112 protein-coding genes, 7 pseudogenes and 1 CRISPR repeat array (1 of these 120 cut by a window edge) are annotated in these 112,806 nt (G+C 71.6%); of the genes and pseudogenes, 68 read left to right on the forward strand and 51 right to left on the reverse strand.

The genetic code is table 11. The features are described 5' to 3' along the window. Positions 1–81: 81 nt before the first annotated feature. The 7 genes from F4559_RS14640 to F4559_RS14670 are packed head-to-tail and all read right to left on the reverse strand — an operon-like array spanning position 82 to position 7,627. The gene (locus F4559_RS14640; protein WP_184669189.1) at positions 82–1,290 is read right to left on the reverse strand and encodes a 3-deoxy-7-phosphoheptulonate synthase; all 1,209 of its coding nucleotides are present in this window, start codon (positions 1,288–1,290) and stop codon (positions 82–84) included. Positions 1,291–1,337: 47 nt separating this feature from the next. Then, complete coding sequence (locus tag F4559_RS14645) at positions 1,338–2,771, reverse strand: amidase (protein WP_184669190.1); 1,434 nt, start codon at positions 2,769–2,771, stop codon at positions 1,338–1,340. After that, positions 2,768–3,844 (reverse strand): class I adenylate-forming enzyme family protein, encoded by a 1,077-nt coding sequence (locus F4559_RS14650; RefSeq protein ID WP_184669191.1) that lies wholly within the window; start codon positions 3,842–3,844, stop codon positions 2,768–2,770. The genes F4559_RS14645 and F4559_RS14650 overlap by 4 nt, the downstream gene beginning before the upstream one ends. After that, positions 3,841–4,140, reverse strand: coding sequence for an acyl carrier protein (locus tag F4559_RS14655; protein WP_184669192.1), 300 nt, complete (start codon positions 4,138–4,140; stop codon positions 3,841–3,843). Before F4559_RS14655 ends, F4559_RS14650 begins: the two co-directional genes overlap by 4 nt. 19 nt (positions 4,141–4,159) lie before the next feature. Further along, positions 4,160–4,549 carry a hypothetical protein gene (locus F4559_RS14660; protein WP_184669194.1) on the reverse strand — a complete coding sequence of 130 codons (390 nt, stop codon included), beginning with the start codon at positions 4,547–4,549 and terminating at the stop codon, positions 4,160–4,162. A gap of 19 nt (positions 4,550–4,568) precedes the next feature. Beyond that, positions 4,569–6,317 carry a prenyltransferase/squalene oxidase repeat-containing protein gene (locus tag F4559_RS14665; protein WP_184669195.1) on the reverse strand — a complete coding sequence of 583 codons (1,749 nt, stop codon included), beginning with the start codon at positions 6,315–6,317 and terminating at the stop codon, positions 4,569–4,571. Continuing rightward, positions 6,314–7,627 carry a phenylacetate--CoA ligase family protein gene (locus F4559_RS14670; RefSeq protein WP_184669196.1) on the reverse strand — a complete coding sequence of 438 codons (1,314 nt, stop codon included), beginning with the start codon at positions 7,625–7,627 and terminating at the stop codon, positions 6,314–6,316. The genes F4559_RS14665 and F4559_RS14670 overlap by 4 nt, the downstream gene beginning before the upstream one ends. 327 nt (positions 7,628–7,954) lie before the next feature. Here F4559_RS14670 and asnB point away from each other — a divergent pair, with 327 nt between their 5' ends. Next, positions 7,955–9,784, forward strand: coding sequence for an asparagine synthase (glutamine-hydrolyzing) (asnB, locus tag F4559_RS14675; protein WP_184669198.1), 1,830 nt, complete (start codon positions 7,955–7,957; stop codon positions 9,782–9,784). A 5-nt stretch (positions 9,785–9,789) separates the two neighbouring features. Here the strand turns inward: asnB and F4559_RS14680 are convergent, their stop codons facing one another. Beyond that, positions 9,790–10,896 (reverse strand): hypothetical protein, encoded by a 1,107-nt coding sequence (locus tag F4559_RS14680; RefSeq protein WP_184669199.1) that lies wholly within the window; start codon positions 10,894–10,896, stop codon positions 9,790–9,792. Positions 10,897–11,222: 326 nt separating this feature from the next. Between F4559_RS14680 and F4559_RS14685 the strand changes: the two genes are divergently transcribed. Next, on the forward strand, positions 11,223–11,453 hold the full coding sequence (locus F4559_RS14685) for a hypothetical protein (protein ID WP_184669201.1): 231 nt from the start codon (positions 11,223–11,225) through the stop codon (positions 11,451–11,453). Between the two features lie 160 nt (positions 11,454–11,613). Beyond that, a complete protein-coding gene (locus F4559_RS14690; RefSeq protein ID WP_312865643.1) occupies positions 11,614–13,488 on the forward strand; it encodes a S8 family serine peptidase in 1,875 nt (624 codons plus the stop codon). 164 nt (positions 13,489–13,652) lie between these two features. Here F4559_RS14690 and F4559_RS14695 read toward each other — a convergent pair whose 3' ends face one another. Next, a complete protein-coding gene (locus F4559_RS14695) occupies positions 13,653–14,888 on the reverse strand; it encodes an acetyl-CoA hydrolase/transferase family protein (RefSeq protein ID WP_184669203.1) in 1,236 nt (411 codons plus the stop codon). A gap of 152 nt (positions 14,889–15,040) precedes the next feature. On the opposite strand from F4559_RS14695, the gene F4559_RS14700 reads away from it, so the two are divergent. Further along, positions 15,041–16,345, forward strand: a complete 1,305-nt coding sequence (locus F4559_RS14700) for a glycoside hydrolase family 18 protein (protein WP_184669204.1) — start codon at positions 15,041–15,043, stop codon at positions 16,343–16,345. A 46-nt stretch (positions 16,346–16,391) separates the two neighbouring features. Here the strand turns inward: F4559_RS14700 and F4559_RS36720 are convergent, their stop codons facing one another. Both F4559_RS36720 and F4559_RS14710 read right to left on the reverse strand, forming a co-directional pair. Then, positions 16,392–17,099: a WD40 repeat domain-containing protein gene (locus F4559_RS36720; protein WP_345019131.1), complete on the reverse strand. Its 708-nt coding sequence runs from the start codon at positions 17,097–17,099 to the stop codon at positions 16,392–16,394. Between the two features lie 107 nt (positions 17,100–17,206). Next, positions 17,207–17,605 carry a hypothetical protein gene (locus F4559_RS14710; protein ID WP_184669206.1) on the reverse strand — a complete coding sequence of 133 codons (399 nt, stop codon included), beginning with the start codon at positions 17,603–17,605 and terminating at the stop codon, positions 17,207–17,209. Positions 17,606–17,637: 32 nt separating this feature from the next. Between F4559_RS14710 and F4559_RS35915 the strand changes: the two genes are divergently transcribed. The 3 genes from F4559_RS35915 to F4559_RS14720 all read left to right on the forward strand — a co-directional run bounded on the left by F4559_RS35915 (position 17,638) and on the right by F4559_RS14720 (position 18,548). Next, on the forward strand, positions 17,638–17,769 hold the full coding sequence (locus F4559_RS35915) for a hypothetical protein (RefSeq protein WP_281386311.1): 132 nt from the start codon (positions 17,638–17,640) through the stop codon (positions 17,767–17,769). A 61-nt stretch (positions 17,770–17,830) separates the two neighbouring features. Continuing rightward, entirely contained in the window at positions 17,831–18,172 is a 342-nt protein-coding gene (locus F4559_RS14715; protein WP_184669207.1) for a hypothetical protein, read from the forward strand. After that, entirely contained in the window at positions 18,147–18,548 is a 402-nt protein-coding gene (locus F4559_RS14720) for an Imm1 family immunity protein (protein ID WP_312865994.1), read from the forward strand. The genes F4559_RS14715 and F4559_RS14720 overlap by 26 nt, the downstream gene beginning before the upstream one ends. 28 nt (positions 18,549–18,576) lie before the next feature. On the opposite strand, the gene F4559_RS14725 is transcribed toward F4559_RS14720, so the two are convergent. From F4559_RS14725 to F4559_RS14755, 7 genes are all read right to left on the reverse strand, one after another. Then, the gene (locus F4559_RS14725; protein ID WP_345019188.1) at positions 18,577–19,533 is read right to left on the reverse strand and encodes a serine hydrolase domain-containing protein; all 957 of its coding nucleotides are present in this window, start codon (positions 19,531–19,533) and stop codon (positions 18,577–18,579) included. Positions 19,534–19,674: 141 nt separating this feature from the next. Continuing rightward, positions 19,675–20,622 carry a pyridoxal-phosphate dependent enzyme gene (locus F4559_RS14730; RefSeq protein WP_184669209.1) on the reverse strand — a complete coding sequence of 316 codons (948 nt, stop codon included), beginning with the start codon at positions 20,620–20,622 and terminating at the stop codon, positions 19,675–19,677. Then, positions 20,619–21,854, reverse strand: coding sequence for an MFS transporter (locus F4559_RS14735; protein ID WP_312865645.1), 1,236 nt, complete (start codon positions 21,852–21,854; stop codon positions 20,619–20,621). The genes F4559_RS14730 and F4559_RS14735 overlap by 4 nt, the downstream gene beginning before the upstream one ends. Next, complete coding sequence (locus tag F4559_RS14740) at positions 21,851–23,002, reverse strand: PLP-dependent cysteine synthase family protein (RefSeq protein WP_184669211.1); 1,152 nt, start codon at positions 23,000–23,002, stop codon at positions 21,851–21,853. The genes F4559_RS14735 and F4559_RS14740 overlap by 4 nt, the downstream gene beginning before the upstream one ends. A 100-nt stretch (positions 23,003–23,102) precedes the next feature. Further along, entirely contained in the window at positions 23,103–23,447 is a 345-nt protein-coding gene (locus F4559_RS14745) for a hypothetical protein (protein ID WP_184669213.1), read from the reverse strand. 137 nt (positions 23,448–23,584) lie between these two features. After that, entirely contained in the window at positions 23,585–24,937 is a 1,353-nt protein-coding gene (locus F4559_RS14750) for a PepSY-associated TM helix domain-containing protein (protein WP_184669215.1), read from the reverse strand. A gap of 262 nt (positions 24,938–25,199) precedes the next feature. Then, positions 25,200–27,992 (reverse strand): AfsR/SARP family transcriptional regulator, encoded by a 2,793-nt coding sequence (locus F4559_RS14755; protein WP_184669216.1) that lies wholly within the window; start codon positions 27,990–27,992, stop codon positions 25,200–25,202. Between the two features lie 244 nt (positions 27,993–28,236). Here F4559_RS14755 and F4559_RS14760 point away from each other — a divergent pair, with 244 nt between their 5' ends. The 3 genes from F4559_RS14760 (at position 28,237) to F4559_RS14770 (ending at position 30,945) form a co-directional block, all read left to right on the forward strand. Further along, positions 28,237–28,788 (forward strand): hypothetical protein, encoded by a 552-nt coding sequence (locus F4559_RS14760; protein ID WP_184669217.1) that lies wholly within the window; start codon positions 28,237–28,239, stop codon positions 28,786–28,788. 103 nt (positions 28,789–28,891) lie between these two features. Beyond that, complete coding sequence (locus F4559_RS14765) at positions 28,892–29,572, forward strand: response regulator (protein ID WP_184669218.1); 681 nt, start codon at positions 28,892–28,894, stop codon at positions 29,570–29,572. Further along, positions 29,569–30,945 carry a sensor histidine kinase gene (locus tag F4559_RS14770; protein WP_312865646.1) on the forward strand — a complete coding sequence of 459 codons (1,377 nt, stop codon included), beginning with the start codon at positions 29,569–29,571 and terminating at the stop codon, positions 30,943–30,945. Before F4559_RS14765 ends, F4559_RS14770 begins: the two co-directional genes overlap by 4 nt. Positions 30,946–30,948: 3 nt before the next feature. Here F4559_RS14770 and F4559_RS14775 read toward each other — a convergent pair whose 3' ends face one another. Then, complete coding sequence (locus F4559_RS14775) at positions 30,949–31,434, reverse strand: M15 family metallopeptidase (RefSeq protein ID WP_312865647.1); 486 nt, start codon at positions 31,432–31,434, stop codon at positions 30,949–30,951. A 466-nt stretch (positions 31,435–31,900) separates the two neighbouring features. On the opposite strand from F4559_RS14775, the gene F4559_RS35920 reads away from it, so the two are divergent. The 3 genes from F4559_RS35920 to F4559_RS14785 are packed head-to-tail and all read left to right on the forward strand — an operon-like array spanning position 31,901 to position 36,141. After that, complete coding sequence (locus F4559_RS35920; RefSeq protein WP_281386312.1) at positions 31,901–32,023, forward strand: hypothetical protein; 123 nt, start codon at positions 31,901–31,903, stop codon at positions 32,021–32,023. Positions 32,024–32,066: 43 nt separating this feature from the next. Next, entirely contained in the window at positions 32,067–33,668 is a 1,602-nt protein-coding gene (locus F4559_RS36350; RefSeq protein ID WP_184669220.1) for an RNA ligase family protein, read from the forward strand. After that, a complete protein-coding gene (locus F4559_RS14785; RefSeq protein WP_184669221.1) occupies positions 33,655–36,141 on the forward strand; it encodes an RNA repair domain-containing protein in 2,487 nt (828 codons plus the stop codon). Before F4559_RS36350 ends, F4559_RS14785 begins: the two co-directional genes overlap by 14 nt. 6 nt (positions 36,142–36,147) lie before the next feature. Here F4559_RS14785 and F4559_RS14790 read toward each other — a convergent pair whose 3' ends face one another. Then, on the reverse strand, positions 36,148–36,309 hold the full coding sequence (locus F4559_RS14790; RefSeq protein WP_184669223.1) for a hypothetical protein: 162 nt from the start codon (positions 36,307–36,309) through the stop codon (positions 36,148–36,150). Positions 36,310–36,628: 319 nt separating this feature from the next. On the opposite strand from F4559_RS14790, the gene F4559_RS14795 reads away from it, so the two are divergent. From F4559_RS14795 to F4559_RS14820, 6 genes are all read left to right on the forward strand, one after another. Beyond that, positions 36,629–36,847, forward strand: a complete 219-nt coding sequence (locus tag F4559_RS14795; protein ID WP_184669225.1) for a hypothetical protein — start codon at positions 36,629–36,631, stop codon at positions 36,845–36,847. Between the two features lie 28 nt (positions 36,848–36,875). Next, complete coding sequence (gene fxlM / locus F4559_RS14800) at positions 36,876–38,096, forward strand: methyltransferase, FxLD system (RefSeq protein WP_184669227.1); 1,221 nt, start codon at positions 36,876–36,878, stop codon at positions 38,094–38,096. 252 nt (positions 38,097–38,348) lie between these two features. Continuing rightward, positions 38,349–38,693, forward strand: a complete 345-nt coding sequence (locus tag F4559_RS14805) for an MmcQ/YjbR family DNA-binding protein (RefSeq protein WP_184669228.1) — start codon at positions 38,349–38,351, stop codon at positions 38,691–38,693. A 224-nt stretch (positions 38,694–38,917) separates the two neighbouring features. Further along, positions 38,918–39,085, forward strand: coding sequence for a lasso RiPP family leader peptide-containing protein (locus F4559_RS14810; protein WP_184669230.1), 168 nt, complete (start codon positions 38,918–38,920; stop codon positions 39,083–39,085). A gap of 5 nt (positions 39,086–39,090) precedes the next feature. After that, positions 39,091–40,857 carry an albusnodin/ikarugamycin family macrolactam cyclase gene (locus tag F4559_RS14815; protein WP_184669232.1) on the forward strand — a complete coding sequence of 589 codons (1,767 nt, stop codon included), beginning with the start codon at positions 39,091–39,093 and terminating at the stop codon, positions 40,855–40,857. Positions 40,858–40,864: 7 nt separating this feature from the next. Continuing rightward, positions 40,865–41,560 (forward strand): lasso peptide biosynthesis B2 protein, encoded by a 696-nt coding sequence (locus F4559_RS14820; protein WP_184669234.1) that lies wholly within the window; start codon positions 40,865–40,867, stop codon positions 41,558–41,560. On the opposite strand, the gene F4559_RS35925 is transcribed toward F4559_RS14820, so the two are convergent. After that, positions 41,550–41,681, reverse strand: a complete 132-nt coding sequence (locus F4559_RS35925) for a hypothetical protein (protein WP_281386313.1) — start codon at positions 41,679–41,681, stop codon at positions 41,550–41,552. The two genes, F4559_RS14820 and F4559_RS35925, sit on opposite strands and share 11 nt — an antisense overlap. A 376-nt stretch (positions 41,682–42,057) precedes the next feature. Here F4559_RS35925 and F4559_RS14825 point away from each other — a divergent pair, with 376 nt between their 5' ends. From F4559_RS14825 to F4559_RS14840, 4 genes are all read left to right on the forward strand, one after another. Beyond that, positions 42,058–43,260 carry an ROK family transcriptional regulator gene (locus F4559_RS14825; RefSeq protein ID WP_184669236.1) on the forward strand — a complete coding sequence of 401 codons (1,203 nt, stop codon included), beginning with the start codon at positions 42,058–42,060 and terminating at the stop codon, positions 43,258–43,260. 92 nt (positions 43,261–43,352) lie between these two features. Then, positions 43,353–44,231 (forward strand): LLM class F420-dependent oxidoreductase, encoded by an 879-nt coding sequence (locus F4559_RS14830; protein WP_184669238.1) that lies wholly within the window; start codon positions 43,353–43,355, stop codon positions 44,229–44,231. Positions 44,232–44,442: 211 nt separating this feature from the next. Next, positions 44,443–45,015: a CBS domain-containing protein gene (locus F4559_RS14835; RefSeq protein ID WP_184669240.1), complete on the forward strand. Its 573-nt coding sequence runs from the start codon at positions 44,443–44,445 to the stop codon at positions 45,013–45,015. After that, positions 45,012–45,866, forward strand: coding sequence for a universal stress protein (locus tag F4559_RS14840; protein WP_312865650.1), 855 nt, complete (start codon positions 45,012–45,014; stop codon positions 45,864–45,866). The genes F4559_RS14835 and F4559_RS14840 overlap by 4 nt, the downstream gene beginning before the upstream one ends. 2 nt (positions 45,867–45,868) lie before the next feature. On the opposite strand, the gene F4559_RS14845 is transcribed toward F4559_RS14840, so the two are convergent. Then, complete coding sequence (locus tag F4559_RS14845) at positions 45,869–46,021, reverse strand: hypothetical protein (RefSeq protein ID WP_184669244.1); 153 nt, start codon at positions 46,019–46,021, stop codon at positions 45,869–45,871. Between the two features lie 109 nt (positions 46,022–46,130). Between F4559_RS14845 and F4559_RS35930 the strand changes: the two genes are divergently transcribed. Further along, positions 46,131–46,253 carry a hypothetical protein gene (locus F4559_RS35930; protein WP_281386314.1) on the forward strand — a complete coding sequence of 41 codons (123 nt, stop codon included), beginning with the start codon at positions 46,131–46,133 and terminating at the stop codon, positions 46,251–46,253. Positions 46,254–46,370: 117 nt separating this feature from the next. Here the strand turns inward: F4559_RS35930 and F4559_RS14850 are convergent, their stop codons facing one another. Then, positions 46,371–46,985 carry a class I SAM-dependent methyltransferase gene (locus F4559_RS14850; RefSeq protein ID WP_221447237.1) on the reverse strand — a complete coding sequence of 205 codons (615 nt, stop codon included), beginning with the start codon at positions 46,983–46,985 and terminating at the stop codon, positions 46,371–46,373. Between F4559_RS14850 and F4559_RS14855 the strand changes: the two genes are divergently transcribed. After that, the gene (locus F4559_RS14855; RefSeq protein ID WP_184669246.1) at positions 46,948–47,232 is read left to right on the forward strand and encodes a DegT/DnrJ/EryC1/StrS family aminotransferase; all 285 of its coding nucleotides are present in this window, start codon (positions 46,948–46,950) and stop codon (positions 47,230–47,232) included. The genes F4559_RS14850 and F4559_RS14855 overlap by 38 nt on opposite strands. After that, on the forward strand, positions 47,169–47,939 hold the full coding sequence (locus F4559_RS14860; RefSeq protein ID WP_184669248.1) for a Gfo/Idh/MocA family protein: 771 nt from the start codon (positions 47,169–47,171) through the stop codon (positions 47,937–47,939). The genes F4559_RS14855 and F4559_RS14860 overlap by 64 nt, the downstream gene beginning before the upstream one ends. On the opposite strand, the gene F4559_RS14865 is transcribed toward F4559_RS14860, so the two are convergent. From F4559_RS14865 to F4559_RS14875, 3 genes are read right to left on the reverse strand one after another with little or no spacing between them, the layout of a single operon-like run. Beyond that, positions 47,940–48,971, reverse strand: coding sequence for a lipase family protein (locus tag F4559_RS14865; RefSeq protein ID WP_184669250.1), 1,032 nt, complete (start codon positions 48,969–48,971; stop codon positions 47,940–47,942). Next, on the reverse strand, positions 48,968–49,750 hold the full coding sequence (locus F4559_RS14870) for a methyltransferase domain-containing protein (protein ID WP_184675803.1): 783 nt from the start codon (positions 49,748–49,750) through the stop codon (positions 48,968–48,970). Before F4559_RS14870 ends, F4559_RS14865 begins: the two co-directional genes overlap by 4 nt. 39 nt (positions 49,751–49,789) lie before the next feature. Next, entirely contained in the window at positions 49,790–50,911 is a 1,122-nt protein-coding gene (locus F4559_RS14875; RefSeq protein WP_184669252.1) for a nucleotide disphospho-sugar-binding domain-containing protein, read from the reverse strand. Positions 50,912–51,176: 265 nt separating this feature from the next. Between F4559_RS14875 and F4559_RS14880 the strand changes: the two genes are divergently transcribed. The 7 genes and pseudogenes from F4559_RS14880 to F4559_RS35055 all read left to right on the forward strand — a co-directional run. Next, a complete protein-coding gene (locus F4559_RS14880; protein WP_184669254.1) occupies positions 51,177–51,941 on the forward strand; it encodes a class I SAM-dependent methyltransferase in 765 nt (254 codons plus the stop codon). Further along, positions 51,857–52,879: pseudogene (locus F4559_RS14885) on the forward strand (beta-ketoacyl [acyl carrier protein] synthase domain-containing protein); the annotation flags it as partial. The gene F4559_RS14880 and the pseudogene F4559_RS14885, both read left to right, overlap by 85 nt. Positions 52,880–52,938: 59 nt before the next feature. Next, positions 52,939–53,013: pseudogene (locus F4559_RS36725) on the forward strand (hypothetical protein); the annotation flags it as partial. A 109-nt stretch (positions 53,014–53,122) separates the two neighbouring features. Next, positions 53,123–53,341 (forward strand): annotated as a pseudogene (locus F4559_RS36730) (hotdog family protein); the annotation flags it as partial. 205 nt (positions 53,342–53,546) lie between these two features. Beyond that, positions 53,547–53,747, forward strand: a complete 201-nt coding sequence (locus F4559_RS35045; protein ID WP_184669258.1) for a hypothetical protein — start codon at positions 53,547–53,549, stop codon at positions 53,745–53,747. Positions 53,748–54,143: 396 nt separating this feature from the next. Next, entirely contained in the window at positions 54,144–54,434 is a 291-nt protein-coding gene (locus F4559_RS35050) for a hypothetical protein (protein ID WP_513851422.1), read from the forward strand. Further along, positions 54,413–55,249, forward strand: a pseudogene (locus tag F4559_RS35055) (SDR family NAD(P)-dependent oxidoreductase); the annotation flags it as partial. The gene F4559_RS35050 and the pseudogene F4559_RS35055, both read left to right, overlap by 22 nt. A 9-nt stretch (positions 55,250–55,258) precedes the next feature. Here the strand turns inward: F4559_RS35055 and F4559_RS14905 are convergent. After that, on the reverse strand, positions 55,259–55,993 hold the full coding sequence (locus F4559_RS14905; RefSeq protein ID WP_184669260.1) for an RDD family protein: 735 nt from the start codon (positions 55,991–55,993) through the stop codon (positions 55,259–55,261). 247 nt (positions 55,994–56,240) lie between these two features. Here F4559_RS14905 and F4559_RS14910 point away from each other — a divergent pair, with 247 nt between their 5' ends. Continuing rightward, on the forward strand, positions 56,241–57,206 hold the full coding sequence (locus tag F4559_RS14910) for a glycosyltransferase family 4 protein (protein WP_184669262.1): 966 nt from the start codon (positions 56,241–56,243) through the stop codon (positions 57,204–57,206). Between the two features lie 15 nt (positions 57,207–57,221). Here the strand turns inward: F4559_RS14910 and F4559_RS14915 are convergent, their stop codons facing one another. Next, positions 57,222–58,424, reverse strand: a complete 1,203-nt coding sequence (locus tag F4559_RS14915) for a PP2C family protein-serine/threonine phosphatase (RefSeq protein WP_184669264.1) — start codon at positions 58,422–58,424, stop codon at positions 57,222–57,224. 184 nt (positions 58,425–58,608) lie between these two features. On the opposite strand from F4559_RS14915, the gene F4559_RS14920 reads away from it, so the two are divergent. Further along, positions 58,609–59,346 (forward strand): transglutaminase domain-containing protein, encoded by a 738-nt coding sequence (locus F4559_RS14920; protein WP_184669268.1) that lies wholly within the window; start codon positions 58,609–58,611, stop codon positions 59,344–59,346. Between the two features lie 50 nt (positions 59,347–59,396). Further along, a complete protein-coding gene (locus F4559_RS14925) occupies positions 59,397–59,885 on the forward strand; it encodes a hypothetical protein (RefSeq protein WP_246445210.1) in 489 nt (162 codons plus the stop codon). A gap of 15 nt (positions 59,886–59,900) precedes the next feature. Here the strand turns inward: F4559_RS14925 and F4559_RS14930 are convergent. The 3 genes from F4559_RS14930 to F4559_RS14940 form a co-directional block, all read right to left on the reverse strand. Next, positions 59,901–60,784, reverse strand: a protein-coding gene (locus F4559_RS14930; protein ID WP_376774641.1) for an IS5 family transposase whose coding sequence is annotated in 2 segments (ribosomal slippage) — positions 59,901–60,434 and positions 60,437–60,784 — 882 coding nt in all. Because the reading frame shifts where the segments join, the coding sequence is not laid out codon by codon here. A 140-nt stretch (positions 60,785–60,924) separates the two neighbouring features. Next, positions 60,925–61,221, reverse strand: coding sequence for a hypothetical protein (locus tag F4559_RS14935; protein ID WP_184669269.1), 297 nt, complete (start codon positions 61,219–61,221; stop codon positions 60,925–60,927). A 106-nt stretch (positions 61,222–61,327) separates the two neighbouring features. Further along, positions 61,328–62,323, reverse strand: coding sequence for an Acg family FMN-binding oxidoreductase (locus F4559_RS14940; RefSeq protein ID WP_184669270.1), 996 nt, complete (start codon positions 62,321–62,323; stop codon positions 61,328–61,330). A gap of 112 nt (positions 62,324–62,435) precedes the next feature. Here F4559_RS14940 and F4559_RS14945 point away from each other — a divergent pair, with 112 nt between their 5' ends. Beyond that, the gene (locus F4559_RS14945; RefSeq protein WP_184669272.1) at positions 62,436–62,888 is read left to right on the forward strand and encodes a PaaI family thioesterase; all 453 of its coding nucleotides are present in this window, start codon (positions 62,436–62,438) and stop codon (positions 62,886–62,888) included. Between the two features lie 56 nt (positions 62,889–62,944). On the opposite strand, the gene F4559_RS14950 is transcribed toward F4559_RS14945, so the two are convergent. After that, on the reverse strand, positions 62,945–63,862 hold the full coding sequence (locus F4559_RS14950) for an FG-GAP repeat domain-containing protein (RefSeq protein WP_184669273.1): 918 nt from the start codon (positions 63,860–63,862) through the stop codon (positions 62,945–62,947). 452 nt (positions 63,863–64,314) lie between these two features. Here F4559_RS14950 and F4559_RS14955 point away from each other — a divergent pair, with 452 nt between their 5' ends. The 3 genes from F4559_RS14955 to F4559_RS14965 all read left to right on the forward strand — a co-directional run bounded on the left by F4559_RS14955 (position 64,315) and on the right by F4559_RS14965 (position 66,907). After that, positions 64,315–64,959 (forward strand): lytic polysaccharide monooxygenase auxiliary activity family 9 protein, encoded by a 645-nt coding sequence (locus F4559_RS14955; RefSeq protein WP_184669275.1) that lies wholly within the window; start codon positions 64,315–64,317, stop codon positions 64,957–64,959. Positions 64,960–65,063: 104 nt separating this feature from the next. Then, entirely contained in the window at positions 65,064–65,690 is a 627-nt protein-coding gene (locus tag F4559_RS14960) for a DsbA family oxidoreductase (protein WP_184669277.1), read from the forward strand. Between the two features lie 41 nt (positions 65,691–65,731). Next, on the forward strand, positions 65,732–66,907 hold the full coding sequence (locus tag F4559_RS14965) for a glycoside hydrolase family 3 N-terminal domain-containing protein (protein WP_312865655.1): 1,176 nt from the start codon (positions 65,732–65,734) through the stop codon (positions 66,905–66,907). Positions 66,908–67,014: 107 nt separating this feature from the next. Here the strand turns inward: F4559_RS14965 and F4559_RS14970 are convergent, their stop codons facing one another. Next, the gene (locus tag F4559_RS14970; protein ID WP_312865656.1) at positions 67,015–68,175 is read right to left on the reverse strand and encodes an MFS transporter; all 1,161 of its coding nucleotides are present in this window, start codon (positions 68,173–68,175) and stop codon (positions 67,015–67,017) included. 68 nt (positions 68,176–68,243) lie between these two features. Here F4559_RS14970 and F4559_RS14975 point away from each other — a divergent pair, with 68 nt between their 5' ends. After that, positions 68,244–69,404: an ROK family transcriptional regulator gene (locus F4559_RS14975; RefSeq protein WP_184669281.1), complete on the forward strand. Its 1,161-nt coding sequence runs from the start codon at positions 68,244–68,246 to the stop codon at positions 69,402–69,404. Between the two features lie 109 nt (positions 69,405–69,513). Next, a complete protein-coding gene (locus F4559_RS14980) occupies positions 69,514–70,836 on the forward strand; it encodes an alpha/beta fold hydrolase (protein WP_184669283.1) in 1,323 nt (440 codons plus the stop codon). 2 nt (positions 70,837–70,838) lie between these two features. On the opposite strand, the gene F4559_RS14985 is transcribed toward F4559_RS14980, so the two are convergent. Continuing rightward, positions 70,839–71,699 carry a Clp protease N-terminal domain-containing protein gene (locus tag F4559_RS14985; protein ID WP_184669286.1) on the reverse strand — a complete coding sequence of 287 codons (861 nt, stop codon included), beginning with the start codon at positions 71,697–71,699 and terminating at the stop codon, positions 70,839–70,841. Between the two features lie 149 nt (positions 71,700–71,848). Here F4559_RS14985 and F4559_RS14990 point away from each other — a divergent pair, with 149 nt between their 5' ends. The 3 genes from F4559_RS14990 to F4559_RS15000 all read left to right on the forward strand — a co-directional run bounded on the left by F4559_RS14990 (position 71,849) and on the right by F4559_RS15000 (position 75,279). After that, entirely contained in the window at positions 71,849–72,826 is a 978-nt protein-coding gene (locus tag F4559_RS14990) for a HEAT repeat domain-containing protein (RefSeq protein WP_184669287.1), read from the forward strand. 364 nt (positions 72,827–73,190) lie between these two features. Continuing rightward, positions 73,191–73,388, forward strand: a complete 198-nt coding sequence (locus tag F4559_RS14995) for a hypothetical protein (RefSeq protein ID WP_184669288.1) — start codon at positions 73,191–73,193, stop codon at positions 73,386–73,388. A 271-nt stretch (positions 73,389–73,659) separates the two neighbouring features. Beyond that, positions 73,660–75,279 (forward strand): ABC-F family ATP-binding cassette domain-containing protein, encoded by a 1,620-nt coding sequence (locus F4559_RS15000; protein WP_184669289.1) that lies wholly within the window; start codon positions 73,660–73,662, stop codon positions 75,277–75,279. On the opposite strand, the gene F4559_RS15005 is transcribed toward F4559_RS15000, so the two are convergent. Next, positions 75,252–75,953 carry an APH(3') family aminoglycoside O-phosphotransferase gene (locus F4559_RS15005; RefSeq protein WP_184669290.1) on the reverse strand — a complete coding sequence of 234 codons (702 nt, stop codon included), beginning with the start codon at positions 75,951–75,953 and terminating at the stop codon, positions 75,252–75,254. The two genes, F4559_RS15000 and F4559_RS15005, sit on opposite strands and share 28 nt — an antisense overlap. Before the next feature lie 88 nt (positions 75,954–76,041). Between F4559_RS15005 and F4559_RS15010 the strand changes: the two genes are divergently transcribed. Both F4559_RS15010 and F4559_RS15015 read left to right on the forward strand, forming a co-directional pair. Next, the gene (locus F4559_RS15010; protein ID WP_184669291.1) at positions 76,042–76,836 is read left to right on the forward strand and encodes a class I SAM-dependent methyltransferase; all 795 of its coding nucleotides are present in this window, start codon (positions 76,042–76,044) and stop codon (positions 76,834–76,836) included. An 18-nt stretch (positions 76,837–76,854) separates the two neighbouring features. After that, positions 76,855–77,454, forward strand: coding sequence for a TetR/AcrR family transcriptional regulator (locus F4559_RS15015; RefSeq protein WP_184669292.1), 600 nt, complete (start codon positions 76,855–76,857; stop codon positions 77,452–77,454). A 149-nt stretch (positions 77,455–77,603) separates the two neighbouring features. Further along, positions 77,604–80,376: a CRISPR direct-repeat array (repeat unit 28 nt; unit sequence GGAACACCCCCGCGTGCGCGGGGAAGAC). A 140-nt stretch (positions 80,377–80,516) separates the two neighbouring features. Here F4559_RS15015 and F4559_RS15020 read toward each other — a convergent pair. The 4 genes from F4559_RS15020 to F4559_RS15035 form a co-directional block, all read right to left on the reverse strand. After that, the gene (locus F4559_RS15020; RefSeq protein ID WP_184669294.1) at positions 80,517–81,110 is read right to left on the reverse strand and encodes a TetR family transcriptional regulator; all 594 of its coding nucleotides are present in this window, start codon (positions 81,108–81,110) and stop codon (positions 80,517–80,519) included. 177 nt (positions 81,111–81,287) lie between these two features. Then, positions 81,288–83,132: a molecular chaperone HtpG gene (gene htpG / locus F4559_RS15025; RefSeq protein ID WP_184669297.1), complete on the reverse strand. Its 1,845-nt coding sequence runs from the start codon at positions 83,130–83,132 to the stop codon at positions 81,288–81,290. Positions 83,133–83,235: 103 nt separating this feature from the next. Further along, a complete protein-coding gene (locus F4559_RS15030; protein ID WP_184669298.1) occupies positions 83,236–83,676 on the reverse strand; it encodes a hypothetical protein in 441 nt (146 codons plus the stop codon). A 129-nt stretch (positions 83,677–83,805) separates the two neighbouring features. Next, on the reverse strand, positions 83,806–84,357 hold the full coding sequence (locus F4559_RS15035; protein ID WP_184669300.1) for an AAA family ATPase: 552 nt from the start codon (positions 84,355–84,357) through the stop codon (positions 83,806–83,808). Between the two features lie 94 nt (positions 84,358–84,451). On the opposite strand from F4559_RS15035, the gene F4559_RS15040 reads away from it, so the two are divergent. The 3 genes from F4559_RS15040 to F4559_RS15050 all read left to right on the forward strand — a co-directional run bounded on the left by F4559_RS15040 (position 84,452) and on the right by F4559_RS15050 (position 87,532). Continuing rightward, positions 84,452–84,973 carry an arylamine N-acetyltransferase gene (locus tag F4559_RS15040; RefSeq protein ID WP_184669302.1) on the forward strand — a complete coding sequence of 174 codons (522 nt, stop codon included), beginning with the start codon at positions 84,452–84,454 and terminating at the stop codon, positions 84,971–84,973. A gap of 255 nt (positions 84,974–85,228) precedes the next feature. Beyond that, entirely contained in the window at positions 85,229–86,779 is a 1,551-nt protein-coding gene (locus F4559_RS15045) for an SWIM zinc finger family protein (protein ID WP_184669304.1), read from the forward strand. Positions 86,780–86,797: 18 nt separating this feature from the next. After that, positions 86,798–87,532 (forward strand): VOC family protein, encoded by a 735-nt coding sequence (locus tag F4559_RS15050; protein ID WP_184669306.1) that lies wholly within the window; start codon positions 86,798–86,800, stop codon positions 87,530–87,532. On the opposite strand, the gene F4559_RS15055 is transcribed toward F4559_RS15050, so the two are convergent. Continuing rightward, positions 87,529–88,104 (reverse strand): DinB family protein, encoded by a 576-nt coding sequence (locus F4559_RS15055; RefSeq protein ID WP_184669308.1) that lies wholly within the window; start codon positions 88,102–88,104, stop codon positions 87,529–87,531. The genes F4559_RS15050 and F4559_RS15055 overlap by 4 nt on opposite strands. A 96-nt stretch (positions 88,105–88,200) precedes the next feature. Between F4559_RS15055 and purN the strand changes: the two genes are divergently transcribed. Both purN and F4559_RS15065 read left to right on the forward strand, forming a co-directional pair. After that, on the forward strand, positions 88,201–88,794 hold the full coding sequence (gene purN / locus F4559_RS15060; RefSeq protein ID WP_184669310.1) for a phosphoribosylglycinamide formyltransferase: 594 nt from the start codon (positions 88,201–88,203) through the stop codon (positions 88,792–88,794). A gap of 80 nt (positions 88,795–88,874) precedes the next feature. Continuing rightward, positions 88,875–89,072, forward strand: a complete 198-nt coding sequence (locus F4559_RS15065) for a hypothetical protein (protein WP_184676555.1) — start codon at positions 88,875–88,877, stop codon at positions 89,070–89,072. A gap of 180 nt (positions 89,073–89,252) precedes the next feature. On the opposite strand, the pseudogene F4559_RS35060 reads toward F4559_RS15065, so the two are convergent. After that, a pseudogene (locus tag F4559_RS35060) lies at positions 89,253–89,390 on the reverse strand (transposase); the annotation flags it as partial. Between the two features lie 294 nt (positions 89,391–89,684). On the opposite strand from F4559_RS35060, the gene F4559_RS15070 reads away from it, so the two are divergent. Further along, positions 89,685–93,764, forward strand: coding sequence for an RHS repeat domain-containing protein (locus F4559_RS15070; protein WP_184669313.1), 4,080 nt, complete (start codon positions 89,685–89,687; stop codon positions 93,762–93,764). Between the two features lie 10 nt (positions 93,765–93,774). Then, positions 93,775–94,314, forward strand: coding sequence for a hypothetical protein (locus F4559_RS15075; protein ID WP_184669315.1), 540 nt, complete (start codon positions 93,775–93,777; stop codon positions 94,312–94,314). Between the two features lie 71 nt (positions 94,315–94,385). On the opposite strand, the gene F4559_RS15080 is transcribed toward F4559_RS15075, so the two are convergent. Further along, a complete protein-coding gene (locus F4559_RS15080) occupies positions 94,386–94,613 on the reverse strand; it encodes a cytochrome P450 (protein ID WP_312865658.1) in 228 nt (75 codons plus the stop codon). Between the two features lie 57 nt (positions 94,614–94,670). Between F4559_RS15080 and F4559_RS36735 the strand changes: the two genes are divergently transcribed. Both F4559_RS36735 and F4559_RS15090 read left to right on the forward strand, forming a co-directional pair. Beyond that, positions 94,671–94,925 carry a toxin C-terminal domain-containing protein gene (locus tag F4559_RS36735; RefSeq protein WP_221447241.1) on the forward strand — a complete coding sequence of 85 codons (255 nt, stop codon included), beginning with the start codon at positions 94,671–94,673 and terminating at the stop codon, positions 94,923–94,925. Then, a complete protein-coding gene (locus F4559_RS15090) occupies positions 94,910–95,785 on the forward strand; it encodes a hypothetical protein (RefSeq protein ID WP_184669320.1) in 876 nt (291 codons plus the stop codon). Before F4559_RS36735 ends, F4559_RS15090 begins: the two co-directional genes overlap by 16 nt. 172 nt (positions 95,786–95,957) lie before the next feature. Here F4559_RS15090 and F4559_RS15095 read toward each other — a convergent pair whose 3' ends face one another. Continuing rightward, positions 95,958–96,578: a hypothetical protein gene (locus F4559_RS15095; RefSeq protein ID WP_184669322.1), complete on the reverse strand. Its 621-nt coding sequence runs from the start codon at positions 96,576–96,578 to the stop codon at positions 95,958–95,960. A 398-nt stretch (positions 96,579–96,976) separates the two neighbouring features. Between F4559_RS15095 and F4559_RS15100 the strand changes: the two genes are divergently transcribed. The 3 genes from F4559_RS15100 to F4559_RS15110 all read left to right on the forward strand — a co-directional run bounded on the left by F4559_RS15100 (position 96,977) and on the right by F4559_RS15110 (position 98,561). Continuing rightward, positions 96,977–97,390: a DUF4259 domain-containing protein gene (locus F4559_RS15100; RefSeq protein ID WP_184669323.1), complete on the forward strand. Its 414-nt coding sequence runs from the start codon at positions 96,977–96,979 to the stop codon at positions 97,388–97,390. Between the two features lie 224 nt (positions 97,391–97,614). Beyond that, positions 97,615–97,965, forward strand: coding sequence for a hypothetical protein (locus F4559_RS15105; RefSeq protein WP_184669326.1), 351 nt, complete (start codon positions 97,615–97,617; stop codon positions 97,963–97,965). 155 nt (positions 97,966–98,120) lie between these two features. Beyond that, positions 98,121–98,561: a hypothetical protein gene (locus F4559_RS15110; protein ID WP_184669328.1), complete on the forward strand. Its 441-nt coding sequence runs from the start codon at positions 98,121–98,123 to the stop codon at positions 98,559–98,561. A 37-nt stretch (positions 98,562–98,598) separates the two neighbouring features. Here F4559_RS15110 and F4559_RS15115 read toward each other — a convergent pair whose 3' ends face one another. From F4559_RS15115 to F4559_RS15125, 4 genes are all read right to left on the reverse strand, one after another. Continuing rightward, positions 98,599–99,747 carry a cytochrome P450 gene (locus F4559_RS15115; RefSeq protein ID WP_184669335.1) on the reverse strand — a complete coding sequence of 383 codons (1,149 nt, stop codon included), beginning with the start codon at positions 99,745–99,747 and terminating at the stop codon, positions 98,599–98,601. Positions 99,748–99,804: 57 nt separating this feature from the next. Beyond that, the gene (locus F4559_RS36955) at positions 99,805–99,894 is read right to left on the reverse strand and encodes a hyalucidin A family RiPP precursor (protein WP_486374939.1); all 90 of its coding nucleotides are present in this window, start codon (positions 99,892–99,894) and stop codon (positions 99,805–99,807) included. 7 nt (positions 99,895–99,901) lie between these two features. Continuing rightward, on the reverse strand, positions 99,902–101,008 hold the full coding sequence (locus F4559_RS15120; protein ID WP_184669336.1) for a cytochrome P450: 1,107 nt from the start codon (positions 101,006–101,008) through the stop codon (positions 99,902–99,904). Positions 101,009–101,136: 128 nt separating this feature from the next. Beyond that, positions 101,137–102,474 carry an amidohydrolase gene (locus F4559_RS15125; RefSeq protein WP_184669337.1) on the reverse strand — a complete coding sequence of 446 codons (1,338 nt, stop codon included), beginning with the start codon at positions 102,472–102,474 and terminating at the stop codon, positions 101,137–101,139. 126 nt (positions 102,475–102,600) lie between these two features. Between F4559_RS15125 and F4559_RS15130 the strand changes: the two genes are divergently transcribed. Then, the gene (locus F4559_RS15130; RefSeq protein WP_184669338.1) at positions 102,601–103,566 is read left to right on the forward strand and encodes an aldo/keto reductase; all 966 of its coding nucleotides are present in this window, start codon (positions 102,601–102,603) and stop codon (positions 103,564–103,566) included. A gap of 13 nt (positions 103,567–103,579) precedes the next feature. Next, the gene (locus F4559_RS15135) at positions 103,580–104,503 is read left to right on the forward strand and encodes an alpha/beta hydrolase (RefSeq protein WP_312865661.1); all 924 of its coding nucleotides are present in this window, start codon (positions 103,580–103,582) and stop codon (positions 104,501–104,503) included. 39 nt (positions 104,504–104,542) lie between these two features. Here the strand turns inward: F4559_RS15135 and F4559_RS15140 are convergent, their stop codons facing one another. Next, entirely contained in the window at positions 104,543–105,136 is a 594-nt protein-coding gene (locus F4559_RS15140) for a TetR/AcrR family transcriptional regulator (protein WP_184669339.1), read from the reverse strand. A gap of 375 nt (positions 105,137–105,511) precedes the next feature. Here F4559_RS15140 and F4559_RS35065 point away from each other — a divergent pair, with 375 nt between their 5' ends. From F4559_RS35065 to F4559_RS35075, 3 genes and pseudogenes are all read left to right on the forward strand, one after another. Further along, positions 105,512–105,784 carry an MOSC domain-containing protein gene (locus F4559_RS35065; protein ID WP_246445214.1) on the forward strand — a complete coding sequence of 91 codons (273 nt, stop codon included), beginning with the start codon at positions 105,512–105,514 and terminating at the stop codon, positions 105,782–105,784. Between the two features lie 17 nt (positions 105,785–105,801). Beyond that, positions 105,802–105,879, forward strand: a pseudogene (locus F4559_RS35070) (MOSC domain-containing protein); the annotation flags it as partial. A gap of 35 nt (positions 105,880–105,914) precedes the next feature. Further along, on the forward strand, positions 105,915–106,154 hold the full coding sequence (locus F4559_RS35075) for an MOSC domain-containing protein (RefSeq protein ID WP_246446778.1): 240 nt from the start codon (positions 105,915–105,917) through the stop codon (positions 106,152–106,154). Between the two features lie 66 nt (positions 106,155–106,220). On the opposite strand, the gene F4559_RS15150 is transcribed toward F4559_RS35075, so the two are convergent. Together F4559_RS15150 and F4559_RS15155 are read right to left on the reverse strand one after the other, a co-directional pair. Then, on the reverse strand, positions 106,221–107,180 hold the full coding sequence (locus F4559_RS15150; protein WP_184669340.1) for a nitrilase family protein: 960 nt from the start codon (positions 107,178–107,180) through the stop codon (positions 106,221–106,223). A 146-nt stretch (positions 107,181–107,326) separates the two neighbouring features. Next, positions 107,327–108,295: an Acg family FMN-binding oxidoreductase gene (locus tag F4559_RS15155; RefSeq protein WP_184669341.1), complete on the reverse strand. Its 969-nt coding sequence runs from the start codon at positions 108,293–108,295 to the stop codon at positions 107,327–107,329. Between the two features lie 144 nt (positions 108,296–108,439). Here F4559_RS15155 and F4559_RS15160 point away from each other — a divergent pair, with 144 nt between their 5' ends. Together F4559_RS15160 and F4559_RS15165 are read left to right on the forward strand one after the other, a co-directional pair. After that, a complete protein-coding gene (locus tag F4559_RS15160; RefSeq protein WP_312865663.1) occupies positions 108,440–110,122 on the forward strand; it encodes a sensor histidine kinase in 1,683 nt (560 codons plus the stop codon). Positions 110,123–110,240: 118 nt separating this feature from the next. Then, positions 110,241–111,262, forward strand: a pseudogene (locus F4559_RS15165) (IS5 family transposase). Positions 111,263–111,281: 19 nt separating this feature from the next. On the opposite strand, the gene F4559_RS15170 reads toward F4559_RS15165, so the two are convergent. Next, entirely contained in the window at positions 111,282–111,485 is a 204-nt protein-coding gene (locus F4559_RS15170; protein ID WP_184669343.1) for a hypothetical protein, read from the reverse strand. Between the two features lie 382 nt (positions 111,486–111,867). Between F4559_RS15170 and F4559_RS15180 the strand changes: the two genes are divergently transcribed. Together F4559_RS15180 and F4559_RS15185 are read left to right on the forward strand one after the other, a co-directional pair. After that, positions 111,868–112,743, forward strand: a complete 876-nt coding sequence (locus F4559_RS15180; protein WP_184669345.1) for a DUF5753 domain-containing protein — start codon at positions 111,868–111,870, stop codon at positions 112,741–112,743. 46 nt (positions 112,744–112,789) lie between these two features. Then, positions 112,790–112,806: the 5' portion of a DUF397 domain-containing protein gene (locus F4559_RS15185; protein WP_312865664.1), read on the forward strand. Its footprint extends 151 nt past the window's final position; the window shows 17 of its 168 coding nt (coding positions 1–17); it begins with the start codon at positions 112,790–112,792; its stop codon lies beyond the right edge, outside the window.

Here is a 112,806-nt window from a genome sequence, read left to right on the forward strand (position 1 = left end):
CGGCGCTGTGATCCCCGAACGGTGATCGCCGGGTGGTGATCGCCGGGAGGTGATCACAGCGCCGTGATCACCGGGTCCCGGTCAACCGTCGCACAGCAGTTCGGCGACGTGCCGCACGACCTGCTCGGCCTGCTCGCCGTTGAGCCGGGGGTCGCACGCGGACTCGAACCGGTCCGGCTCGGCGCCCGACGCCAGGTCCGCGCGCGTCGCCAGGCACTCCGACACCGGGTCCGGCGTCGCCTCCAGGTGGACGCCGCCCGGGTGGCACCCGTGCCGTCGCAGCACCGCGCAGAAGCGTTCGACCTCGCGCAGCACGTCCGACACCACCCGGGTCTTGCGACCGGCGTTGGTGCGGACGGTGTTGCCGTGCATGGGATCCGACAGCCACACGACGTCGCGCGCCGACTCGCCCAGCGCGGTCACCAGGTGGGGGAGTCGGTCCGCGATCGCGTCGACGCCCATCCGCACGATCAAGCAGAGCCGCCCGGGACGCCGGCCCGCCGCGAGCCGGTCCACGATCGCGACCACGTCCTCGGGCCGCGCGGTGGGGCCGATCTTGACGCCGACCGGGTTGCCGATCGCCGCCGCGAACGCCAGGTGCGCGTGGTCGAGCTGACGGGTCCGCTCGCCGATCCACACCATGTGCGCCGAGGACGCGTACTCGCCGCCCCGGACCGGGTCGGGCCGTACGAGGGCACGTTCGAAATCGAGCAGCAGCGCTTCGTGGCTGATGTAGGTCGGTGCCAGCATCGCGCTGAGCCCGCTGTTGCCCGGCAACAGGAGTTGCCGCATGAACAACGCGTTCAGCCCGCTCGCGGCGTGGTCGTACGCGGCCAGCAGCCGCAGCGGGTCGGCACGCCGGGCCGACGCCGTCGGTGCGAGGTCGTTCACCGCGTCGCCGCGGTAGACCGGCAGCGCGGTGCCGTCCGGCAGGGTCTCGGTGTCGCTGGAGCGGGGCTTGCCGTACTGGCCCGCGAACCGTCCGATCCGGACGGTGGGCAGCCCGACCGCCTCGACGATCTCGCAGAGTCCGTGCACCTGCGCGGCCTTGGCCTGGATGCGGGCCCGCGACGAGTCGGCGAACAGCTCGGCGCACTCGCCGACCTGCACGACGAACGACTCGCCCCGGGCCACGAACTCCAGTTCCGCCGCGAGCGCGTGGCACGACTCGGCGTCGACCAACGGCGGGCGGCGGCGTAACTCGTCGACGACGGCGTCGAGTCGTTCCCTGGTGGACCATTGGGGCTGCTGTGCGGCTTCGACGGCAAGCGATTCCCGGAGAACGCCCACGATTTCCCCCTCGTGTTCGGTCGTTGGTCGAGGTCTTGCGGTTCGGGTCAGCGCGGCCGCAGGCCCAGATCCCCGCTGTGGCGCTGGACCCGGCGGGCCAGGTCGATCAGCCGTTCCTCGCCGCCCGGCGGGCCGACGAGCTGCACGCCGAGCGGCGCGCCGTTGACCGTGCTCAGCCGCACCGGCACCGCGATGGCGGGCAGTCCGGCGAAGCTGGCGATCGGGGTGTACCCGATGGCCCGGTCGTAGTCGGGGTCGCCCGGCGCGGGGATCGTGCTGGCCATCGGGCCGCGGACCCGCAGGTCGGGCGGCGTCGAGGGATCCAGCGGCAGCACCCAGGCGTGGCAGTGGTCGCCGAACCGGGCCGGCACCTCCCGGCGGGTCTCCTCCAGGTCGGCCAGGATCGCGGCGCAGTGCCGGTCGTCCACCCGCGCGCCGATCCGCAGCGCCCGTTCGGTGCTCTCGTGCAGCGGGACGGTGATCCACTGGCGGCAGTGCCGGTAGCCGTCCCACGCCTGACGGGCGCACAACTGCCAGGCGTCGCCGCGCGACCGCCACAGGTCGTCGAGCCGCACCGGGTCCACGAGGTGCCCGTCGTCGGACAGCCAGTCGCAGACCTGGTCCACCGCGCCCAGCATCTCCGGGTCGCACGAGCCGTCGCGGACGTTGTCGACCACGCCGATCCGGTACCGCTCGCCGATCCCGGCACCGGTCGGCTCGACGAGGGCGCCCAGACCCAGCCGCCGCCAGAGCAGCGCGAGGTCGTCGGCGGTCCGCGCGACCCAGCCGACCGCGTCCATGGCCGGCGACAGCGGGAAGATGCCGCCCAGCGACCGGGAGTCGTGCGTCATGCGCAGGCCGACCGTGCCGCACTGGCCCGCCGGCCAGCGCACCGAGCCGAGCACGTCGGTGCCCATCGACAGGTCGCAGAGGTTCGCGGCCACCGCCACCCCGGAGCCGGTGCTGGAACCGGCCGGGTCGATGTGCGGGAAGTACGGGTTGAGGCAGCCCGACCCGATGCCGATGTTCAGCTCGGTGCTGACCACCTTCGCGATCACCAGGTCGCCCGCCCGCTCGACCGGGGCCAGGGCCGGTGCCGACGCCTTCGGGTGGTGGCGGTAGTGCCGCAGCCCCAGTCCCGTGGGGAAACCCGCCACGTCGACGGTGTCCTTCACCCCCACCCGGATGGTCGGGGTGTGCGGGTCCGGCCGACGCCGGGCGACGAGCGCCCGGTAGCGCGGGTCGGCCGCGGCCGTCCACGCCTCGGTCTGCGCGGTCCACTCGTCGTCGTCCCACTCGCCCGCGTCGACCCGCCGCAGGCGTTCGGCCAGTGGGACTTCCAGCAGCGGTGGTGGTTCGGGCCGGTGGTCGGGATAGGCGACGTCCGCGTGGCGGGCGTAGCGGATCATGGCCTCGGCCGGGCGCGGGATCGATCGCGCGGTGGCCGGGGGAGTCGGGTCGGGGATCCGGGTCGCGGTCATCGGGCGGGGACCTCCGCCCTCCGGTCGTGCCCGGTCGGCGTCACCGCCTGGGCGTACAGCGCGGCCACCGCGATCTTCCCGGTCGCCGTCCGCGGGATCAGCGGCACCCGGTGCACCGCGCGCGGCGGGGTGAAGTCGGCCACGGCGGCGCCCAGCCGGTCGAGGACCTGCCGCGGATCCGGATCCGGCCCGGTGGCGCTGTAGAACAGCTCGTAGTGCTCGGCCCGCACCGGATCCCGCACCGGCAGGCACGCCACGTCCAGCCCCGGGACGAGCGTCCGCAGCGTCGTGGACAGCTCCTCCAGGTTGCAGCGCCGACCGTTCACCTTGATCAGTGCGGAGGCCCGGCCGTCGAACTCGAACGACCGCGGACCGACGCGGCGCACCAGGTCCGGCAGCCGCCAGGAGGTCGGCCGTGCGGCCATGTCGGCGCGGCGGGCCAGCCGGGGGCCGCGGATGTGCAGCCACTGGTCGGCTTCGTCGGTGGCGTCGACGAACTCCACGTCGGGCAGCAACGTCCACGGTGCCGGTCGGGTGCCCCGGCCGACGATCCGGCGCTGGGCGATCCCGCCGGTCTCGGTCGACCCGAACAGCTCCACCGCGCGGAAGCCGGTGTCCGCGAGCGCGTCCACCACCTGCGCGGTGGCCGGCACGGTCGGACCGGTGCCGTGCAACGCCACCACCGCGGGCAGTTCCGCGACCTGGCGGAGCATGTGCCGCAGCACCAGCCAACTCGACGGCAGGCAGACGAACAGCGTGCGCCGGCCCGCCACCTCCGGGGGCAGCCCGACCGGGTCGTGGCCGACGTGCACCACGGGGATGTCCAGTCGTGCGGGCAGGATCTCGGCGAACAGCCGGCCGAACAGGTGCTCGCGCGGCGCGAAGCTGACGACCTGGTCGACGTCCCCGATCACCGCGTCGGCGATCAGGGCGGTCTCGGCGTGGAGCTGCTCCTCGGTGCGCAGCCACACCGCCGGGGTGCCGGTGTGGCCCGAGGTGCTGAACGGGAACTCGGCATGGTGCGGCACGGCCGCTCCGGACGACCTGTCGTCGACCGGCACGAGGCGGGTCATCGCGCCGTCCCGAAGACCTCGAGGTCCTCCAACCGGTCCCGGACGAAACCGGCCATGTTGTCGACGCGGGAGAAGGCGTGCCGCACGTCGTGGGCGACGAAGTCGATCTCGATGCCGAATTCCTGCTCCACGGCCGTGATGCACTCCAGGGCGCCCAGGCTGTCGTACCGGTCGCCGAGCGCGTCGGACAGCACGGCGTCGTCCGCCACCGCGTCGAACTCGGGCCCGAACCGCCCGCCGAGCAGGGTCCTGATCCGGGCCAGGACGTCGTCGGTGGAAACCTTCGAAACCGTCATCAGATCCTCTTCCCTGGTGTCAGGTGGCATCGGCGCGACGCAGCTTCCCGGCCGCGCCGTAGTGCACTTGGTCCAGCGGTGTCGGTCGGAACTCGACGTACAGGAACGGCGTACCGGCGGTCAGTCCGAGCGCGTCGCCGATCTCGGCTGCCAGTGCCGCGCGGTACGCCTCGTCGCGGTCGGGTGCCACGCAGCAGGTGACGGCCGCGTGGCGCAGGCCGTCGTCGTAAGGCAGGGCTTCGACCGGCATCCCGCCGATGTAGACGGTGCCCTCCTCGGTCGACTCGAAGCGCACGACGACGTGCCCGCGTTCGCTGCCGTGCGTGGAAAGCCAGCGCGTGAGCCGGACGGCGACCGCCCGACGTCGGGCGGTGCTCAGCTTCGTCGTGGTGATCGTGATCGTGGGCATGCGCCCGTCCCCTCGAAGGTCAGGACAGCGTCAGCGCCGGCAGGTCCGTCGGCCCGCCCGCCGCGCGTCGCCGCAGGAGCCGGGCGAGGCAGTCGGCCAGCGGTCCGCCGCCGACTGGCGCGAGCGGGGTCCACGCGGTTCCCGTCGGGGTGCGGACGCGGTCCAGGAACGTGGCCAGGTGTCCGGTGTCGACCTCGACGTCGAAGCGGTCGGCGGTCGCCACCGCCTCGTAACCGCTGAGCAGGTCCGGCATGCGGGCGCCCTCGTTGGCGAACCCGCCGCCGGCGACGCGGTGCCGGTCGAGCAGCGTGACCACGTCCCGTCGCACGCCCCGGCCGAGGCCGTCCAGCACCCGCTGCGCCTGCAAACCCGCCCGCAGCGTGGGTGTCGATCCCGGCACGTGCCCGAAACCGGCACTGTCCACTGTGCTCCGACAGGCCTCGACGAAACCGACCAGGCGTCGGGTGTCCAGCGCCCGCGCCACCGGGATGTCCAGCAGGCGGAGGATTTCCACCGCGGCCGAGGTGGACACCAGGTCTGAGGCGCGACCCTCCCAGTACCCGAAGCCGCCGTCGGTGTTCTGGAGCGTCCGGAGCCAGTCCGCGATCTCCCCGCGTGCCGCGGGATCGTCCGCGCACGCACCGGCGGCCAGCGCCCAGAGCGTGCACCGCACCTCGCTGCCCCGGGCGGGCATGTACATCACGCCGCCCTCGTTGGGCAGTCGGCAGCCCGCGAGCCACTGCCGCCAGGGAGCACGGCGCGGGTCGTCGGGCTCCGCGCCCAGCACAGCGGCGGCGGTGCTCAACGCGTCACCGGCGTGTTCGGGTTCGCGGTAGGTGAAGCCGCCGTCGGGGCAGGCCAGTTCCCGTACCCGGGCGACGACCGGATCGGCGTGGACACCGGTGTCGGCGCCCAGCGCCCGCAGCGAACCGACCGCGCAGAACGAGGCCCACACGTCGGCCACGTCGTACCCGGCCCACCGGACGAAGGCGCCGTCGGCCGTGCGGCGATCCTCGATCCACCGCAGGCAGCCGGCGCGGTCGCGCGGACCGGCGCCCAACGCGTCGAGCGCGGCGGTCGCCCGGTAGGTCGCCCACATGCACGGTGTCCGCGCGTCGGCGCCGAAGCGGAAGCCGCCGTCGGGGCCCTGCTGGTCCCGGAGCCACCAGAGGAGGGCCGGGACGTCCCATGGGGGAGCCAGATCCGGTTCGGCGGTCCGCAACGCGCGCCAGGCCATCACGCCGTAGAAGCAGGCGCGGACGTCGGACCGGCCGTACCGGGCGTGCTCGGGCGACCAGCCCAGCCCGCCGTCGGGTGTCTGGAGGAGGCGCAGCCAGTCCAGGAGGCGTCGCCGGTCCGGCACGTCGGCGCGGCACAGCTCGACCACGGTGCGCACGGAGAAGTGCGTCGCCCAGACGTCGGCGGCCTGGCCGGGCATCATCGCGTACGCGTCGCCGGTCCACGTGCCGCGCAACCACCTGGCGGTGCGTTCCAGGCGCGGCACGTCGGCGCCGAGGTCGGCCAATGCCTGCGCGCAGTAGAAGGTGGCCCACGCGTCGGAGGCCATGCCCTTGCTCCAGGCGTAGCCGCCGTCCGCGTTCTGCTTGCCGGCGAGGAAGGCCGCGGTCTCGGCGACGCCCGGGGCGTCGCCGACGCGGCCCAGCCACGCCAGGGTCCGGGTCGCGGCGTAGGTGCACCACAGGTCGGCTTCGCCGCCGGAGACGGCGAGCCCGCCGGGTGCGCGCGGGGTGGTGTCGACGGCGGTCATCGGACCGACTCCACCACCCGGAAGTTGGACCGCTTCCAGCTCTTCTGCGACGCACCGCTCTTGGTGGTGGCCGGGAGCTGGTTGACGAAGAGCACCTCGTCCCATTGCAGCCCGAGCAGGTCACGGGAGGCGTCCTGGAGCTGTCCGGCCATGCCCCGCTCGCCGGACCGGTCCCACCGCACGTCGCGTTCCAGGATCAGCCGGGCGAAGTCGCCGGTGGTGTCGGTCTCCATCAGGTACCCGGTCGCCTCGGTGGCGCCGTAGACGACCTCCTCGACGCCGCGGACGGTCAACGTGGCACCGCGCACCCGCAGCGCGTCCGAGCTGCGGCCCGAGACCCGGATCACCGGGGACCCGTCGCCGCACCCGCACTCGCCGCCCACCTCGACCTCGTCGCCGGTGTCCAGTCGCAGCAGCACCCTGGCGTGCAGGTTGAGCGGCGTGACGACGAGGCGGCCGGAGCCCGACGCGGGGAGCGGCACCACGCCGTCGTCGGTCGCGAGTTCGAAGTAGTTGGTCGTGGTGAGCAGGTGCAGCCGGTCACGGGCGCAACTCGCGGCCAGCGTGCCGGTCTCCGTGCTGCCGTAGCTCGCGTCGAACGCCCGGGCGCCCCACCAGTGGCCGAGGCGGCGGCGGAACGGCGCCGTGCTCACCTCGCCGAGCAGCATCAGCCGGTCCACCGAAGCGCCGAGTTCGTCGAGGAGGCCGCGCTGTTTGAGCAATCTGCTGAATTGCAGCGCGACGCCCGGTGCGACGAAGACCGTGGTCGGCCGCAGGGTTCGCCAGAGGCCGATCACCCGGTCCCAGTCCGAGATGCCGGTGGCGAACGGATAGGCCCGCGTGTGCGGGAACCCGAGGTATTCGACGACTCCCACGATGAGATCCGCGACCGGCACGATGTCCGATGGCATCATGACCAGTACACGTTCATCCGGGGTGAACAGACCACGCCAGGCTTCGGCCACGGACGTGGTGTTCCAAATGATGTCCTCGGCCAGTCGGGGTGTGGGTGTCGGACTTCCGGTCGTGCCGGTGGTCTCGTAGTACTTCACCGCTTCACCGATGGCCGCGGCGAGGAATGCGCCGGGGTCGGACTTGAGTCGGTCCTTGCCGGTGGCCGGTAGCCGGGCGAAATTCTCGGGCGAGAATTCACCTAACCGGCGGTATGCGTCGGTGTTCCGGGCGCGTGCCCAGACGGATTGGAGTTTCTGCTGGTAGAAGCTGTGCGAACTGGTCGCCCTGTGGCCGGCGCGGATCTCGGCGCGGGCCAGTTGCAACGTGTGCAGGCGATCCAGGCTATTGATCAGCAATCGAATTCTCCCCGCGAGACGTGGGCAGACCGCAGTCCCCTCGAATTACTGCATCCACGCTGTCCAATGTGGTCAATTTAGCACTAAACAAGCAACATTGCAACCGCGTTGCCGGGAACGTGGGATGTTGGGGCGACCACAGTCATGTTCACCCGAAAGGCGGTGTGGTGCCCGCCGTGGGCCGGGCCACGCTGACGATCAGCGGGTGATGTGCCGGCACCCCGCCGTGAACGTCGAAAATCGCTCTGCCTCGTCCCCGAGCGGGTACGACGCAGTCCCGAACCGGACAATTGGGTTACGGTTCACGACCACGTTAAGGGTTTGCCCATGTGCGGTATTGCCGGGTGGGTCGACTTCGGTCGGCCACGTGTTTCGCAGCGTGCCGAGTTGGAACGGATGACCACCACGCTGGCACCTCGGGGACCGGACGCGGCCGGGTTCTGGCTCGACCGGCACGTCGGACTCGGACACCGCCGGTTGGCGATCATCGACGTGCGGCGGGGCACCCAGCCGATGATCGCCGGACCGGAGTCCGGTCCGCACGCCGTGCTCTCCTACAGCGGCGAGGTCTACAACTTCCAGGAGCTACGGGCCGAACTGGTCCGGCGCGGCCACGTCTTCCGCACCCGCAGCGACACCGAGGTGGTGCTGGAGGCGTACCTGGAGTGGGGCACGGACTTCGTGCGACGCCTCGACGGCATGTTCGCGTTCGCGCTGTGGGACGCCCGGGAGCAGCGGCTGCTGCTGGTACGGGACCGGCTGGGCATCAAGCCGCTCTACTACGCCCCGTTGGGCTCGGGCGTCCTGTTCGGGTCCGAACCCAAGGCCGTGCTCGCCCATCCCGAGTTCACCGCGGAACTCGACGACGAGGGCCTCGCGGACCTGCTGGCGCTGAGCGGGACGCCCGGTCGCACCCCGTTGCGCGGCTTGGCGGAACTGCCGCCGGGGCACGTCCTGACCGTGGACCGGCGGGGGACCCGGACGCACCGCTACTGGGGACTGGAGAGCCGGCCGCACGAGGACGACATCCCCACCACCGTCCGCACGGTACGGGAACTGCTCGAGGACATCGTCCGGCGGCAACTGGTCACCGACGTCCCCCTCTGCACGCTGCTGTCCGGCGGCCTGGACTCCAGCGCCCTGACCGCCATCGCCGCGGCCATCCTCGGCGGGCGCGGCGAGGGCCCGGTGCGGTCGTTCTCCGTCGACTTCGTCGGCAGCCAGGAGGACTTCCGCGGCAGCGAGTTCCGGCCCGACCGGGACAACCCGTACGCCACGATGGTCGCGGAGCACATCGGGACCGAGCACCGGACCATCGAACTGCCCGCCGAGGCGCTGACGACCGACGGGGCACGGCGGGCGGTGCTCGACGCCCACGACCTGCCACTGACCTTCGGCGACGTCGACACGTCGTTGCACCGGCTCTTCACCCGCATCCGGGACCACTCCACCGTGGCGTTGTCCGGCGAGTCGGCGGACGAGGTGTTCGGCGGCTACGTCTGGTTCCACGACCCGAAGGTCGTCGCCACCGAGGACTTCCCGTGGCTGAGCCGGATGCGGTTCGTCCCCGAGGACATGCTCGACCGGGACTTCCGCGAGCGGACCCGGTTCGCGCAACTGCGCGCCGACGCCTACCGGCAGGCCGTCGCCGAGGTGGACCACCTGCCGGGCGACGACCACCACGAGCGGCGCATGCGCGAGATCGGCCACCTGCACCTGACCCGGTGGCTGCCGGTGCTGCTCGACCGCAAGGATCGCCTGAGCATGGCCGCCGGCCTGGAGGTGCGCGTGCCGTTCTGCGACCACCGTCTGATCGAGTACGTCCACAACATCCCGTGGAAGATCAAGGCCTACGACGGCCGGGAGAAGAGCGTCCTGCGTGGCGCCGTCGCCGACCTGCTCCCGCCGGCCGTGCTCGACCGCAGGAAGAGTCCTTACCCCACCACCGGGGACCAGCGGTACGAGCGCGATCTGCGCGCGCGGACCGCGAAGTTGCTCCAGGACGACCGTTCACCCGCCTTGGACTTCGTCGACGCCGGACGGTTGCGGGAGTTGCTGGACCGGCCGTTCGGTCACTTCGACTCCCAGCTCAGCCGCAACCCGATGGAGACCGCCCTGATGCTGGACGACTGGCTGCGCACCTACGGCCTGGCGTAGCGGGTTCAGGGGAACGTCCAGCGGGTCGGTCGCCGTTTGCCGTCGGGTGCGACGCTCACGCCGTAGGCCGTGCCGGTGTTGTTGAAGCCGGCGGCCTCCGCGCCCTCGCCCGGGGCGAGGGCGGGCAGTTCGACGAAGGTGCCCGCGTGCCACACGTACGAACGCCTTGGTTCGTCGTACCGGCCGCGTGACACCAGGACCTGGCCGCGTTCGTTGATCGCGACGGCGCCGCTGGGCTTGTCGTAGCCGTCGAAGTCGACGAGCGCCCCGTGTCGCCACAGCACGGCGTGCGGGGTGCCGTCGGGGCGCGTCGTGGAACCGGCCACGTCGCCGGCGCGGTTGACGGACGTGGCCACGCCGCCGGGCGAGTCGCCGGTCGGGAGCCGGACGACCGTGTTCCCCTGCCACCGCAACGGGACGCTCCACCCGTCGCGGTCGCCGGTGCCCACCGCGTACTCGTCGTTCGCCGAGGACACCGTCGCACTCCCGACGCCCGGCGGCAGGGGCAGCCACCGGCACACGCCGTCGCGCCCGCAGCGGACCGGCCTGTCCCGGCCGCCGTCGAAGGCCAGGCGGCCGTAGACCGTGCCGTCGTCGGTGATGAGGTCGGCCAGGCCCAACGCGTCGTCGCTCGGGAACTCCAGCACCCGGAACCGGCCTTGTCGCGCGACGCCGACGTTCTCCCACTCGTCCTGGCCCGGCTCGCGGTACGCGAGGACGACGTCGCCCGCGCTGTTGATCGCGTTGGGGCCGACGTCCCGCGCGGTCGCGGGCTTGGGGATCTCGACAGTGGTACCGCGCTGCCACACCAGCGCCCGCCCGGCCCGGTCCTGCCACAGCACCCGGCCGTCCCGGCTCACGGCGACCGGGTCGCCCTCGCCCAACTCGCGGAACCCGCCGGTGGGCGGCCACACGACCGTGCGGGGCCATGCCGGGTCGTAGCGGCTCTGGCCGAGGATCGTGCCGGTGTCGTCGATGCCGGCGAGCCACGTCCACGTGTTCCCCGGCGGCGGTTCGAGCGGAACGGCCACCGCACCCGCCGCCACCGCGACCACCTGTGACCCGCACAGCAGCACGACGGCAGTGGCGACTGTCGACACCCCACGACGCATGCCCGTCTCCCTTCGTTCCCGGTCCGGACGCTAGCCCCGGTCCGGCGACCCGTGGACGCCCCTTCGGCCCACCCCGACCGGGTGCGAGCCGGGCACGCGTCCCGACAGCCACATCCGGGGTGGCATGCCCGGGACCACGCCGTTCCCCGGTGCCGCACGCCGACCGGCGGAGGTCCGGAAGTCCTGGTGGAGCAACGACTTCGCGCTCCGCTGTGCGGAGGTGGGACGCCCGTGGGCAGCAGTCCGGGGCCGTCCCCGTGCGGGCGTGCCATGCGAGGGGGAAAGACGCCGGGGTTAGCCTGGACGGGGTCGGTGAGGAGGATGCCGTGACGGACGAGGAACTGCTGGTCGAGTTCGCCCTGACCCGGCTGGACCACCCCGGGGCGGACCTGGAGGACGTCGCGGAGCTGGTCGTGCGGCGCCTGGGGGAGGAGCGGATGGTCGAGTTCGCGTCCCGGACGTTGGCCGCGCGTGACGAGCTGCGCGGGGCGCTGTTCCCCGCGGCGGTGGAGCACGTGCTGCGGGTGGTGCTGACGTTGCGCGGACCGGCGGACTGAACCGGACCCGGATCCGATCGGTGGGTGTGGGCCGAGAGCGACGGCCTGCGACGAAACGGTTGGCCTGTCAGGGCATTCGAGTGAAACGCGAGTGATCGCCTTCGCGCGCCGAGGTGCGGTGCCTAGCGTCTCGCGCTGTCCCCGGTGCGAGGAGGTCGACGTGGCGTTGTCGGTGGCGGCGATGGTCGTGGCAGCCGCGGTGGTCGCGGTGGCACCCGCCGCGTCGGCCGTCGTCGAGGGCACCGGGCCGGGTGCGGTCGACGGCAGCTACCTGGTGGTGCTCAAGGACGACCGGACCGATCCGCGGGCGTTGGCGGCGGCGTACTCCGGCACCGTGCGGACCACGTACCGGCACGTCGTGCCAGGCTTCTCCGGCGAGATGACCGCACGGGACGCGGGTCGGCTCGCGGCGGACCCCCGGGTCGCCCTCGTGCGGCAGAACCAGCGGGTCCGGACGACCGGCACGCAGACCTCGCCGCCCTCCTGGGGGCTGGACCGGGTCGACCAGCGCGACGGCGGACTCGACAACTCGTACTCCTACTCCACCACGGCGTCGAGCGTCACCGCGTACGTGATCGACACCGGCATCCACACCGCGCACCAGGACTTCGGTGGCCGGGCGACGTGGGGCACCAACACCGCCGGGGATGGGGACGACACCGATTGCAACGGTCACGGCACGCACGTCGCCGGGACGATCGGCGGCACGTCCTACGGCGTGGCCAAACAGGTGCGCCTGGTGGCGGTGAAGGTGCTCGACTGCGCCGGGTCCGGCACGACCGAGACCGTGCTGGCGGGCATCGACTGGGTCATCGCCCACCACGGCAACGGTCCCGCCGTGGCGAACCTGAGTCTGGGCGGCGAGGCCGACCCGCTGTTGGACGCCGGGATCCGGCGGCTGATCGCCGACGGCGTCACCACGACGGTGTCGGCGGGCAACCAGGGCGGAGACGCCTGCCTGAGGTCGCCGGCCCGGGTCGCCGAGGCGATCACCGTGGGCGCCACGACCGAACAGGATTCCCGCGCGTCGTACTCGAACACCGGCACCTGCGTCGACCTGTTCGCGCCGGGCGACTCCATCACATCGGCGTGGAAGGGCTGGGACCAGGCGTCCGACACGATCAGTGGGACGTCCATGGCGGCTCCGCACGTGGCCGGGGCCGCCGCGTTGCTGCTCGCCGTCGACCCGGCGTCCACGCCCGCGCAGATCGGCGCGCACCTCGCCGCCGACGCGACGCCGGGCAAGGTGGACGACGCGGGCACGGGCTCGCCGAACCGCCTGCTCGTGGTGAACACCGGCAGCCGACCGGGCTACCCGATCGTGTCCAACCCCGGCTACCGCGCGCAACGCACCGGCACGCCCATGACGTTCCAGATGACGGCGACCGGCGGCACCGCGCCATACACGTGGTCGGCCACCGGGCTGCCCACCGGCGTCACGATCAACGCGGGCACGGGACTGGTCTCGGGCACGCCGACGCAGACGATCGTCGACGGCCAGGTGGCCGTGACCGCCAAGGACAAGGCGGGTCGGGCCACCACCGCGCGGTTCCGGATCACCGTCGTCCCGCCCGGCTGGACCTGCCCGTCGGGCGGGCAGAAGCTGGTCAACCCCGGCTTCGAGTCCGGCAGCACCGGGTGGTGGTCCAGCGGGTACCTGATCGACCGGTACACCGACGTGGACGCGCCGCGCACCGGCGTCTACGCGGCGAAGGTGGACGCGTTCACCGCGACCGGCGGCAGCGTCACGCAGGACGTGACGATCCCTCGGGAGTGCGCGTGGTCAACGCTGACCTTCTACGCGAAGGTCACCCGTGAGGGCCCGGAGGACCAGTACGACCGGCTGAACGTGCGGATCGGCGACGACGTGGTCACGACGGTGCAGGGCAAGGGCGCGCCGGCGGGCTACCGCCAGTTCACCGTCGACCTGTCCGCCTACGCGGGCAAGACCGTCGCGATCTGGTTCACCGGGTGGGGCGACACGCAGAACATCACGTCGTTCGTGCTGGACGACATCGCGGTGAACGCCCGGTGAGCCGCGGCGATCCGGAACCGACCCGTGTGGTCGGGCCTGCCCTGACGAGTCGGCCCGCCTTCCGGTCGTGGCAGTTCTCCTGGATGACCCGGCCGCGGTCGACGCCGGTTCGCGCCGAGAGTGGTCGGCCGTGTACCCGGGGAGAAGGTGTGCTCCCGTCGGCACTACGCGGTGCCGAGGAGCGCGAACCCGAGCCTGCGGCCCTCTTCACGTAGTCGCGCACGTGCGTCCGGGTGCGCCACGTGGTCGAGGATCTGTTGTGCTTGGCCGTCCGCGTCATGCCCCCACACGCGAGCCGTGCCCTGTTCGCTGACGATGTAGCTGTGCTGGAACGAGGTCACCGGCCCCGCCAGGCTCGGCACCACTGTGGACACGTCGGCCTTCGGGTGCCACGACGGCAGGGCGATGATCGCGTGGCCGCCGGGGGAGTGCAGTGCCCCGACGACGAAGTCCGTCTGCCCGCCGAAACCCGAGTGGATTCGGCCGCGTACCCGGCTCGCGTCCGCCTGGGCGTACAGGTCGACCTGGAGTGCGCTGTTGATCGAGACGAGCGATCGTTGCCGCGCGATGATGCCCGGATCGTTGGTCTTCTCCGTACGCAGCAGTCGCACGCGCGGATTGCGGTCGACCCACGCGTACAGTTCGGCGCTGCCGAACACGAAGGACGCGGTCACCGGCATGTCGGGGTCCAGGGCGTCGCCCAGGCCGAGCACACCGTCGCTGAACATCTCCGACCACACCGCGAGCCCGCGCCTGCCGGTCAACGCGGCGAGCACCGCGTCGGGGACGGCGCCGATGCCCAACTGGAGCGTCGCGCCGTCGCCCACGAGGGCCGCCACCCGCTCGCCGATCTCCCCGGAGACGTCGGTGACCGGCCGGGGTGTCGGCGAGGCGAGCGGTTCGTCGACCTCGATCGCGTAGTCGATCTCGTCGACCGGGAGCACGGCGTCGCCGTAGGTGTAGGGCATCCGGGGATTGAGTTGCGCCACGACCAGTCCGCCTCGGGCGCGGACGGCGTCGATCGCCGCGGGGAGGATGTTCACCTCGGTGCCCAGCGACACGGTGCCGTCGAACGGCTCGGAGGTGTGGATCAGTACCACGTCCGGTGCCAGCGGTCCGCCCAGCAGTTGCGGTACGAGCGAGAGCCGGGACGGGAAGTAGCGCAGCAGGCGCCGTCCTCGCATTCCGGGTCCGACGAACGGTGTCTCCAGGACCACCCCGTCGCGGTCGGGAACGCCGGGTTGGGCGTTGAGCATGAACAGCCGGTACTCGGCCAGGACTTCGTCCACGATGCCCAACGCGACCCACGGCGTGGCGAAGTTCCCGCTCGCGACCACGCGTGGGCACGACGGGACGCGGGACAGCACCGTCCCGAACTCGACCTGGGAGACGATCCGCATGCGTGCCGGCCTCCTTCCGACCGCCAGGATGGACCGGGATGCCGCCACCGCGCATCCCGAAGCGGTTGCGCTGTCCGGCCGTAGCTGTGGTCTAGACCTTAATTTAGCGTGGTCCGGACCACGCCGTCGCCGCGGCCGGTGCGAGGAGGAACATGTCGAAGCAGAGGTGGGGTGCGGCCGTCCTGGCCGGTGCCCTGGCTATCGGGTTGTCGGTCGCCGCGTCGCCGGCACAGGCGCACGACCGCCGCGGTGGCGATCCGGTGCGCACCGTCGGGTACTACACGCAATGGGGCCTCAAGGACCGCGGCATCCCGGTCCGCTACCTGGTCGACAACGGCACGGCGGCGAGGCTCACGCACCTCAACTACGCCTTCGGGCTCCTGGACGAGCAGGGCAGGTGCGTCAGCTCCGACCCGGTCGCCGACTACCAGCGGCTGATCCCGGCCGAGCAGTCCGTGAACGGCCGTGCCGACCAGCCCGGCCAGGCGCTGGCGGGCAACCTCAACCAGCTCAAGCAGCTCAAGAAGAAGTTCCCCGAGCTGCGCGTCTACATCTCGCTGGGCGGCTGGACGGGGTCCAAGTACTTCTCCAACGCCGCGCTCACCCCGCGGTCTCGCGCCGAGCACGTGAAGTCCTGCGTCGACCTGTGGCTCAAGGGCAACCTGCCGGGCACGCCCGCCGGTGCGGCCAAGGGCGTGTTCGACGGCATCGACCTCGACTGGGAGTGGCCCGCGACCGAGGGCAACGCCGGCAACGTCGTGCGCCCCGAGGACAAGCAGAACTTCACCAAGCTGCTGCGCGAGTACCGCACGCAGTTGCGTCAGCAGGGCTTCAAGGACCGCAAGACCTACGACCTGACCGCGTTCCTGCCCGCCAACCGGGAGGCCATGGACCGCGGCTACGAACTGGCCGACGTCTACAAGCTCCTGACCTTCGCCACCGTGCAGGGCTACGACTACCACGGCACGTGGGAGAAGACCACGAACCAGCAGTCGGCCCTGCGCGTGCCCGAAGGCGACCCGACGACGCCCAAGGACAGCGGCGAGATCGTGGTCGACGCGCACATCGAGCGCGGCGCGCCACTCGACAAGATCACCCTCGGCGTGCCGTACTACGGCCGCGGCTGGACCGGCGTTCCGGACCGGAACAACGGTCTGTTCCAGCAGTCGACCGGCGCCGCGCCGGGCAGCTACGAGGCGGGCTACGAGGACTACCGCACGCTCAAGACCCTGGTGGCGGGCGGGAAGTTCAAGCTGTACCGCGACGACAAGGCCGGGCACGCCTGGCTGTTCGACGGCACCACGTTCTGGACCTACGACGACCCGACCGAGCTGGCGCGCAAGGGCCGGTTCATCCGCGACCGCAAACTCGGCGGCGCGATGATCTGGTCGCTCGACGGCGACACGTCCCAGGGCGAACTGATCAGGGGACTGTCCTCCGGCCTGCACCGACGCTGACGGCACGCGTTCGTGGGGCGGTCACGGGGCCGCCCCACGAACGTCGTCAGTGGCCGCACGGCGGGTCGTGCGGCAGGCCGGGGAACCGGCGCTGCCACTCCGCCGGGTCGATCGGCGTACGCACGCGAGCGCGGACGCGCGTGGTCGCCTCGCCCGCGTCCAGGTGCCACAGCCGCACGGTCGCGTCCGCGCTCCCGGTGGCCAGGACCGTCCCGTCCGGGCTGAACGACGCCGATTTCACGCTGTCCCCGTGGTTGGTCAGGGTCGCGACCGCGACGGGTGCGGCCGGGTCGCCCACGTCCCACACCCGCACGGTGCCGTCCTTGCCCGGCGTGGCGAGCCGGCGGCCGTCCGCGCTGATCCCCAGGCGGTACACGGTCCCCGCGTGTCCGGTCAGGACCGCGGTCGGGCGGGGCCGGGTCGGGTCGGGTCGGTGACGTCCCACACCGGGCCGTGCGGGATCGGCGACGTCCCAGATCCGGACGGTGCCGTTCTGTGTGCTCGCGGCCAGGCGCCGGCCATCGGGCGTGAACGCGACCGAGACCGTGCCGCTTGGCGCGGGGCCTCGATGTCGGCGACGGGGTTTCGTACTCCTCGGCATAGGCGGTGGCCTGGCCGGGGTTGTGCCAGTTCTTGTAGTTGACCGATGAGCCGCGGTCGGTGGTGCGCAGGCGCAGCCACTCGGTGATACTGACGAGGGCGGCGTGGGCGGCGTCCTGGTCGACGCCGTCCCAGCCGATCGGGACGCCGTCATTGACCGCCGGGCCGCCGAGCGTCCAGCAGCCGGCGTCCAAAACGGAGACCTCCCGGTCCAGGCCGGGCAGGAGGCGGTGTTCGAGGGTGTTCATCGTGGTCCTCCCGTCAGGTGCCGCAGGGGTCGCCGGCGTTGATCAGGTCCCAGGTGTGGATGTCGTTCCAGCGGTCGTACTCGTGGTGCAGCAGGTCGCGGTGGTCGTCGGGAAGATCGGCCTGTACGCGGGCGACGACGGGGTCGAGGGCGGCGTGCAGCTCGCGGATCATGCTCTCCACGATCGCGGCGCACCGCTCGTGCAGCGGGTGGCGGGCGGCGGTGTCGGGGTCGGTGGCGTTTAGGGTGTGCAGCATCGCGCCGAACACGAGGTAGGCGGCGTTCTTCAGGACCCGCCGAAGGTCGCGCACGGCGTGGTAGCCGGGCCCGTCGAGGATCTTCTCCAGTGATTTCAGGGTGTAGTCCAGGGGGAAGTTCCGGTCGATCCAGCGTTGGCTCCAGTCGGCGAGCACGCCGATGCGCCAGTCCGCGTAGCGGGTCGAGCGTGATCAGCGGCGCGACCCTGAACGCGGGCCGGTGCCCGCAGAGGATCGGGCAGCGGAACGTGTCGTGGTACTACCCGATCGCGGACAGCCTGGCCTACTACGGTCCGCGCTACGGCGTGGTGCTCTGGTAGCGGACGCGACCCGTTGTGCGTCGCAGCCGTGGTGGCTGACAGTCGCCGTACGATGACGGGGGTGTCGATCAAGGATGTGACCGCGCCGCTCGACGCGGTCTTGGGCGAGATCGACGCCACGCGGGAGTCGCTCAACCTGGCGGTGGGCTTGATCGACGACGCAACCACCCCGCTGGGGTCGGCCGTGTCCGGCACGGCCGACCCTGACGCGCTTCAGACGTTGGCGTGGTTCGGTGAGCCGGTGCGTTTCGTGTTCACGGCGCTGAAGACGTCCTACCAGGGCGACGCTGGTAGGCGACTCGACCGCGACCGGGTCCCACGGGCGCCATCCGTCCGCATTACAAGGGAGGCGGGATCTCGAAGTGGGTGCTCTGGACGTGTACTGCCTGTACGAGCACGGTGACACTCCCGTCACGGTGTCCACAGTGGATGAAGCAGACGCCTTGATCGGCCTGGTTCGGGTCGAGTCGCCGTCTGCGGCGCCCGTTCTGCTGGATGTGCACCTGTCCGGCGATCCGTACGCGCAAGGATCGGACGTCGGCATCACGGTCGATCGCGGTGTGATCCGATATTCGGGGCCGGAGTGGCCGCACGGTGTCGTCAGCGCCGGAAACGCTTCGACGGACGGTGAACCACGATCGTACTTCTACATGGGACATGGACGCGAGTTTCCGGCAAACTCGGAAGTCCCGATCGACGTCGTCCGACAGGCCGTGAAGGAATTCATGGAGTCGAGCGGAGCGCGTCCCACCTGTGTTCGATGGCAGGACGCGCCGTAGGGGACGCCACCCGGTGGCGTCCCCACCCTCAGGCCAGGTCGGCGAGCAGTGAGAACCCGTGCCGGTCCACCGAGACCGCGGTCGCGGAGAGCAGCACGACGGCGGTGCCCGCGGCGCGGTCCAGGCCGAGCCACGTGCGGAAGCCGCCGGTGCCGCCGTTGTGCCACGTGACGGTGCGGCCGTCGCGCTCCAACGTGATCCACGCGGCGCCGATGCGCACCACCCGTCCGGTGAAGTCGGCGACCGGGTCCAGGGCCGCGGTGCCGGGTGCCGAGCCGTCCAGCAGGGCGGCGGCGAAGCGGGCCATGTCCTGGATCGTCGCGCGGATTCCGCCGGCCGGTGCCAGTGCCTCGCCGGTCCAGGGTTCGCGGCGGCGGCCGAACCTGGTCGTACCGATCACGGCCTCGGGGCGCAGGTCGGCCGGGCTCGCGGGGGCGTAGCAGACGTCCAGGCCGAGAGGCGTGGCGATCCGGTCGCGCAGCAGGTGGCGGAACGTCGTGTCGGCGGCGGCTGCCAACGCGTGGCCCAGGAGTTCGAAGCCCAGGTTCGAGTAGCGCGGGCGGGGCGTCCCCAGGCCGACGCCGCGCGTCTGGTCGAGGAGTTCGTCGAGGGTCTCGCCGTAGGGGTTGGTGCCCTGGAACCACAGCGCGAAGGTCTTGCGCAGCGACGGGACGGGCAGACTCGGCAGGCCCGAGCGGTGGGTGGTGATCGACGCGAGGGTCACCGCCGCGGCGGGCACGTCGCCCAGCGGGAGCAGGTCGCCGAGCGTGGTCGAGTCGTCGATCTCGCCGCGCCCCAAGGCGTCCGCGTACAGCAGGCCGGTCACCCCCTTCGAGATCGAGCCGATCTCGAAGTCCGCGTCGGGGGACGCGCCCACGCTCGCGATCGTCGTCCCCCGGGGCGACACCTCGGCGGCGGCGACCACCGGGTGCCGGGCACCCAGGCGTTCCGCCAGTCGCCTCGCGAGCTGCTCGTCACCGTGCACAGCGGACAAGACGCCTCCTGGAGTCCATTGTCGACAGGCCGACCCTATGCGGCGGTGGTCGCGTCGACATGCGACCTTCGGGTACCGGCCGTGCGACTTTGGTTTCGGTGTACCCCGAGGGGTACACCGTCCCCACGAGGTTCAGGCCAGCAGGTCGTGCAGGCGGGCCAGGTCGATGTTGCCGCCGGAGAGCACCACGCCCGCGCGGGCGCCGGTCACGTCCAGGCGGCCGGCGAGCAGGGCGGCCACGGCCAGCGCGCCCGACGGCTCGACCACGAGTCTCACCTCCTCGAACAGGAACGCCAGCGCGGCGCGGATCTCGTCGTCGTCGACCACCACGACCCGCTCGACGCCGCGGCGGACCAGCGGGAAGGTCAGCTCGCCGGGGATCTCGCCGGTGACCCCGTCGGCGATGGTGCGCGGCACGGGGATCCGCACCCGGTGACCGGCCTGGAGCGAGCGCCGGTTCTTGTCGCCCCGCGCGGTCTCGACCCCGATCAGCCGGACGTCGCCCGAGACCAGCGTCGCGCCGGCGAGCTGGCCACCGCCGCCGAGCGGGACCGCCAGCACGTCCAGGGACCCGACCTGGTCGAGGAACTCGGCGGTGGTCGTGCCCGCGCCGGCGATCACGTCCGCGTGGTCGTAGGGCGGGATCGGGGTCAGGCCGTGTTCGGCGGCCAGGCGCGCGGTGAGGGCGAACCGGTCGTCGGTGTAGCGGTCGAACGTGACGACCTCGGCGCCGAGTCCGCGCACGGCCGCGAACTTGGCCGCCGGCGCGTCCGACGGCATGACCAGCAGCGCCGGACTCCCCGCCGCCTTCGCCGCCGTCGCCACGGCGAGGGCGTGGTTGCCCGACGAGAACGCGATCACGCCCCGGGCCAGGTGGCGCGGGTCGAGCCGGGCGACGGCGTTGGCCGCGCCGCGGACCTTGAACGACCCGGTGTGCTGGAGGTTCTCGCACTTGAGCAGCACCTGGCCGCCGGTCCGCTCGTCCAGCGCGGGACTGTGCAGGACCGGCGTCCGCGCGACCACGCCCGCGATGCGGAACGCGGCCTCCTCCACGTCGGCCCTCGTCGGCAGGTCGGTCATCGCACGGCCTCCCGTCGTGCCGTGGTGCGGTTGAGCAGGAGGAGCGCGCCGGTCCCGACCGCGCCGGTCGTGGCCAGGGCGATCCACACCAGCGCGGGAAAGCCGGTCGCCGCGCCGACGTCCCACACCCAGCCGGTGGCGAGGTTGCCCAGCGTGATCCCCACTCCGGCCAGGGTGTTGTAGAAGCCGTAGTGCGTGGCCACGATCCGGCCACCGGACAGCGTGACGATGGTGTCCATCTCGAACGGGTAGGCGATCGCCGTGCCCAGCGTGAGCAGGACGGTCGTCACGAGCGCCGGCACGAGCGCCCACGCGCCGCCGGTGAGCCCGGCCGTCATGACCAGCGGCACGAACGACGCCGCCATCAGGCCCAGCCCGCCGGCCACCGCGCGGCCCGCGTCCCACCGGGCGCGGACCCACTCGGTGAGCCGGACCTGGCCGAACACCGCGACGACCGCCGACACGGCGAACAGCGCGGTGCTCCCGGCGTCGCCCGCCGTCACACCGAGCACGTGCGCGGCCTGGAGGGGCAGGGCGAGGTAGATCTGCGACGACAGGACGTACGAGCTGATCATCGCCAGCGAGAACAGCAGGAACGCCCGGTTGCCGACCACGGTCCGCCAGTCCGCGAGCACACCGGCCGACGCCTCGGCGCCACCGCCCCGGGCGGGCAGCGAGCGCACTTGGAGGGCGGTCAGCACCGCGAAGATCGCCGCCGCCACCAGGCACACCGCGCCGAAGTCCAGCGCCGTCAACGCCAGTCCCACCAGCGGCCCGACCAGGATGCCCGCCTGGTAGAAGACGTTGAACACGGCGAACGCCTCGACCCGGCGCGGTCCGGCGTCGGCCGCCACGTACGCACGCACCGACGGGTTGAACAACGCGCCCGCGAACCCGGTCGCCGCCGACGCCACCAGCAGCGCGGGCAGCGAGTCGACCAGGCCCAGCAGCGCGAACCCGACCGTGCGCAACGCGCACCCGGCGATGATCATCGGCCGGTAGCCCAGTCGGTCGGCCAGCGCGCCGCCGAGCAGGAACAGGCCCTGCTGGCTCAACGTGCGCACGCCCAGCACCAGCCCGACCGTCCACGCGGCCATGCCCAGCCCCGCCGACAGGTGGTTGGCCAGGTAGGGCATCAGCAGGTAGAAGCCCAGGTTGATCCCGAACTGGTTGACCACCAGGAGCCGGACGCTGCCGGGCAGCGACCGGAACTGCCGCCACGTCCCGGTCACCGGCCGGCCGCCAGGTGCGCGAGGCGGGGATCGGCGACCGGGTCGGTGACGGTCGTGCAGCGCGTCCACCGGTCCACGACCCGCTCGCCGGGGTGGTCGATCGCGTCGGGGTTCGCGGCGGGCTCCGCGTCGAGCAGGCCGTTGGCCAGGCAGTACGTGTCGTTGTAGACGGTGTCGAAGTACCGGTGCGGACCGTCCGGGAAGACCGCCGCGATCCGGGTGTCCGGTGGCGACGTGCGGGCCACCCAGCCCGCGACCAGGCCGACCGCGCCGACGCTCCACCCGCCGGCCGCGTAGTGGTGGGCGGCGAGTTCGCGGCACGTCCACACCGCCTCGCGGGCGGCGACCCAGTGCACCTCGTCGAACGCGGCGTAGTCGACGTTGCGCGGGTAGATGCTGCTGCCCAGGCCGCGCATCAGGCGGGTGCCGGCGGGCTGGCCGAAGATCGTCGACCCGGTGGTGTCCACGCCCACCAGCCGCAGCCCGGGGCAGTAGTGCCGCAGCACCCGACTGATCCCGGCCGAGTGCCCGCCGGTGCCGACGCTGGTGACCAGCACGTCCACCCGGCCGAGCTGGGCGACGAGTTCGGCCGCGAGCGGCGCGTAGGCGGCCACGTTGTCGGGGTTGTGGTACTGGTCCGGGCACCACGCGTCGGGTCGCGCGTCGAGCAGGGCGCGCACGCGGCGGCGCCGTGCCTCCTGCCAGCCGCCGACCGGATCGGGTTCGGTGACGATGTCGACCTCGGCGCCGTACGCGCGCAGCATCCGCTCGATCATCGGCTCCAGGCCCGGGTCGGTCACGAGCGTGACCGGGTGCCCGTGCACGATCCCGGCCAGCGCGAGCCCCAGGCCGAGGGTGCCGCTGGTGGATTCGACGATCGGCGCGCCGGGCGCCAGGTCGCCGCGTTCGCGGGCGCGTTCGACCAGGAACAGGGCGGCGCGGTCCTTGATGCCGCCCGGGTTGTGGCCTTCGAGCTTGGCCCAGAACCCGCGGCCGTCGGTCGTGAACGGCTCGTCGATCCACAGCACGGGGGTGTTGCCGACGACGCCGGCGGGGGTGTGGCACGGGGTCGCGGCCGAGGTGAGGACCAGGCGTGCGGAGGACGGGACGCGGTCGGGGATGCCGACCGTCGGGTGCACAGCGGACATGGGTGTGCTGACCTCTTCGTGAAGGTGCGACAGGGGGAAGGCGGCCGGAAGCGGCTCGGCACCGTGGTTCGGCGCGAGCGTGGAGGGCGCTTCGGGTCGGTCAGCGTCGCGATACGCAGAACAGGGTCAGCAGGTCGGTGACCGGTGCGATGCCGGGTACCGGGGCGGGCGGGTGCGTCGGTCGGGTGGCGATTCGCGGGGACGCGCAGGTCGCTGGCGTGGCCGACGGGGCGGGGCCGCGGTCGGACACGGCCTTGGCCGGTGCCGCCTCCACCCGGACGGGGGAGCGGTGCGGATCGCCTTCGTGGCCCGGAGCGCGTTGCCCGTCGAGGGCCTCGACCGCGGGGTGGTGGGCCTGGAAAGCGTGCTCGTGCGTGCCGAACGCGTCCAGCGCCAGGAGTACGCCCAGGAGAAGGACGAGGGCTCGGGACGTGGTCGGGGGCACGTCCGCAACGATACTGGCGATTTCACTTTGTGTGCCAGAGTGGGCACTGTGGGTGAGTCGTCAACACTTGCCGATGTTCCCTGGTGGTCCACAGTGGACTCTGCCTCGTGTTGAGACGGAGTCCACTGTGGATGTTCTCAGGCGGATTTCCGGTTACGGGCGAAGCCGAGGGCGGCGTCCAGGAGCAGGAACGCGACCAGGCTCAGGCCCAGCAGGGGGATGGCCCAGCCGACGGCGATCAGCACCAGCGGGGCGGGTACGACGAACCACAGCGGGAGGTGCTGCCACGTGCCCCGGGCCGGTGGTGTGCCGAGAGGCGCCCGGCGGTCGGCGCGGGTCGGACGGCGTTGCCACCACATCCGGTAGCCCAGGACGATGAGCGTCAGGATCCCGGCTGCCAGCAGGAACAGCACGACCTGGTTCGCCGCGCCGAACAGTCGGCCCATGTGGGCCTGGACGCCGAGCGAGGAGAGCTTCGACAGGAGCGGGCGGTCGGCGAAGTCGGCGCGTGCGGTGACCGTGGTCGTCGCGGGGTCGACGGCGGCCTTGTCGAGCCGTACCGGCCAGGTGTTGTCGACCTGGGCGGCGGTCCACGCGGTGCCGGGCTTGGCGGGGACGGTGAGCTGGAGCGGGCCGTCCAGGCCGGCTTGCCGGGCGGTGGCCAGGGCCTGGTCGAACGTCGCCGGGACAGTGTCCCGCGTCGCGCCCGGGAGGCGGGTGTCCAGGGGCGGTGCCTTGGCGTCCAACGCCTCCAGCGCGGCCGAGAAGTTCTCGCCGGCGTAGGTCGACCAGGTCAGGCCGGTGGCCGACAGGAACAGGGCGCCGAGCAACGTCCAGGTGCCGATTACCGCGTGCCAGGACCGGGTCTTGCGGACGCCCTTCGCGCGCTTCTCCGGGACGAGGAGGGCACGGCGCTTGGCACGGCGCCGGGTCAGCCACAGGACCAGGCCGGCCAGGGAGACGACCCACAGCCAGCTCGCGGCCAGTTCCGAGTAGACGCGGCCCGGTTCGCCGAGCTGGAGGTGGCGGTGCAGGCCGTCCAGCCAGGTCGTGACCGGGGTCGAACCGAACCACGTGGTCAGGTGGCCCTGGACACGGGCGGTGTAGGGGTCGACGTAGGCGGTGCGGGCGTACTCCTCGTCGAGGTCCGGGACGCTGAAGACGACCTGGGTGGTCGCGCTGGGGTCGTCGGGGACCAGGACACCGGTGACCCTGCCGTCGGGGACGGCTTCCTGGGCGGCGCGTACCTGTTCGGCCAGGGGGCGTGGGGTGCCGGTGTTCGTCGTCGTGAGGACGTCGCCGTAGAGGAGGTCGTCGAGCTGCGGGGCCAGGGCGTACAGCAGGCCGGAGAACGCCGCCACCACGAGGAAGGGTGCGATCAGCACCCCGGCGTAGAAGTGCAGCCGGCGCAACAGCGGTACGACCGACAGGCGGGGTTCGTCGGTGCGCGGGTCGTCGACTGGTGCGTCGTCGACGGGTGGAGCGGACATCGGACACCTCTTGCTGGGGACGGGGCGGCTCGTTCCGACTAGTCGGATGGGGTGGGCCGCCGGTTCCCGGGGGTGGGGCATTCGTTGTCCGCTGTGGTGTGAGGTGGTTGGCGGTGTCGTCCCGTCCGGTTCGGACGGTGCGCGAGTCCTCCACTCGGACACCCCGAGTTATACGTTCGGACACCGCGAGTTGTGCGTTCAGGCACCGTGAAATGTGCGTTCGGGCACCGTGGTCCTGGGCGGTCGTGGTGGTGTTGTTGCCTCACTGGGGTTCTGTGAGGTCGTCCAGTTGCTTTCGTACCTGTTCGGCGTCGGTGTCGCGGCCTAGTCGGCGGTAGTGGTCCAGGGCTTCCTGCCAGGCTTCGCGGGCTTCGGTGTGGTGGCCCAGGGCGGCGTGCGGGTGGCCCAGCCGATCCAGGGTTTCGGCTGTGTTGGTGGTGTCGCCGAGTTCCCGGTACAGGGTCAGGGCCTGGTGGTAGTGGTCTATGGCTTCCCTGTGGTTTCCCGTTTCGTAGTCGATGTAGCCGAGGCTGTCGAGGGTCGTGGCCTCGCCGTCGGGGTTGTCGTGCTCGCGGTTCAGGGACAGGGCGGCCTCGCAGTGGTCGCGGGCCGTGTCGTAGTCGCCGATGCGGGCGGCGTACCAACCGATCGAGTTGAGTGCTTCTGCTTCCCACACCGGGTTGCCGAGGGTGCGGTAGATGGCCAAGGCGCGCTGTTCGTGTTCCAGCGCCTTCCGGTCGTCGCCCTGTCTGGCCCAGGCCCAGGCCAGGGTTTCCTGGGCGTTCGCCTGTTGTGCGGGGTCCTGGTGGTGTTCGGCGAGGGTGAGTGCCTTGTACAGGTGGATCATGGCCTGCTCGTGCTGTTCCATCTCGGCGTGGGCGTTGCCCAGACGTCGGTGGGCGAGGATGCGGGTGTTGGGGTCCGGTAGGTGTTCGGCGGCTGTGCGGGCGGCCTGCCACACGGTCAGTGCGTCCCGGCGGTGTCCTCGTCGCCAGTGGAAACTGCCGAGGGTCCAGGCCAGGTTCCACACCGTCTGGTGGCGTCGTCGGGTCTCGGCGGTGCTCTGGGCGGCGAGCAGGTGGGGGTGGTGGACGTCCAACCAGTCCAGCACCGCCGTGAGGTCGGGTAGCGGGTGGGGGTGGACGCCGGTGGCCGGCGGGTCGAACGTGACCTGTTGGCGGTGGGGGTTGAGGTGGCGGTCCGCCGCGTAGGCGGTGTGCAGGTAGAAGTCCACGACCCGGTCCAGGGCCGCTTGGCGTGCCGGTTCGGTGAGGTGGTCGTCGGCCGTGGCGTAGGCGCGGACGAGGTCGTGCATCGCGTAGCGGCCCCGGGGGTGGCGGTCGAGCAGGGAGTGGTTCTCCAAGGCGTGCAGGATCTTGCGGGTGTCCGCTTTCGACAGGCCGATCAGGGCCGCGGCGGCGGGCAGGTCGATGTCCGGGCCGGGGGCGATTCCTATGAGGACGAACAGAGTGCGTTGTCGGTCGGTGAGGTGGCGCAGCGACCACGAGAGCACGGTCGGCAGGCTCGCCGCCGGATCGTCGTCGTCCAAGGCGTCCAAGCCCAGGTCGCGCAATTCGGTGGCGAACTCCGCCAACGGCACTCGCGGGCGGGTCGCGGCGTGCCGGGCGGTGATCGCCAGCGCCAGCGGGTGGCGTCCGCACAGGTCGATCAGGTCGTCGGTCACGTCCGGTTCCGCCTGGATCCGCCGGTCGCCCAGGCGTCGTGCGAGGAGAGCGCGGGCCTCGTCGCGGGTGAGCACGTCCAGGGACAGGTGGCGGGCACCGTGTCGGTCGATCAAGGACGCCAAACCGGTGCGGCCGGTGACCAGGACCGTGCACGACGGGTGGCCGGGAAGCAGTGGGATCACCTGTTCGGCCGTCGCGGCGTTGTCGAGGACGACCAGCACCCGCCTGCCGGCGATCATGCTCCGGTAGTCGGCGGCGAGGGTGTCCAGGTCGGCCGGGAGGCGGGCGGGGTCGGTGCCCAGTGCGGTGAGGAAGCCGCGGATCGCGTCGGCGGGCTCGGTGGGGCGGTTGGTGGGGCTGAATCCCTGGAGGTCGACGAAGAGCTGTCCGTCGGGGAAGCGGTCGAGGTTGCGGTGGGCCCAGGTCAGGGCCAGCCACGTCTTGCCGACGCCGCCCACGCCGCCGATCGCGGAGATCAGGACCGTGCCGGTCGTCTCCGGGTCGTCACGGGTGGTGGCCAGGGTGTGGTCCAGTTCGGCCAGTTCCGGCCGGCGGCCGGTGAACAGGGCGGGCGCGGACGGCAGTTGGCGGGGCGTCACCGACGCCCGACCCGGTGGGGTGCCGGTCAGGGTCGGGGCGGCGGTCAGGATGTCCTGGTGGAGTTTTCGCAGGTCGGGTCCAGGGTCGGTGCCCAACTCGGCGGTGAGGCGGGCGTGCAGGCGGCGGTAGTGGTCCAAGGCCTCGGTGGGTCGTCCCGCGCGGTAGAGGGCGAGCATGAGTTGGGCGGCGACGCGTTCGTCCAGGGGATGTGCGTCGGCGCGTCCGGTCAGTTCGGGCAGCAGGGCGGTGTGCCGGCCCAGTCGCAACGCCAGGTCGAGGCGGTCGGTGTCGGCGGCGAACCGCTCCCGGACGAGACCTTCGCGCACGGTCGCGATCCACGGCGTGTCCAGGCCGGCCAGCGCCTCGCCCCGCCAGGCGGCCGTCGCCTGCTCGAACAGTTCCAGTGCACGGGCCTGGTCGGTCTGGGCGCGGGCGTCGGCGACCAGGCGGCGGAACCGGTGCAGGTCCACCCGTCGCGGGTCGACCAGCAGCACGTAGCCGCCGCCACGGCGTTCGATCGCCACCCCGTCCACGCCGGCCCCGGCCAGCAGACGGCGCAGGAGCGACAGGTAGTTGCTGACCAACTGCCGGGCCCGACGCGGCGGGTGGTCGCCCCAGACGCGGTCCACCACCTGGTCGGTGGGGACCACGCGGTTGGCCTCGACCGCCAGCACCGCCAGCACGCACCGCTGCCGGGCGTGCCCGAGGTCGACGTGCGTCCCGTCGACCAGCACCTCGACCTGGCCCAGCACGCGCAGTTCCCCTGTCATGGACCGGTCCTCGTTCGCCGCGACAAGCCGTGGAAGTCTCTACTTATGCCCGTCGTGTCGTCGGTCGGCACCACTGAACAGCCGATTCGCAGAACGCCGTGTTGACGCAGTGATGCCGACGACGAGCCTGACCGGCGCCGGACGAGGCCCGGCGCGCACGACGGCTTGTCGGACACGAGGGGTGTCGCCGTACGCGCCGCGACCCGGCCGGAGCCGTTCCCACGACGAGCGCGAGGAGAAGCGCATGTTCAGAGGACTCAGGAGGGTCACGTGTTGTCTGGTCGTCCTGCTGACCGGCGTCGGTCTGGTCGGTCCCGCGTCCGCGCGTCCCGGCGAGGCGGATCGGGGGCTGTCGGTCGACCACGTGGTGGGCACGGTCGCCGCCGGCCGGCGCGCGGTGTTCAACGGTCCCGGCGTCGGACCGTCCCTCGCCCGGATCGAGGCGCCGGACGCCGCGATCATCTGTGATGTCGGCTACGGCAACGACGTCACCCTGTACGACGGCTTCCTCCACGTGACGTGGTCCGTCGCCTGCCGGGACACCGCCACCGGCAAGCCGACACCGTTGGCCAGGGACATCCGGATGCTGATCGGTATTCGCAACGGCAAGAACTTCATCCCGCCGGTCAGCGACCTCTGCATCACGCCCGGACCGACCGCGACGTGCAGCCACCGGGTGCCCTACGGCGGGACCATCGGCTGGCACGACAGCAAGATGGCGGTCGTGGTGAACTGGACCGACGACTACGAGCCGATCGCGGGCGTCTTCATCACGCCCGGCTTCAGGATCGTGTGACCCGGCCTCCCGGGGCGGGGCGACCCGCTCCGGGACCCGCCGTTCGGCGTAATGGCTGGTATACCTGGACCGACTGCCGGGCTACCAGCGAGGAGCCACACCCGTGCCGCGGTTGCTGCTCGTCGAGGACGACGCGATGTTGGCCGAGGCGTTGTCCCGGGCGTTGCGTGGGCTCGGGCACGAGGTCTCGGTCGCCGAATCCGGGGAGCGGGCGCTGGAGTTCCTCACGCGCGGGACCGCGGACCTGGTGCTGCTGGACGTGATGCTGCCCGGCATCGACGGGTTCGAGGTGTGCCGGCGCGTGCGTGCCCGCGACGCCGTCCCGGTGATCCTGCTGACCGCGCGCGGCGACGCGGTGGACGTCGTGGTGGGCCTGGAGTGCGGCGCGGACGACTACGTGGTGAAACCGGTCGAACCCCGCGTGCTCGACGCGCGGGTGAAGGCGATCCTGCGCCGGGCCGCGCCCGCCGCGCCCCGGGCGGACGTGCGCACGATCGGCGACCTGGAGTTGGACACCGCCGCGATGACCGTCACCCGGGCCGGTGTCGAACTGCGGCTGACCGCCACCGAGATGCGGCTGTTGATCGAGTTCGCCGACCACCCCGGCCAGGTCCTGAGCCGGCAGACGTTGCTCAAGCGGGTGTGGGACTACGGGTTCGCGGGCGACTCGCGGCTGGTCGACGCGACCGTGGCCCGGCTGCGCGCGAAGATCGAGCCGGCACCGGCCGACCCGACCCTGTTGCTGACCGTGCGGGGGTTCGGCTACCGGCTGGTCGCGCCGTGACGCGGCTCGGCCTGCGGGGCGTGGTCGTGCTCACGGTCGTGCTGGTCACGGTCGTCACGACGGTCGCCATGGCCACGACGGCGTACCTGATCCAGGCCGGGGCCACCCGCACGCGGTTCGCCGAGTCCGCGCAGGCGTCGTTCGACTCCGACGCCCAGCAGGCGCACCAGTTCCTGGTGCGCAGCACGGAATTCAGGTCGGTGGTGGCGGGGGTCGCGGAGTACATGCGGGCCCGGCTCGGTCTCACGTGGACGATCGTGAACCGCACATCGACCTCGGGACCGCTGTCGGTGAAGTCCGACGGGACGTACCTGCCGGTGGCGGGTTCCGGCGATCCGCTCGCGGAGTCCCTCGTGGACGATCTGGAGTCGGGTTCCGTCCGGTACGAGGAGGATTCGCGGCTGGTGATCGTCGGCGAGGTCGAGCCGGGCGTGGTGCTCGCCGAGTTCTACAGCACGCGTGGCCTGGACCGGGAACTGGCCGCACTGCGCGGCGTGCTCGCCCTGGTGGCGGTGGCCATCGTCGTGCTGGGCAGCGTGTCGGGCTTGTTCGCCGCACGTGGCATCCGCCGTCGGGTGCGCACGGCCGCGCTCGCCGCCCGCCGCCTCGGCGACGGCGAGCTGGACACCCGGCTCCCGGTGGACGGCCGTGACGAACTGGCCGACCTGGCGGGCTCGTTCAACGCGATGGCCGAGCGGCTCGGCGAGTCGATCGAGCGGTTGCGCCTCAAGGACCGGCAGCAACGGCGGTTCGTCGCCGACGTGGCCCACGACCTGCGCACGCCGCTGGCGTCCCTGATCGCCGCCGCCGACGGCCTGCACAGCGACGACGAGGCGGACCGGACGAGGTCGGCGGAACTGCTCGGCTCCCAGACCCGGCGGCTGGGTGCCCTGGTCGAGGACCTGCTGGAGATCTCGCGGTTCGACGCGGGCGCGGCCGAGTTCCGACCCGAGGTCGTCGACCTCGAAGCGCTGGTGGCCGACGCGGTGGAGCTGAGCGCGCCGGACGTCGAGGTCCGGACGGAACGCGTCGGCGACGTGGCCGTGTTCGGCGATCCGCGCCGCCTGCACACCGTCGTGCGCAATCTCGTGACCAACGCCGTGCGGCACGGCGGCCCGCCGATCACCGTGACGATCGACGGCGGCGACCCGGACGAGGTGCGGGTGCGCGTCGCCGACAAGGGACCCGGCCTGGGTGACCTCGCACCGGTGGCGTTCGACCGGTTCGTCCGCGGCGACCGCTCCCGTCGGCATACGGAGGGCAGCGGGCTCGGTCTGGCGATCGCGCGTGAGAACGCCCTGCTGCACGGCGGAAGGCTCGAGGTGCACGACGAGGACGGTGCCGTGTTCACCCTGACCGTGCCGCGTGGGTAGGCGTCAGGCGGCGTCCCCGCGCTGCTCGGGGCACTGCCCACCCGGCGTGGTGAGCAGCTCGAAGTGCCACATCTCGTTGCTGTAGACCTGGCACAGCCCGTAGGCGGCACCGTGCCGGCCCATCCAGTCGGCCGCGTCGGTCGGTCCGATGTCCACGGCTTTGCCCGACACGTGTGCCGAGGTCTCGGGCGTGCTGACGAACCGCCGTGCCTCACGCAGGCTTCCGTAGTGCGAGACCGCCTGGTCCAACAGGAGCTGCTGGTACTCCTTGCTCCGCCACCCGGACGTGATGCCCACCTCGATCCCGGCCTGCTTCGCGTCGGCGGCGGCCCGGCGCACGGCCGCGAGCAGCACGGGGTCCATCCGCCGGATCGCGGGGTGGTCGGCGTGCGGGGAGATCCGCTCGCCCTCGGCGATGCTCCCGTCCTCCTCGGTGCGACCTGCCTGGCCGCAGGCGGTCAGCACTACGACGAGTGCACTGGCGATCACGGTCGGAACCCGGCGGCGCATCGTTCCCCCACTGGTGGATTTCGGAGCTGGACGTCTCCGACGTTCCCTGTGGGATGTCCGTGTGGTGTGCGTCCTTTGTGCGCGTTGTGTGACAGTGGATCGTCGTCCGTGACTGCCCGGAAGAATCGCCCGCTTGGGGAGCGATCGGCGTGGACAGGACGGCTCCGGCCTGGCCGGTGCGAGTGGGAGCCGGGCTGGTGGTGGCGCTCGCCCCGGTGCGGTCGGCTTCGGCGTGATGGCTGTTCGGACCTCCCGACCCGCACCTTGGCAGGCTCGTGGCCCTGGGGTACTTGGTGTTCTCGGCCCCGGGTCAGGTGTTGAACGTGGTCGGCGTGCTGCTGCCGCGGTCGGTGGTGCGAAAGCGGAGGTACTCCACCGACGTGTGGGCGGCGGTGGTCTGCGGGGGGTCTTCCTCGTGTGGCACGTTTGTGCGCTTGCCGTGTTGGTGCGCCCGCCGGTTTCGGCCGACGAGTGGCTCTTCCACTTCAACGGCTCGGTGCCGGGTTCGCTCGTCTACCACGCCATCGCGGCGGCGGTGTTGTCGGTGGGCGGGGTCCGCGCGGCCTGAAATGGGATCGTCGCTGGACCGTGCGGTTGCCTAAGGTTCGGGCGTGGAACGGATCTCCTACCCGCGCACGCCGCACCTCCCGTGGTCGCCCGGCGTGTCCCGCGACGACGTGCGGGTGGCCGACCTCGGCGCGTGGGCCGGTGGGGAGGTCGTGGTCACCGAGAAGCTCGACGGCGAGAACACCACGCTCTACCGGGACGGGTCGCACGCGCGGTCGTTGGACTCCGGGCACCACCCTTCCCGGTCGTGGGTGAAGGCGCTTCAAGGGCGGGTCGGGGGTTTCATCCCGGTCGGGTGGCGGGTGTGCGGGGAGAATCTCTACGCGCGGCATTCGTTGGCGTATCAAGAGCTTGACGGCTACTTCTACGGGTTCTCGGTCTGGGACGGGGACGAGTGCCTCGACTGGGACTCCACGGTCGGGTTCCTGCGCGGCCTCGGGATACCGGTTCCGACCGTGTTGTGGCGTGGTGTGTTCGACGAGAAAATGTTGCGGCGCTTGAAGGTCGACACGCTCGTGAGCGAGGGTTACGTCGTGCGGCCCGCCGCCGGGTTCGGGCTGGGGGACTTCGGGCGCACCGTGGCCAAGTGGGTGCGGCCCGCGCACGTGCGGACCTCGACGCACTGGATGTCGGCGCCGGTCGTGCCCAACGGGCTCGGGCCAGGCGCACGCTACTGGGACATCCGTTCCGGTGCGGGGTTCGAGCTGCCCGACGGTGATCAGGCAGCGGCGGAGAAGGTCGCCGACGAGCTGCGGCCGGGTGAGGGGCGGTTGGTGGGCGTACTCGCCGCCGCCTACCATCGGCGGCCCCGAGGGCGGGTCGTGCTCGACCTCGTCGACCGGGTCGGGATGGGTACCGCGCGCCGGGTCGGGGACGTGGTGGGGTTGCACCGCCTGCTGCACCACGACTTCCCGGAGGACCAGCGGCGGTCCGGGCTGCTCCGGTTCGCCACGGCCGTGGACCTCGGCGTCCTGCACGCCGTCGCCGGTGCGGTCGCGACCGGTGGTGCGCGGGACCAGGTCGCCTGGTCGGCCCTGCACGCCGAGGACCTGCCGCGGTGGCCGGAGTTCGCCGGGTCGGCCCGGCGGCTCGCCGAAGCGCGTGACCTCGTCATCCGGGACGGGCGGGCGTTCGGACCCGAGGAGGCGGACGCGGCGACCTGGCGGTGGAGGGATCGGGACTGCCCGGAGTTCTTCCACCTCGTGGGCATCTCGGGCAGCGGCAAGTCGACGTTCGCCGCGAAGTCCGATGTGGATGAAGTGGTCTCGATGGACGACCTGCGCGCCGACGCCGGGGATCGGGCGGACCAGCGGTCGAACGCGCGGGTGCTGGGCGTGGCGCTGGACCGGCTCGGCGCGGCGTTGCGGCACGGGCGCAGCGCGTTGTGGGACGCGACGTCCATCACGGCCCGTCAACGGGACGCCGTGCAGGCCGTCGCACGGCGGCACGACGCGACGCGCACCTACGTGGTCGTGCTCGCCTCCGAAGCGGAGATCCGCCGGCGCAACGCGAACCGGGCGGACCCCGTCCCGGACCACGTGCTCTCCGCCCAGATCCGGCGGTTCGACCCGCCCTACGCGTGGCAGGCGCACCGCATCCGGTACGTCGACGCGACGGGGACGGTGGTGGCCGATGCGCACCAGTGAGCAGGTCTACCACCAGGTCCGGTGGGACTCCCGGCTCGACCCGGCGCGGTTCGTGGTCGGGGTGGCGCAGCGCGGTCGGGAGCCCAAACGCGTCCCGTTCGCCGCGTTCATGCCCGGCGGCGACGTGCCGTGGCACCGGGTGCTGTTCCTGGAGGCCGACGGCGAGGTGGTGTGGGACCGGGCGGCCGGGATCGACCGGGTCGCGGAGTCCGGTGCCGGGCGGGTCCGTCGGGGACGGCGGTTGCGGGCGCCGTTCACGCCCGCCGAGCCGCACGGGCACGCGGCCGGCGGCACGGGCCTGCGGGTGCTGACCTGGAACACGCTGTGGGACCGGTTCGACCGCGAACTGATCCACACGGCCCGTCGCCGTCCGCTGCTGCTGGACCTGATCGCCGCGGCCGACGCCGACGTGATCGCGCTCCAGGAGGTCGAACGCGACCTGCTCGCCGCGCTGACCCGCCACCTGCCCGGCTACGCGCTCGACGCCGATCCGGCGCGGGTCGAGGACACCGGGCTGGTGCTGCTCAGCCGCCTGCCCGTGCTGGAGTCGGCACGGCTGGACCTCGGGCCGCACAAGGCCGTGCACGCGATCGTGGTCGACGCGGGTGACCCCGTGACGGTCGCGGTCACGCATCTGACCAGCGACCACACCGCCGGTGGCGCCGCGATCCGCACCGCGCAGCTCGCCGTGATCGCCGAGGCGTTGGCGCCCGTCGAGGGCGACGTGGTGCTGGTGGGCGACTTCAACCACGGCGGCACGCTGCCGGTGCTGGGCATGCGCGACGCGTGGACCGAACTCCACGACGACGACGCGCCGACGTTCGACCCGGTGGGCAACCCGCTCGCGGCCGTGTCGTCGTTGTCCGGCCGCTCGGCGCGGCTGGACCGGGTGTTCGTGCGCGGCACGGCCGCCGTGCTGCGCGCCGACCTCGTCGGTACCCGGCCGGTCGACGGGCTGTTCGCCTCCGACCACTACGGCGTCGTGGTCGACCTCGGCCCGCGCCCCGCCGAATCCGACGTGCTCGACGTGCCGCCGACGCCGCGCACCGCGGTCGTGTGGCTGCCCGGACCGTGGCCGGAGGTCGACGCGGTGCGCGAGTCCACGCGGTGGCCGCCGCACGTGACGTTGCTGTTCGGGTTCGTGCCCGAGTCCGACTTCGACCGGGCCGTGCCGCTGGTCGCGGACGCGGTCGAGGAGATCGCGCCCTTCCCGGTCCGGGTCGAGGGCGTCGGGACGTTCGGCGACGTGGTGTGGCTGGACCCGGCCGCGCGGCCCGCGCCGTGGGCCGAGTTGCACGCCGCGCTGCTGCGCCGCTTCCCGGCCTGCCGTGCCCGGTTCACCCCGCACCTGACCGTGGGCACGACCGAACGCGCCGCCGCGCGCATCCCCGGCCGGGACTTCGGGGTGGGCGAGGTGGTCGTGCTGTCGCGGCGCGGCGACGGTCCGATGCTGCCGCGTGCGGTCGTGGGCCTGGGCACGGGCGAGGTGCGCTGGATCGAGGAGCCACCGACGCCGCCCGGACCGGACCTGGACGCCGTGGCCGACCGGGTGGTGGCCGCGCTGCCCGGCGTCCACGTGGTCGGCTCGCGGGCGATCGGCGGTCACCTGCCCGACGCCGACCTCGACCTCGTCGCACCCGACCCGCCGCTGGACCGGGTGCGCGCCCTGGGCGTCGAGCCGGTGCCGGTCGTGGGCGCCCGCACGCCGGGGTACCGGTTCGCCGTGTCCGGGCTGTCCGTGGACCTGCTCGCCTCCGACGACGACATCGCGACCGGTGCGATCACGGACGCGGCGGCGGTGCGCGCGGCGGTGGGGGAGCGGCACGCGTCGTTCGTGCGGGTCGTGCGCGTGGTCAAGGCGTGGGCACGGGCGCGTGGAGTGGACTCGGCGCCGTTCGGCGGGCTGCCGGGGTTGGCGTGGTCGGTGCTGGCCGCGCGGGCGGTGTGCGCGGGGACGGAGTTCTTCGCGACGTGGGCGGCGTGGGACTGGCATGACCCGGTGGCGTTGCACGGGCAGCCCGCGCGGACGGGCGAGGCGGTGACCGTGCTGACGCCCACCGCGCCGATCCGGTCGTGCACCGGGCAGGTGACGCCCGGCTTCCGGGACCTGCTGACCCGCGAGCTGTTCCGGGCGTGGGAGATCGTGGAGTCGGGCGACCTCGGCACGCTGTGCGCGCCGCCGGACGGCCACCGCGTCCACGCGGCGTGGGCCGTGGTCACGACTCCGGTGGAAAGGGTCGGCCTGGTGCGCGGGCGCATGCGGGCGTTGCTCGGGGCGCTGGAGCCGCACGTGGCCGAGCCGCACGCGTGGCCCAGGCCGATCGCGCACGACCCGGTGCGGTTCGCCGTCGGGCTCGGGCCGACGCCGCCCTCGCCCGCGACGCTGGCCGACCTCGTGGCCCCGTGGGTGGCCGGACTGCCCGACGTCGAGGTCGCCTGGACGGGCAACGGGTCGGTGCCGACGCTGCGCTGAGTCCGCTCAGCGCGCGGCGGGGCGCGTGGGGCAGGCCGGTCGGTAGGTGCCGCAGTGCACGCGGCACGTGCGGCCGTCGCCCAGATCGACCTCGACGGTGGGCACGTCGCAGCCGTCGGGGCACAGCGTGACGGTGCCCGTGGGGTTGGTGATGCGGGCGTAGCTCATGGTCACCTCACCGTGGTCCGGGTCACCCAGCCTGCATGGGTTCGGGTGTCCTGGCGGTCGACTGCGGTGGCAGGTCGGTTGTGGCGGTCGACCGCCCGGCATGTCGGGCCTCGCTTGAGGCACGAGAAGATCGGACCGGGACCGATTTCCCGATGAGGCGTGCCGTGTTTCGCATGCCTGGTGTCGCCCGCTGTCATGGCGTGGGAGCCCAGTCCCAGGGACGACCTACTCGGACGCGCAGGCAATCGACCCTCAATCGGGCTTCGTCGCGGACCGTGGGGTGTTCGGTGGCGAGTTGGGCGAGAGATAGCGGGTCGGGGTGCTGCACACTGCGTGGCGCGCGGGCGAGCACGACGAGCGGGTGCGAGATCGTCTTCCCCGGCTCCGCGACACGCTCGCCGACCGGCTGCGCCACGACCGACACCCTGCCCGCGGACTCCTGGCGGGAGAACCCGGTGCGCGGTTGGCGCTGCGCGCCGCCATCACCGACACCCCGCCCGGCACCCGCTGGGACGCCTGCCTGCTGCTCGACGACTGACCACGCACCACCACATCGAAAGGACACGATGGACACCGCCACCTCACCGGAGGCACGACGCGCCGACATGGTCGCCAAGGTCCGCAAAGCGGGTTACGCCCGACGCGCGGAGGTCGAACGGGTCCTGCTCGACACCCCGCGCCACGAGTTCGTGCCCGAGGCCGACCTCGACGCCGCCTACAACCCCTGGCAGGCGGTGATCACCCACCGGTTCTCCGACGGCCGGTCGCTGTCCTGCGCCTCCGCACCGTTCGTCGTGGCGATGATGCTCGACCAACTCCCCGTGAACCCCGGCGACACCGTCCTGGAGATCGGCGCCGGCACCGGCTACAACGCCTCCCTGCTCGCCCGCCTGACCGGCCGCGCGGACCTGGTCACCACGATCGACATCGACCCCGACGTCACCGACCAGGCCGTCCGCAACCTGACCGCCGCCGGACACGGCGACGCGCACGTGGTCACCGGCGACGGCACCGCGGGCCACGCCGACCGCGCCCCCTACGACCGGCTCATCGCCACCGTCTCCCCCTGGGACATCCCCGACCGGTGGTGGCGCCAACTCGCACCCGAGGCCCGACTGGTCGCCCCGCTGCGCTGGCGCGGCCAGTCCCGCGGCGTCGGACTGCGCCACGTCGACGGACGCCTGGTGTCCGACTCGATGCACCTGAGCGGCTTCGTGTACCTGGTCACCGAGGACGAGGGCGAACGCGGCGCCCCCATCACCCCGGACGGGACGGTCAAGCTCCACTGGGACGCCGACCAGGCCGTCGACCCCGACCTGCTCCACGGCGTCCTCGACCTTCCCCGCGCCATCGCCTGGTCCGACAGCACGATCGCCGGCGACGAACCCCACGACGGGATCTGGCTGCGCCTGACCGTCACCGAACCCCGCGTGTGCCGAATCGACGCGCACCCCGACGTCGCATCCGAGGTGTGCGACCCGATCCAACGCTTCCGCGCCCCGGCCCTGGTCGACGGGCAATCCCTGGCCTACCTCACGTCCCGCCGCCGGGAGGAAGGCGACGACGTCCGCTGGGAACTCGGCGCGATCGCCCACGGCCCCGACGCCGCCGAACTCGCCGGACGTCTGTGCGCCGAAGTCCGGGATTGGTCGGCCGAACGGGACGCTCGCAAGCCGACGCTTCTGATCTACCCTGCAGGCACGCCAGACGGCGACCTGGCCGACGGCACCGTCATCGACAAGACACACAGTCGGTTCGTACTGACCTACGACTACGTACCGGCCTGACGTCGACCGGACTTGCCGTCCTGTCCGCTGCCGGGTACAGGGCACAGGGGAGTCCGCCTGGTCGCGATGATCGTGTGTTTCGATCATGGAAACCGGACGTCGCGGCCGGCAGCGCGGTTCCGAGCCGATCGACCGTGTGCGTTCCCTCGACAGCCCACGTCGCCGAACGTGTCGACCGTGCGCCGAGCAGGCGCGTGGGGCGGACCTGTCGGACCCCGTTCCTATACTCCGTGCGGATTCGAGGGGGTTGTGATGACGGACGGGTTCTTCGCGCTCGTGGACGCCTTGCCTGAGGTCGAGCGGTCCGAGGCGCGGGACTACAGCGCGTTCAGCGTGCGTGGCCGGCGGTTCGGCTACCACTGGCCGCGCACTCGCACGGCCGGGCTCAAGCAGACGCTGTCCGAGCAGCGGGCCCTGGTGGCGGAACGGCCGGACGTGTTCGAGGAGCAGTTCACCGCCGGCGGGTTCGGCTGGGTGGTCGTGAAGCTCGACGAGGTGGACGCGGGGGAACTGGCCGAGTTGGTCTTCGAGGCGTGGCGGCTGTCCGCGCCCGAGGATCTGATCGGATCGGCCGACGATCCGGCACGCGGGCGTTGAATCCGAAGGCCGGCGGACCGGTGTTCCGGGGCCTTCGGCCGGCGCGCGCGGCGGGGTGGTCGGAAAGCCGTTTGTTTTCAACACGACGCCTCGTGTCCGGCAATGGCGGGAGTTCAATCGGATGCGGGCCGGGCTTCGAATAACCCCTACGCGGTTTTCCGGTCGAACGCTGCTAAGGTTGCGTTGCGGTTCGGGGTTTTCCGAAGTTCACCCAGGGAGTGGTCATGTCCGTGGATGCCTCGCGTCCGTCCGAAGTGCGCGCGTCCGATGCGGAACAGGTCGAGGTCGACTACGAGCCGCCGGTGTTCGTCGAGTTGGGCGGCGTCCGCGATGTCGTGCTCGGCAATTCGTCCAGCGGTAACGCGGACGCGAATTCGCAGTACTACTGGTAGGTCGCGTGTCCTTCGTCGGAGTGTTCCCGCCCGCGGCGGACCGGGTGCCCGCACGCCTGGTGCCGGTGTGGTCCGACCGGCCGGGGCTGTGGCTCGCGGACGGGTGGCACCCGGGCGAGGTGCGCACGGCCCGGCACCGGGACGCCGGTCTGCTCGTGCTCGGCCAGTGCTTCGCCGACGACGCGCGCCTGCTCGCCGACCTGCGGCGGGCGGTGGACGAGGACCGGCCGGGGTCGCTGACGCGCTGGCCGGGGTGCCACACGGTGGTGGTCGTGCGCGACTCGGGCGTGACCGTGCTGGTGGACCAGGCCGGGCAGTACCCGGTCTTCCACCGGACCGGCGGCGGTCGGGTGGTGTTCGGCTCGCACGGGGCGACCACGGCGGCCGTGGCCGGCCTGCCCGCCACCCCGGACCGGTCGACGCTGCTCGCGGGCGTGTTCTGCCCGGACGTGCCCGCGCTGGTCGGCGACCGTTCGGTGCTCGTGGGCGTGCGCCGGCTCGGTGGCGGCGGTGTGCTGACCGTCGACCGGTCCGGCACGCGCACGGCCGCGACCGACCCGGTGCCGGACCGGTCGACGACGTTCGCCGACGGCGTCGACGAGCTGCGGGCCGCGTTGGACGCCGCCGTCGCGGCCCGGCTCGCGGACGGCCGTACGGTCACGGCCGACTTCAGCGGCGGCATGGACTCCACGTCGCTGGCGTTCCTGGCCGCACGTCACGCACCCGGGCTGAGGCTGTTCGCCTACCACCACCCGGACGCGCCCGCGCACGACCTGGAGCACGCCCGCCGGTACGCGGGAGACCTGCGGCTGGAGATCGTCACCGGCACCCGGGAAACGCTGTCCTACCAGGGACTTTTCGACGTCGCGGCGGGCGATGAGCCGGACCCGGCCGCCGTGGCGTCGGCCCGTGCGGCGTTGCGGCTGGGCCGGATCGGCGCGGGCGGCCTGCACCTGGGCGGCGAGGGCGCGGACGCGTTGCTCGTGCCGCCGCCGTCGTACCTGGGCGACCTGGCCCGGCACGGCTGGTGGCGCGGACTGGCCCGCGACGTGTTCGCCGCGAGCCGGGCCCGCAACCTGTCGCCGACGACCGTGTTCCGGCGGTCCCTCACGGCGGCCGGCACGTCGACGTCGCGGGCGTTGCGCGGGCTCAAGACCCGCCTCGAACACCCCCGGCCGCACGTCGTCCAGTGGCTTGATGCCATCTCGCGCTGGCCCGGACCCGGTGCCGCCGCGCTGTGGCTGACCCCGCGCGCCCGTCGTGAACTGGCCGGACTCGCCGACGAGGCGGCCCGCGATCGGGCCCGCCACCCGGTCGGCGACATGGCCGACCACACGGCGCTGCACGACCTGCGCACGGCCGGTGCCGTGCAACGCCGCCTCGTGGAGACCGCACGACCGTACGGGGTGTGGCCGCACGCGCCGTTCCTGGACGCCGACGTGATCCGGGCGTGCACGCGGGTGGCCGCGCACCTGAAGGTGTCCGTCGAGACCCGCAAGCCCCTGCTGCGCGCGGCGATGGCCGACCGGGTGCCCGACGCGGTGTTCACCCGCCGGGACAAGGGCGACTACACCGGCGAGGACTACCTGGGCCTGCGGGTCCACGCGTCGACCCTGGTCCGGGAGTTGCGCCGGTCCGCCGTCGCCGACCTGGACCTGGTCGACCCGGCCGCGGTGATCGAGGCGGTCGACCGGGCGGGTACGGGCGCGCCCGTGCCGTTCCCGGTGCTCAACCGGCTGCTCGGCGTCGAAGTCTGGCTGCGGGGGAGGTGAGCGGGTCGTGACGGCGTTGCGGCTGCCCGGACACGTCCACGCGGCGGCGACCGCGCGGGGCGGCGGCGTGCTGCTCGACCGCAACTCCGGACGGTGCTACGCGCTCAACGCCACGGCGTTCGCCCTGCTGAGCGAGTGGGACCGGTCCGGCGATTTCGCCGCCGGGCTGCGGCGGGTGGCCGCGCGCGACCCCGCGTACCGGGGCGAGCGGTTCGCCCGTGACTCGCGCACGCTGGCCGATCGCCTGGTGGCGGCCGGGCTGCTGACGTCCTCGCCGGTGCCCGAGGCGCCGGTGCCCGAGGCGGCGTTCGAACCGTCGGACGCGGGGGAGTCCGGGCGCTTCGCGGCGGTGGCCGTGCTGGTGGCGTCGGTGCTGGTCAGGCTGCCGTTCCGGGTCACCGCGGCGGTGCTGGAGTTCTCGCGCCGGCACTGGTGCCGGGCCGGTGCGACCCGGGAGCAGGTGCTGGCCGTGATCCTGTCGGCCGACGCGGGCACCCGGCTGCACCCGGGTCGGGTCGCGTGCCTGGAGTTGTCGTTGGGAGCCGTCCTGGCGTTGGCGTTGCGCCGGCGCTACGCGGCGCTGGTGATCGGGGCGGCCGGTGACCCGTGCCGCTTCCACGCCTGGGTCCGGGCCCAGGACGGCCCCTTGAACTACCCGCCGGAAACCGACCTCGACGATTTCCGGCCGGTGTTCACGGTATGACCGGCAGCGTCGCACCCGACACGAGCAGCCACACCAGGATCAGCACGACCACGACGGTTTTGACGTGTGCCGGGGTCAGCATGCCCGTGCAGGACACTTCCCAGCGGTAGTTGACGTTCACGGCGGTCCGCTCCGGTTTTTGTCGACGGCGGGGGTACGCCTCCGAGTCTGCGCCCCGCCGGCGACGCCATCAACCGACGTCCACGCCGTATTCGAGGTGTTTTCGGAATTTGTGCGGCCGATCGTTCAACCTGACTTCCGCCTGGTGCGACCAGTGAACGCGGCGGCGTCGGCCGTCACTCTTTCCGGTTTCTATTTCAACAGACCCGGGAAGTGTCGACGGGTGCTCACGACCTCGGGCGTGCCGCGTTCGCGAATGAAAGTAATCTTGGAATTCCCGTGTCGACGACGCCCGGGTGGAGCAGCGGACAAGGGTCTTCAATTGGAAGATCATCGTGTTAGCCTGGCCACTTCCTTCGTGCGGAGGTGGTGGCGCGGTGATCGACGCACGGGATCTGCTGGTACCGGCTTCGGGTGCGCGGGACGCCAATCGCAAGCGCATGATCATCGAGATCATGGTCAAGGCCGACCGGCAGTCCCGGATCGCGCGCCGCAGCGGCCTGTCCCAGGCGTCGGTGTCCACGGCCGTGCAGGAACTCGTCGACCAGGGCGTGCTCGAACACGACCGCGGCCGGGGACGCGGCGGCCTGGTCCGCCTCACGCCCGTGCGCGGTGTCGCGGTCGGCGTCGACATCAGCCACGAACACGTCGTGGTCGTCGCCCGCCGCGTCGACCAGGGCCACGACCACGTCACCGTCCAACAGCGCCCGGACGGCGCCAACCACGGGCTGTCCCGGCTGCTGCCGCAGATCAAGACCATGCTCGCCGAGGTCGTCGAGGAGACCGGGCAGACGCTGGACGACGTCGTGTCGGCGGGCCTGGCCGTGCCGCGCATGATCGACCCGCGCACCGGCCGGTTCGCCACGCCCGTGCTGCTGCCGTGGCACGAGGACGACGAGCCCGCCGAGGACATCGGCCGGTTCCTGGGCCTGCGGGTCGCCGTCGACAACGATGCCAACCTCGGTGCCATGGCCGAGCAGATCTACGGCATGGACGAACCCGCCGAGACCGTCGTGTACGTGAAGGCCACGACCGGTGTCGGCGTCGGGATCATGATCGGCGACCTGCTCTACCGGGGGCACCGGGGCATGGCCGGGGAGATCGGCCACCTGACGATCGACCGGGACGGCGACGTGTGCGAGTGCGGCGGCCGTGGCTGCCTGGACACGATCGTGGGCGCCGCCGCGCTGGTCGCCGAGGTGCGCACGTCGCACCGGGGCAGCGGCACCACCGACCTCCCGGTCACGCTGCGGTCGGTGATCGAGAAGGCGCACGCCCGCGACGCGGTGTGCCTGCGGGTATTACGCGACGCGGGGCGTGCGCTCGGCTTCGCCCTGGCCCAGCTGTGCAACCTGGTGAACCCGCGACTGGTCGTGCTCGGCGGTGAGCTGGCGGGCGGACGCGACCTCGTACTGGAGCCGTGCGGGCAGGAACTCCAGCGGTACGCGCTGGCCGGCGCCGTCGACCCGCGCGAGGGCTTCGTGTTGCGGACGAGCCAACTGGGCCACAACACCGAGGCTCAGGGCGCGCTGATCCTTGGGCTGCGGTCACGCCAGTTCGACGAGGGCTCCCCGGATTAGAGCCGACCGGAGTAGAGCCGACCGACCGGAAGCACCGATCAAGGGGGTCGGCAACTTGTGCTGGAGCACGCTCCAGTTCATAGGCTGGCGACGTGCATCTGGGCATCCACGTCATCCAGTTCCTGTCCCCCGACGGCAACCGGGGCATCGCGCCCGAGTTGGCGAAGGTCGCGCGGGCGGTCGAGGCCTCCGGCGCCACGCGGTTGACCGTCATGGACCACTACTTCCAGATGGAGGCGTTCAAACCCGCCACCGACCCGATGCTGGAGGGGTACACCACGCTCGGCTTCCTGGCCGCGCACACGTCGACCGTGCGGCTCGGGCTGCTGGTCACGGGTGTGACCTACCGGCACCCCGGCCTGCTCGCCAAGATCGTCACCACGCTGGACGTGCTGTCCGGCGGCCGGGCCGAGCTGGGCATCGGCGCCGGGTGGTACGAGCGCGAGCACCTGGGTCTGGGCGTGCCCTACCCGTCGACCGCCGAGCGGTTCGAACGGCTCGACGAGGCGATCCGGGTGTGCCTGCAGATGTGGGACCCGGACAACGACGGCGCGTTCGAGGGCAAGCACTACCGGCTGGCCGAGACGCTGTGCTCGCCCCAGCCGATCCGCCGGCCGCCGATCATGATCGGCGGTGGCGGCGAGAAGAAGACGTTGCGGCTGGTCGCGCGGTACGGCGACGCCTGCAACCTGTTCGCCGGCGACAAGGACGTGGTGCGGCACAAGCTCGACGTGCTGCGCGGCCACTGCGACGCGGTCGGCCGCGACTACGCCACGATCGAGAAGACCCTGGCCTACAGCCAGACCCCTCAGCTCGAAGACGTGGACGGGCTGCTGCGCGACCTGGAGGACTACGCCGCTCTCGGCATCGAGACGGTGATCCTGTACCCGCCGGCCGACGAGCCCGCCGCGTGGGTGGAGAAGGTCGGCACGCCGCTCGCGGCCCGGCTCAAGGAGATCCGGCCGGCCTGACACGGGTGCGGTGGAAGGGTGTCCGAGTCGGTCTCGGGCACCCTTCGTCCGTCTTCGGCCGTCGGCCGAAGGTCCACTGTGGACACTCAGCCCCCCGTGCGGGACCAAGGTCCCGGGTCGTCACGCGCACGGGCCCGCCCCGATCGGGACCTTCGACCGCGTTCCGCCCCTGCCCGACTTCGTAGCGTCGAAGGCGAGGAGGCGATGCCCGGTGCGAGCCCAGGACATCATGACCAGCCCGGCGGTGACCGTGACGCGCGACGTGCCGTCACGGGCGGCGGCGGCGCTGATGGCGGCCCACGGGTTCACCTCGTTGCCCGTGCTGGAGGACGACCGCCTGGTCGGCATCGTGACCGAGGCCGACCTGATCCGGATCCGCTACACCGACGGCGAGGCGGGTGACACGCCGGTCGGCGAGGTCATGACCACGCCCGTGTTCGGCATGGACGCGCTCGCGCCGGTCACGCTGGTCGCCCGCGTCATGCTCGCCGACCGGGTGCGGTGCGTGCCGATCGTCGACGGGTCGCGGGTCCTGGGCGTGGTGACCCGCCGCGACCTCGTGCGTGCCTTCGCCCGTGCCGACCGGTCGATCGAGGACGACGTGCGCGAGCGACTCGACGCGTACGGCGGCCACGAGGCGTGGACCGTGCGGGTCGACGACGGCGTGGTGACCATCCACGCGTCCGTCGCCGACGAGAACGCGGTCAAGGTCGCCACCGCGTTGGCCGAAGCCGTGCCCGGCGTCGTCGACGTCCGGGTCCCCGATGACAGGAAGGGAACATGATGAGTGCTCCGATCGTGGTCGGTGTCGACGGCTCGGATTCGGCTCTCGACGCCGTGCGCTGGGCCGCCACCGAGGCCGCACGGCACCGGGTGCCGGTGCGCCTGGTGCACTCCTACCTGATGCCCGACTACGCCTACCCCGGCGTCGTGGTCGACCCGGGCGAAGTCCGGCGCGAGCTGGAGGCGCGGGGCGCGAAGTGGTTGGCCGCCGCCCGTGCCGAGGTGCGGCACGTCCCCGTCGACGCCGAACTGGTGCACGGCGGACCCGCGGCCACGTTGATCGAACGGTCCGAGGGCGCCCGCATGGTCGTGCTGGGCGCGCACGGTCAGGGCGGGTTCGCCGGTCGCCTGCTGGGGTCCGTGCCGACCGCCGTGACCGCGCACGGGCACTGCCCCGTGGTCGTCGTGCGCGGGGAGCCGTCATCCGGTCCGGTGGTCGTCGGTGTCGACGGCTCGCCGGTCAGCGAGGCGGCGCTGGATTACGCGTTCGAGGCCGCGTCCACCCGCGACGCGCCGCTGGTGGCCGTCCACGCGTGGACGGACTGGCTGGTGGAGTCCGCGTTCGGGGGCCTGGCCACGCCCGACGCCGAGACCGTCGAGGCCGACGAGCGCCGACTGCTCGCGGAACGGCTCGCGGGTCGGCAGGAGAAGTTCCCGGACGTCAAGGTCGACCGGGTCGTCGTCCACGACCGGCCGGTCCGGGCGCTGATGGCGCACGCCGCCCGTGCGGCCCTGGTCGTGGTCGGCAGTCGGGGGCGCGGCGGGTTCACCGGGATGCTGCTCGGTTCGACCAGCCAGGCTTTGGTCCACCACGCCCCGTGCCCGGTCGCCGTCGTGCGACCGGTGTCCTGAAGTCAGTTCAGGTCGTCGGTGGAACGCGCCTCGGGTTCCGGGTGGGGCGCGGGGCGCGGGTCGGTGGCGGTGCTCACGGACTGTGCGGTCCAGTCCGCCGCCAGGCGGGTCCGGCGGGGGTTGGCGAGTGCTCGCCGGGAGTCGTTTTCGTGCATGGTTCCTCCACTTGAAACGCACGTGCAAAGTCGTTGTTACCGGAAATCGTTGTGCGCCAAACGATGAGCTGCGTCACGCTGCCGCAGGCATCGGGTCGCGGAACGCGGAGTGTTCCACACCCCGGTCGACGGCCGGCACCTGCCCAAGATCGACGGCGACCCGGCGATCATTACGTCGAAGGGCGGCGGCATCGGTTCAGAAACCGTGCCACCGCCCACCATGCGGACCTGAATCGGTCAATGGAATCGGTTCAGTCGTGCCGCGCCCTGGCGGTGACGACCGGTACCCCGTCCGGCCTCCGCGGCCGGGAAACGCGGTGACGTGACGAGAGTCACGTCGAAGATCGACTCAGTCCCGCACGCCGACGAACAGTCCCCGCCCGTTGGGCGGTCCGGCCAGGTGCTCGACGCGCAGTCCCGCGTGCGCGAAAGCCGAGGCGTATTCCGCTTCGGTGAACAGCGACAGCACTTCCTGCTCGGTGAACTCCCGGATGCCCGACCGGTCGGCGATCGTGAAGCGCACGGTCATCCGGGTCGTGCGGCCGTCGCGCACCGAGTGCGACACGCGGCTGACCACCCGGCCGTCGTCCTCGACGACGGACCCGGTCACGAACCCGTCGAGGAACCGCTCCGGGAACCACCAGGGTTCGACGACCACCACGCCGCCCGGGTTCAGGTGCCGGGCGATCGAGGCGGCCACCCGCCCCAACTCGTCCTCGCCGCGCGTGTAGGCGATCGAGAAGCACAGGCACGTGATGACGTCGAACCGCTCGCCGAGATCGAAGTCCCGCATGTCGGCGACGTGGATCGGGACTCCCGGCAGTTTTCCCGCCGCGATCCGGCGCATCGCGTCGGAGATCTCGACGCCCGCCACGCGCGGGAACGCCTCGCGGAACCGGGTCAGGTGCGCCCCCGTCCCGCACGCGATGTCCAGGAGCGAACCGGGCCACCGGCTCGTCGGCAACGACCTCGGTGCCGCGATCGGCCTGGTCCAACTGCGCCGGCTGCCGGAGTTCGTGACCCGGCGCCGCGCGGTCGCCGCGCGATACGACCGGCTGCTCGCGGACCTGCCCGGTGTGCTGACACCGCCCGCGCCGCACGAAGTCCCGCTCTACGGCTCGGACGCCCGCCTGCCCGCCTGGTCGCGGTGGCGAGCCGTGATCCCGACCGCGCGGCACGGGTCGCGGTCCGCTTCGGCGGTGTGCCCGTGACCGGCTACGACGCGTTGGTGGCACGGGACGACGTCGACGCGGTGTACATCCCGCTGCCGCCCGCGCCGCACCACCGCTGGATCGTCGAGGCGCTGCGGGCGGGCAAGCACGTGCTCGCCGAGAAACCGTTGTGCGTCGACCCGGCCGGGACGACCGAGGTCGTGGCGCCGGCCCGGCGTCAGGGCCTGGTGTTCGCGGAGAACTTCCTGTTCCCGCACCACTCCCAGCACCGGAAGGTCGAAGACCTCGTGCGGAACGGGACAGTCGGCGACGTCCGGGCGTTCTCCAGCGCGTTCGGCATTCCGGCGGTCGACCCGTCCTCGTTCCGCCACCGGGCCGACCTGGGCGGCGGCGCACTGCTCGACGCCGGTGTCCACCCGTTGCGGGTGGCCCGGTTCCTCCTGGGCACCACGACCACGCAGGAGACGGCCACGGTCAACGGTGTGCCGCAACTGATCCGGCCCGGCACCTACTGGGACAAGGCGCGTCGGGCGCGGCTGCTCGCCGATCGGGGCGCCGGTCTCGTGCTCGACCGCGACGCGTGCACGGCGGACGACGTGCGGCGGTCGCCGGCCCGGCTGCTCGACGAGCCGTCGTTCGTGGCGGACGCGGCCCGGCTGCGCGACGAGAGCCGGGAGGTGCCGAGCCCGGATGAAATCGTCCCGCTGCTCGAGGAACTCACCGCGAAGGCCGCCGCGAACAGGTGATCACCGGCCGGTCGGGGGTGGCTCGGCGAACCGCTCGTCGAGCCACCGGACGACGGTCGGTGCGCTGTCCAGCGCGGCGGGGAAGTGGGCCAGGTCCGAGAGCAGATGCCAGTGCACCGGGGTCCCCGCCGCCCGGTAGCGCTCGTGGAGTCGTTCGCCGAACGCGACGGGCACGATCTCGTCGTCGGCGCTGTGGTAGAGCAACGTCGGGACGACCGGTCCGGTGACGCCCGCCGTGCTCTCCGCGAGGCGTTCCCGCCACAGCGGGTGGTCGAGGACGTCCACGGTCAGGAAGTCGTCGAGTCGCGTGCCGAGGAAGCGGGCGACGAGGTCCGGCGCGTCCAGCCCGGGGATGAGTGCCGCGGCGGCACGGCCCCGGTCGGTGAGCAGTTCGTCGAACGGCAGGTCGGGGTACGCGGTGGCGTGCCCGACGAGCGAGCCCAGCGCGGGTCCGGTGTACACGCCGTCGTTGCGGCGGATGATCGCCGGCAGGTCGCTCGCCACCGCGCCCGCCGCCACGGCGCGGACGGGCAGGTCGGGCGCGTAGGTCGGCTGGAGTTCCGCGGCGAACGCGGCGGCCTGCCCGCCCTGCGCGTAACCCCAGAGCGCGACCGGCGACCGGGCGTCCAGGCCGGGCGCGGCCCGCACGGCGTCGAGCATCGCGTGGCCCTGCGCCTTGCCGACCGTGTAGGTGTGCGTTCCGGGCGTGCCCAGGCCCTCGTAGTCGGTGACGACCACGGCCCACCCCTGGTCCAGGCCCGCGACGATCAGCTCGATCTCCGGCTCGTTCCCGGTGCGCAGCAGGTGGGACGGCGCACAGTGGTCCGCGAACCCGTGGGTGCCCACCGCGAAGCCGACGACGGGCTGGACCCCGTTCCACGGCAGGTCCGGCAGCAGGACGGTCGCGGACACGACGTTCGGCGTGCCGCCGGCGGACGTCGACCGGTAGTGGATCCGCCAAGCCTTCGGGCAGCGCGGCACGGTGACGGGCTCGGACCCGACGATCGTGCCGGGCGATTCGGTCGTGGTCATCGGGATTCTCCCTTGCGTGCCACCACGACGACGAAGCCCATGGCGGCCTCGTCGCGGGCGTAGTCGGGGTGGGCGCGGTAGTCCGCGACGGCGGCGAGCAGGCGGGCCGCGGCGGTCCCGTGCCGGGCGGAGATCTCGTCGAAGTAGCGCTCGCGGCACTCGTCGGCGGCCCGGGGCGTGAGACCGTCGAGCCGTCGGAACAGCTCGTCGACGTGCCAGGAGACCATGCACCTGGTCTCCCTCGTGACATCGGTGGCTTCGAGGACCTGGAACCCGGCGTCCTCGACCAGCGCGGCGAGACTGTCCGGGGTGTGGGCGCCGGTTCCGGTCCACGACGCCGCGTACCGCTCCGGGAGCCGGTCGTGGGTCACGATGTCGCCGACGCCGAACCGGCCGCCCGGCACCAGGACCCGGCGCACCTCGCGCAGCGCGGCGGCCTGGTCGACGATCTGCACCACCGACTGGAGTGCCCACGCCGCGTCGAAGGACTCGTCCGGGTAGGGCAGGTCGGTCGCGTCGACCAGGGCGAAGCGGCCCGGCCCGGCGGACGCGACGGCGAGGTGCCGGGGGTTCACGGTGATCCCGGTGACCCGCGCGCCTCTGGCGGCCACCGCGCGGGCGGCGGGTTGGCCGTTGCCGCGGCCCAGGTCGAGCAGGCGCGTGCCGGTGCGGAGTGCGGCCCGGTCGATGAACAGGTCGGTGAGCCGGTCGGCGGCGTCGTGCCACGACGTGGCGCCCGCGCCCGCGCGGTAGCCGCCCGGCCAGTAGCCGTGGTGCAGGGCGTGTCCGGGGCGGTCATCTCCGGGCCTCCTCTCGGGTCAGACGTGTTCCAGCGCCCGCACCACCTCGGTGGGGCGGGGCATCTCGGCGATCTCGTCGCCGAGCTTGGCGGCGGCGGAGGCGAACCCGCTGTCGTCGAGCAACGCCGCGAGCGAGCCGGTGAGCAGGTCGTGGTCGGACTGGCTGTCCCCGTCCGGCAGCGCGAGACCCGCGCCCGCGGCGGCCAGGTTGCGCGCGTAGTCGAACTGGTCGAAGTACTGCGGGAGCACGAGCTGGGGTACGCCGAACCGGGTCGCGGTGAGCGCGGTTCCCGACCCGCCCGCGCAGACCACCGCCGCACAGGTGTCCAGGAAGAGGTTGAGCGGCACGGACTCCGCGACCAGGACGTCGGCCGGCAGGTCGGCGAGCCACCGGCGGTGCTCGCGGGACACCGCGACGACGGTCTGCGTGCCCGGCACGGCGGTGGCGGCGGCGACCGCGCGTCGGAGCGGGGCCGGGCCGGTGGTGTCGAGCACCATCCGACCCATGCACACGCAGATCCGCCGCACGCCGGGCGGCGGCGTGGACCAGCCCGGAACCGTGCCGCTCCCGTTGTAGGGCACGAACTGCACGGGACGGCCCGGCGGCGCGTCGACCGCCTGGAGCCCCGGCGGGCAGGGGTCGAGGACGAGCGTGGGCTCGGGCAGGTCCAACAGCTCGCGCGCCCGCTCGGTGAACGGACCCGCGGTCGGGTCGACGCCCCAGCGGTGTGCCGCGACCGGCACGTCCAGCAGCCCGCCGAGCACCCGGCCGACCAACGCGCAGACGTCGACCAGCAGCAGCGAGGGCCGCCAGGACTCGGCGACCGCCCGGTAGTCGGCCAGTCGGTCGAGCGAGTCGCGCACGACGCTGTCCGCCGTCGCCCGCCACAGGTCGCGCCCGGCGTCGGTGTACCGCTCGCCGAACGCGGGCAGGGGGAAACGCAGCCGGATCGTGGTGGCGGGCGCTTCCTCGTGCCCGGGAACGTCCACTGTGGTGAGACCGGCGGCGTGCGCGGTGGCCCGCACCTCGGGCGGGCACGCGATCAGCACCTCGTGGCCCGAGGTCCGCAACGCCCAGCACAGCGGCACCATCGCCATGAGATGCGTGGGGTAGGGCAAGGGGATGACGAGCACCCGCATGCCTTCCCCCTTCCCTTGCGCGACAGGTGTCGGCGATCGTCCGGCGCGAACCCTAGGGGCCGCGCCACGACGAAGTCGAGCCACCGGCCGGGGGCTCACACGTCAAGGTGAAAAGGCGGCCTTCGGCTCGCTTCGGGACTTCGCGTCCTCCTAGCGTCTGCGCGGTCGATTCGGCCTTCGGGCAACTCGGGGGAAGTGAACGTTGCGAGGACTGGGAATTCCCGAACCGCGGGTCGGTGCGCCCACCCCGCACGAGGTCGGCCTGATGTACGACCTCGTCACGCCGCTGCTCAACGCCGTGGCCGGCGGACCGTGCGCCATCCACCACGGCTACTGGGCCGACGGCGGGGCTTCGTCCTGGGAGGACGCCGCCGACCGGCTCACCGACCTCGTCGCGCGCCGCACCCCGCTGGGCCCCGGCACGCGCCTGCTCGACATCGGCTGCGGCACCGGGCAACCGGTCCTGCGGATCGCGCGCGACCACGACATCCACGTCACCGGGATCACCGTGAGCCGGGTGCAGGTCGAGTTGGCCGTCGAGGGCGCGCACGGGCTCCGGGCGGAGTTCGCCTTGGCGGACGCCATGTCCCTGCCCTACGCGGACAACGCGTTCGACGCGGCCTGGGCCGTGCAGTCGCTGGTGGAGATGGCCGAACCGGATCGTGCCGCCCGCGAGGCGTTCCGCGTGCTCGAACCGGGCGGCGTCCTGGTCGTCACCGACGTCGTGACCCGCGGTGCGACCCCGGCGCCCGACGAACGGTGGCCGACCGGTCTGCGCAAGTGCGCGGCCGGTGAGGTCGTGGGGTGGTTGACGGGGGCGGGGTTCGAGGTCTCCTCGTGCGAGGACGCGTCGGCGGGTACGCGGTACTTCCTGCCGAAGTTCGCCTCGGCGCTCGCCGGCTACCGGCGCACGATCGAGGACCTCTACGGTCCGCACGTCGCGGAATGGGCCGCGGCCGTCGGCGATCACGAGAACTACGCCGACGAGATGGGCTACGTGGTCGTGACGGCGCGGAAGCCGGTCGGTTGAGCCGGTCCGTGCGACAAGGGTGTGGGGAACCGATCGCCGTCGTCGGACTCGCGTGCCGGCTGCCCGGTGTGCCTGATCCGGCGGCGTTCTGGCGATTGCTGCGCACCGGGACGGACGCCGTCACCGGGGTTCCGCCGGACCGGTGGGCCGACGGGCCGGCGTGGGGCGGGTTCCTGACCGGGGTCGACCGCTTCGACGCGGGGTTCTTCGGGATCTCCGCGCGGGAAGCGGCGGCCATGGACCCGCAGCAGCGGTTGGCCCTCGAACTCGCGTGGGAAGCGGTGGAGGACGCCGGGATTCCCGCGACGGACCTGCGTGGCACCGACACGAGCGTGTTCATGGGTGCGATCTCCGACGATTACGCCGTGCCGCTGCGCGAGAGCCGGGCCGATTCCTCTGCCGATTCCCGGGCTGATTCCGGGTCTGTTTTCGGGGCGTACCACCACTACGCCGGGACCCACCGGAGCCTGATCGCCAACCGGGTGTCCTCCGTGTTCGGGCTGCGCGGGCCCAGCCTGACGGTCGACTGCGGACAGTCCTCCTCGCTGGTCGGTGTGCGGCTGGCGGTCGAGAGCCCGCGGCGGGGCGAAGCGTCGGTCGCGCTGGAGGGCGGCGTCCACCTCAACCTGGTCGGCAACCGGGCGTTGACCGACTTCGGCGCGCTGTCGCCGGACGGCCGGTGCTTCACGTTCGACGCGCGGGCCAACGGCTACGTGCGCGGTGAGGGCGGCGGGCTGGTCGTGCTCAAGAGCCTGGCGCGGGCACGGGCCGACGGCGACCGCGTCCACAGCCTGATCCTCGGCGGCGCGGTGAACAACGACGGCGGCGGTGCCGGGCTGACGGTCCCGGTGGCCGACGCCCAGGCCGACCTGCCGCGCGCCGCCTACCGCGATGCGGGCGTCGACCCGGCTGCCGTGCACTACGCCGAACTGCACGGCCGCGCGACGCAGCCACTCCGGCCGCGCTGCGGGCCCAGGCCGCGCGACTGCACGACCACATCGAGGCGGGTGGTCGGCGGTCGACGGATGTCGCCTTCTCGCTCGCCACGTCACGGGCGGCGCCGGCCTGTCGTGCGGCGTTGGTGGCCGACGAGCGGGACGTGCTCGCGGGCCTGAAAGCCCTTGCCGCGGGCGAACAGGTGTCGGGGCTGAGCGCCCGACGCGCGACGCCCGCCCACCCACCTGTCGCCGTCCCTGCCGTGGTCGGCCGACCACCCGGTGCGGGGCGAGGTGGTCGTCCCCGGTGCCGCGCTGCTGGAACTGGCGTGGCAGGCGGGTCGGCGGGTCGGCTGCGACCTGGTCGAGGACCTCGTCCTGGAGGCGCCGCTGGTGGTGCCCGACGGGGTCGAGGTCGTCGTGCGACCGGAGGTGGACGCGCCGGACGACGGCGGACGCGCCGTGCGGCTGATCGCCCGTTCCGGGTCCGGCGAGTGGACGCGGATCGCCTCCGGTCGGCTGGTCCGCGCGGAGGAGGTGACCGCGGCACCGGTCGTGTGGCCGCCGGAGGACGCGGTCGACCTGGAGACGGCGTCGCTCTACGAGCACCTCGACGCGCGTGGCCTGACCTACGGCCCGGTCTTCCGGTGGGGCGTGGCGCCTGGGCGACGTGATCTTCGTCGACTTGGCCGAGCGCCCGCACGCCACCCTGCACCCGGCCGCTCTGGACGCCGCCCTGCACGCGCTGGCGCTCGGCTCGGACTCCGCCGCCAGGGTGCCGTTCTCCTGGCGTGGCGCCCGACTGCACGCCCCGGGGTCGCACCCCGGTGGGCGCGGCTGTCGCCGGCCGGGTCCGGCGGTGTCTCGGTGACGTTGGCGGACGCCGAGGGTCGGGTGGTGGCCGAGGTCGACTCGCTGGTGACGAGGCCGCCGCCCGCCCGGTCCGGTGCCGTGCTCCGGCGCGTCGAGTGGGTGCGGGCCGAGCGCACGACGGGCGCGTTGCCCGCGTCCTGTGCGGTGGTGGGCCCGGTGGAATCGGACTGGTCGACCACGTTGAAGGAGGCCGGTGTCCAGATACAGTCCTTTGTGGACCTGGTGGCGGTCGCCGACCGGGGATCGGTGCCCGAGTGCGTGATCGCGGCGTGCACCGGGGTGTTCGGGTCCTCGCCCACCGGGCGGTCGCCCGCGAGGACGTGTCCGACCTGGTGCACGCGCCGCTGTGGGGAGTGGTCCCCAGTGCGCAGGCGAGCACCCGGACCGGTTCGCCGTGGTCGACCTGGACGACGACTCGTCGCTCGCCGAGGCGTCGGCCGTCGACGGGCCGCGACTGGCGATGCGGGCCGGGACGCCGTGGGTGCGCCGCCTCGGCCGGGTCGAGCCGCGCGATGCCGTCGACCCCCGGTGGACGGCCGGCACCGTGCTGATCACGGGTGGGACGGGCGGGCTCGGCGGCCTGCTCGCCCGCACCTCGTCGGCACGCACGGCGTGCGGCGCCTGGTCCTGGCGAGTCGGCGCGGCCCGGCGACACCGGGTGCCGCCGGGCTGGTCGAGGAGCTGACGGCCGCGGGCGCCGAGGTCGTGGTCGCGGAGTGCGACGTCGCCGACCGGCGGTCACTGGCCCGCCTGGTGGCGCACCGGCGGTTCACCGCCGTGGTGCGCGCGGCGGGCGTGCTCGACGACGGCGTGCTGACGTCCCTGTCGCCCGAGCGCGTGGACGCCGTCCTGCGCCCGAAGGTCGACGCGGCCTGGCACCTGCACGAACTGCTCCCGGACGTGGCGGTGTTCGTGCTGATCTCGTCGCTGTCCGGGGTGCTCGGCGGTGCCGGGCAGGCCAACTACGCCGCCGCCAACACCTTCCTGGACGCCTTGGCGCACCACCGTGCGGCGGCGGGACTTCCCGCGCTCTCCCTGGCGTCCGGGCCGTGGGCGGGGGCGGGCATCGGCACGCTGTCCGATCGGAAGTGGCCCGACCTGTTCGACGCCGCCGTGCGCACGGGTGAGCCCGTCGTGCTGCGGGACACCTACGTGCCGGGGGAGATCACGCCGAGGTTCTCGCGGGCGATGGCCCGGCGGACGTTCGAGAAGCTGGACGCCTTCACCGACCTGCGGGACGTCGGCCTCACCGCGATGGGCGGCTACTTCGGCATGTTCACCGGCTGGACCCCGACGCCGATCGGTGTGCCCACGTTGTTCGTCCGGACGGCGGACCCGGTCGGCGACGCGGAGGACCTGCCGTGGACCGACGACTGGCGGCCCGGGTGGACGCTCGCGGACGCCTTCGTGGAGGTGCCGGGCGACCACTTCTCGATGATGGACGACCACGCGCCGACGACCGCCCGCGCGGTGTCCGACTGGTTGGCGGGCCTCGGCTGACCGCCGGGGTCACCGGTCGGTCGGGCCGCCGCCACCGAACCGGTCGCGCAGCGAGCGGCCCTGGTCGGCCACGCGCCGGGGCGCCTGCTGCGCGACCGCCCACGCGGTCGAGTCGCGCACGGCGGCGAGCTTGGCCGCCCAGTCGACCGGGCGGACCGTCGTGCCGGTCCGGCGGTCGTGCCAGCAGGAAGGGCCGCGCAGCGACAGGCACTCGACCGTCGACAACACCAGGAGCGCGACGCCGACCAGGCCGATCAGGACGTCCAACCGCAGCACGGCGACGATCAGCGCCACCCACCCCAGTCCGGGCAGCAGCACCGTGATCGAGGCACGGGCCAGTGCCCGCGTGGCCCGCACGCGCCGGGAACCGTCGACCGGCGTCAGCACCAACGACGTGACCGCCTTGCCCACCGTCCGCCCGAACAGGGCGTGGGCGGCGAAGTCGTAGAGGGCCACCAGCACCACCTGGGCGACGGCGGCACCGGCCACCGAGAGCACGATCGCGTCCCACACCTCGGACAGCCCCGCCGTGGCCTGGTCGCCGGCCTCGTCCCAGCGGAGCGCCACGACCTCCAGCACGCCGCTCCCGGTCGTGGAGACGGCCGCGAACGCCGCCGAGTGCTTGACGTGTCCGACCGCGACCACCCACAGCGGCGAGGTGATCACCAGGATCAGCGCCCAGTCGACGAGCCGGGCGATCCAGCGCCGGCCGAGGTTCCGGGGGTAAGCGGATTGTGTTCGCATGGTCACCACCTGTGAGGAAGTGTCCAAGCTAGGACCGGGCGCGACGCGCTCTGTCCGCAAAAGTGCGGAATGACCACGGACTGTCCACGATGCTTCCACTCCGGTCGTGGCGGAGCTGTCCTGCGGGGCGCGGCCCGGGCCCCTAGCCTGGGGACACGGTCAAGAAGCGCGCCGAAGACCGCCGGGAAAGGCGGTCGCTCCGGCATGTCCGTGGCGGGGCGACCGTGCCGCGCCACGGAAGGAACCGATGTCCACGACCGATGCCTTCGATCTCGTCCTGCTCGCCGTCGACGACGCGGAGTCGGCGCACGCCGCCCGTCTCGCCCGCGAACTGACCGGCGAGGTCCGCCGGGTCAGCGTGCTCACCGCACCCGCCGTCATGGTCGAGCCCGCCCCGGGGCCGGTGGTCGTCCACGCCTTCTCGGCGGCGGGCGCCGGGCGGCCGGTGCCCGCCGGGCCGGGTGCCGTGACCGTGGTCCACGACCACCGCGGCGACGACGGCCCGCCGTGCCCGACCGCGGACCACGTCGTGGTCGGCAGCCACGCCGAGGCCACCGCGGTGGTCGCCGCGGGGTTCGCCCGCGGGTCGGTCAGCATCGTGGCCCGTCCGGTCGACGAGCGGTACTGGGCCGCCGACGGTCCGGCCGCCGACCGGGGCGACGCGATCCGCCTCGTGGCCACGACCGGGCTGCGCCCCGGCGACGGGACCGACACGGCCGTGGCGGCGCTCGCGCGGGTGCCCGACGTCGAACTCGTCGTCACCGGGCCGGTCGACTCGCCGGCGCCCGCCCACCGCGCGGAACTCGGCCGGCTGCTCGACGGCGCCGCCGCGCTGGGCGTCGCCGGTCGGGTCCGGTTCGTGTCCGGACCGACGCCCGAGGTGATCCGCTCGGCGGACGTGGTGCTGCACCTGCCGTGGTCCGCCGCGCCCGTCGACCCGGTGCTGCACGCCATGGCCTGCGGTGTCCCGGTGATCGCCGGCGCGACCGGCGGCCTGCCCGAGACCGTGGTGGACGACCTCACCGGGGTGCTGGTGCCGCCGCGCGACCCCCGTGCGACCGCCCGTGCCATCCGCCGCCTGTGCCAGGACAAGACCCGGCTGGCCGCGTTCTCCGTCGCGGCCGTCGACCGGGTCGCGCAGCGGCACTCCTGGACCCGTGTCGCGGGTGAACTGCTGCGCGTCTACCGGGAGGCCGCCGGCCTCGCCGCTTGAGCCCACCGTCGATGGTCAGGCCGAGTGGCGGAGCGCGAGCAGGGCGATGTCGTCGGTGCCGGGTTCGTGGCCGACCAGGGCGCCCATGATCCGGACGCACGCGGCCTCCGGCGCGCTCGCGCACACGGCCTCGCGCAGGGCGTCCAGCCGGGCGTCCAGGTCCTGCCCGCGCCGCTCCACCAGGCCGTCGGTGTACAGGACCACCAACGCGCCCGGCGGCAGGGCGACACTCGTGCCGACCCGGCCCGTCGGCGCCAGGTCGTAGCCGATGGGCGGACCGACCGGGACGTCGACGAACCGCGTCGGTTCCCCCGGCACGGCCAGCACCGGCGGCAGGTGGCCGGCCAGGGCGAGGCGCACCCGGTGGGTCGTGGTGTCCAGGACCGCGTAGCCGACGGTGGCCATGGTGTTGTGCTCGAAGTGCCCGGCCTTGCGGTCGAGTTTGCCGAGCACCTCGGCGGGGTCGGCGAACTCCAGCGCGTAGGCGCGCAACGCGCTGCGCAGCCGGCCCATGACGATCGCGGCGGGCAGGCCGCTGCCCACCACGTCGCCGATCACCAGGCCGATGCGCCCGCCCGGCAGGTCGAACACGTCGTACCAGTCGCCGCCCACGCCGCTGTCCGCGCCCGGCACGTAGCGGGCGGCCAGTTCCCAGTCGTCGGACGTGGGCAGGCGTTCGGGCAGCAGGCTGTCCTGGAGCAGGGCGGCGGCCACCCGCGTCGACCGGGACCGGTGTTCGTGCACGGCGGTCGCGAGCCGGTCGGCGACGAGTTGGAGCAGGACGGCCTCCTCGTCGGTGAACCGGCGGTCGACCGTGCTGCCGACGTGCAGCACGCCGACCAGATCGCCGTGCGCCAGCATGGGGACGCCGAGCAGCGCGCGCAGACCCCGTTGCCACAGCAGGGGATTGAGCACGGTCGACTCGTCGACGCGGTCGATCGCCACCGGTTCCCGGGTCAGGGCGACCCGGCCCGCGAAGCCCGCGCCCACCGGCACCCGGAAGCCGTGGAAGACCTCCTCCTCGATGCCCGATGCCGCACGTGCCACCAGGTGCCCGCCGCCGGCGTCGCTGAGCAGGACCGTCGCCGTGTCGACGGAGAACAGGTCGCGCACGCGGCGCAGCAGGACCTCGAACAGCGTTTCCGGGTCGTGGTCCCGAAGCGACCTGTCGGTGACGGCCTCCAGCACCCGAAGCCGCGATTCCCGGCCGTCGTCCATCCTCGATCCCGTCCGTCTTCCCGATTCCCGTGCGCGCGTCGTCCCGACGGAACGGGGCGGGCTCGGGCCTGCCCGCGAACCCTAGTGCGCATCCCGTGCCGATTCCACGGACGGTGGCCGGTCGTTGTTGTCGCGTGACGAAATACCCGGCCGGGAGAGGTCCGGGCGGTCCACACTTGACGGCATGACAAGTGTGCTCGTGACCCCGTGGTGGCGTCGACGCGCGGAATCGGCCCGGGACGCGACCGGCGGCGTGGACGCGACCGGCGTGCTCGACTGGACCGCCCCGGCGGTGGCCGCGCTGCTCGCCCGGATCGGGGCCCACCCGCCCGTCGAGTCGCTGCGCGCGGCGCACCGGCTGATCGCGGCCGACGTCCGACCGGTCTACGCGGTCGACGACCTCCAGCCGATCTCGCGGACCCTGCGCCGGGGCCGGGGGTCGTGCAGCCAGCGCATGGCCGTCCTGGAAGGCGTCGCGCGGGCGCTGGGGATCGCCACGCGGGTGCGCGGGCTGGTGGTCGACGGCCGGTTCTGGTACCCGAGGTTTCCCCGGCTGCGGTTCCTGGTGCCCGACCGCGTCCTGCTGGCGTGGCCGGAGTTCGCCCTGCCGTCGGGGTGGACGTCGGTCGGCGAGCTGTTCGGGGGACTCGGCGACCTGGCCTCGTCCGGGCGCGGGTTCACCAACGCGGGCGGGGAGACGCTGTTCGACGCGGTCGCGCACACGGCTGTCGACTGGGACGGCATGACCTGCGGGTCGTCGTGCGACCTGTCCGCCACCGTGCTCGGCGACCTGGGCCGGTTCGACTCGCGCGACGCGTTGTTCCGCACCCACGGCCAGACCCTGTGCCCACCGTTGACGCTGCTGGCCGATCCGGTCCTGAGCCGGTGGGCGCCACCGGCCACCCGCCGGACGGGCGCCTGAGGGCATCCGGGGTGGACGAAGTGGTCATGGGGTCGCGAGCCGGATTCGGGATGGAGTTCCACGTCGACCGGGACCCGGATCTGCTGTGCGTCGACATCTTCCTCGGCGGGCTGCACGTGAACGCGTGGGACAACGCGTTCTACCCGCCGTTGCTGGTCAAGAAGCTCAAGGACGAACTCGGTCGCTTCCGTGCCCCGACCGCGGCGCCCGCGGACACTTCGCCGTCCGAGGCATTCCGCCTGGCCGAGGAGTGGTACGTCGGGGCATCCGAGGCGGGCGAGGAGTTCGCGCGTCGGGAGTTCCTGGACTGGGGCGAGTGCACCGACGGCGTACTCGCCTTCGCCTTCCCCGACGGGGACCGGGTCCACCTGGCCGGCCGGCTGCACGACGACCCGGGGCCGCCGGCGGTGGTGTCCGTGAGCCGGGCGTCGTTCGTCGACACGCTGGAGCGCGCCCTGGTCGTCGCCGAACGCGAGTGGACCGCCCGGCTCGCCGTCCTGCTCGCCCGCGCCGGCCGGGGTTCTCCCGAGGCGCGCTAGGGCGTGTCCGCCGGGTCATGATTGTGTTTTGTCGGGTGTGGCGCGGATCCAGTCGATGGTCTCGACGATGTCGTTGGTGGCCTGCCAGTGCAGTGCGAGTTTGTCGTAGCGGGTCGCGAGGGCGCGGAACTGCTTGCGGCGGTTGAACCCCCGTTCGATCTGGTTGCGCCGCTTGTAGGCGTCGGCGTCGAAGGACGGGGGCCGCCCGCCGGCCGATCCCTTGCGCAGCCGGTTGGCGACCTGATCCCGCCGCTGGGGGATCACCGCCTTGATCTTCCGGCGGCGCAGCGCCGCCCGGTTGGCCCTGCTGCCGTAGGCCTTGTCGGCGGTCAGCGAGTCCGGGCGCCTGCGGGGGCGGCCCACGCCGCCCGGTCGGGGCACGGCGATGCCCTCCGGCAGCGCCTCCAACCGTTTCGTGTCCGCGGCCTGGCCGGGGGTGACGTGGGTGGACAGCGAGCGGCCCCGGCCGTCCGCGATAGTGTGGATCTTGGACGTGAGCCCGCCCCGGGACCGGCCCAGCCCTTGGGCTGCCCGCGATTCCTCCGGGCTCAGCCCCCTTTTCGGGCGCCTGCCGCGTGCTGGTGGGCGCGCACGACCGTGGAGTCGGCCTGCGCGTCCCGGTCGATGTCGCCCGCGGCCTCGGCGCGGCCCTGGACCTGCCGCTTGAGCCGCGCCCACGTCCCGTCGGCGGCCCACCGACGATAACGCTCGTAACAGGTCTTCCACGGCCCGTACCGCTCCGGCAGGTCGCGCCACGGCGCGCCCGTCCGCATCCGCCACAGGATTCCGTTGACCACCCGACGGCGGTCACCCCACCGGCCACCCCGTCCGGGCTTCGGGCCAGGGAGCAACGGCTCCAGGATCGCCCACTCCGCATCCGTCAGATCACCACGCGCCACAAGACAATTTGATCAAACCCACGATCAACGATCCGGCGGACACGCCCTAGTCCGTGTTCCGGCTGTCAGGTGCGCGCCGGTCGTACCGCCGGAGTACGAGCCGATCACGATTCCCGCGCACGCCACAGCCGGAACCCGGCCTAGTGGTGCAGCTCGACCAGCAGGTGGCGCAGGCGGTCGTGCAGCGCGTCGGCGGCCTCCTGGTAGGTCGGTGCGGTGGCCTCGGCGTTGACCGGCGTGCCGCCCACGTCCAGGCGGGCGTGGGCGACGATCAGGCGGGGGCCGTCGAAGGTCAGCCGCACGGTCGCGAAGGGCACGTCGGCGGGGGCGAACTTCGCCACGGCGTCGACCTTGGCGCGGGTGTACTCGCCGGCCTCGGCGGGAATGCCCTCGGCCAGGTCGAGCTGGATGTTGTCGATCACGTGCGGTGTGCTCATGCACCCCATGTTCGCCCCGTCCACCCGCCGCCGGCAGGGCAGAAAGTCCTGTCACAGCCGGAGAATCACCCTGAAGTGTCGGTTTGACACTGTCTACTTGGGACTGTCAAGCCGGTTCGAGTCCGCCGGTGACCTCGCTGGGCGGGCGGCGCGGCGTCGGCGGCAGCGGGTCGGCGTTGAACGCGGGCCAGCCGACGCGCACCACGATCTGCGGGCACAGGGTGTCGTGCAGCACCCGCCGCCGTACCCGGTCGCGCGTCTCGTCCACCTCCAGGGCCTGGCTCAACGGGCACGTCGCGAGCCCGGCGGCCGTGGCCTCCAGCAGGACCGCGCTCATCGCCTCACCCGCCCGCAACGTGGACAGCGCGTCCGTCGACGACGTGCCCAGCACCAGCAGCGACGCGCCGTCCTCCTCCCAATCGCCCGCGGGGACGTCCCGCAGCTCACCGCCGGGGAACTCGCGCAGCCGCAGGTCGCCGTGCACGGGCACGCCGACCGGCGCGTTGGCGGCGGGCACGCCGTCGAGGTCCGCGTGCCGGCCGCTCCACGTGCGCACCTCCCACCGGTAGGCGGGGTCGGCGTCCTGGAGCGCCGCCGCGAACCCCAGGGCCGCGGCCAGTTCGAAGCGCTCCTCGGGCTCGACCACCGCGTGGGCGATGGCGCCCTCGTCGGCGGCCCGGTCGCCGAGCTGGGCGAGCACCGCGGGCGGCACGGTCCACGACGAGTAGCGGCGGCGGTCCGTGCGGCGGCGGGGGATCGCGGCGGCCAACGCCACGTCCGACGCGGTCGGCTCGCGGCGCACGAACTCCACGGCCGCCAGGTGGTCGGGCCGGGCGGGGTCGGGCAGGCGGTGCACGATCGCCGCCCAGCCCAGCGCGGCCAAGGCGATCCGCAGGTGGTGCAACGCGGCACCGCAGCCCAGCAGCAGGTCGGTGCCGGTCGGGTCGGTCGCCGGGACGTGGCGGTCCACGTCCGCGTAAAGGTGCACGGTCCGGTCGCCGAGCAGCCACCGCCAGGGCTGGGTGTTGTGCACCGAGGGCGCACGACAGGCCAAGGCGATGGCGGCCTTCATCGTGTCGTCGTCGGGCTGATCGCGATCCACGCGGACCACCTCCGGTCGTCGGGCTTGCCCTTCGACCCTGGCACCACGCACCCGGTGACCCGCAGGGGCGGAAGTCCCGGCCGCACCGGGACCGGTTGCCTACTGTGGAGCCGTGTCGAGCATCCAGGAACGCCTCTACCCGACGCTGCCGTGCTTCGGCTGCGGTCACGCCAACGAACGCGGCCTGCGGCTGCGCAGCCACGAGGGTGACGACGGGGTGGTGACCGCGACCTTCACGCCGTGGCCCGAGCACGACAACGGCCTCGGCTTCCTCAACGGCGGCATCATCGGCACGCTGCTGGACTGCCACAGCGCGGCGGCCGTGATGCTCGAGGCGGACAAGCGCGGGTGGGCGGCGTTGGGCGGCGCCGCGCTGCCTTACGTGACGGCCGGGTTGGACGTGCGCTACCTGCGGCCCGCGCCGCTGACCGAGCCGGTCGAGTTGCGGGCGACGGTCGCGGCGGCGGCCGAGCCGGAGATCACCGCGGCCGTGGAACTGTGGTGGGACGGCAAGGTGCGGGCGCGGGCCGACGCGCTGTGGAAGCGCTGGCGACCGCGCGCGTGAGCACGACGACACCGCCGGGAGCCGCGGACTCCCGGCGGTGTCGCGAGCGCGATGTTCTAGCGGAAGGAGACCGGGACGTCGCCGGCGACACCCCACTGCGTGGACGAGGTCGCGCTGGTCACGGTGTTCTTGACGTACCAGACGCCGTTGGACGGACGCCACACTACGTAGTCGGCGTAGCCGTCGTCGGTGAAGTCGCCGGACACCGGGACGTCGCCGGCCACGCCCCACTGGCTGGTCCACGTGACGGAGGTGACGGCGTCCTTGACGTACCAGACGCCGTTCGCCGGCCGGTACACGACGTAGTCGTCGACGCCGTCGCCGCTGAAGTCGCCGGTGACCGGGATGTCGCCGGCCGTGCCCCACTGGGTGGACGAGGTGGCGTTGGTTGCGCTGTTCTTGACGTACCAGACGCCGTTGGACGGGCGCCACACCGCGTAGTCGGCGCGGCCGTCGCCGGTGTAGTCCCCGGCGACCGGGACGTCGCCCGCGACGCCCCACTGGGAGGAGACCGTGGCGCCGTTGGCGGAGTTCTTGACGTACCAGACGCCGTTGGACGGGCGCCAGACCACGTAGTCGTCGCGGCCGTCGGCGTGGAAGTCCGCGCCCTGGGGCACGTCGCCGGCGATGCCCCACTGGGTGGACGAGGTCGTGCCGTTGACGCGGTTCTTGACGTACCAGGTGCCGTTCGAGGGGCGCCAGACGGTGTAGTCGCTGCGGGCGTCGCCGGTGTAGTCGCCGGCGACCGGGACGTCGCCCGCGACGCCCCAGGAGACCGACGTGCCGGCGCCGTTGGCCAGCCGGTACCAGACGCCGTTCGAGGGGCGCCAGACGACGAAGTCGTTTTGCACGACGGTGGGCGAGGTGATGGGGTCCGGGTCCGCGGTGGCGGCTCCGGCGGGGACGAAGGACAGGGCGGCTGCCGCGGCCAGGGCCAGGGCGCCGGTCATCCGGATGGATCTGGATCGACTCATAACCCGCTCTCCGAGATCTGCGGAACGTTCGGTGGTCCGAACAGTCGGAACCGTATTGCCGGGTCGGAGGCCGTCGAAAGAGGACAAACCTCAGTCACACCACGGTGAGGGGAGGATCGCCCGATCATCCCAGACGCTGTTACGAAACGTCCCGCGCGACACCCGGCCGAACGAGTGCGCACCCCCGGCGTGGGTGCTATCCGGTCGGGTGACAGGCGTCCGTTGTCGTGAGGCCGTCCGGTCCCGACCCCGCCGGTCCGGCCGGGGACCGGGGGCGGGTCGAAGTCGTACCCCGGTGCCGGTCGGGGTCGGAGTCGGTTGCTCCCGGCGGGCGAACGCGTCCCGGTCGGCGGTGCGGGACTTCCGGCGATCGGCGGTATCGGAACCCCTGGTTCACGGCCAAGCTGGTCTAGACCTTTGTGCCGGCCGGCCGCCGCGGAAGGGAGATCGCGATGAGGCTCCGACGTGCCGCCGCCGTGGTGGGTGCGCTCACCACCGCGTTCGTGTCGCTCGGCGCCGTGCTCGTCGTACCCGCCAACGCGCACGGCTCGATGAGCGATCCGGCGAGCCGGATCTACCGGTGCTTCACCGAGGGACCGGAGAACCCGAAATCCGCCGCCTGCAAGGCGGCCGTCCAGGTCGGACAGAGCTGGCCGCTCTACGACTGGGACGAGGTCAACATCCCCAACGCGGCCGGCAAGAGCCGTCAGATCATCCCGGACGGCAAGCTGTGCAGCGCCGGCCGCGACAAGTACAAGGGCCTTGACCTGGCCCGCGCCGACTGGCCCGCGACCACCCTGCCCGGTGGCGGTCCGTTCACGTTGCGCTACAAGGTGACGGCGGCGCACCCGGGTTCGTGGGAGCTGTACGTGACGAAGCCGGGCTACGACCCGACCAAGCCCTTGCGGTGGTCGGACCTCGAGGACACGCCCTTCTACAAGCAGACGAACCCTCCCGTCGCCAGTGGTGCCTACCAGCTGAAGGCGAACCTGCCCGCGCGCACGGGTCGCCACGTGATCTACTCGATCTGGCAGCGGCACTACCCGGACAGCGGCGAGGCGTTCTACTCCTGCTCGGACGTGGTCTTCGGCGGCTGAGAGCGACGGGCCGCCGGGGTTCCCGGCGGCCCCGTCCGTCCATTCCGGATGTCCCGGACGCCTAGAGTGTCGACAACCCCCGGTACGACGTCGAGGAGCGGTCGATGCGTGTGGATGTCTGGAGCGATCTCGTCTGCCCCTGGTGCTACATCGGGACGACCCGGTTCGAGCGGGCGCTGGCGGACTTCCCGGAACGGGCGGACGTGGTCGTGGCGCACCGGTCGTTCGAACTCGACCCGGGCCGTGATCCCGGTCGCGTCGAGACCGTGGAGAGCATGCTGGTCGGCAAGTTCGGCGCGCGGGGCGCGGACATGGACGGCCAGGTCGCCGAACTGGCCCGCGCCGAGGGCCTGACCTACCGCACGGACCGCGAGGTCGGCAGCACGCTCGACGCCCACCGCCTGCTGCACCACGCGGGGGAGGGCCGGGGCAGGCTCCAGCACGCGATGTTCGAGGCGCACTTCGGCCACGCCGAGTCGTTGTTCACGGCCGCGTCCCTGGCCGCGATCGCCGACCGCGCGGGCTTCGACCCGGACGCGACGCGCGCGGTCCTGGCCGATCCCGGCGCCCATCTCGAAGCGGTGCGCGAGGACGAGCGCGACGCGGCACGGCTGGGCGCGACCGGCGTGCCGTTCTTCGTGGTGGACGGGCGTTTCGGCGTGTCCGGTGCCCAGCCGGTCGAGGCGTTCGAGCGGGTCCTGCGCCAGGCTTGGGACAGCCGCACGGCGTGAGGTGGTTTGCGGGCGACGCCGGCCTTGGGGAGGATTCGGTGGTGATCCGCTGGGGAACGTCGGCTTGGCTGGGCTCGCTGGCGGTCGGCGCGATCCTCGCCGCGACGGTGACGTTCGCGGGCGTCGAGGACCGTGCGGACGCCGGACGGGCGCTGCCCGCACCGACCCTCTCCACGCCACCCACGTCCTCGCCCCGGCCGACGACGACCACGACGACCGCCCCGCCCGACCCCTGCGGCGCGGTCGCGGCCGGGATGTCGTCCCGGGCCCGGTTGGCCCAGCTCGTGATGGTCGGCGTCGACCCGCGCGGCGCCGACGACGCGGTGGACCAGGTGCGGGCCGAGCAGATCGGCGGGATCTTCATCGGCGGCGACGCGGTCGGCCTGCTCTCCGGCGGCGCGCTCGGATCCGTGCACGCGACCGCGTCCCTGCCGTTGACCGTGGCGGTCGACGACGAGGGTGGCCGGGTGCAGCGCGTCGACCAGCTCGACGGCGAGCTGCCCAGCGCCCGCGAGATGGTCGCCCGGTACAGCCCCGACGAGGTCCGCGCGTTGGCGCACAAGCGCGGCGCGGCGTTGCGCGCCCGGGGCGTGACGATGGACCTGGCGCCGGTCGTGGACACCAGCGACCAGCCCGGCCGCACGGTCATCGGCGACCGGTCGTTCAGCCCGGACCCGCGGGTGGCCACGGCGTACGCGCTGGCGTTCTCCGACGGCCTGCGCGCGGCCGGGGTGGCACCGGTGCTCAAGCACTTCCCGGGCCACGGCAACACGACCGGCGATTCGCACCTGGGTTCGGTCCGGTCGCCCGCGCTCGACGCGTTGCGCGGCACGGACCTGGTGCCGTACCGGAGCCTGCCGGAGTTCGGCGACGTGACGGTGATGGTCGGCCACATCGACGTGCCGGGTCTGACCGACGGGCGCCCGGCGAGCGTGAGCCCGGCGGCGTACGCATTGCTGCGCGGCGAGTTCGCCTTCGCCGGTCCGGTCATGACCGACGACCTGGGTGCGATGCGCGCGGTGACCGACCTGTACGACCTGCCCGACGCGGTGCTGCACGCGTTGGCCGCCGGTGCGGACGTCGCCCTGTGGTCGTCCGGCGGCCGGACGGGGGAGGTGCTGACCCGGTTGGAGAATGCCGTGGCGTCGGGGGAGTTGCCCCAGGCTCGCGTGGACGAAGCGCTCAGGCGGGTGCTGCACGCGAAGCAGGTCTGCTGACAGGGCGACGGGCCGCCCGCGAGGCGGGCGGCCCGTCCGTGACCGGCTCCGGACCCGCCGGCCGTCGCATCGACCGGATGCGGCGGAGAGACGGGGCGGAACCGGGGTCAGCGGTCGGCGCGCAGGACCGGTGCGAACAGCACCAGGCCCGCGGCCAGGGCGGTGACGACGAGGAACGACACGGTCAGGCTGGTGGCCTCGGCGATACCGCCCACCAGCGACGGCGCGATCAGCCCCGAGGTGTACATGAGCGTCGCGACACCCGCGATGGCCCGGTTGGTGTCCGGTCCCCGGTGCCCGGCCGCCGCGAACGCCAGCGGCACGACCACCGCGACGCCCAGCCCGATCAGACCGAACCCGGCGATCGCCGCCACCGGGCTGCCCGAGAGCACCACCAGCAGGCCGCCCGCGACCGCGATCACGGCGCCCGTACGCACGGTCGTCACCGCGCCGAAGCGGTCGACCACCCGGTCGCCGAGCACCCGCGCCACGACCATCGTGAGCGTGAAGCCGGTGGTGGACGCCGCCGCCAGGCCCGCCGACGTGCCGAGCACGTCCTTGAGGTACATGGCCGACCAGTCCAGGCTCGCGCCCTCGGCGAACACCGCGCAGAACGCGACCGCGCCGATCAGCAGGGCGCCCCGGGTCGGCAGCGAGAACCGCGGCGGCGCCTCGGCGTCGGGTTCGGGGCGCATGTCGAGCGCGCCGCGGGTCACGACCACGCCGGCCAGCGTCAGCACCGCGGCGGCGCCGAGGTGGTGCACGGGTGCCGGGATCTCCAGGTGCGCGGCCAGGGTGCCGACCGCCGAGCCGACCAGCGTGCCCGCGCTCCACATGCCGTGCAGGCCGGACATGATCGACCGGCCGAGCAGGCGTTCCACCTCGACGCCGACCGCGTTCATGACCACGTCGGAGCTGCCCGCCGCCGCGCCGAAGGTCAGCAGCGCCAGGCACAGCGTGACCAGGTTCGGTGCCAGCGAGGGCAGGATCAGGGCGAGCGTCCACAGGCTCAGCAGGACGCGCAGGGCGTTGCGCGTGCCCAGCACGTGGGTGATGCGGGACGCGAGCGGCATGGCCAGGGCGGCGCCGATCGCGGGGCACGCGAGGGCGAGGCCGAGTTGGCCGGGACCGACCCCGGCGTGCTGCTGGATCCACGGCAGCCGGGTCGCGAACGACCCGAGCACCACGCCGTGCACCACGAACACGGCGGTGATCGCGAAGCGGGCTCGCTTCACCGCCGGATCGGCGGTGGTGGTAGTCGTGACCACGTTGACCCCCAGTCGTCGGTACGATCAGGAAACTATCAGGAAGCCTTCCTGAAAGAAAGTGGTTCGCCATGCCCGCGTCACCGAGCGTCGCCCGCGCCATCAACGACCGCGCCGCCCTCCTGCTGCTGTGCGACGGTCCGCTCACGGCCGGCCGACTGGCCGAGCTGACCGGTTTGTCCCGCCCGAGCACCGCCGACCTGCTCAAACGGCTCCAGGGCGCAGGTCTGGTCACCGTGGTCGGCGCGGCCGAGGAGCGCCGGCGCGGGCCCAACGCCCTGCTCTACGGCCTGATCAGCGACCGCGTGCACGTCGCCGCACTCGACATCCGCAGGCAGAGCGCCTCGGTCGTGGTGGGCGACCTGCTCGGCGACGTGCTCGCCGAGGCGACCGTGCCGCTCGACGGGGGCCGGCACGCGGTCGAGCGCACGACCGAGCTGCTCGCCGAAACCCTGGGCGCGGCCGGCGTGGACACGCCGCACACCATCTGCATGGGTGTCCCCGGACTCGTGGACCCGGCGACCGGCACGCTGCGCGTCGTGCCCGGCATGCCCGACTGGCACGTGCCGCTGATCCAGGCGTTGCGCGCGAGCCTGCCGCGCCTGGTCGTGGACAACGAGACCACGTTCGCCGCGCTGGCCGAACACCGCGCGGGCGCGGCCCGCGACCGCGACTCGTTCGCCATGCTGTGGCTGGGCAACGGGCCCGGCGGCGCGCTCGTGCTCGACGGCAAACCGCGGCGCGGCGCGTCCGGCGGCGCGGGCGAACTCTGCTACCTGCCGGTGCCCGGCATGCCCGTGCCCACGGCGACCGGTCCGGGCGGGCTGCACGGCCTGGTGTCGTCCGACTCGGTCGTGGCGCTGGCCGCCGACCACGGCGTGACCGCGCCGGTGGTGCCCGGCGAACCCGCCGGTGCGGCGGTCACGCGCGCGGCGGTCGAAGCGGGCGCGGACCGCTTCCTCGACGCCCTCGCCGACCGGGTCGCCGTGGGTGCGATGGCGATCACCGCCGTGGTCGACCCGGGCTGCGTGGTGCTCGGCGGCGAACTCGGCCACGCCGGGGGAGCGGTCCTGGCCGACCGGGTCGCGCAACGGCTGCTCGCCGCGACGCCCATGCCCACGCAGGTGCGGGCCGGGGCGTTCGGCGGGGCGGGCATCCTGCGCGGCGCCCTGCTGACCGCCTGCGACGCGGCCCGCGACGACCTGTTCGGCCCGGCCGACCCGCGCGGGTGATCCCTGATTTGTCCCCGATCTCCGGGTGATCTTGTGGCCACGCGGGGCGCGCTGCCGCCAGGGTCATGGCATGCGCTTGACGGCTCTCGGTCTCACCGTCGCCGCACTGATGGCGATTCCCGTTGCGGCACAGGCGGAATCCCCGCGTGACGACATCGACTGGACCGCGTCGGGCTGTCCCACCGGCCTCGACTGCGGCACGCTCGAACTCCCCGTGGACTGGGCCCGCCCGCACGGGGAGACGTTCCGGCTCGCCCTGGCCCGCCGCCCGGCCGTCCCCGGCGCGCGTCGGATCGGCGTCTTGGTCGTCGTCCCCGGCGGACCCGGCGACTCCGGTGTGGACCACGTGTCCCGGTTCCGGGACCCGGCGCTCGACGGGTTCGACATCGTCGGGTTCGACGCGCGCGGCATCAAACGCAGCAGCCCGGTCGTCTGCTCCGCCGACGTGCTCGCCCGCCGGCCCGCGACCCCAGTCGACCAGCCCGGGTTCGACCGGCTCGTGGCCTACAACCGGGAACTGCACGACGACTGCGTCCGCCACACCGGGCCGATCGCCGACCACGTCGACACCGGATCGGTCGTCCGCGACCTGGAGGCGGTCCGTCGCGCGCTCGGCGAGCCGAAGATCAGCCTGTTCGGCCACTCGTACGGCACGCTCCTGGGCCTGGCCTACGCCGAACGGCACGGCGACCGGTTGCGCGCGCTCGCGCTCACCGGGCTCTTCGACCACAGCCAGGACACCGGCGGGTTCCTGCGCACGTCCGCCGTGGCCGTCGAGGACGCGTTCCACCAGTTCGTGCGGTGGTGCGACACGACGCCGTCGTGCGCGCTGCACGGACGTGACGTCGTGGCGGCGTGGGACGACCTGCTGGCGCGTGCCGACCGCGGCGAGGTGCCCGGCCAGACCGCGGAGTCGTTGTCGATCGCGGCGCACAGGTCGTTCTACGGTCCCGATCACCAGACCTTGGCGAACCTGATCGCCGGTGCGCCCGCCCGGTCGGCCACGACCACCCCGTACCCGTTCCAGGCGATCTTCTGCGACGACTTCCGCGTCAAGATCCGCGACTACGCCGAGTTCTCGCGCTACGCCGACCAACAGCGCCGCCTCGCGCCGCACATGCGCGGTGCCCTTCGTCAATTCGGTGCGGTGACGAGCTGCATCGGGTGGTCGGACCGGGTCTCCTTCCCGCAACACCTGTTGACGCCGCATCGCGGGACGCCGCCGATCCTGCTGATGAACTCGCGCCACGACCCGGCGGGCCTGTACTCGTGGGCGCGTGAGGTCGAACGGCAGGCGCGGGGCCGCGCGACGCTGGTGACGTACGAGGGCCCGGGCCACAACGTCTACCCGAAGACCTCGTGCACCACCACGACGATGCACCGCTACCTGGTCGACCTGACCGTGCCCACGACGACGTCCTGTCCGGCCTGACCTCACCGCCTCCCGCGCAGCACGTCGATCAACGCGTCGAGGTTGTCGTGGAACGTCTCGTAGCGCAGCTCGACGACCGGCGCCGACACCAGACCGCGCAACGGTTCCGGCAGGTCGTCGGCAGCCGGCGCGCGCTGGTCGTCGACCAGCGCCACGACCGTCCGCAGGCCTCGGCGCAGCGCGGTGTCGATCGCGACGTGCACCGGGTCGTCCACCCGCGCCAGTCGGGTGCGGCCGTCGGCGTCGGCGGCGGTGGTCCAGTCCTTCCCCACGACCACGATCACCGCCTCGGCGGCGTCCAGGTCGGCGACGACGGCCGTCGGCCGGTCGCGCAGGTCGAGCCGGTCGGCGATCCGCCCGGCCACGTGGTCGTCGAGGCCCGCGTGGCGGACGACGTGGACGCGGGTGGCGGCGGCGTCGGGCTCCTCGCTCGTGCTCGACCGGACGACGAGTTCGGCCAGGGCGCCCAGGTCGACGCCGGAATCGCCGATCAGCCCGACGGCGCGGCCCTCGCCCTCGCGGATGAGGCCGAGCAGCAGGTGCTCCGTGCCGATGTACCGGTCGGCGAGCCGTTTCGACTCGCGCAGGGACAGTTCCAGCACCCGTTTCATCCTCGGGGTGAACGGGATGTGCGACGCGACGGGGCCGCCGTCGGGTCGCGGCCCCGTGCCGCCGAGGCGGTGGACGAGGTCCCGGTGCGTCAATCCGATCGAGGTCAGGGCACGTGCGGCGGGCCCGCCGTCCTCGGCGACCAGGGCGAGCAGGAGGTGCTCGGTGCCGATGGCGGGGTGGTCCAGGGCCCGTGCCTGGTCCTGCGCGCGGGCGATGACCTGGCGGGAGCGGTCGGTGAAGAGTTCGAACATCGTCGTCAGCTTTCGTGGGACTTCCCGGTGGACACCTCCGGCGTACCTCTCCACCTGTACACGAACCGCGCGCGACCGTGCCGTGTGTGTCCACTGTGGACTGATCATGAGTCTTCCCGTGACCACCGGTGTTCGGGCATGATTCACGGGTGTTGTCTCCTGTCGAGGTGCTCGCCATGACGCCCTGGGCCCGGTTGGAGCACGCCTACGGCGACGCGGCCGACCTGCCCGACCGGCTGACCCCGTTGCTGAGTGAGGACTCCGAGGCGGTGGCGAGGGCACTGGCCGTGCTCGACGCCGCCGTCCTGCACCAGGGCACGATCTATTCGTCCACGGCGCCCGTCGCCGTGTTCGTGGCGGGCATCCTGGCCGATCCCCGCACCGCGGTCTCCTGCGAGGGCGCCCTCCCGTGGGACCCGCGGGTGCGCCCGGTGCGCGCGGCGCTGCTGGAGTGGCTCGCGGTGGTCGCCGACAGTGCGGCGTTCGAGGAGTACGACGACCGCGACACGTTGGCGTGCCGAGCGGTGCGCGCCGATCTCGTGGACGCCGTGCTCCCGTTCCTGGACGACCCGGCCGACCCGGTGCGCGTGGCCGCCCTGGCGGCGGCCGGCCACCTGCTCCGCGCGCCGGAACTGGCGACCCGGCGTACGGAACTGGCGGACCGGCTGCGGTCGTGGGCGGCGAACACGCCACCGGTGGACCGCGTCCGCGTGGCGTTGACGTTGTCGTGCTGGGGCATCGCGCCACACGAGGCCCTGACCGACCCCGACCCGGTGGTACGGGCGTACGCGGCGATCTCGCCGGCGCTGGACACCGACCCCAGGGCGTTGGACGAGGTGCGCACCGCGCTGCGCGACCCGGAATCCGCCGATGCCTGGTTCGCCGACGAACCACTGCCGCACCTGGACCACAGATTCGGTGCCTGCCTGGTGGAGGCGCTGCTGAGACGGACCGCCACCTTCGAGGAGGTGGAGGAGGAAGCCGCGGCCGTGGCCCGGTCGACGGAGAAAATCGGCCTGACCCCCATGCTCGAACGCGCCTTCACGCCACCGGTGTTCACCGACGACCAGTTGACCCCGGCTCAACGCCGCTTCCGCGACGTGTTGGACAAGCACGTCTTGTCGTGATCGGAAAATCCATCCGATCGGGATGTCCGAACGCGTATTTCAGCATGCCTGAACGCGTAGTTCGGCATGTCCGAACGGACGACTCGCGTGCTCCGAGTGCACAACTCGCGGTGTCCGAACGCATAACTCGCACGTTCGCGCAGGCGGGCCATGCGGGGAGGGGTGCGACGGCTCTTTCCGGTGGTCTGCCCTGGCGGCGAGCGACCCCGGCTCCTCATCCCCGGCACAAAAGATTCCCACTGAATTGGCATAAAGTCGGATCCCGGTCCCGTGGATCATAGATTTCGAGTGCTGCTAACTTGTGATCGAGGCGGCATCTGGTCGCGCTGAGGAACTGCCGTAACGAACCGGGGGGTCCGGGTAAATGGAACGTATTCCAGTGGGCTGGCGCGCGGCACTCGCCGTTTGGGGAGTCCTGTGCCTGCTGTCCCTCCTGGGCTGGGTGGCACTGGGTGTGAGCGGCTCGGGGTGGACATTCCCCTACTGGCTGTTCGGCTTCGGGGTGATGATCGTGTGGCTGCTGCTCGCGGTGTTCGTGGCACGCAGCCGATCGGCGGAGTAGGACACGCGAAGGCACACCGGGTCGTCGGGGAAGCGGCGGAAGTCACGGAACCCCGTGAATGAACCCCCACGGCGACCCGGATCGCCTTTGCTACAGTTCGAGGACCAGACCTCAGGAGGCGGACATGGCAGGTGACGACGACATCTCCGGGTGAAGCACCCCTGGATGTCCCCGTCGCCCCTGTCCCCGCGCGCGACCGATCTCCCATGATCGATTGCCCGTGACCGATCGCCCGCGCGCGATCGCGCATCCCGATCCGAGGTCTTCCACGATGTCCGACGCATTCGTCGTCCTGTCCGACCTGTCCTTCTCCTGGCCCGACGACACCCCCGTCTTCGACGGCCTGTCCGGCACCTTCGCCGCCGGCCGCACGGGTCTCGTCGCGCCCAACGGCGCCGGCAAGAGCACCCTGCTGCGCCTGATCGCCGGCGACCTGCGCCCCACCGCCGGCACCGCGACGGTGGACGGCACGTTCGGCTACCTGCCGCAGACCCTGCCCCTGACCGCCGACGCGACCGTGGCCGAGGTCCTCGGCATCGCGGAGATCCTGTCCGCACTCGACGCCGTGGAGTCCGGCGACGCGAGCGAGGAGCACTTCACCACCATCGGCACGGAGTGGGACGTCGAGGAACGCACCCGCGCCCAACTCGACCGGCTCGGCCTGGGCGACCTGGCCATGGACCGGCGGACCGGCACGCTCAGCGGCGGGCAGATCGTCTCCCTGGGGCTGGCCGCACGCCTGCTCGAACGCCCCGACGTGCTGCTGCTCGACGAACCCACCAACAACCTCGACCGCGACGCCAAGGCCCGCCTGCACGACGTGCTCGCGCACTGGTCGGGTTGCCTGGTCCTGGTCAGCCACGATCGCGAGCTGCTCGACGCGATGGACCGGATCGTCGAGCTGGAACGCGGCGACCTCCGTTCCTACGGCGGCAACTTCACGCTCTACCAGGAGACCGTCGAAGCCGAACGCGAGGTCGCCGCGCGCAACGTCCGCAACGCCGAGCAGGACCTCAAGCGCGAGAAGCGGGAACTCCAGCAGGCCCGGGAGCGGTCCGCCCGCCGGGCGGGCAACGCCGCGCGCAACCTCGGCAACGCCGGCCTGCCGAAGCTGTTCGCGGGGAACATGAAGAACAACGCCCAACGTTCGGCGGGCAGGGCCGACGAGACCCACACGTCACGGGTGGGCGACGCCAGGGCCAGGCTGGACGAGGCCGAACGCGCGCTGCGCGACGACAAGCGGATCGCCCTTGAGCTGCCCGACACGACCGTCCCCGCCGGTCGGACCCTGTTCGAGGGCGAGGGGATCCGCCGCGGCGTGCTCGCCGGCGTCGACCTGACCGTGCGCGGCCCGGAGCGGATCGCGTTGACGGGCCCGAACGGCAGCGGCAAGTCCACGCTGCTGCGCGTGCTCGACGGCGACCTGGTACCGGACGAGGGCACGATCCGCCGCGCGGACGGTCGCGTCGCGTACCTGTCACAGCGGTTGGACCTGCTCGACCCGGACCGGACGATCGCGGAGAACTTCGCCGGGTTCGCGCCGTCGTTGCCCGAGTCGCGGCGGCTGACCCTGCTGGCACGCTTCCTGTTCCGGGGCGCCCGGGCGCACCTGCCGGTGGGCGTGCTGTCCGGCGGCGAACGGCTGCGGGCCACGCTGGCGTGCGTGCTGTTCGCCGAACCCGCGCCGCACCTGCTGCTGCTCGACGAGCCGACGAACAACCTGGACCTGGTCAGCGTCGAGCAGTTGGAGCAGGCGCTCAACGCCTACCGGGGTGCGTTCGTCGTGGTCAGCCACGACGAACGGTTCCTGTCGGGCATCGGCGTGCGGCGGCGGGTGGGCTTGGTGGGCGGTCGGCTCGTGGCTCAGCAGAACTCGTCGAGCAGCCGGTAGAAGTCCGACTTGGCCGCGTCCGGTGAGATGCCGTAGCGGTGCAGGTACCGGTCCGCGTAGACCGGGCCGTAGTCGGGGTTGAGATCGCCCGCGAGCGAACGCGTGGCGATGGCGAGATCGGTCCACCGGTCGGCGACACCCAGCCGGCCGGTGTCCACCACGCCGGTCACCCGGCAGGTGTCCGGGTCGAACAGCACGTTGGGCAGCGACAGGTCGCCGTGGCACACCACAAGATCCTCGCCGTCGGGCGTGGTCGCGAGCAGTTCCGCGACGAGCCGGTCCCGGCTCCACCCGCGGCGTTCCTCGTCCAGGTCGTCGAGGTCCACGTCGGCGGCGAGCGCCTCCGGCACGGTCACCGCGAGGCGCCGGTCGAACGGGCAGTCGTCCACCGGCAGCGCGTGCAGCCGGCGGGTCAGGTCGGCGAGCGCGTCGACCACGCGTGGTCGCAGGTCGGCGGCCCACGGGTCGGCCGCGGTGCGACCGGGCACCGCCGCGGTGACCAGCAGGCCGGGTGCGCACTCCAGCACCTCGGCGGCCGGGATGCCGTGCTCGCGCAGCCAGACCAGGCGCCGACCCTCGCCGACCAGGTCGAGATCGGCCGACTCCTTCCGGTACACGCCGCCGCGACGACGCACGGAGGCGCCGGACATGCCCACGGTCACCTCTTCCCACATGAGGTGATCATCCCATCGAGCGTTTGACACGGCCGCGACCGTCGTGAACAGTTGTTCATGAACGCTTGTTCACCGCCGGGAGGGCACGATGACCGAGATCGTCAACACGCACCAGTCCGAAGCGTGGAACGGCTACGAGGGCACGCACTGGGCCGACAACCACGACCGGTACGACGCGCTGAACGGCGCGTACAACCCGCACCTGCTGGCCGCGGTCGGCGCGGGCGACCGCGTGCTCGACCTCGGCTGCGGCAACGGCCAGGTCACCCGCCTCGCCGCCCGCCGGGGCGCCCACGCGACCGGCGTGGACCTGTCGGCCCCGATGCTCGCCCGCGCCCGGTCCTGCGCCCAGGCGGAAGGCGTCGACAACGTCACCTTCGAGCAGGGCGACGTGCAGGTGCACCCGTTCGCCGCCGACTCCTACGACGTGGTCCTCAGCCGCTTCGGCGTCATGTTCTACGCCGACCCGGTCGCCGCGTTCGCCAACGTCCGCCGCGCACTGCGACCGGGCGGACGCCTGGCGTTCCTGTGCATCCGCGGCCTGGGCGACCTCGGTCCCGTGCTGCGCGCGATCGGCGGTCCCAGCCCGGTCGGCCCGGACGGTTCGGGTCCGCTGTCGCTGTCCGACCCCGACGTGGTCCGCCGGACGCTGACCGACGCCGGCTTCACCGACATCGGTGTGGCCGCGGTCGACGAGCCGCAGTGGTGGGGCGCCGACGTGGCCGACGCGACCGCGTTCCTGCTCGCCTGGGGCCCGGTCCGCCACGCGCTGGGCGAGGACACGTCCCACGTCCGGGACGCCGTGGCCGCCGCCCTCGCGCCGCACGCCGGACCGGAGGGCGTGCGGCTGCTGGGCAACGCCTGGCTCGTCACCGCCTCCTGACGCCTACGATTCGCCGTCATGACACCCCGCCGCACCGCCGCCGTGCGCGAAGACCTGATCACCTCGGCGCAACGCCTGATCTCCACGCGTGGCACGGCCGGCTTGACGGTCCGGGACATCGCGCGCGAGGCGGGAGTGGCGGCGGGGGCCCTCTACAACCACTTCTCCGACAAGGAGGAGTTGCTCGCGCTCGCGTTGCACGCGCACGTGAGTGCCGTGGACCGGTCCCACGGCAGTCCGACGTTGGACGGCACCCTGGCGGAGAACCTGAAAGCGCTCGTCACGCACGCGCTGGCCGTCCACATCGTGATGCTCCCGGCGTTCGTCGGCCTGGTGGGCAGTCCGGAGGTGATGGCCCGTTTCGACGCCCTGCCCAACCCGCTGGTGGCCGGGCTGGGGTTGCGTGCTGCGGTGGTCGGCTACCTGGAACGGGAGCGGGCACGGGGGGAGGTGGCCGTCGGGGTCGACCTGGAGATCGTAGCCACCCTCCTCATCGGCGCGTGCCACGAACTGGTCATGCCCCACCTGTACCGCAACGCCCCGCTGCCGGAGTCCGTCGATCCGTCCTTCGTGGATCGCTTGGTCTCCACCGTCCTCGACGGCATCGTCCCGCGCTGACCACGCCGGTTCTCGCGGTCATGCGTCAAGACACCCCCGAATGCGCGGGGAGAACAGCATGCCGCCGAGCATGGTGGTGTAAACAAGCAGAACACTCCGCGTACGCGGGGAAGACCGCGAGGACGGTGCCGTCGGGGATCAGGCTGACGGGAACACCTCCGCGTGCGCGGGGAAGACGGAACCGGTCCATGAGACCCCCTCGGCTGACCCGGAACACCCCCGCGTGCGCGGGGAAGACACGCTGCGCCAGGCCGACGACCTCATGATCACGGGAACACCCCCGCGTGCGCGGGGAAGACAAGAAGATCGGGACCCAGGCGCAGCGCAGGGGGAACACCCCCGCGTGCGCGGGGAAGACGTGCCTCTGCACTACGAGGTCGGCAACCTCGCCGGGACACCCCCGCGTGCGCGGGGAAGACTCGGACATGGAGTTGACGAACACCTTGCGGGGCGGAACACCTCCGCGTGCGCGGGGAAGACGGGCTTGCCGATCCGCTGGGCCAGCGTCGGCCAGGGAACACCCCCGCGTGCGCGGGGAAGACCAGGAGCGGTGCTCCACGTTCCGCAGGTTCGGCCGGAACACCCCCGCGTGCGCGGGGAAGACGGCGGTCAGCTCGATCGGGAACACGTCGTGGGGGGAACACCCCCGCGTGCGCGGGGAAGACGGCCGGGGACGGCGATCCCGGTCTCCTCGGCGAGGGAACACCCCCGCGTGCGCGGGGAAGACTTCGGCGGACGCCGCGACGGCGAACGGCTCGTGGGAACACCCCCGCGTGCGCGGGGAAGACCCTGCCTTTGTTGATGGCGGGGCCGGGCAGATGGGAACACCCCCGCGTGCGCGGGGAAGACGTAGGACTGCATGGCGTCGAGCCGGTCGAGCAGGGAACACCCCCGCGTGCGCGGGGAAGACCTGGTCGGGTACCGGCGGGAGTTCGTGCGCCCGGGAACACCCCCGCGTGCGCGGGGAAGACCGGGCGCGGACAGCAACTCGATGGCACCTGTGCGGAACACCCCCGCGTGCGCGGGGAAGACGGGATGAGCAGGTCATACACCTTGGGTCGCCGGGGAACACCCCCGCGTGCGCGGGGAAGACCTCGGACGGCCGATCAACGCGCTGCTGCGTGACGGAACACCCCCGCGTGCGCGGGGAAGACTTGGACTGGCAGGAGTTCGAGATTGTCCGGCCGGGAACACCCCCGCGTGCGCGGGGAAGACCGGTTGGCGGTGGGGACCTCGGCGCGACTGTTGGGAACACCCCCGCGTGCGCGGGGAAGACGTAGTGGGCCCGGCCCAGGTGGTGGGCGTGGCGGGGAACACCCCCGCGTGCGCGGGGAAGACAGGTGGGACTGTCGGCCAGGACCAGTCCGTCGGGGGAACACCCCCGCGTGCGCGGGGAAGACATCGACCGCGCGTGGCCCATCCGCCCGCGCCCGGGAACACCCCCGCGTGCGCGGGGAAGACCGTCTGGTCCGCGAGGTCCGCAACCGCATGGAGGGAACACCCCCGCGTGCGCGGGGAAGACATCTGGTCGGACGGCGGGCAGCATGAGGGCGCGGGAACACCCCCGCGTGCGCGGGGAAGACCGCGACCCGGTCGTCGCGCCCGGACCGCCCGGCGGGAACACCCCCGCGTGCGCGGGGAAGACGGCATGACCCCGGACGAGTTCGTCGACCAGTTCGGAACACCCCCGCGTGCGCGGGGAAGACCAGTGCGACGGGCAGGTGCAGCCACCAGGCGCGGGAACACCCCCGCGTGCGCGGGGAAGACGTCCGTCTCGGACACCACGATCTCCTCGACCGCGGGAACACCCCCGCGTGCGCGGGGAAGACCTGCGTATCGCCTACGAGGACGGCAAATGCGGCGGAACACCCCCGCGTGCGCGGGGAAGACTTGAAGCGCCAGGAAACGGCACTCACCGAGAAGGGAACACCCCCGCGTGCGCGGGGAAGACACCCTGCTCTACGGGCAGGACGTGGACGGAACACCCCCGCGTGCGCGGGGAAGACCGGGCGTGCTGGGCGGCCAGGGCGGCGGCGAGCGGAACACCCCCGCGTGCGCGGGGAAGACGCGATCCCGGAACGACCTGCTGATGGCGGGCAGGGAACACCCCCGCGTGCGCGGGGAAGACTCGTCGACGACGTCGGCGACCCACAGGTCAGCGGGAACACCCCCGCGTGCGCGGGGAAGACGCGCCCGGTCTTGCCGGTCGAGGAGGTGCCGCGGGAACACCCCCGCGTGCGCGGGGAAGACCACTCCGAGACGACGTGAAGGCAGTCCTTGCCGGGAACACCCCCGCGTGCGCGGGGAAGACGCCTCACCGACTGCGGCGAGCAAGCGCGCCGGGGGAACACCCCCGCGTGCGCGGGGAAGACCCCAACTGCGGCGACATCGCCTGCGCGGTCGACGGAACACCCCCGCGTGCGCGGGGAAGACATGCGGGCGCGCTTGGCGAGCGCGGTCGACGAGGGAACACCCCCGCGTGCGCGGGGAAGACAACGGAATCGTCGCGGAGAACTGGGCGCTGGTGGGAACACCCCCGCGTGCGCGGGGAAGACCTGATCGTCAGCTCGACTCCGACCATTCTGGACGGAACACCCCCGCGTGCGCGGGGAAGACTCGCCGGTCTGCTCGTCAGCGGCCTTGCCGACGGGGAACACCCCCGCGTGCGCGGGGAAGACGTGATCGCCCGCACCGCGCGCGAAGTCGACCTGGGAACACCCCCGCGTGCGCGGGGAAGACGGGCATGCGCGCGACGGCGACCTGGTGGTGGACGGAACACCCCCGCGTGCGCGGGGAAGACCGTGGCAAGCGCGCACCGCACGTGGTTGAGCCGGGAACACCCCCGCGTGCGCGGGGAAGACGGCGAGGCTGGCGGTGTCGATGGGTTGGCCGGGGGAACACCCCCGCGTGCGCGGGGAAGACACTTGCTGACCTGGGACTCTGTCGGCGGAACCCTCCGTTTTTATTCGGTTCGTCGGTGTCTCGTAATCCGGTACAGCCGCCGGTGGCCCGGCGTTTGCCGGCCGTCCGACCCGCCGCGACGAAATCGCCGACGGGCACCTTCAACGCCTCGGCGGTGTCAACCCGCGCAACGCGATCCCGATGCCGCGCACCAGCGATTCCCGGTACTCGTCTCCGGACTGGCCCAGCTCGTAACTGGTGAGCGCGACCGCGTGCGTGGCGCCGACGATCGCGCCCACCACGGCGGCGGCGCTGATCGCGTCGAGTTCGTCCGGGTACCGCTCGACCAGCGCGGTGGCCATCCGGCGCTGGGCCTCGAACGCCACGCGCAGCATCCGGGACTGGATCGCGGGCACCGTCGTCACCAGTTCGGTGAACAGCTTCGCCAACTCCGGTCCCGGCCGGTACTCGGTGATCAGCTCGTCGTGAGCGCGCAGCAGCACGTCCGGCAGCGACTCGTCCGGGCCCCGGCTCGCGACGATCGCGAGCATGTGGTCGATTCGCGGGCCGCCGTCGTCGAAGAGGACGTCCTCTTTGCTGGGGAAGTAGTTGAAGAACGTCTTCGTGGCCACGTCCGCCGCCTCGGCGATCTGCACCACGGTCGTGCGCTCGTAGCCCTGCTCGGCGAACAGCCGGATGGCGGTGTCCACGATGCGCTGTCGTGTCTCCCGCTTCCTGCGTTCACGCCGGTCCATGCGCGAACCCTACCGGTCAGCACGGCTGTGCGTCGGACCACCGCCCGGTCACGGCGGGTGGTGTGGAAGCCCGGGGACCTGCCGCCGTCAGGCGCCGGAAGCGTCCGGAACCCGCCGCCGGCGCGGCGAACCGCCCGGGGCCTCCGCGTTCCGGCGTGCGGAGGCCCCGGACGTCCGTCAGAGCGCGCGCTGGAGCTGCTCGGACAGCAGTCGCACGAACCGGGCCGGGTCGGGCAGGTCGCCACCCTCGGCGAGCACGGCCATGCCGTACACCAGTTCGGCCGTGCCCGTGATCGCCGAGTGGTCCGCGTCCGCGGCGAACCGCTCCCGCAGCCCGGCGACCAGGGCGTGGTCCGGGTTGATCTCCAGGATCCGCTTCACCGGCGGGAACTCCTGGCCCATCGCCCGGTACATCTTCTCCAGGGTCGGGCTCAGGTCGTGCGAGTCGCCGACGACGCACGCGGGCGAGGTGGTCAGGCGGGTGGAGAGCCGGACCTCCTTGACGTGGTCGGCCAAGGTCGTGGTCAGCCACGCGAGCAGGTCGGCGAAGTCCTTGCCGCGCTCCTGGGCGGCGGACTTCTCGTCGTCGCTCTGCACGTCGACCTGGCCCTTGGCGATCGAGCGGAACGCCTTGCCCTCGAACTCGTCGACCGCGTCGACCCACATCTCGTCGATCGGGTCGGTGAGCACGAGCACCTCGTACCCCTTGGCGCGCAACGCCTCCAGGTGCGGCGAGTTCTCGATCGCGGCCCGCGTGCCGCCGGTCATGTAGTAGATGTCGGTCTGGTCGTCCTTCATCCGTTCCACGTACGCGGCCAGCGTGGTCTGCGCGTCCTGGTCGTGCGTGGAGTCGAACGAGGCGATGCCCAGGATCGTGGCGCGGTTGTCGGGGTCGGAGAGCAGGCCCTCCTTGACCGCCGCGCCGAACTCGCGCCAGAACGTGGCGTAGTCCTCGGGCCGGTCGGCCTGGAGCGTCTTGACCGTGGACAGCACCTTCTTGACCAGCCGGCGGCGCATGAGCTGGATCTGGCGGTCCTGCTGGAGGATCTCGCGGGAGACGTTGAGCGAGAGGTCCTGCGCGTCGACGACACCCTTCACGAAGCGCAGGTACTCCGGCATCAGCTCTTCGCAGTCCTCCATGATGAAGACCCGCTTGACGTAGAGCTGCACGCCGCGCTTGCGCTCGCGCATGAACAGGTCCAGCGGCGCCCGCGACGGCAGGAACAGGAGGGCCTGGTACTCGAACGAGCCCTCGGCGCGCATGAGGATCGTGTCGAGCGGCTTGTTCCAGTCGTGGCTGAGGTGCCGGTAGAACTCGGCGTACTCCTCCTCGGTCACCTCGGAGGCGGGCCGCGCCCACAGGGCCTTGCGCGAGTTGAGCGGCTTCTCCTCGCCGTCCAGGCGCACGGGCCACGTGATGAAGTCCGCGTACCGCTTGACGATGTCGGTGAGCTTGGCCGTCGACGTGTAGTCGGCGAGGTTGTCCTCGTCGTCGGCGGGCTTGAGGTGCAGCGTGACGGCGGTGCCCTGCGGCGCGTCGTCGACGTCCTCGATGGTGTAGGTGCTCTCGCCCGTGGACTCCCACCGCACGCCCTGGTCGGTGCCCGCGCGCCGGGTCACCAGCGTGACCTTGTCGGCGACCATGAACGTCGAGTAGAAGCCGATGCCGAACTGGCCGATCAGCTCCTGGTCGCGGCTCTGCTCGAGCTTCTTGAGGAACTCGGCCGTGCCGGACCGCGCGATGGTCCCGATGAGTTCCACGACCTCGTCCCGGTCCATGCCGATGCCGTTGTCGCGCACCGTGAGGGTGCGCGCGTCGGCGTCGACCTCCAGGGCGATGTGCGGGTCGGAGGTGTCCGCGACCAGGTCCTTGTCGCGGAACGTCTCGAGCCGCAGCTTGTCCAGCGCGTCCGAGGCGTTGGAGACCAACTCGCGCAGGAACGTGTCCTTGTTCGAGTAGATCGAGTGGATCATCAGCCGGAGTAGCTGACGCGCCTCTGACTGGAACTCGCGCGTTTCCACGTTCGTCCTTTCGACTGTTCGTCCGGCGGTACGTCGACCCGGGATCGTATCGACTCGCCGCGCCCGCCGGTGCCACCCGACACCCGTCACGAACGGGCGGATGTCAGCCGATCGTCGGTGTGATCGTCGGCGGGTACCCGGGAACCGTCTCGCGCAGCCAACGGTCGAGGGCCCGTGCGGCGTCGATGATCCGTTGTCGGTTGGCCGGGTCGAGCCGGTCGAGGGAGGACAGTTCCGAGACGGCGTCGCCCAGCGCGATGCCTTCCTGGACGCGGTCTGCGTCCGGGCGCCTCCGCAGCTCCCTGACGACCGCCGTCGCCCGGTAGATGAGCACTCGTACGTTCTCGGCCTGGACGTCGTCGGGCAGTCCGGTCAGGTCTTGGGCGACCGCGGTGCCGAACAGGTCGAGCGCGGGAGTGATCGCCGACATCGAGGCCGAGGTGGACGTCGCGGTCACGGTGAGGGCGGGCTTCGCGCAGGACGCCTGCGTGGCTCCGACGGCGACCACGAGCAGGACGGCGGCGACGATCCGGGGTCTATTCACGGCTGCCGAGGGCCCGTGGTGTCGGCGATTCCCGATGCGGCTCGCCAGACGGTGATCAACCATTGCTCGACACCGTGTGCGCAGGACGCCTCCTCCATCTCGGGCCTCCGGCGATCGACTCCCGGATGGCTACTCAAGGTGATCGTAAGAGATTCGGGCCTCGGTCCACGCGCGGGCGAGGATCTCGGTCGTCGTCTCCTCCGGGGTCTGGTCCGAGGTGTCCAGCCAGAGACCGATGCGCGGGGTCTCGGTGCGCAGGCCCTGGTCCAGGAGGTTGACGGTCCACTCGTCGTAGCTGTTCTTCCCCCGCCCCGCCTCGCGGGCCGCCACCGCAGCCGGGCTCGGGGCCAGCACGACCACGAGCAACGGCCGGGAGCGGATCGACGTCACCAGGTCGGTCAGGTGGTCGCCCAGGACCACGTCCTGAGCCACGACGGTGAACCCCGCCTCGAAGTACGCGTCCGCCACGTCCGCCGTCAGCCGGTGGCGCAGGCGCAACTGCCGGACGGCCTCCGGGCTCGGGTCGGGGGTCATGTCCGCGCGGCCGGTGACGATCATGCGGCGGAACAGGTCGCCGCGCAGGTGCACGGCGTCGTCGAGGCGTTCGGCCAGCAGTTGGGCCACGGTCGACTTGCCCGCCGCCTGGATCCCCGTCACGAGCAGCACCGCCCGTTCCCGCATCCGCGCCCCCTCATTCCGTACGAGGTCCCACCGTAGTCCGGGACGCTGTCCGTCGACGGCGGACAGGGAGTGGCATGGACGTGCACGGCTCGGGGTGTCGCCGGACGTCCGGCCCGACCTGGCGGGCTTGCGGGTCCTGCAACGGGCGATGACCGGTTCCGTGTCGTACGAGAACATCGACATCCAACTGCGGGTACCGCTCTCGCTCGCGGCGGACGACCTCGTCGACAAGATCGTCACCAGGCGCCGCGGCGGCTTCCGCTACGAGAAGCACGCCCTGTTCTTCCTGCTGTTGCGGGCGTTGGGCTTCGACGTCACGGCTGTGCGCGGCGCGATCGAACGCGAGTCGCGCGGCGATTCGGCCTGGCGCAACCCCATGCCGCTGCTGGTCGCGCTCGACGGCGCGCGCTGGATCGTGGACGGCGGCCTCGGCGACGGGTTCGTCGAGCCCGTCCCGCTGCGGACCGGCGCGCACGCCCGGAGCCGGCAGCACTACCGGGTCGAGCGGCTCGGCGACGACCTCTGGCGCCCGCACCACCACCCCGGCGGTAGCACACCACCGGGGGACGTCCGCTTCGGTGACCACGCGCCGGGTCCACGTCCGCCATGGACCTGACGAGACTGCGTGAATCGGCCGGCCGCCGGGGGTCCGTCCCGACGGGGTCGCCGCGCTCCTGCGACGGCCGAACGCGGTCACGATGCCGTTGATGCCGTCGCCGGGGTAGGCGAAGACTCGGCGGACGTCCCGGTCGCGCAGGCGCTGGACCAGGTAATCGGCGACGGTCTGGGCCACGTTTCCTCCTTCGGGTCCTCGCACGGCTACCGGTCCGCCGTTCCACTACCCGCCTCGTTCCGCTGGTTGGATGGCTCCGTGGTGTGGTTCGACGACGCCGAGTTACGGCGCAACGCGGGGGATACCTGGTACTCGCGGGGATTGGGGTACGTCGACCGGGTCGAGGGACTCACCCGGTCGGCGACGGAGGTGGTCGCCGCGGTGACCGGCACCGACGAGTACACGGTGCGGTTGTGGCGCAAGGGCCGCCGGCTGGCCGCCGACTGTTCGTGCCCCTGGGGCCAGTTGGGCAACTTCTGCAAGCACTGCGTGGCCGTGGGTCTCGTGGCGCTCGCGACCCGACCCGAACCGGAGTCCGAACCCGAGGTGGACCTGCGTGCCTACCTCGACGGCGTGCCACGCGAGGGGCTCGTGGACCTGGTACTGGGTCTGGCCGCACGCGACGACGAGGTACGACTGCTGCTGAGCCGACGCGCGCTCGGTTCCGCCGGACCACGCCCCGAAGAGCTGTACGACACCGTGGACGCCTTACGCCCGACGAGCGCACGCGACCTGGTTCGAGTCGTGCGTGCGGCGGAAGACGTCCTGGGCACCCTGGAAACCCTGGCCGTCGACCACCCGGCGACGGCGGCCGTCCTCGCGCGGCGGGCACTGGCCAACCTCGTGTCCCGTCGGCTCAGGACGAAGAACGAGACCCTCCGGGATTCCGTGCACGACACCGTCACGCGGACTGTGCACGTGCTCGCGAAGCTCCCCGCCGCGGACCCCGCCGAGTTCGCCCGATGGCTGCTGGGTGTCCAGCGCGACGCACCGGACTTCCCGGAGATCGCGGTCGCCGGGTTGGCGGACGCGCTCGGCGACGAGGGCTTGGACGAGTACGGACGGCTGGTGGCCGGACCACTGCGGGACGTCTACCTGCGGGAGATCGTCGGCGACGTGGACGCGAAGGTGGCGGAGTACGCGCGGGGTCAGGACGCCGGCCGCTACCTGCGCATCGCCGAGGAGCTGCGGGCCGTCGGCCGGAACGCGGACGCGGCGTCGCGGCTGCGGCGCGGTCTGCTCGACGCCACGCCCGCGCGCCGCGAACTCGCCGACGCGCTGCGTGACCTGGAACCCGGCACCGACCCGGACCGCGAGGCGGCGGCGGGCTGCTGGGCGGCGTTCGAGGAACAGCCCGACGAGTTCCGGTTCCGCGTGCTGCTCGCCGCCGCCGAACCGCTCGATGCGGTGGACTACGCCCGGAAGCGCGCGTTCGCGCTGTTGCGCCGCCGCGCGGCGACCGAGGGTGGCCGGACCCTCGTGGAGATCATGGTCGCGGCCGGCGACTTCGACGGGGCCTGGGCGGCGGCCCACGAGTTCGGGTGCGGTCCCGTGCAGTGGTTCCTGGTGGCACGCCACCGGGCGCGGACCCACCCGGCCCAGGCCGCGCCGATCTTCGAGTACGAGATCGACGGCGCGATCGCGGCCAAGACGCCGGAGGGCTACCGGAAAGCCGCCGCGCTGTTGGTCAGGTTGCGCGGGCTGCACGAACGCTGCGGTGTCGACTTCGCCGCGTACCTGGAACGCCTGAAATCCGAGCACCACCGGAAGAAGGCGTTGCTGGATTCCCTGTCGTCCGCGGGGTTGTAGGTCGATAGGGTCGCGCGCATGGCGCTTCGGCTGGTGCAGGTGAACCTCAAGGCCCGGGACGACGCGGCGCTCGGCCGGTTCTGGGCCGCGGCGCTCGGCTGGGCCGTGGTCGGTTCCGCGGGCGGTGCCACCCCTGTCCACCCGGCGGGATTCGCCTGGCCGGACCCGGTGGCCGTGAGCATCGACGTGATCGCCGTGCCGGACCCCGAAGCGGTGCGGGGGCGCGTGCACCTGGATCTCGCCACGACCTCCGCCGCCCACCAGGTCGAGTTGGTGGCACGTCTGGTGGAGTCGGGCGCGACCCACGCCGACATCGGTCAGGGCGACGTGCCGTGGACGGTGCTGGCCGATCCCGAGGGCAATGTCTTCTGCGTGCTGGAGCCACGGCCGGTCTACCAGGACACCGGGCCGATCGCCGCCGTGGTCGTCGACTGCGCCGATCCGCGGGCCATGGCCCGGTTCTGGGGTGCGGCTACGGACTGGACCACGCACGAAGTCGGCGACGACTACGCCCGGCTGCGCTCGGCGGCGGGTGTCGGCCCCTACCTGGAGTTCCTGCGTACTCCCGACAGTTCCGACCACCACCGCCTCCACCTCGACCTCGCGCCGTACCCGGACGACGACCAGGCGGCCGAGGTGGCGCGGCTACGTGCCCTCGGCGCCGCCGACCTCGACGGCGGTCAGGGCGAAGTGCCGTGGACGGTGCTGACCGACCCCGAGGGCAACGGGTTCTGCGTGCTCGCCCCGGCCTAGCGGTGGTGGTCGGCCGCGCGCTGGATGCGGTCGACGTAACCGGTCCACCAGTCGGCGTCGCCGAGGTCGTCGTGGTCGGCGCCGCCGCGGCCGTCGATCATCTCGCGGACGATGTCGGCGTGCCCGGCGTGCTGCGCGGTCTCGGCCGTGGTGCGCACGAGCAGGGAACCCAACGTGGTCCGGCGCTTGTCCTCGGCCCACCACGAGACTTCGGCCGGCGCGTCCAGGCCGAGCAGGTCGAGCGACTCGTCGGTGTGCCGCCACGCCCGCCGGTACAGGGCGACCAGGTCCTCGCGGGTCTCCTCGGCCGTCGCCCACATGTCCGCACTGTCCCAGATGGACCCGTCCTCGACCCAGGGCAGCCGGACCGGTGCCGGGCGGCCGACCGAGTCGCCGAGGTAACCGAACTCGATCCCGGCCAGGTGCTTGACCAGACCGAGGAGGTTGGTGCCGCTCGGGGTCGCCGGGCGGCGGATGTCGTACTCGGACAGCCCGTCCAGGGCGGCGAGCAGGCGGTCACGGGACTCCTGGAGGTAGCGGTGGAGATCGGCGGCCAGTCCGGTTCGGCTCATGGCGACAGGCTAACGCCGCGAGATCGACGGTCGACCGTGATCACGGAGTCGATACCCTGTCACCCGTTACGGGGAAGCAGTGGGAAGGGTGTGGTCGTGGCACGACTCAGAGTGGCGGTCCTGGTCTCCCACACGGGATCCAACTTCAGGGCGTTGCACGAGGCGTCGCTGCGGCCCGGCGCCGGGTTCGAGATCGGCCTCGTGGTGAGTAACAACAGCGGCTCCCAGGCGCTGGCCTACGCCCGCGAGCAGGAGATTCCCCACCGCCACTTGTCGTCGCACACGCACGCCACCGCCGAGGAACTCGACGCGGCACTGGTCGAGGAGCTGACCGCCCGCTCCGTCGACCTGGTGGTGACGGCCGGGTACATGAAGAAACTCGGCCCGCGCACGTTGGCCTCCCACGGGAACCGGATCATCAACATCCACCCCGCGCTGCTGCCGCGCCACGGCGGGCAGGGCATGTTCGGGTCGGCCGTCCACGAGGCGGTCCTCGCGTCCGGCGACCGGGTCACGGGCCCGTCGATCCACTACGTCACGGCCGAGTACGACGCCGGCGAGGTCATCGCCCGGCACGAGGTGCCCGTGCTGCCCGACGACACGGCCGAGAGCCTGGCGGCGCGGGTGCTCGCCGCCGAGCACCGACTCCTGCCGGAGGTCGTCGCCCGCATCGCCGCCGAGTCGGCCTGAACCGGCCCGGGGCGGTACACGTCCAGGTGAAGCTCCGCAGCTCGGGAACCACCGGGACCGGCACTTCGTACCGTGAGATCATGAGCAAAACCGAGGACCTCACCGGCAACGACCTGGAAACCCTGCGCCGGTCGGCGAAGGCCGCCCTGCTGCGGAACATCACCAAGCAGGCACCGATCACGAACACGGCCGCCGGCGTGCACCTCCTCGCGGAGGCCTATGCCTGGGTCGTGTCGCCGGAACAGTCGCACGGGGCGAAGGTCAAGGTCGACAACTAGCCGCCGCGAAACAGTCCTAATTGGACTCTCTTTGAGTCGAAGTCTGCCCGGGGCGGGATCTCCCGGGCGGGCGGAACCCGATGCCTGTGCGGTGTCCGGTCGGGTTGCCGTGGAAGTCCTGTGGATGCGCATCCCGGCCCGGGGCGTGTCTGATTTGTTCTGATTGCTCCCCACGGGTAGGGCACGCCACTTGATGCCGTTGTCGACCACGTGCAGGATCGCGTCCACGATCACCCGGCGGCAGTGCTTCTCCCACCGCCCGCCCCGACCGGCGAGGCACGCCGGATCGGGCAACAGCGGATCGGGTTGGGCCCACTGGGCGTCGGTGACATCGGTGGGTTACCGCCTTGCCCGTCGAGTGGGCTGGTGGGAGACGGCCAGGCGGCAGCACGGGGCACCCGCGGTCGAACCGCCCGCGGGCATCGGGCACGACAACAACGGAACTCCTGGTGGAACGGCGCATAGACACCGTCCGATCTACCAGGAGTTCCCCGTCTCCGCGCCAAAGCCCCCTCCGCCAGCCCAAGCTCGAAAACGGGCACATACAACGAGTTCCGCGGGTTCAAGCGGGTCCGGACCCGGAAGGGCGACGGGTCCGACGGCCCGAAGACCATGGGCGAACAGCGGTTCCACCGGGACATGAAGGGCGACCGGTTGCCCGGCGGCGCCACCCGGTCGGTCACCGTCGCCGACTCGCAGGGCAACGAGCGGGACGACGAGGACTGGCTCGCGGGCTACTCGTACGAGCAGACCTCGTTCGACGGCGAAACCGGTCCTGCCCTGGGCAAGAGCTTGTCGTGGCCAGCCTGGCGCGGGCCGACCGCGACCCGCGGCGTCCTCAAGTCGTACTGGATCGGCACGGCCAAGAACGAGTCCTACACCGCCTTGGACAACGGGCGCGGCTGGCGGATCGGCCGTACCACCAACGAGTTCGACGACCTGGGCCTGCCGACCGTGGCGGACCGTCGCGCCGACGTGGCCGAAGTGTCCACCGCACGCTGCACCCGTACGACCTACGTCCGCAATACCACCTCGGGGCTCGCGCTGCTGCCGTCGCGGGTGGAGACGGTCGCGAAGCCGTGCGACCAGCAGGCCGTCTACCCGGACGACCTCATCTCGGACCTGCGCACCCACTACGACGGCCAGGCGTTCGGCGTCGCGCCGACCAAGGGCGACGTCACCAGGACCGACCAGGTCAAGGCGCATGAGACCGGCTCCGACCCGGTGTACGTGACGACCTCCACCGCGACCTACGACCAGTACGGTCGCCCGCTGACCGTCGCCGACGCGCTCAACCGCGTCACCAAGACCGCGTACACGCCGACCACCGGCGGCCCGGTCACCAAGGTGACCACCACCAACCCCGCCAACCACGTGTCGAACACCGAGTTCGAGCCCGCGTGGGGCGTGCCGGTGAAGACGACCGACGTCAACCTGCGGGTCACCGAGAGCGTCTACGACGCGCTCGGCCGACTCACCGACGGATGGGCAGCCAACCGGACGCGGGCCCAGACCCCGTCGGTGAACTACACCTACCTGATCCGCGCCGACGGCCCGATCGCCGTGACCACCAAGGCCATCGGACCCAACGGCGTCAGCACCTCGTCGGTCCAGCTCTACGACGGCCTGCTCCGGCCCCGGCAGTCGCAGGCCCCCGCGGCGGGCGGCGGGCGGTTGATCACCGACATCCGCTACGACACGCACGGCCGGGCGTGGAAGGCGTCCGACCCGTTCTACAACTCCGGAGCGCTCGACACCGAGCTGTGGGACGCCGCGGACAATGCCGTTCCCGCCACGACCACGACCGAGTACGACCAGGCCGGGCGGGCGACGGCGTCGGTGTTCCGGGTGAACGGCGCGGAGAAGTGGCGCACCACCACCGGCTACGGCGGTGACCGCGTCTACACCACGCCGCCGGCCGGCGGGACGCCGACGACGGTGATCACCAACGCGCTCGGCCTCACCTCCCAGTTGTGGCAGCACTCCGGGCCGACGCCGACCGGGGCGCACGACACCACGACGTACACGTACACGACCACCGGGCAGCCGAAGACGGTCACCGACCCGGCGGGCAACACCTGGACCAAGTACTACGACCTGCGTGGCCGCGTAGTCCGCGTGGACGACCCGGACACCGGCACGACCACGGCCACGTTCGACGACGCTGGCCAGCGCCTGACCAGCACGGACTCGTTGGGCCGCACCCTGGTCCGCGACTACGACTCGCTCGGTCGGGTCAAGACGCTGCACAGCGGCAGTCTCACCGGCCAGTTGCGGGTGAAGTGGGACTACGACACCGCGTACAAGGGTGTCGGGATGCTCGCCTCGTCGACCCGCTACGACGGCACGGGCAACGCGTACGTGACGAAGGTGCCGAACTACAACCAGCTCTACCAGCCGGGCGCACTGGAGATCACGATCCCGGCGTCCGAGGGCAAACTCGCGGGCACCTACATCACCGTGTTCGGCTACAACCCGGATGGATCACTTGCGGGCGAGGCCCTGCCGAAGGCGGGTGTGCTGGACAGCGAGACCGTGCTGCACACCTATGACGACTTCGGTCGCCCGATGCAGACCAATGGCGGCGACAGCAACACCACGGTGTTCCTCGCGTCGCAGACCGACTACACGCGTTATGGCGAGATCCAGCGCATGACGCTCGGGTCGGCGGTGGGCAAGCGGGCGTGGATCTCGAACTACTTCGAGGACGGCACCCGGCGGCTCAAGGAATCCATCGTGGACGCCGAGCTGGCCAACCCGATGCAGGCCAAGGTCGGCTACACCTACGACGCCGTCGGCCGGATCACCGCCATCACCGACGCACCGACCGGTCAGGTGCCGGACAACCAGTGCTTCACCTACGACCACCTGAACCGGCTGACCGAGGCGTGGACGCCCGGCAACGGCGTGTGCTCCACGGCGCCGACCAAGACCGGACTCGCCGGTCCCGCGCCGTACTGGCACACCTACGCCTACGACGTCACGGGCAACCGGACGTCCGAGGTGCGGCACGGTGTCGGCACCGCGGCGGACGAGACGAAGACGTACACCTACCCGATGCCGGGAACCGCGCACCCGCACGCGTTGCAGTCGGCGACCACCGTCACCTCGGGCGGCTCGCAGCTCGACACCTACCAGTACGACGCCGCGGGCAACACCAAGCAACGCAACCTCGCGGGCACCGCGAGCACGTTCGACTGGGACCCGGAAGGTCATCTGGCGTCGTACACGCAGGGTCCGTCGGTCACGTCGTTCGTGTACGACGCGGACGGCGCCCGACTTCTGCGCAAGGACCCGACGGCCACGACGCTCTACATCGGGTCGCAGGAGCTGAAGCTCACCAAGTCGACCAACACGGTCAGCGTCGTGCGCTACTACAAGCACGCGGACCAGGTCGTCGCGCAGCGCACCGGAAAGGGCGCGGCGAACCTGACCTACTTGGCGGGCGACCACCACGGCACCGCGCAGATCGCGATCCGCGCCGACACCCTCCAGACCACGAAGCGCCGCCACCTGCCGTTCGGCGGCGATCGGGGCACGGTGCCGTCGTGGGTGAACGAACGCGGTTTCGTCGGTGGGACGAAGGACACCACCACCGGCCTGACCCACCTGGGCGCCCGCGAGTACGACCCGTCCACCGGCCGGTTCATCTCGGTGGATCCGATCCTGGACCCCGGCGACCCGCAACAGATGAACGGGTACGCCTACGCGAACAACAACCCGACCACGCTCAGCGACCCGTCCGGTCTGATCGTGAACTGCGGTCCGGACAACGTGGCGTGCGGTGGTATCAAGGGCGACCCGAACCCGCCCACCCAGGAGGAACAGCACAACTGGTGGGACGACCTGAACAGCGGCCCGGCCACGGGCGGGTCGAACGGGTCGGACGTCACCACGATCACGATCGTCAGCGCGACCTGCGGCCCGACCCAGACCAGGTTCGTCAATCCCAACAACAACGCCAACCTGGCCGGTTACCTGCAGACGATCGCGACGGTCCACTACACCGGCATCCTCCACGAACCGGCGTGCGTCGGGCCGTCTTTGGACGGTTCGTGCGGGCACGGCGCACGGGACGTGGCGGTCGAATGGACCGACGGGACGGTCGTTTCGCAGACGCCGTACAAGTGCGGTGAACGCGACCAGACGCCGGGCTGTGGGCCGTTCATCTCGCAGGGCGGTCCGAGCACGGCCGAGTCGTGGGCGACCCTGGGCAAACTCTTCTTCGACCCGACGCAGTGCTTCGGTGCGAACAGCAGTGTGATCGGCTGCACGATAGAGGCCGTCAGCCTCATCCCCGTGGGCAAGGTTGCCACGACGGTGGGCAAAGTGGCCGCGAAAGCGGGCTCTGAGGTCGTTCAGGCATCGTCGGACCTCAACCGAGTGCACAACATCGCGAAAAACAGGCGCGGTGGAGATTTGCAACCGGACCCGAACGCCGGAGGTTCCTCTCACACTGTGATCGAGTGGGGTGCGGATGGAAGGGTCGATCGCTACCAGACCTGGATCGAGGAACCGCGGTCTCCGATCGGCTGGCAAAAGGGCCCCCGGTTCCGGGGCGTGCCTGATGGCACTGACCATGCTGGAATGTTGCCGCCCCTGTACTATCCCACAGGGGGAGGAAAAGCGCTCGAAGCTTGGGATGCCCCCAATGGTGCGATTCCGCGCGGATATTCTACCCGACGACCCTAGGTGTGGCTAGATGGACAATTTGCAAATATTTCGCAGGTCGTTTCCTGATGTGGACGTGGAATTCAGGCACCCGGCCTCATATGTTGCCGAGACGGCTGATGCAGTTGCGGCACTACTGTACTCCTACCTGTTCTGGCCAGACTTGGTCGAGTGCTATGGAGCCGTTTTCATCGCGATCAATGGAAATGAAGATTCCGACCTCGAGGAGCGTATTAGAAGGCCTGTGGGCGATGGGCATGAGGATTGGCCTGAACTGTCGTGGGCTGCCTTTGTCGAGAGCTACAACATGTATGAGGTTCCGCATCTTTTTCGAATGTTGAGAGGCCCGGCGGAAGTGTATGAGCCGAGCCACGCGGCTTTGGGCGCCGTCCTTAGAGAGGCATGGGAGGCTCGTCTTGCCGCCGCATACCCGGATCGCTGCTTCGGTGTCGATCTGTTGGAGGGCAACGGGTCGGTGGCGCTGCGGCTCGTGGTCCGTCAGAAATCGCCCGAACTCGTCGCGCCAGAGGGCTATGACCCTCGTAGGCGAGGGGTGATCGGTTCGGTCTGATAGGCGTGTATTGGGTTCTGGAAGGAGGAATGTTTCGATGGGTAGGGCCAATCTTTGACACGTGATGCGGCTCAGCGCGACGTGATCGTGCCCCGGAAGTCGTGCGGTGTGGGGGAGGCGAGCATGGTCATCCGTGACGGTCGGTTGGTGGTCACCCGGTACCGGGTGGTCAACAACCGGAACCACAGGATCAGTTGGGCGATCCCGATCCCCACACCCAGGCAGGTCGTCGGCGCCCAGCCGAACGGTACGTTGTCGAACGTCGGGTCCTTCAACCAGCGGTCCGGGTCGAACGTCACGTGGTTCGGGAGTCTGGTCGCCAGACGACGAAGCTGACGCCTAAGCAGGCGGACGATGTGGCAAATTTCCTTGGCTATACCCCCACTTCAAACGTTTCAGCCGGTGGAACGTTGATCTGGCGGAACAAAAAAGCTCGTGGCGGGCAGCCAAAGTTCATTGCCGCAGAGAGGGCGGCGCACAATGGAGAAATATTTAAAGGTGGGCCTACCGTAGAATCATTGCAAACGTCGAGTTCGAGGCTTAGGGATGGCTTGTTTTTGGACATTTCAGATTCCGGCGAGGTGCTCGGTTTGAGTTGGTTGAAGAAATGAGTGTCGAGGTAGTGATCAGCCCTCGGGGGGAATTGCCGGCCGAAGGGAGTGCGGAGGAGGTCGATTGGGAAAGCTACGGGGCTTCCGTGGTTCGAGTGTTCGAGGCAGTAGCGCGTGCAGCGTTCGTCACTTCGTTGGAAGTGACCTGGCTGCTTCTTCCGGGTCCGCTTCCGGAGCGGCTCGGGTGGCTGCGGCTCGGTGCGGAAGTGACTGTGGAGCAGGCCACAGAGTTGCTGGTGGGCATGCTTATCGGCAAGGGGCCCTACTGCCGGTTGGTGGGCGCGCGCCAGTTTACTGCTGCGGTGGACTGGGATGGGATCGTGTTGCTATTGGTGCCGGACGACGTCGCAGAGCGGGCAGGTGATCTGGGCGATGACGAGGCGTGCGTCGAGTTTTGCACGCCGTCGCTGTCTACGTGGGAGGCGCCCGGCGACCTTGTCACTGCGGCGGCCGACAGCGGCTTCTGGGAGAGAGTGCGTGTTGCGGGCGGCGAACTCGTGTTGGTGCGCGAGGACTGGGCTGATGGTCGGTACGGGACGCGGTGGTTCCGGGTGACCGCAGAAAACGTGGACGAGGTCGCGGGTGCCGTCTGGCGTCGGTCACGGGTGACGGTTGTCGTGGACCCGGTTCTGTTTCCTGCCGCCGCGCTGGATGACTATTTCACCGCGTTTCCTGATGTGCTTACGCCCGGCGAATTGCGCCACTGCACGTACCAGGAGGGTGTCGAAGATGTCTCGGAGGTGACGGACGAGGGCTTGAGTCTGATGCTTCCGGAGGAAGCGATGGGTCGGTGGGTCGTGGTGGTGCCGGACGCGGATGGCGTTGTTCGGGGGGAGTGGCTGGGCTTCATGCGGGACTAGGTTGCAAGGGTTGCGGAGCGTAGTTCAGGGGCATGGTGGCTGACACTGTCGCAGGGGCTGAGGGGCTGTCACCGGCCAGGTCGTGCGCTGATGGGGACCATGCCTGCGATTCGGGGCGGAGTGGTGGCGAGGGCATGGCATCGCGGTCGGGGCGGGCCGTCCGCGTGACGTGTCAGGACAGCGCGGTCGGCCAGTTCGGGATCGGTGTGGTGGGGTGGAGGATCGCGAGGTTGTCGGCCGACGAGGTGAGACCGTCGCGGCCCGCGTCGCCCAGGACGATGTGGAGCGTCGTGGTCGCGGTGTGGAGGGTGATGCGGGAGCACCAGAAGCCGCCGACGGGTGCTGGCCACGGGTGGTAGTGCAGGTCGATTCCGGTGAGTGGTGTGCGGGTCATCGGTGCCCATGTCTTGGTGCGGTCGCCGACGTTCCAGATCGCCACGCTCGCCTCCGTGGACACCACTTCGCCGATCGCGGGTGCGTTGTGGATGCCCAGGCTCTCCCAGTGGCCCGGCAGGTCCCAGGTCAGCGTGTAGACCTCGCCCGCCGCGGTCTCCAACTCCACGGCGAAGTCGACGGCGTCGAAGCCGGGGTATCTCCAGGTCGGGTTTGCCCACTCGGTCTCGTCGTCGACAGTTCTCGGGCCTGACGCGTCCGGGGCGAACTCTTCGCGGCGGTAGTCGATGTCGTAGTAGCGGACGGCCACTATGTGTTGGCCCGTCAGTCGTTCCGCGTGCCGACGGCGGTGCCGCACCTCGTCCTCGTCGGCCGCCCAAGACCGGAATCGCTCGTCCACGCGCTCAGCGTCGTCCACCGCGGTGTCCTGTGTCGACGGCATTTCCCACGCTCACCAGGGCGAACGAGGTGTCGGCTGTCGTGTGCGATGTCGGTTGACCGCGTGTCTGACCTGTGGCGAGGACGCGTCCGGCGTCGAACCGTTGTGCCGCAGCGCGGCGCTTCGACTCGGGAGATGTTGAGTGTGTGAGCGTCTCGTATCCTGATATCGATTCCGTGTCACTTTTCCGTTTCGGCGGCTGCGCTACGCGGAGAGGTCTTGAAGAAATGGCGGTGAACGGGTACGTTCCCGTTCCGGGAACTGTGAATAGGATTGGAATCCTGGTCGCGGTGGTCGGCCGGACGCTGCGGAAGTTTCTGGATGAGTGGGCGTAGGGGTGTTCGATGGGTTCGACAGGGGTGGGCGCGTTCGACAATGATTTCGCACTGGACTTTCTTGACGATGTAAGAGGCAGCGCGCCCGGTAACATTCCGGATGTATTGTCCAATGCTTTGTCCGCAGCTGCCGAGGTGGGTGCCGAAGACTGCTTGGACCGTGCTGAAGGTGAGGCCGCAGTGGCGGCTGCTACGCTTGTTGTGGCGCGTGCATTACCTGATGGAACGCTTGTCCCCGGCGGGGGGATTTTGAATGTAATGCCGATGCCGTCCGCGTCGCTTTCGCGGCTCGCCGTAGTCGCTCTTCGCCGCGTGCTCGATGAGAATTCCGAGGTTTGTCAATTGTGGCGTGAGGTCGACTTGGGCGAGCAGTGGCGATCTGGTGTGGAGGCTTTGCTGGCTAAGGCGGTACGGATTTCCGGGTTCGATGAGGGCTAGTTTCTGCCAGCTCATTGGTGCGCGGGAGTCCGCCGTCTGGTCGGATGGGGACGGCATTACTGCGGACCGGCGAGTTCGTGTGTTTCCTGGACCACTCCAACTATAGGAGGGAGGCCCTGATGTCCGGTGCCGTCGATGGACTGCTCCGTCGGATACAGCAGCAGTACGGAGGTCTGATCGAGCTGTGCGTGCCCGGAGTGCAATACAGGGACTGGTGTGCGGTCGTGGATGCACTGGTGCGCGACCGCTACCGGATGACGTTGTCCACGGCGGGTGAACCGGTGCCGGTGCGGACACCTCCCGAGAAGGAGTTCACCGACGGGGAGCGGGTGGACCACCTGTTGAAGGTGCGGGTGGGCCGGCAGCGGTGGACCACGCAGTTCTACTCCGCGTCCCTGATCGACTTCCAGGGCGACCCGGAGGAGCTTCGTACCACGTCGGACCTTGATGACTTGCGGGAGTTCGGACGACTGCTGCACCGGTCGACCGGGAGACGAACGGTTCTGGTGCCCGAGACACTGGACCCGGAAAGCGTCGAGCCCTACCTGGAGTTCGGTCGACCCGGCATGCCGTAGGGACGGGCTACGAGCGGACAGCACAATTTTCATTGGTAAGACCTGGATTAGTCCTGACGTGGATGGGAGCAATGTCACCTGGGTGGAAGATGTTCGATCTTGGTGATAGAAGGGTCGGTACTCGCGATGCCGACCTTAATATGTGAAGGAATGCGATGTTTGCGATCGAAGTGGAAGATTCCAGTGATGCCGCAGGTGTGGCCGGCGGCTCGTCGTCGGCGTTGGGGTGGATCAAGATCGACGACTTTGTGGAGTGGTTCCGGGCGCCCATCGGATTCTGGGTCGAGTCCGATTATCGCAGGAGTTGGCGTGAGGCTTATCTTCGATTGGAAATTTCCATCGATTCGACGTCGTGCCTTCTGGTTTCGGTGACGGATCCTGCTGTGAGCAACTTCTTGACCTGCTGGCCCATGTATCGCGATGGCGAGAAAGTTTACCTGCAAAACTCCCTGATCTTCTTGGGTGAAGTGGGCCCTGATTTTGACATAAGTCGACCGTGGTGTCATGTTTTGCCCCGTGCTGTTGTCAACGAGGATGGCATGCGTATTTCTGAATGGGCTACGTCGATGGATTCGATCAGGGAGTTCTTTGTTTGAGTCCACGAGCGTTATTCGGAAGGACTGCCAGGGTGGCTCAGCGCGACGTGACGGTGCCCCTGAAGTCGTGCGGTGTGGGGGAGGCGAGCATGGTCATCCGGGACGGTCGGTTGGTCGTGACCCGGTACCGGGTGGTCAGCAGTCGGCACCACAGGATCAGTTGGGCGATCCCGATCCCCGCACCCAGGCAGGTCGTCGGCGCCCACCCGAACGGTACATAGTCGAACGTCGGGTCGGCGAGCCAGCGGTCCGGGTCGAACGTCGCGTGGTCCGGGAGTCTGGTCTCGTCGTGGTGCACCAGGTACGGGCATGTCACGTACTGCTGCCCCGGCCGCAGTTCCACGCCCTCCACCGACACCGCCGTGCGGACCCGCCTGTTGAGCAGCAACGGCGGGCTCCACATGCGGAGCACCTCCTTGACGAACCGGGTCGTCACGGGTGCCCGGGACTGGGGCGCGGTACACAGGTCGGTCGCGGCGGCCAGTTCGTCGCCGAGCCGCTCCTGCCACTCCGGTCGACGGCTCAGTTCGAACAGGACGCTCGCCGCCGCCGAACCCGGCGGACCGGTGATCGCGGTCAGCATCGCGGTCGTCGCCTCGACGGCGCGGCCGATCCCGAGCACTCCCAACAACTCCCGGGCGATCGGGTCGAGCAGGTCGGCCCGGCCGGGGCCCGCGGCTCGGCGCTTGATCCGTCTGCGGACCATGGCGCCGGCGCGTGCCTGGGCGACGATGGACAACGGCGCGGGGCGGTCCAGGAGAGTCGCCACCTTGGCGATCAGGTCGCGGGCCAGGATGGCGTTGTCCTTCGCGTCCAGGTCGGCGATCACCAGTGGCACCAGTGAACGCACTGCCGTTTCGTATGACAGCCAGACCAGGTCCAACGGCGTGTCCAAACGGGACGACAGGATCCGGTCCATGCGCTCTGCCAACGCCCGCAAGTGCTCCGGCTCCGTCAACTCCCGTATCCGCGGCAGCCACGCCGCGCGCACGTCACGCCAGTCGACAAGAGCGCCCCTGCGTCCACGCAGCTGATCCCCGACCGATGGGTTCAACGTGAAGTCGGCGAAGTTGGCCCGGTTGACCGCCGCCGCCACCCGCGGGTCCAGGACGACCAGATCCGAGTCGAGCCAGAATACCGGTCCTTCTACCGCACGCCGACGTCTGAACGTCTCGACCAGGTCCACGGTCCCCCCTCGGAAGAGTGCGGGGGCATCCCCGGGAGTCCCCCGCACCGGCGACGATCACAAGTGGTGGTACCAATACCAGCGGAACTTGCGGTCCTTCAGCCTGATCGACAGGGCACCGAGGACGGCGTGCGCGAGCTTGGCCATGCGAGGGTCACCTCCTTCCGACCGGAGTCGCGGTGCGGACGGCGGTCACGGTGAACTCGGGCGGCGCGAGCGAAGCGCCCACCCGGGGGAGTACGCCGCGTGACGTGACGACGAGGTCGCGTCCCTCGTGCAGCAACCCGACCAGTTCCTCGACCAGCCCGGTCGCCAGGCCCGCGCCCGTGCACGCGTGCGGGCCGTGCCCGAACGGGATGAAGCCGCCGGTCACCTGGCCCGACCAGCGGTCCGGGCGGAACTCGTCGGCGTCGGGCCACTGCCGGGGATCGCGGTGCACGAGGTACGGGCACGCGACGACCTCGTCGGTGACCGTGACCCGTTCCGCGCCCAGGCGGTGCGGGTGGCGGGGCTTGCGGCCGAACGCCCACGCCACGGGCCACAGCCGTAGCGACTCGCGGACCACCCACGACGGAGGCCGGTCCCGTTGGTCGGGGTGTTCGCCGAGCAGGTACACCGACCACGCCAGCAGGAAACCGGTCGCGCCCACGGTCGCGAACAGGAAGCTCAGGTACACCTCGGCGAGCGCGGCCGGGGGTTCACCAGGCGCGGCACGGGCCAGCACGCCGAGCAGTTCGTCATCCGAGGCGCGGACAAGGGCGGCACGCAACGCTCGCCCCACACGGCGGCGGAACCAGGCACGGGATACCGGGTCGTGCCGCTCGGGTCCGCGCACGCGCACGCCCCGCCGGACGATGTCGGCGACCAGTACCCGCAGGTTTGGTTCACCGGCGAACGCGTCCGCGAAGTACCGCAGCAGCAACAGGTTCGCCGCGTCCGGCCACGGCACGCGCTCACGCAGGCACCGGTCGACGAGCGAAGGCAGCCTCGACCGCGACCGGTCGACGAAGTCCTGGAGGAACGCCCGCCCGGCCCGGCCGAGGGCGACCTGGGCGTCACGGTCGGTGACCGCCGTGGTGCGGGAGTAGAAGAAGTCCGAGTGGTCGACGTACCGGTCGCCGTCGTTGCGCAGCACGGCCCGCGCGAGGTCCGCGTCCATCACGAACACCTGGCCGCGCCCACGCCGGAACACCCCGTCGCCGGGGTTGGCGGTCATGGATTCCAGCAGGTCCAGGTAGTGCTTGTCGGACGCGTCGCTCACCGGCCCACCCCAGGTTCGACAGAGCACGAGGCTTGTCAGACAACCACGTGGCGTGAGGGCCGGTGAAGACGCGTCACCTCAACAGACGTCACCGCGTCGGGTCTACGACACGACGCGGTGCCGGAAAATCAGCTCTGGAACACGACCTTGCCGCCCAGGTAGGTCGTGGTCACGCCCACTCCCGGCAGATCGGCCGGCGCGACGGTGAGCGGGTTGGTGTCGAGTACGCACAGGTCGGCGACCTTGCCGACGGCCAGCGAGCCCTTCCACGACTCGGCGCCGTCCTGGTACGCCGGGGTGACGGTGTACGCGCGCAGCAACTGCCGCATGGCCTCCGGCCCGGACACGTCCATCCACTGCGCGGCGGCGGCGATCGCGCGCCGCCAGTCGGGCTCCATCACGGGCGCGTCGGTGCTCAGGCACACGGGCACGCCCAGGTCGAACGCGTCCCGCAGCGGCCAGGCCGTGCGCAGGACGTCGTCGCCCAGCGCGGCGGCCAGCCACGGGCCGGTCGCGGCGGCGATGCCGGGCTGGGTGTTGAGGCCGATGCCCAGACCGGGCAGGCGGCGCAGCACCTCGCCGGACACCAGGTCGCCGTGGATGAGGTAGTGCCGGCCGAGCGGGCCGTGCTCGGCGATCGCGTCGGCCATCGCGTTCACGACGACCTCGATCGAGCGGTCGCCGGTGGCGTGCACGCCGATCTGGTCGCCGCGGCGGTGCGCGATGTCGATCATGCGACGCAGGTTGGCCACGCGCTCCTCGTCCTGCTCGCCGTCGACGAGCAGGTGGCCGGAGGTGCCGTCGGTGTAGCAGTGGTGCGTCCACGCCGAGCGCATGGGGGGGATGCCGTCGGCGAAGATCTTGACGCCGTTGACCTTGAGCACGCGCGGGTCGGTGGACGGGATGTCGTCGGCGAGGCCGCGCTGGAAGTCGGCCAGCGAGCTGGGGCCGTCGAGGATGCCGAACAGCCGCAGCACGGTCACGCGGGCGCGCAGCAGGCCCTCGTTGGCCAACGCCGCGTACTCGTCGAGCACGGCGCTGGTGAAGCAGCCGGTCTGGCCCTCGTCCTCGCCCGGCCCGAGGCCCGGCTCCGTGTAGCTGGTGATGCCCAGCGCGGCGGCGACGTCGCCGGCCTTGAGGATCGCGGCGCGACGGGCCGCCGCGTCGGCGACCAGGGGGCCGGCCGTGCCCTCCTCGCCGCCGCCGAAGCCGCCGCTGAACAGCGTGTGCGGCCACATCGCGCCCAGCCACGCGCCGTGTAGGTGCGAGTCGTTGATGCCCGGCAGGACCGTGCGGCCGGCGAGGTCGACGACCTCCGTGTCCGGTCCGATCAGGCCGTCGACGTCGTCCACCGCGACGACGGTGCCGTCCGCGACGGCGAGGGCACGCGCTTCACGATCCTCGGCGTCGAAGGTGAGCACCGTGCCACCGGTGAGCACGAGATCGGCGGTGCGGGATGCGGCCACGGAGTCCTCCGTCAACGGACGTAGATTTAGCGACCCCAGTATAGGTGTCGCCACAGGCGATAATGCCTGTTTTTAGTCTATGCATGTAGACTAAACCAAACTTCCGGAGGCTAGTGAGGAGCACTCATGGGCGAGGCATCCCGCGTACCGGTCCGGCAACTGGGCCCCGGTGGCCCGCAGGTGCCGCTGTTCGGTCTCGGCTCGTGGAACACGTGGGACCGGATGGAGTTCGACGACGCGGTCGCGCTGCTGCGGCGCGCGGTCGAGGCGGGGGCGACCCTGTTCGACGTCGCCCACTACAACTTCGGCCCGCACGCCGAGCAGGCGCGGACCGACATCATCTTCGGCGAGGTCGTGCGGGCCGCCGGTCTCGCCCGCGCGGACTACCACCTGTGCGGCAAGCTGTGGCTGTGGGAGTACCCCACGACCACGTTCGAGTCGCAGATGACCACGTCGCTGGAGCGCATCGGCGTCGAGAAGGCCGACAGCGTCGTGGTCGGCGACTACATGTCGCCCCCGGACATCCCGGCCGTCGTCACCGACGTCAACGACCAGATCGCCAAGGGCCGCTTCGACGTCTGGGGCGTCAACAACTGGGTCGCCAAGGACCTGGAGGCCGCGCTCGCGTTCGCGGACAAGGAAGGCCTTACGCCCCCGAGCTTCGCCCAGCTCAAGTACAGCATCGCCCGGCGCACCATGGCCGAGGGCGAGTACTACGGCGAGTACTTCAAGAGCGGCAAGCTCGCGCTCCAGGCTTCCGACGTCTTCGAGGGCGGCATCCTCGCCGGTCGCAAGTTCCCCGAGCGCAAGATCGGCGCCGACCCCGGCGGCATCCGCGACGCCATCCGCGAGGCGGCCGACAAGGTCGCCGAGATCGCCGCGCGCCACGACGCCACGGCCGCCCAGGTCGCGATCGCGTTCTGTCTCGCGAACCCGGCCGTCGCGAACGTCCTCTTCGGTGTGAGCCGGATCGGGCAGCTGGAGGACAACCTGGGCGCGATCGAGCTGGCCGCCGCGCACGGCGAGGAGTTGCGGACCGAGCTGGAGCCGTTGTGGACGGACCGCGGGGTCAACGCCGACGGTTCCTGGTGACGGGACGCCGACGGTGACCCTGGACCCCGCCGTCGCCGCCATGCTCGCGGCGACCCCCGCGCCGCCCGCCGACGCACCGCCGATGACGCCCGCGCAGTTGCGCGCCGCGTTCGCGTCGATGCTCACCGTGCCCGCCGACCTGCCCGAGATCGGCCCGGTCACCGACCTGTCGGTGCCCGGCCCGGCCGGCGACCTGCGCGTGCGGCTGTACCTGCCGAAGTCCGACGAGCCCGCGCCGCTGTTCCTGTGGATGCACGGCGGTGGCTGGACGATCGGCAGCATCGAGGAGAACGAACTCGCCAGTCGGCGGGTCGCCGAAGCGGGCATCGCGGTCGCGTCGGTCGAGTACCGGCTCGCCCCCGAGCACCCTTTCCCCGCCGCGCCGGAGGACTGCTACGCGGTCCTGGCGTGGTTCGCGCGCAACGGCGCCGAGCACGGCGTCGACGGCTCGCGCATCGCGACCGGCGGCGAGAGCGCCGGCGGCAACCTGGCCACCGTGCTCGCCCTGCTCAGCCGGGAACGCGGCGGCCCGCGCATCGCCGGTCAGGTGCTGGTCGTGCCGGTCACCGCGCACCCGTCCGACGAGGGGCTCACGTCCTACGTCGACTGCGCCGAGGGCTACGGCATGACCGCCGACTCGATGCGGTTCTTCTTCGAGCAGTACGTGTCCGACCCGAAGGACCTCGACGACCCGTACCTGCTGCCGTCCCGGGCCGACGTGTCCGGCCTGCCGCCGGCGCTGGTCATGGTCGCGGAGTACGACGTGCTGCGCACCGAGGGTGAGCAGTACGCGGAGAAGCTCGCGGCGGCCGGCGTCGAGACGACGGTCAAGTGCTACGACGGGCAGATCCACGGCTTCTACGGTCTGTACACGGACCTGCCGATCTCGCCGGTCTCGCATGCCGACGTGATCGCGTTCCTGAAGTCGGTGTTCTGACGCCCGGACCGGGCCGCCTCCGCCTCGCGGCGGTGGCGGCTACGGTCTGGCCAGCCGGTCGAAGAACGAGTCCAGGTGGCGGCGCTGGAGCTTCTTCGTGGAGAAGCGCGGACCGACCAGGCTCATGATGTTCGCGCCCGCGTTGATCAGCACGATCTCGTCGACGAGCTGGTCGTCGGGGATCGCGGTGTGGATCTCGCCCTGCTCGCGGCCCGCGCGGATGTGCTCGTGCAGGTACGACCGCCAGGTCTTGAGGTGCTCCAGGTAGCGGTCGTGCAGCCGCTTGTTGGACAACGACATCTCCCAGAACGCCATCAGCACGCGGCCCGCCGTGACGCGCTTGGTGTCCATGGGCATGGAGCCGTAGCAGATGGCGCGCAGCGCGGCGAGCCCCGAGTGCGAGTTGGTGGTGGCCGCTATGTGCCGCTGCATCATGGACAGGGCGCGGTCGAAGGTGGCCTCGACGAGCGCGTCCTTGCTGGGGAAGTAGCGCTTCAACGCGCCGTTGGCGAACCCGGCCGCGGCGGCGATCTCGCGCATCGTCGCGGCTTCGAGACCGCCCCGGACGATGAGGTCCCAGGTCACGTCGACGATGTGCTCCCGACGTTCGTCGTGGTCGATGACCTTGGGCATTCCGCTCCTTCTGCGTCGTTTCGTCTACACCCGTAGTGTATCCGGCCGCGGAAGCGGTGCGTCCGAACGAGGGGCGCCCAGTCTACCGGTCGGACGCCCGGTGTCGAAGCCCCGGTTTCCGTTGTGGACCAACGGATGTGCGGGCGCCGCCGGCGGACCGGTCCGGCGCCGGGCGTCCGGTGGCGTGGCGGGGCTCACCCGGACGCACCAGGCGGCCCTCCCACTCGTCGGGACGACCGGTCGCAGGCTACCCGGACGGCGGTGCGCGCGGGGGCGGATCGCGCGATCGCCGCCGGTCGTGGTCACATTCCGTGGTCGTGGACCGCCCCTGACTGTCCACAGTGGATTGTCGGTCGGTGCGGATGGATTGTGTCCATGGGTGATGGAAAGATTCTCTCCGTCAACGTGGGGCAGCGACGCCGGGTCGGGTTCGGGACCTCCGGGATCGCGAAACGGCCGGTCGCCGGATCCGTCGCGGTCGCCGTGCCCGGTGCCGGCCGGTCGGGCCTGGCGGGCGATTTCATCGGGGACGCGCGCGACCACGGCGGCGCCGACCGTGCCGTGTACGCGCACGCCCGGGAGGACCTGGACCGGTGGGAGTCGACCTCGGGCAGGCGTTCGCCGACGGGGGGTTCGGCGAGAACCTGACCACCCTGGCCGTCGACGTGAACGGCGCGGAGATCGGAGAGCGGTGGCGGGTCGGCGCGGACCTGGTGCTGGAGGTCAGCGCGCCGCGCATCCCGTGCCGCACGTTCGCGACGTGGCTGGGAGAGCGGGGGTGGGTGCGCACGTTCACCGCGCCGGGGTGCCCGGCGCGTACCTGCGGGTCCTCGAACCGGGGGAGGTGTGCGCGGGCGACGTCGTCGAGTCCCTGCACCGGCCGGGGCACGGCGTCACGGTGGCGCTCGCGTTCCGCGCGTTCACGACCGAACCTGACCTGCTCGCCGAGCTGCCGGTGCCCGACGCCCTGGCCGCCGACCTGGCCGCGAAGGCGCATCGGCTCCGATCACTGCGATGACTTCAGTGTCGACCAAATCAAAACGTGGAATCGCGACCGTGCGAGTTCACGCTCGGTGACGACGGCTCAGGTCGGGTCGGTCGAGAACCGGGCTTCGAGGGGGTCCAGCTCGCGGCCGGTCGGTTCGGCCAGCGGCCCGTACAGCTCGGGGCGGCGTCCGCGCAGCCACCGGCGGCCGGTACTGCGGGCCAGCAGTGACAGGTCCAGTTCGGCGCACACCATCTCGTCGCGGGCCCGCCAGGTCTCGGCGACGATCCGGCCGTAGCAGTCGATGATCATCGCGTTGCCGGTGCGCACCTCGCCGTGGTCGAGCCCGACCCCGTTCGCGAAAACCAGGAACATGCCGTTGTCGTGCGCCCGCGACGGCAGCCACCGCAGGAGCCAGCCGCGACCCTTGTCGCCGCGGAACTCGGCCTCGATCGCCTCGGGATCGGTGTCCCGCGCCGCCCACAGGGCGGGGTCGATCGTGCCCATGGCGTGCGGGCTGCGCGACGCCACGCCGCCGGTCTGGTGCGGCGCGAGGAGGATGTCGGCGCCGAGCAGGGCCGTCATCCGGGCGTTCTCGACGATGTTGTTGTCGTAGCAGATCAGCACGCCCAGGGTGCAGCCCAGCGTGGAGGAGAAGACGGTGTAGTCCCGGCCCGGGGTGATGTGTTCGCTCTCGAACGCGTGGATCTTCCGGTGGGCGTGCACGCTCCCGTCCGGCTCGACCACGACGTAGGTGTTGTGGAGAGCGCCGTCGGCGGACTCGATCAGACCGGCGCCCAGCACCATGTCGTACTCGCGGGCGAGGGCGAGCAACGCCGTGACGCTCGGTCCGCCCGGCACCGGCTCGGCCAGGGCCTCGATACCGGCCCGGTCCATGCCCACGACGTGCCAGTAGCCCGTTATGCACATCTCCGGGAAGACGATCAGTCGCACGCCCCGGTCCGCCGCCTCCCGCACGAAACGGGTGATCGTGGCGAGGTTGTACGCCTTGTCCCCGGCCCGGTGGCAGAACTGCACGCTCGCCGTCTGGATGCGCATCGTCGACCCTTTCCCCGGTTGCCCCGGGGAATCACGGTACCGACGGCCGCCGCGCGCGGTGCGCCTCCCCTCGGATGTCCGAAGCGGTCGCCGACATGTCCACAATGGATTTTCGGGTCCGTCGCGTTCGGAGGGTCGGCGTGCGGTCAGTCCTCCGGGTCGTCGTGGACGAGGTCGGCCACGGGTCGGCGCGGGGTGGCGGGCACCGGCGAGCCGAAGCCGATGCGCAGCACGGTCTGGGGGATCAGCGCGCCGCCCAACGCCCGGCGTAGTTCGTCGCGCACCGGCGCCACCTCGACCACCTGGGACAGGAACGACGCCGACATGCCGTAGGCGGTGGCGGTGAGCAGCACGCGTTGCAGCGCCTGCCCCGCCTGGAGCGCCGCCAGCCGACCGTCGTGGAACGAGCACAGCACGACCACGAGCGGGTCCGCTTCGTAGTCCTTGCCGGGCGGGCGGTCGTCGGCGCGGAAGTCCCGGAACCGCCACTCGTCCTGGCCCGCGGGGCGGTGGCCGCGGCTTTCCGGCGGGATGCCGTCGTGGGTCCAGGTGAGCAGTTCGGCGTCGACCCGGGGGTCGTGGATCTGGAGGTCGTACGCCTTGGTCATCAGCGCCTGCACGCGGGGGCGTTCGTCGCGGGTCACCACGTGCAGCCAGCAGCGCTCACGCTCGGCCGCCCGGACCAGGGCGTGGCGGTGGGTCGTCGGCACGGCGGCGTCCCGGAACGGCTTGCGGTTCGTGCGTCGGTGGGGGATGGCGTCGAGCAGTTCGGCGGTCTCCGGGTCCAGGGCGCGGTGGCCGCCGAGGCGGATCGTGGCCGCCGCGCCGGGCGCCTCGCTGCCGGGAAGGAGTGTGACCAGCGGTTTGACGCCGTGTCCGCGCAGTGCCAGGCGCAGGTTGAACAGGGCGGCGCCGCAGGACAGGTCCAGTTCGCGGTCGTCGGGGTCGGTGGCCGGGAGTCGCCGGGACAGGTCCGGGTACAGCTCGATGCGGTCGGGGCGCAGGCGGAAGCGCCAGGGCTGGGTGTTGTGCACGGACGGGGCGAGGGTGGCGGCTCGGAGCACGTCGGTGGTCTGGTCGGGCGTGAGGCCGAGCGTCTCGGTCACCGTGGTCATGCCGTCACCTCGCTAGGGGTTCACCTGTTCGAACCAACGTTTTCACTGTGCACCCCGCCGGAGGCATTCCCCACGGGCGAAGGTCCCCGTGACGCAGGGCAGCAGTGCTTTGCGGCGCCGGGTCCACGTGTCAGGCTGTCGGCCGTGTCGCAACCGGGAGACAAGAACGCGGGCCGCCTGTTGGGTGGTCTCCGACTGGACGACCTGCTCGACGAGATGCGCGAGCGGCTGGCAGAGATCGCGTCGACGCGGGACAAGATGCAGGGGTTGCTGGACGCGGTCCTGGCGGTGGGCGCCGGACTGGAGCTGGACTCGACTTTGCAGCGGATCGTGCAGGCCGCGACGGAACTGGTCGGTGCCCGGTACGGGGCCCTGGGCGTGCTGGGGAGCAAGGACGACCTGTCGGAGTTCGTCTACGTGGGGATCGACCCGACGACCCGGGCGAAGATGGGTCACCTGCCGGAGGGCAAGGGACTCCTCGGCCTGTTGATCAAGGACCCGCGTGCGATCCGGCTGCACGACCTGACCAAGCACGACATGTCGGTGGGCTTCCCGCCGGGGCACCCGCCGATGCACAGCTTCCTGGGCGTGCCGGTCCGGGTGCGCGACGAGGTGTTCGGCAACCTCTACATGACCGAGAAGACCGACGGCGCGGACTTCACGGCCGACGACGAGGTGGTGCTGACCGCGTTGGCCGCCGCGGCGGGCGTGGCCGTGGAGAACGCGCGGTTGTTCGAGCGGTCGCGGATGCGGGAGCGGTGGACCGAGGCCAGCGCGGAGATCAACTCGGACCTGCTGGGCGGTGCCACGGCCGAGGACGCGTTGCGGCTGATCGCGTTGCGGGCCCGGGAGCTGTCGGCCGCGTCGCTGTCGTTGATCGTGCTGGTGGAGGACAACGGGTCGCGCCTGCGGATCGCGGCCGGGTCGGGCGCGCGCGGGCAGGACCTGGTGGGGGACACGCTGGTCCGGTCGGGGTGCGTGGTGGCCGAGGTGCTCGACTCGGCGACGCCGATGCTGGTCGAGGACCTGGAGGGGCGGTTGGGCGAGTTGCCGGTCGAGCTGGGTCCGGGTGTGGCGGTGCCGCTGCGGGTCGGGCCGGCGGTGAGCGGCGTGCTGTTGGCCGCGCGGGAGAAGGGCGGCGTGCGGTTCGGTGCCGACCAGGTGCCGTTGCTGGCGTCGTTCGCCGACCAGGCGGCCGTGGCGTTGGAGTTCGCCGAGAACCAGCGGGCGCGGCGGTTGGTGGACGTGCTGGAGGACCGGGAGCGGATCGCGCGGGACCTGCACGACCACGTGATCCAGCGGTTGTTCGCGACCGGGATGAGCCTTCAGGGCGCGGTGGGCGCGATCGTGCAGCCGCACGTGCGGGAACGGGTCGAGCGCGCGGTGCGGGAGCTGGACCAGACCGTGCTGGAGATCCGGACGTCGATCTTCGACCTCCAGGCCGCGCAGGACCTGCCGGGGTTGCGGCGTCGGCTGCTGGACCTGGTGGCCGAGCTGACCGAGGACGGTTCGGTGTCGGCGACCGTGCGGATGTCGGGGACGGTGGACAACTCCGTGTCGGACCGGATCGCCGAGCACGCGGAGGCCGTGGTGCGGGAGGGTGTCACGAATGCCGTGCGGCACGCGCGTGCGTCGGGCGTGACGGTGACGGTCGAGGCGACCGACGTGCTGACGATCACCGTGGCGGACAACGGGATCGGGATGCCGACACAGGTGGCGCGCAGCGGGCTGCGCAACCTGGAGGCCCGTGCCGAGGAGTTGGGCGGCACGTTGACCGTGGACAGCGCGGACGGGACCCGGCTGACGTGGCGGGTGCCGTTGTTCTGAGATCCACGTGAACGGACCCGGTTCCGTCCACGTGGACCGTCGGTCCGGCTAGGAGCTGTTTGAAGTTCGGATCTAGGTGGGCCCGGTGGTGTGCTGGTTGGGCTGGTAGAACACGGATGTGGCGCGTTTTGATCTGACCGATGCCGAGTGGGCGTTGATCGAGCCGCATATGCCGGTGGCGGCCACCGGGCCGTTGCCACGTCGGGTGCGGGAGCAGTTCAACGGGATCCTGTGGCGGTTCCGCACCGGGTCAGGCTGGCGTGACGTGCCCGAACGGTACGGTCCCTGGTCCACCGTCTACTCCCGGTTCAACACCTGGGCGAAGACCGGAGTGTTCCAGACGCTGATGGAGGCGCTGATCGCCGAGGCCGCCTCCCGCGGACAGGTCGACCTGGAACTGGTGAGCGTGGACTCCACGATCGTGCGGGCACACCACGAATCGGCCGGACTCGCGGTGACCGGGGAGACCCTTGACGCGCTGGAACAGGCGTTGACCGAGGAAAAAGGGGCTCCGTTGCCCGTCCAGCGGAGCGTGCTGCGGGTGGTGCGTCGCGGTCCGCGCCGGACACGACCGACGCGGGCACATCTGCCGGTCGGGACCGTGCCGCCCGTAGGCGCCGTCGGAAGGCGCGGGCTGCGGCGGCCGGGCTCGGCCGGTCCCGGGGCGGGCTGAGCAGCAAGGTCCACACCGCGGTCGACGCCGCCGGGCTGCCGTTGGCGTTCGTGCTCACCCCTGGCCAGGCCGGGGACAGCCCGCAATTCCGGACGGTGCTGGACCGGATCCGGGTTCCCGGCCCGGTCGGAAGGCCGCGCACCCGTCCGGACGCGGTGGCCGCGGACAAGGCGTACTCCTCCAAAGCCAACCGGGCCTACCTACGCCGCCGCCGGATCACGGCTGTGATCCCGGAGAAGACCGACCAGCGGGCCAACCGCAGGAACAAGGGCTCCGCCGGCGGGCGGCCTGTGTCCTTCGATCCCGTGCGCTACCGGCGGCGCAACACCGTCGAACGCCTCTTCCAGAAGATCAAGACATGGCGCGGACTGGCCACCCGCTACGACAAGACACCACAAAGCTACGAGGCCGGACTGCATCTACGAGGAGCCATCATGTGGTTGAAGACCCTTACCCCAACCACATGATCCCAACCCCAAACAGCTCCTAGTTCTCGTCGGACCCGCCGTCGCGGACGAGGTAGTCGGCGAGCGCGCCGTGCAGCCGTTCGGCGGCGCCGCGCGTGAACACGAGGTCGAGTTCGCCGTTGTAGCCGAGTTCGACCTCGTCGCCGCTCGGCTTCACGACGACGGACGCGTCGGCGAAGATCTTGATGTACGAGGACATCCGGACGCCGTCCTGGACGTACATGGGGATTCTCCTTCTCTCACACGATCTCGAACAGGTCTTCGAACTTCAGGGGTGCCAACCCGCTCAGGGCACCCACGACGAACCCGATGCCGGGCTGTGATTCCCCGCGACACACCCGCGTCACCGTCGAACGGTTGAGCCCCGCGGCGGCGGCGATCTTGTAGTCCGACCGGTACCCGGCCGCGGCGGCGACCCGTCGGAAGTACCCGGGTCCGCCTTTCAGCCGAACGTGCCTGGCGATGACATCACCCCCCGTGACGAACGGCGATCATCCGACGCCGTACAGTGAGATCCTGGCTGACAAGTCCGGTCGGTACAAGTTCTGAAGTAGCAAGTTGCTAACTTTCACCCACAAGGGTCAACGCGAGGTGACGATCAAGCCATGACGCAGGCCAACATCCCACCGGCCGTCTACAAGCAGTTGGCGGCGGAACTCAAAGCCCTGCGCGGAAAACGTCGACAAGACGACGTGATCGCCACCCTGCTGGCCATGCCCGATCCGGGGGCCTGGTCGGTCTCGAAGCTGAGCCGCGCCGAGAACGCCCTGATCCGCCTCCAGCCCGACGAGGTGGAAGATCTGTGCGCGGTCTACGAGGTGTCGGCGGAGGACGTCGCCCGGCTCAAGCGCTGGGCACGGGCATCGCGCAGCAAGAACCACTGGCAGCGCAGGATGCCCGGCCTCATCGAGGATCTCACCGAGTTGCTCGAGTACGAGTCTTCCGCTGCCGTCCAACGAATCTGGGATCCGACGCTGGTCCCGGCGATCTGCCAAACACCCGGGTACGCCGCCGCAGTGATTTCGGGGATCAAACGCGATATCGACAGCGCGGATCTGGAACGACGGGTCGATGCGAGGTTGAAGAGGGCGGAAATCCTGCCCGAATCACAGGAACTCCACTTGCTCTTGGATGAACGGGTGATTCGGGGCCGGATCGGCACCATCCCGGTACAGATCGAACAGCTCCGTCACTTGGCGGTCATCGCCCAACACCCGAAAACAACCCTTCAGGTCGTCCCCGAGTACGCCGGCGCCCACCCAGGCCTGATCGGCTGGTTCATGCTCTTCGAGTTCTCGGACGCCACGCCAGACATCGGCTACACAGACGGGCCCGGAGGGTGCGTCTATCTTCGGGACGCTGAGGACATCCGAGCGTGTACCCTCAGGTTCGGGCAGCTCAGCGGGCTTGCCTTGACGTCCGGGGAGTCGATCGCGTTGATCAACCGGGTGATCGAAGAGATCTCCTCGGAGTCGCAGTGACCGTGGACGAGAGGGGCACGATGTGACTGGTCACGACAGCCGGTCGGTGTGGCGCAAGAGCAG

It is taken from the genome of Saccharothrix violaceirubra, from assembly GCF_014203755.1.
Classification (GTDB): Bacteria; Actinomycetota; Actinomycetes; order Mycobacteriales; family Pseudonocardiaceae; genus Actinosynnema; species Actinosynnema violaceirubrum.

Coding starts and splice junctions, on each gene's coding strand:
- F4559_RS15075 (WP_184669315.1), top strand. CDS start 93,775: ATGGACAATTTGCAAATATTTCGCAGGTCGTTTCCTGATGTGGACGTG.
- F4559_RS14875 (WP_184669252.1), bottom strand. CDS start 50,911: ATGCGGGTGCTCGTCATCCCCTTGCCCTACCCCACGCATCTCATGGCG.
- F4559_RS14645 (WP_184669190.1), bottom strand. CDS start 2,771: ATGACCGCGACCCGGATCCCCGACCCGACTCCCCCGGCCACCGCGCGA.
- F4559_RS14920 (WP_184669268.1), top strand. CDS start 58,609: ATGACAAGTGTGCTCGTGACCCCGTGGTGGCGTCGACGCGCGGAATCG.
- F4559_RS14760 (WP_184669217.1), top strand. CDS start 28,237: ATGTTCAGAGGACTCAGGAGGGTCACGTGTTGTCTGGTCGTCCTGCTG.
- F4559_RS14905 (WP_184669260.1), bottom strand. CDS start 55,993: ATGCGAACACAATCCGCTTACCCCCGGAACCTCGGCCGGCGCTGGATC.
- F4559_RS14700 (WP_184669204.1), top strand. CDS start 15,041: ATGTCGAAGCAGAGGTGGGGTGCGGCCGTCCTGGCCGGTGCCCTGGCT.
- F4559_RS15005 (WP_184669290.1), bottom strand. CDS start 75,953: ATGTGGGAAGAGGTGACCGTGGGCATGTCCGGCGCCTCCGTGCGTCGT.
- F4559_RS15140 (WP_184669339.1), bottom strand. CDS start 105,136: ATGCCCAAGGTCATCGACCACGACGAACGTCGGGAGCACATCGTCGAC.
- F4559_RS15050 (WP_184669306.1), top strand. CDS start 86,798: ATGGCGCTTCGGCTGGTGCAGGTGAACCTCAAGGCCCGGGACGACGCG.
- F4559_RS14680 (WP_184669199.1), bottom strand. CDS start 10,896: ATGCGTCGTGGGGTGTCGACAGTCGCCACTGCCGTCGTGCTGCTGTGC.
- F4559_RS14880 (WP_184669254.1), top strand. CDS start 51,177: ATGTACGACCTCGTCACGCCGCTGCTCAACGCCGTGGCCGGCGGACCG.
- F4559_RS15130 (WP_184669338.1), top strand. CDS start 102,601: ATGGGCGAGGCATCCCGCGTACCGGTCCGGCAACTGGGCCCCGGTGGC.
- F4559_RS14855 (WP_184669246.1), top strand. CDS start 46,948: ATGTCCAGGAGCGAACCGGGCCACCGGCTCGTCGGCAACGACCTCGGT.
- F4559_RS14950 (WP_184669273.1), bottom strand. CDS start 63,862: ATGAGTCGATCCAGATCCATCCGGATGACCGGCGCCCTGGCCCTGGCC.
- F4559_RS15010 (WP_184669291.1), top strand. CDS start 76,042: ATGACCGAGATCGTCAACACGCACCAGTCCGAAGCGTGGAACGGCTAC.
- F4559_RS14910 (WP_184669262.1), top strand. CDS start 56,241: ATGTCCACGACCGATGCCTTCGATCTCGTCCTGCTCGCCGTCGACGAC.
- F4559_RS14955 (WP_184669275.1), top strand. CDS start 64,315: ATGAGGCTCCGACGTGCCGCCGCCGTGGTGGGTGCGCTCACCACCGCG.
- F4559_RS15170 (WP_184669343.1), bottom strand. CDS start 111,485: ATGTACGTCCAGGACGGCGTCCGGATGTCCTCGTACATCAAGATCTTC.
- F4559_RS35065 (WP_246445214.1), top strand. CDS start 105,512: ATGGGTGATGGAAAGATTCTCTCCGTCAACGTGGGGCAGCGACGCCGG.
- F4559_RS14785 (WP_184669221.1), top strand. CDS start 33,655: ATGCGCACCAGTGAGCAGGTCTACCACCAGGTCCGGTGGGACTCCCGG.
- F4559_RS15035 (WP_184669300.1), bottom strand. CDS start 84,357: ATGCGGGAACGGGCGGTGCTGCTCGTGACGGGGATCCAGGCGGCGGGC.
- F4559_RS15065 (WP_184676555.1), top strand. CDS start 88,875: ATGAGCAAAACCGAGGACCTCACCGGCAACGACCTGGAAACCCTGCGC.
- F4559_RS14805 (WP_184669228.1), top strand. CDS start 38,349: ATGACGGACGGGTTCTTCGCGCTCGTGGACGCCTTGCCTGAGGTCGAG.
- F4559_RS14960 (WP_184669277.1), top strand. CDS start 65,064: ATGCGTGTGGATGTCTGGAGCGATCTCGTCTGCCCCTGGTGCTACATC.
- F4559_RS15070 (WP_184669313.1), top strand. CDS start 89,685: ATGGGCGAACAGCGGTTCCACCGGGACATGAAGGGCGACCGGTTGCCC.
- F4559_RS14915 (WP_184669264.1), bottom strand. CDS start 58,424: ATGGACGACGGCCGGGAATCGCGGCTTCGGGTGCTGGAGGCCGTCACC.
- asnB (WP_184669198.1), top strand. CDS start 7,955: ATGTGCGGTATTGCCGGGTGGGTCGACTTCGGTCGGCCACGTGTTTCG.
- F4559_RS14995 (WP_184669288.1), top strand. CDS start 73,191: ATGGAACGTATTCCAGTGGGCTGGCGCGCGGCACTCGCCGTTTGGGGA.
- F4559_RS36955 (WP_486374939.1), bottom strand. CDS start 99,894: ATGGCCAAGCTCGCGCACGCCGTCCTCGGTGCCCTGTCGATCAGGCTG.
- F4559_RS14665 (WP_184669195.1), bottom strand. CDS start 6,317: ATGACCGCCGTCGACACCACCCCGCGCGCACCCGGCGGGCTCGCCGTC.
- F4559_RS15015 (WP_184669292.1), top strand. CDS start 76,855: ATGACACCCCGCCGCACCGCCGCCGTGCGCGAAGACCTGATCACCTCG.
- F4559_RS14980 (WP_184669283.1), top strand. CDS start 69,514: ATGGCGATTCCCGTTGCGGCACAGGCGGAATCCCCGCGTGACGACATC.
- F4559_RS14755 (WP_184669216.1), bottom strand. CDS start 27,992: ATGACAGGGGAACTGCGCGTGCTGGGCCAGGTCGAGGTGCTGGTCGAC.
- F4559_RS15180 (WP_184669345.1), top strand. CDS start 111,868: ATGACGCAGGCCAACATCCCACCGGCCGTCTACAAGCAGTTGGCGGCG.
- F4559_RS15000 (WP_184669289.1), top strand. CDS start 73,660: ATGTCCGACGCATTCGTCGTCCTGTCCGACCTGTCCTTCTCCTGGCCC.
- F4559_RS14650 (WP_184669191.1), bottom strand. CDS start 3,844: ATGACCCGCCTCGTGCCGGTCGACGACAGGTCGTCCGGAGCGGCCGTG.
- F4559_RS36720 (WP_345019131.1), bottom strand. CDS start 17,099: ATGACGGCGTCCCGATCGGCTGGGACGGCGTCGACCAGGACGCCGCCC.
- F4559_RS14865 (WP_184669250.1), bottom strand. CDS start 48,971: ATGACCACGACCGAATCGCCCGGCACGATCGTCGGGTCCGAGCCCGTC.
- F4559_RS14845 (WP_184669244.1), bottom strand. CDS start 46,021: ATGCACGAAAACGACTCCCGGCGAGCACTCGCCAACCCCCGCCGGACC.
- F4559_RS15155 (WP_184669341.1), bottom strand. CDS start 108,295: ATGACCACGGTGACCGAGACGCTCGGCCTCACGCCCGACCAGACCACC.
- F4559_RS15055 (WP_184669308.1), bottom strand. CDS start 88,104: ATGAGCCGAACCGGACTGGCCGCCGATCTCCACCGCTACCTCCAGGAG.
- F4559_RS14750 (WP_184669215.1), bottom strand. CDS start 24,937: ATGTCCGCTCCACCCGTCGACGACGCACCAGTCGACGACCCGCGCACC.
- F4559_RS14655 (WP_184669192.1), bottom strand. CDS start 4,140: ATGACGGTTTCGAAGGTTTCCACCGACGACGTCCTGGCCCGGATCAGG.
- F4559_RS15110 (WP_184669328.1), top strand. CDS start 98,121: ATGTTTGCGATCGAAGTGGAAGATTCCAGTGATGCCGCAGGTGTGGCC.
- F4559_RS15150 (WP_184669340.1), bottom strand. CDS start 107,180: ATGCGCATCCAGACGGCGAGCGTGCAGTTCTGCCACCGGGCCGGGGAC.
- F4559_RS14840 (WP_312865650.1), top strand. CDS start 45,012: ATGATGAGTGCTCCGATCGTGGTCGGTGTCGACGGCTCGGATTCGGCT.
- F4559_RS14695 (WP_184669203.1), bottom strand. CDS start 14,888: ATGCGGATCGTCTCCCAGGTCGAGTTCGGGACGGTGCTGTCCCGCGTC.
- F4559_RS14985 (WP_184669286.1), bottom strand. CDS start 71,699: ATGTTCGAACTCTTCACCGACCGCTCCCGCCAGGTCATCGCCCGCGCG.
- F4559_RS14790 (WP_184669223.1), bottom strand. CDS start 36,309: ATGAGCTACGCCCGCATCACCAACCCCACGGGCACCGTCACGCTGTGC.
- F4559_RS14660 (WP_184669194.1), bottom strand. CDS start 4,549: ATGCCCACGATCACGATCACCACGACGAAGCTGAGCACCGCCCGACGT.
- F4559_RS15020 (WP_184669294.1), bottom strand. CDS start 81,110: ATGGACCGGCGTGAACGCAGGAAGCGGGAGACACGACAGCGCATCGTG.
- F4559_RS14730 (WP_184669209.1), bottom strand. CDS start 20,622: ATGACCGACCTGCCGACGAGGGCCGACGTGGAGGAGGCCGCGTTCCGC.
- F4559_RS14935 (WP_184669269.1), bottom strand. CDS start 61,221: ATGAGCACACCGCACGTGATCGACAACATCCAGCTCGACCTGGCCGAG.
- F4559_RS14810 (WP_184669230.1), top strand. CDS start 38,918: ATGTCCGTGGATGCCTCGCGTCCGTCCGAAGTGCGCGCGTCCGATGCG.
- F4559_RS14740 (WP_184669211.1), bottom strand. CDS start 23,002: ATGTCCGCTGTGCACCCGACGGTCGGCATCCCCGACCGCGTCCCGTCC.
- fxlM (WP_184669227.1), top strand. CDS start 36,876: ATGGACACCGCCACCTCACCGGAGGCACGACGCGCCGACATGGTCGCC.
- F4559_RS14925 (WP_246445210.1), top strand. CDS start 59,397: ATGGAGTTCCACGTCGACCGGGACCCGGATCTGCTGTGCGTCGACATC.
- F4559_RS14975 (WP_184669281.1), top strand. CDS start 68,244: ATGCCCGCGTCACCGAGCGTCGCCCGCGCCATCAACGACCGCGCCGCC.